Genomic DNA, 100,671 nt, shown 5'->3' with positions numbered 1-100,671 from the left:
ACGCAAGCCTCGCTCGGCGCCGCGCACCCAAGACGCCCCGCAGACGGACTCACACGGTCTCCGGATCACACGACCACCACCCCGCGCCGCGCCCCCAGCCGCGCACCGCGGACGCACAGAACACAAAGTCTTCCGGATCACGCAAGCCTCGCTCGGCGCCGCGCACCCAAGACGCCCCGCAGACGGACTCACACGGTCTCCGGATCACACGACCACCACCCCGCGCCGCGCCCCCGGCGGCGCACCGCGGACGCACGAGCACGGGGTCTTCCCGGATCACGCGACCACCGCTCCACGCCACGCCCCCAGCCGCGGACCGCGGACGCACCAGCGCAAGGTCGCCTGGAGCGCGTGGTCACCGACCCGGCGTCGCGCACGCGTCGGTGCACTGCGGACGCATGAGCACAGGGTCGTTCCGGATCATGCGACCGCCACCCCGCGCTGCGCGCCCTGCCGCGCACTGCGGACGCACCAGCGCAAGGTCGTCTGAAGTCGCGCGGTCACAGCTTGGCGGTGCGCACGCGGCGGTGCGCCGCAGGCGGGCGTGCCAAAGGTGTCCGGGTTGCGTGGCTGCCGTTGCCCCCGGGTGGGTTACGGCAGGTTGGCGACCAGGTCGGCGATGTCCCGGCGGCGGCCCGTGTAGAAGGGGATCTCCTCGCGGACGTGGCGCCGGGCGGTCGAGGCGCGCAGCTCCCGCATCAGGTCGACGATCCGGTGCAGGTCGTCCGCCTCGAACGCGAGCATCCACTCGTAGTCGCCGAGCGCGAAGCTGGCCACCGTGTTGGCGCGGACGTCGGCATAGCCGCGCGCCATCTTGCCGTGCTCGGCGAGCATGGCCCGGCGCTCCTCGTCGGGCAGGAGATACCACTCATACGACCGGACGAACGGATACACGCAGACCCACGCCCGGGCCTCCTCGTCGGCGAGGAACGCCGGGATGTGGCTCTTGTTGAACTCCGCGGGCCGGTGCAGCGCCATCTGCGACCAGACGGGCGCGAGGTGGGCGCCGAGCGCGGTGCGGCGCAGCGAGGCATACGCCTCCTGCAGCGCCTCGGCGCTCGAGGCGTGCCACCAGATCATGAGGTCGGCGTCGGCCCGCAGCCCCGCCACGTCATAGGTGCCGCGGACCACGACGTCCTTCGCGGCCAGGTCGGCGAGGAACCCGGCCGCCTCCGCGGCGACCTCGGCGCGGGCCGACGGGTCGAGCGGGGTCTTCGCCTGGAACACCGACCACATCGTGTAGCGGATCGAGTCGTTCAGCTCGCGGATGCGCGCGGCGTTGGTGGTCATGTCACTATCCTTCCAGTGCCTCGAGCAGGGCGTCGGCAGCGGTCCGCCCCGACGTGACGCAGGCCGGGATCCCGACGCCGTCATAGGCGGCGCCGGCGACCGTGAGCGGCGGATGTCCGGGTGCGGTGCTGTGGGCCGTCAGCTCCGCCCGCAGCTGCCCGACCCGGTCGCGATGATGCGGCGCATACTGCGGGAGCGCCCCTCCCCACCGGAACACCGCCGCGTCCACGGGATCGGGCAGCCGGTCGGCCCCGATCAGCCGGGCCACCTCGTCGCGGACCAGGCCGAGCAGATCGGCGTCGGTGCGCTGGAGCTGCGCCTCGTCGCCGGCCCGGCCGACGGAGGCGCGGACGATGGTGAGCCCGGACCGCCGCAGGTGCGACCACTTCTGGTCGAAGAACGTCACCGCCTTGACCGCGAACCCCTCCGTCGCCGGCACGAGCAGCCCCGACAGCTCGGGCAGCTTCGTGGCCGGCAGCGCCAGCGCGACGAGCCCGACGCTGGCATAGTCCAGCGGCACGCCGCGCAGGCCGGCGGTGGACAGCAGGCGCGCCGCGGGGGTGGCGGGCACGGCGAGGATGACGGCGTCGGCCTCCAGCGCGGACGGCGAGTGGGTCGAGCCGATGGTGAGCCGCCACCGGGAGCCGTCCCGGCGCAGGTCCCGCACGGGCAGGCCGAGCCGGACGTCGGGCAGGGTGGCGGCGACCGCGTCGACCAGCCGGCTCATGCCGCCGCGGACCGCGCTGAACACCGGCGCGCCGGGCGTGCTCCGCCGGGCGGCCAGGGCGGCCCTGACCGCCCCGGTGAGGGTGTCGGCGCGCTCCGCGGCGTCGGCCAGGGCGGGTAGCGCCATCCGCAGGGACAGGTGGTCGGCGCGGCCGGCATAGACGCCGCCGAGGAGGGGCTCGACGAACCTGTCGACGACGAGGTCGCCGCGGCGGGGGCGGACCAGGGCGCCGACGGTGACGTCCTCGCCGGGGCGCAGGAGGGGCGCGGCGGCGGGGGGCTCGGGCGGGTCGGTGTCGACGGGGATGCCCATCAGGGTGCCGGGCGGCAGGTCGTGGAGGGTGCCGCCGGCGGCGACCGCGGCCTTCGAGGTGGCGGGGTGCACGATGGCGTCGCCGAGGCCGACCTGCTCGGCCAGGCGGACGGCGGCGCTCGGGCCGCCGGCCGGGTCGCCGGACAGGAACGACTCGGCGCCGCGCTCGACCGGGCCGCCGGCCAGCTCGACGGTGCGCAGCTTGCCACCCGGCCGGTCGCTCTGGTCGATCAGGATCACGTCGAGGTGCGGGGCCCGCTCGCGCAGCCGGTGCGCCGCGGCCAGCCCGGCGATGCCGCCGCCGATCACCACGACCCGCCGCCGCGCTCCCTCGGTCACGCCCTCGCCCCCCGATCAGGTGCCGCCCCGCTCATGTCCCCGAGTCTATGGTCGGCGTATGACAGAAACGCGAGTGGCCGTCGTCACGGGTGCGGCGCAGGGCATCGGGCGGAAGACCGCTGAGCTGCTGGCCGAGGAGGGGTACCGCCTGGCGGTCATCGACACGATGGCGGCGGACCTCGACGGGCTGATGTTCGAAGGGGACGTGTCGGACGAGGCGACCGTGGGGCGGTTCGTGGCCGAGGTCGAGTCGGCGTACGGGGGCTGCGACGTCCTCGTGAACAACGCCGGCATCGCGTCGATCGCGCCGGCCGAGGACACCGACGCGGCGCAGTGGCGGCGGGTCCTGGACGTGAACCTGACCGGGCCGTTCCTGCTGTGCAAGGCGTTCGGGCGGCGGATGCTCGTGCGCGGCTCGGGGTCGATCGTCAACGTGGCCTCGGTCGCCGGGCTGATGGGTGTGGCCGACCGGGTGGCGTACAACTCGAGCAAACACGGCCTGATCGGCATGACGCGCACGCTCGCGGTGGAGTGGGGCGGGCGTGGCGTCCGGGTCAACGCCGTCTGCCCCGGCTGGGTGAAGACGGAGATGGACGACGAGTCGCAGGCGTCGGGGGCGTACGCGGACACCGACATCACCGAGCACGTGCCGATGGCGCGGTTCGCGCAGCCCGGGGACATCGCCAAGGCGGTGGCGTTCCTCGCGGACCCGGAGCGGTCCGGGTTCGTCAACGGCGCCGCGCTCTCCGTCGACGGCGGATGGGCGGCGGACGGCTCGTGGCAGTCGCTGCGACTGGACAGCCGGGGGCGGTGAGCCCTGGGACGTACACCCGAAGTGCGTCGATATGTCGTCGGGTCGGGCGATTCTGACCAGCGAGATGTCCATCTCTGGGACGAACCCCTCTGGAAGATCTCGCCGGAGGCGCGCACACTCTCTCGGATGAGCGACCTCGCGTCCTCCCGACCGTCCCCGGACGAGCCGAGCGACCGCGCGCCGGCCCCCGGCGGCGGCCACCCGCCCTGGTCCGCCGAGCCGTGGACCGCAGAGCCCTGGACCACCGACCCGTGGCAGATCGGCACCGGTCAGCTCGGATCGGGCAACGGCGGCTCGGACCCGCTCGCCGACGTCATCGCCGACCTGGCCGACCACCTGGCCGACCCCACAGACCCGGCCGACCCGGCCGTGGCCGCCGCGGCGGCGGCAGCGGCGGCCGCCGCGCGGGCCGTGCCGGTCGACGACGTGGAGCCGACCGCGAGGACGATCTCGGCGCTGCTGGCGGACACGACGACGACGCCGGCCGAGCTCGCCGACGCGGTCGCCTGGTGCTACGACGACGAGGCGCTGCCCCTGCTGCTGCCGCTGATCCACCACGCGGACGCGCGGGTGCGGCGGGCGGTCGCGCAGGCGTTGCCGAGCGTCCTGGGTGAGGCGTCGCCCGACGACACCGTGCGGGCGCTGCTCGTACTGAGCAACGACCCGGACGACGACGTGCGCGACTGGGCGTGTTTCGCGCTCGGCACCCAGCTGTCGGAGGTCGACGCCCCGGTGCTGCGCGACGCGCTGGTCGTGCGGCTCGACGACCCGCACGACGACACCAGGTGCGAGGCGCTGCTGGGCCTGGCCCGGCGCCGCGACGAGCGGATCCTGCCGGTGCTGCAGGAGCGGCTCGCCCGCGACAACGTGTTCTCGCTGGAGATCGACGCCGCCGGCGCGCTCGGGCACCCGTCGCTGCACACGCTGGTCCGCGGGCACCTGTCGGGCTGGGACGACGACGTGGTCGCACGGGTGTGCGCGGCGCTGCGGCTGACGGACCCCGACGGCGTCGGCGACGACCTGCTCGACGGGCTGGCCGAGTGGTTCGCCTCCGGCGCCCCGCACGCCAGCGACGAGGACCGCTACTGGTGGTCGGTGACGCTCCAGCTGCTGGAGCACGCCGAGTACCGGGCGCCGGAGATCGCCGAACAGGTGCACGCCCGGCTCGCCGGCGAGGCCCGCGCCACGTCGCTGATGCTCGGCTCGCGACTGGCCCAGCTCGCCGGCGACCACGGCTGGTGGCGCTGGAGCCCCACGTACTAGCCGGGGCCCCACCTACCAGCTGGATCCCGCTGTACTAGAGCGAATGCACGAGCGAGACGACCCTGGTCAGCACGTCCGGGTCGGTCTCGGGCATGACGCCGTGCCCGAGGTTGAAGATGTGTCCCGGCGCCTTGCGGCCCTCGGCGACCACCCGGCGCACCTCGGCCTCCACGACCTCCCACGGCGCGAACAGCACGCACGGGTCGAGGTTGCCCTGCAGGGCCTTGCCCGGCACCCGGCCCGCGGCCACGTCCAGCGGCGTGCGCCAGTCCACCCCGACGACGTCGGCGCCGGCCTCCGACATGGCGGGCAGGAGCTCACCGGTACCGACGCCGAAATGGATCTTCGGAATACCGGCGATCCCGTCCAGGACGCGACGGGAGTGCGGCAGGACGAAGCGCCGGTAGTCGGCCTCAGACAGCGCCCCGGCCCACGAGTCGAAGAGCTGCACCGCGTGCACGCCCGCGTCGGCCTGCACCTGGAGGAACGTGAGGGTGATGTCGGCGAGCCGCGCGCACAGGGCGTGCCAGACGTCGGGCGCCCCGTACATGAGGGCCTTCGTCTTCACGTGGTGCCGTGACGGCCCGCCCTCCACGAGGTAGCTGGCGAGCGTGAACGGCGCCCCGGCGAACCCGATCAGCGCGGTCTCGCCCAGCTCGGCGAGCAGCAGCCGGATCGACTCGGCGACGAACCCGACCGCCTGAGGGTCCAGCGCCGGCAGCGCGGAGACGTCGGCCATGGTGGCCACGGGCGAGGCGACGACGGGGCCGGTGCCGGCGACGATGTCCAGGTCGACGCCGGCGGCCTGGAGCGGCACGACGATGTCGCTGAAGAGGATCGCGGCGTCGACGTTGTGGCGGCGGACCGGCTGGAGGGTGATCTCGCAGACCAGGTCCGGGCGGCGGCACGACTCGAGCATGCCGATGCCGGCACGGACCGCACGGTACTCGGGCAGGGATCGGCCGGCCTGGCGCATGAACCAGACGGGCGGGTGCGGCACCGCCTGCCCGCGGGCGGCACGCAGCAGCAAATTGTCAGTCATAGCGAAGTCATCGTTTCACTGCGTGCACATCGGCGGCGCGGCGGCACCCCCCGAACGGGCCCGCGGCCTTACTCTTCCGGTATGGCGCCATCGACCGCGACTCCCCCAACGTTCACCCGGGCGGTGGAGGAGCTGCGCGCGTTCACGGCGCGGCCCGAGATCGAGCTCGAGGAGATGCCGGCGCCGCAGCGGCTCGCGCCGTTCGCCCACGCGATGAGCGGCACCGTGCTGCGCGACGGTGACGAGGTCGCGACCGGGCGGCTGATCCTGCTGCACGACCCGGCCGGCCACGACGCGTGGGACGGCACGATGCGGCTCGTCACCTACGTGACGGCCGAGATGGAGGCGGAGCTCGCCGCGGACCCGCTGCTGCCGCAGGTCGGCTGGAGCTGGCTGACCGACGCCCTGGAGAGCCACGGCGCGTCCTACACGGCGATCGGCGGGACGGTCACGCAGACGCTGTCCACCCGCTTCGGCGACCTCGCCGGCCCGCCGACCGCGGCCGACCTGGAGATCCGGGCGTCGTGGACGCCGACCGACGGCGACCTGCAGGCCCACGTGAGCGCCTGGTGCGCGCTGCTCGCCTCGACGGCCGGCCTGCCCCCGCCGGGCGTCACAGCACTCCGATAAAGCAACCCGCCAGGCGTCACAGCACTCCGACAAAGCAAAGGGCGGGCCCTTCGAAAAGAGCCCGCCCCCTCAGTGACTCAGATTCCGAGCAGCGTCTCGGACTCGTCGCACGGCTTGGCCATCTCGGTGAGCTTGTTCTGCAGCGTCGCCTTGTCGCCCTTGCTGGACGCGTCCAGCGCCTCGAGCAGCAGCTTCAGGCAGTTGCCGATGACGTCGCGCTGACGCTTCGCCTCGGTGCTGTCGGCCGTGACGCCGCGCAGCTCCTGCTGCGCCTTGGCGAGCTCGTCGGCCTTCGCCTTGAGGTCGCTCTTGGTCTTGTCCAGCTCACCCTGCGTCGAGGTGATGGTGTCCTGGCGCTGCGACGCGAGCTTCTCCGACTTGTCGAGCTTGCCGCTCTTGTCGAAGTACAGCCCGACGAACACGCCGGCCGCGATGACCGCGAGGGCGAGCAGGCTGGCGAGGATCGGCACCGCCACGCTCTTCTTCGGGGCCGGGCCGGGGGTCTGGTAGCCGCCCTGGGCGTACCCGGGCGGGCCGGAGACGGGGCCGTACGCGACGGGCGGGCCGGACATCGGCGGCGCCGACATCGGCGGGTTCGCCATCATCGGCGAGGTCGGCGGCGCGGAGACCGACGGCTCGAGGTTGTAGGCGGCCGGCTGCGGCTCGCCGTAGGACGGCATCTGCTGCGTGCCCTGGTCGTACGGGTTGGGCTGCGGCTGGCCGTAACCCTGGTCGTGGATCGGGGCGGGCTGCGGCGGCACCGGGGCGCCGTACGGGTTCTGCGGCGCGGCCGGCGGCGGGTAGGCCCCCTGCGGCGCGTTCGGGTCGGGGTAGGCGTAGCCCTCGTTCGGGTTCCCCTGGGGGTTGCCGGGGTATGTCATGGTCGTTCTTCCTCCTGAGAATCCTTCCGGGCAAGCGCCCCGGCCAGGGGTGTAGCGGCCGTCGCGACCGGGACGCGGCGGCGTGGTGCAGCTGTCAGCAGATGCTGATCGTTTGGCAGACCACCGAGATCGGGATGGCCAGACCGATGCCTTCGGCCTCGCGCGCCTTCAGCGTCGCGACGCCGACCACTTCCTTCTTGGCGTTGAACACGGGGCCGCCGGAGTTGCCGGGGTTGATCGCCGCGTCGAACTGCATGAGGTCCTCGCCGCTCAGGGAGCGGAACGCGCTGACGACGCCGGTGGTGACGGTGTCCTCCAGGCCGAGCGGGGCGCCGACGACGAGCACGGGCTCGCCGACCTTCGGCACCTGCGCGGCCGGGACGAGCCGGGTGAACTCCTCGTCGGTGTGCAGCACCGCCAGGTCCTTGTCGGGGTGCGCCTCGATGATCTTCGCCGGGAAGCGCTGGTTGGTCCGCTCGATGCTGACGTCGCGCTCGCCCTTCTCGTACGCCTCCTGCACGACGTGGTAGTTCGTGATGAGGTTCGTGCCGCCGCCCGAGGGAGCCTTGCCGAGCGCGAACGACGTGCCGGTCGCGTACTTGGTGGTGACGCGGAACACGCTCGGGCGGACGCTCTCGGCGACCGCGGCCGCGTCGAGGTTGCCGCCGGCCTTCGCCTCGAGCTTGTCGGCGCGGTCCTCGAGCGCCTTGAGGCGGGACTCGTCCGTGGTCTTCGCGGCGGTGGCGGCCTTCTCGGCCTTGTCCAGGCGGGACTCGAGACGAATGATGAACGCCGCCTGCACGCCGACGACCACGAGCAGGACCACGGCGATGACCAGGGCGAGGACTCCGCTGCGGCCACGGCTCGCGGCGGGCTGCTGCGGGTGTTGTACGAGGTGTGGCGGCCCACTGTTCGGCGCCGGCCCGGCGGGTGCCGAGACCGGCCAGGCGCTGGTCGGCTGGGCCGGGAAGCCACCGGTGGCCGGCCCGCCCGCGGGCGACACGCCGGCGGCCGGGAACGCCCCGGTCTGGGTCATACGTGGAGGAAGTGGACCGAGCCGCTCCGAATCTTCGCCGGATCGGTCCGTGTGCCGCGGACGATCGTACGAATCGGAGGTTCCGGAAGCCACCGGGTTGGAAGGGTCATACCCGGCCGTCATGCTTCTCGTTTCCTTCCTGTCACTTTTCCACCCGTTTGTCCCGCGACCCGGTCAATGTGCGGCCTCGCAGTCGGCCCCACCCTAAACCGCTCGCACAAGCCCCGCGACCTCCGAGGCAACCAACGGACAGAACCGGAAGTACCACTTCCGCCCGCGCTCGCGACCGTACCGGCACGGGCGGGCTTTGTCCGTCCCGAAATGACGTGTCGCGGGCCACCGGAACGGCCCGTGAACCGGCCGCCGGAACGGTCCGCGGGCGGACCGGAAACCGACGCGCCGGACCCGGCTGCATCGGCGTTCCGGTGCCGCAACGTACCGTGGTCCGGGTGACCGACGAACCCCCCGCGCGGCGTCGGGACGAGGAGCCAGACAGTCCGGACAAACCGGACGACAAGACCGAGCCCGTCCTGCTGACCGCCCCCCGAGACGGGACGCCCGAGCCGATCACCGACCGGGCCGAGCTCGCGCGTGCCGTTGAGCGGTTCGCTCAGGGCAGCGGCCCGGTGGCCGTGGACGCCGAGCGCGCCTCCGGCTACCGGTACACGCATCGGGCCTATCTCGTGCAACTGCGCCGTGCCGGTGCCGGCACCGTCCTGATCGACCCCCTGCCCTTCGGACAGCTGCCAGAGCTCGACGAGGTGATCTCGCCCACCGAGTGGATCCTGCACGCCGCCAGTCAGGATCTGCCGTGCCTGACGGAGCTCGGGCTACGCCCCACCCGGCTCTTCGACACGGAGCTCGCGGCAAGGCTGTGCGGCTTCGAACGGGTCGGCCTGGCCGCCCTGACGGAGTCGCTGCTGGGGTACACCCTGGAGAAGCACCACTCGGCGGCCGACTGGTCGACGAGGCCGCTGCCGACCTCATGGCTGACATACGCGGCGCTGGACGTCGAGCTGCTGCTGCAACTGCGCGACACGCTCGCCGAGGAGCTGCACGAGCAGGGCAAGACGGAGTGGGCGGCGCAGGAGTTCGCCGCGCTGGTCGCCTCCGCCGGCGACCCGCCGCGGGTGCGGGCCGACCCGTGGCGCCGCACATCGGGCATCCACCGGGTCCGGGGCGCCCGCGCGCTCGCCCGGGTCCGCGCGCTGTGGCACGCCCGCGACGAGATCGCCGCCCGGCGCGACGCGAGCCCCGGCCGGGTCCTCGCCGACGCGGCCATCATCGCGGCGGCCGAGGCCGACCCGAAGGACGAGCGGACGCTGCTGGCCCTGGCCGGGTTCGGCGGGCGGTCGGTGCGCCGGCTCGCGCCGACGTGGCTGGCCGCACTGTCGGACGCCCGGACGCTGACCGACCGGGAGCTGCCCACCACCCCGCCGTCCGACGGTCCCCCGCCGCCGCACCGGTGGGCCGAGCGGGACCCGGTCGCGGCGGGCCGCCTCGCGCGCTGCCGCGAGCTGGTGACCAGCCTCGCCACCGCCAACCGGGTGCCGCCGGAGAACCTGATCACCCCGGATTCGGTACGGCGGCTCGCCTGGTCCCCTCCGGAGGAGCTCACCGAGGAGGCGGTCGGCGCGGTGCTGTCCGGCTACGGCGCGCGCCCGTGGCAGGTCGCGCTGGTGACGCCCGGTCTCACCGCGGCACTGGAGGTGCCTTCCGAGTAGGACGGCGGGGTGTGGGCGGATCCACAGGCGCGGCGGACTTACTGGCGAGTAACATTGCCGGTAATTCGTCGCTAGGAGGACACCCGTGCCCCGTCCCGTCCGCGACGTCGTCTTCGTCGACGGCGTGCGCACCCCGTTCGGCAAGGCCGGTGGGATGTATGCCAACACCCGCGCCGACGACCTCGTCATCCGCTGTATCCGGGAGCTGCTGCGCCGCAACCCGCAGCTGCCGCCGGAGCGGGTCGACGAGGTCGCGATCGCGGCCACCACGCAGATCGGCGACCAGGGCCTGACCATCGGCCGCACCGCCGCCCTGCTGTCGGGTCTGCCCAAGACCGTCCCCGGCTACTCGATCGACCGCATGTGCGCCGGCGCCCTGACCGCGGTGACCACCGTCGCCGGCGGCATCGCGTTCGGCGCCTACGACGTCGCGATCGCCGGCGGCGTCGAGCACATGGGCCGTCACCCGATGGGCGAGGGCGTCGACCCCAACCCGCGCATCATCGCCGAGAAGCTCGTCGACCCCTCGGCGCTCGTCATGGGCGCCACCGCGGAGAACCTGCACGACCGGCTCCCCGGCATCACCAAGGAGCGCGCCGACAAGTTCGGCTACGCGTCGCAGGTCAAGACCGCCGCCGCCTACAAGGCCGGCAAGCTCCAGCCCGACCTGGTCAGCGTCGCCACCCGCGACCCGGAGGCCGGCTGGGGCCTGGCCACGGTCGACGAGGCGCCCCGCGACACCAGCCTCGAGAAGCTCGGCACGCTCAAGACCCCGTTCCGCCCGCACGGCAAGGTCACCGCCGGCAACGCCGCGGGCCTCAACGACGGCGCGACCGCCGCCATCATCGCGGCCGAGGACGTCGCCCGCGAGCTGGGCCTGCCGGTCGGCATGCGCCTCGTCTCCTACGGCTTCGTCGGCGTCGAGCCCGAGGTCATGGGCTTCGGCCCGGTCCCGGCGACCGAGAAGGCGCTGCGCCAGGCCGGCCTGGGCATCGACGACATCGGCCTGTTCGAGCTCAACGAGGCCTTCGCCGTGCAGGTCCTGGCGTTCCTCGACCACTTCGGCATCGCCGACGACGACCCGCGGGTCAACCCGTGGGGCGGCGCGATCGCCGTCGGGCACCCGCTGGCGTCCTCCGGCGTGCGGCTCATGACGCAGCTGTCGCGGCAGTTCGCCGAGCACCCCGAGGTCCGCTACGGCCTCACCGCCATGTGTGTCGGCATCGGCATGGGCGCGTCCGTGATCTGGGAGAACCCGAACTGGGAGGGCGGCAAGTGAGCACGACCATCAGCAACCCGAACGAGGTCGTGACCAAGGCGCTGCTGCGCTTCGTGACCCTGCCCTCGCGGGAGCGCGCCGCGCTGATCACGCTCGACAACGGCTTCGACCACACCAAGCCCAACTCGTTCGGCCCCGGCGGCCTGGCGAGCCTCGACGCGGCGATCGACGAGGCCGTGGCGGCCGCGCCGAAGTTCATCGCGGTCACCGGCAAGCCGTACATCTTCTGCGTCGGCGCCGACATCACCGCCATGCCGCTGCTCACCGAGCGCGAGCAGGCCCTGGAGCTCGGCCGCTACGGCCACAAGGTGTTCCGCAAGCTCAAGGATTCCACGGTACCGACGTTCGCCTTCATCAACGGCGCGGCGATGGGCGGCGGCCTGGAAGTGGCGCTGCACTGCCACTACCGGACGGTCTCCGCCGGCGCCGCGGCGCTCGCCCTGCCCGAGGTCGCGATCGGTCTCGTGCCCGGCTGGGGCGGCACCCAGCTGCTGCCGAACCTCATCGGCATCGCCCCGGCCGCGCAGGTCATCATCCAGAACCCGCTCACCCAGAAGACCCTCAAGCCGGCCCAGGCCCGCGAGCTCGGCATCGCCGACGAGATCTTCGAACCGGCCGACTACCTGGAGCGGTCCCTGGCCTGGGCGGAGGGTGTCGTCGACGGCACCGTCACCGTCACGCGCCCGGAGATCGACCGGGACATGTGGGACGGCGTGCTGTTCTTCGCCAAGCACCAGCTCGACGAGCGGCTGCACGGCGCCGTCAACTCCGCCAACAAGGCCCTCGAGCTGCTGGCGCTGGCTCGCAGTGCAACGTTTGAGGAGGGCACGGCGGCCGAGGACGAGGCGCTCGCCGACCTGCTCATGGGCGACCAGTCCCGGGCCAGCCTCTACGGGTTCGACCTCGTGCAGCGCCGCGCGAAGCGGCCCGCCGGCGCGCCCGACAAGGGTCTCGCCCGCGACGTCAACAAGGTCGGCATCGTCGGCGCCGGCCTGATGGCCTCGCAGCTGGCGCTGCTCTTCGTGCGCCGGCTCGAGGTCCCGGTCGTCCTCACCGACCTCGACCAGGCCCGCGTCGACAAGGGCGTCGGCTACGTGCTCGCCGAGATCGACAAGCTCGTGTCGAAGAAGCGCCTCGACCCGGGCAAGGCCGCCAAGTACCGGGGCCTCGTCAGCGGCTCGGCCGACAAGGCCGCCTTCGCCGACGCCGACCTGGTCCTCGAGGCCGTCTTCGAGGACCTCGGCGTCAAGAAGCAGGTCTGGGCCGAGGTCGAGAAGATCGTCCGCGACGACTGCGTCCTGGCGACCAACACCTCCTCGCTGTCCGTCAGCGAGCAGGCCGCCGGGCTCGCCCACCCCGAGCGGGTCGTCGGGCTGCACTTCTTCAACCCGGTCGCGATGATGCCGCTGCTGGAGATCGTCCGCGCCGACCGGACCGACGACGCGACGCTCGCCACCGCGTTCGCCGTCGGCAAGGCCTTGAAGAAGTCCTCGGTGCTCGTGGCGGACCGGCCGGCGTTCGTGGTCAACCGGCTGCTGACCCGCTTCCTGGGGGTCGTCACCGCCGCCGTCGACAACGGCACCCCGATCGAGGTGGCCGACTCCGCCCTCGACCCGCTCGGCCTGCCGATGCGGCCGATGGCGCTGCTCGGCATGGTCGGCCCGGCCGTCGCGCACCACGTGGCGGAGACGCTGCACACGGCGTTCCCGGACCGGTTCGGCGTGTCGGCCAACCTGGGCCGGGTCGTCGCGGCCGGCAAGCGCGGCTTCACCGACGCCGAGGGCAACCCCGACCCGGAGGTGCTCGCGCTGCTGGAGGTCGGCTCCTCCCCGTCGACGGCCGACGAGCTGCGCGACGAGGCGACGGCGGCCCTGGCCCGCGAGATCCGGCTGATGCTGGACGAGGGGGTCGTCGCCGACGCGCGCGACATCGACCTGTGCATGATCCTCGGCGCGGGCTGGCCGCTGCACCTCGGCGGGGTCACGCCGTACCTCGACCGCGAAGGCATCTCCGAGAAGGTGACCGGCGCCCGCTTCCTCCCGCCGGGCGTGGCCAACGCGCCGTAGGTTCACCCTATCGAGCAGATGTTTCGGTAAATATCGGATTTGGACCCCGCCGGCGCCTAGCGTTGGCGGGGTTCGCTCGCAGTCCCCCCGGCTGCACGGATCACTCGTCCCCGGGGGTGCACCATGCGCAAAATCATGTCCGTCGCCGCGCTGTTCCTGCTGACGCTGGCGTACCCGGTCGATGCGCAGGCGGCCTCGACGGCCACCGTGGTCTCCCCGAAACGCCCGCTGAACGTCCGGGCCGGCAGCGCCGTGTGGACGGCGCCGCTGCGGACCCTGCCGCACGGCAGTTCCGTCGCCATCGACTGCCAGGTCAAGGGCCAGCTCATCAACCAGGGCAGCGTCCGGGTCACGGACCTGTGGGACCGGCTCACCGACGGCTCCTACGTCTCCGACGCGTGGATCCGCCGCGGTGGCGCCATCCCCGCCTGCGGCCCGACCGCGCCCGTCGCCCCCGCCGCGGTGCCGGCCGCCGCGAACACGACCACCGGCACCGTCGCCTCCGGCTCCATCCCGCTGAAGGCCCGCACCGGCCCCGCGCACGGCGCCCCGCTCATCGCCGCCCTGGCCGACGGCACCCCGCTGACGCTCGTCTGCCAGCAGCGCGGCGAGAACATCGTGGGCACGCAGCGCGTCACCCCCATGTGGAACCGCCTGCCGGAAGGCACGTTCGTCTCCGACGCCTACGTGCGCCGCACCGCGACCCCGCCCCCGTGCACCGCGGCCAACCAGCCCGTCGCCGCCCCCGCCGCACCGGCCTTCGGCGCGTGGACCAACCCGCTGCCCGGCTTCCGGGCCCGCCCCGGCTTCCGTACCGCCAACAACCCCAGCCACATCGGCGTCGACATCATGTCCTTCACCGGTACCCCGATCCACGCCGCCTCCGCCGGCACCGTCACCGAGGTCGTCTGCAACATCGAGGCCGGCCACAGCTGCGACCAGACGGGCAGCGCCTCGGTCGGCGGCTGCGGCTGGTACGTGAAGATCCAGCACCCCGGCGGCATCGCCACCCTGTACTGCCACATGGTCCGCAAGGCCCTGGTCCAGCCCGGCGAGCAGGTCAAGGCCGGCCAGGTCATCGGCTACGTCGGCAGCTCCGGCAACTCCTCCGCCCCGCACCTGCACTTCGAGGTCCACATCAACGCCCCGCCCACCGGCCCCCAGAACGCCATCGACCCCCTCCCCTTCATGCGCACCCACGGCGCCCCCATCGGCTGACGCCGTAACTCCCCCACCGCTGGCGCGGCGGGGCCCGGCGGAGATTCTCACCTGCGGCCCCAATACGCCGCTCCACGACGCACTGCCCGCGCCGAGACGCGAGGCAGACCAAGCGGCGCCTGCGCGCCGCATCGGGTGGCCGCCCTCCGCGCCCCTCCCGTGATCCGGAAGAGTTTGTGTCGCCATAGCAGCACAAAGTCTTCCGGATCATGAGAAACCGGGTGCCGATCAGCCCGCGCGTCAGCGCGGGCAGTGCGGCGCGGAGCGGCGCATTGGGGTGCGGGTGAGAATCCCCGCCGGGCCCCGGCGCGGCAGCGGTGGGGGGAATTACAGCATCACAGTGCGCGGTGGCGGCCGGGGCGGTCGGGGCCGCGTTTGGCGGCGTACATGGCCTGGTCGGCGGTGCGGAGGACCTCGTCCGGGTCCTCGCCCGGGCCGGCGAGGTGGAGGCCGACGCTGGCGCCGATGCGGACCTCGGTGCCGACGACGTCGAAGGGTTCCGACAGTGAGGCGCGCAGTCTGGTCGCGAGGGCGGCGGCGTCGTCGGGGGTGACGACGCCGGGCAGGAGCAGGACGAACTCGTCGCCGCCGACGCGGGCCAGCACGTCCGTGGGGCGCAGGCAGAGGGAGAGGCGCCCGCCGACCTGGCGCAGGAGCTCGTCGCCGGCCTCGTGGCCGAGCTCGTCGTTGACGGGCTTGAAGCCGTCGAGGTCGACGAAGAGCACGCCGACGGGGGTGTGCTGCAGGGAGTCGGTGAGGCGCTCCTGCAGGCGGCGGCGGTTGGGCAGGCCGGTGAGCGGGTCGTGGTGGGCGTCGTGGGCGAGGCGGTCCTGCATCTCGCGGCTGTCGGTGATGTCGCGGGCGTTGATGACGACGCCGTTGAGTGCGGCGTTGTGCAGCTGGTTGGAGGCGGTGAAGTCGAACCAGCGGTGGTTGCCGTCGGCCTGGGAGACCCGGACCTGCATGCGCTCCAGGCCGCCCTTCTCGCTCAGCAGCGCGGCGAAGCGCTCCCGGACGTGCTGGCGGTCGTCTGGGTGCAGCAGATCGAAGACGGACGTGCCGACGGCGACGAAGCCGAGGATCCGTTTGCCGCTGGGGCTGGAGTAGACGACGGACCCGTCGTCGTCCAGGACGGTGACGACGTCCGGGGCGTGCTCGACGAGGGCGGCGAAGCGCTCCTCGGCGCGGCGTCGGACGAGCTGCGAGCGGTACCCGAGGACGGCGAGCCCGGCGACGCCGACGAGGAGCATGGTGAGCAGCGCCAGGTTGATGGTGAGGCTGCGGTTGCGGACCGGGCCGTCGAAGGCGGCGGTGGACTGGGTCCGCACGTACGCCCAGCCGCCGGGCAGCCCACCGTGTACGGCGGCGATCATGGACCGGCCGCCGGAGCGGTACGTGACGAACACCGACTCCTCGGAGCCGATCTTCTTGATGATCTCCGAGTCGACCATGGTGCCGACCGCCGAAGGGTCGCTGGATGCGCCGACGGTGCCGCCGGCGTCCACGACGAGCGAGAGGTGCGACGGGTCGCTGAGCTTCTCCAGGTACACCTGGAGCTGCCCCTTCAGGACCGGGATGAAGCCATAGATGAGCGCGACGGGATCGCTGCCGACGACGATGGGCACGGCGACCGCCTGGACGAGGGTGTCCTTGACCGTCATCAGGGAGGAGAAGCCGGGCCTGCCCAGCGCCAGCCCGGAGATCAGCGGCTTCCAGCCGATCGCCGCCTGGTCCGGGAACAGGTTCGCCGGCTTCGTGGCGTTGACCGGGTTGCCGGTGAGGTCGGTGAGGACGACGCCGTACGAGAAGAACGTCGACTTCTTGGCGTACTCGACGAGAGCGGCCCGGTCGCCCGTGTCACCGGGGGTCAGCGACAGGGGGTGGCTCGCGACGAAGTCGTTGAGCTCCTTCGCCGACAGGAGGAGCAGCTGCTCGACCAGGCCGCCGTTGTTGGTGGCGAGGGCGAGGGTGTCGGCGCGGTGCACGGTCTCCGCGGCCCGCAGCGCGGAGCGGTTGACCGAGATGCCGACCGCCCCGATCGCCAGCAGCAGGGCGGCGCTGATGCCCACCACCAGCCAGCTGCGCAGCCGCATCCGGGTTCCTCCGACGTTGTCTGTGGAGGTCTCATCGGCGGCGAAGAGGGCGGAACTGAGAAACTGTGCCTGCGATCACAGCGTCACTGAGGTTTGACCGGCGCCGTGCCCGTCAGCACCGGCGTGACCGCCGCCGCGGGGAGGCTGACGGTCACCTCGAGGCCGCCGCCGTCCAGGGCGACGGCGCTGACCCCTCCCCCGTGCGCCTCGCAGACCGCGCGGACGATCGACAGGCCCAGCCCCGAGCCGCGGGCACCGGTGCGCTCCCGCCCGCCGCGCCGGAAGGGCTCGAAGAGCACCGGCACGTCGGCTGGGGCGACCTCGAAGCCGGTGTTACCCACCACGAGCCAGGCGAGGGTCTCGTCCGTGCCGGTGCGGACCCAGATGCGCCCGCCGAGGTGGTTGTACCGGACGGCGTTCTCGACGAGGTTGCCGGCGAGCCGTTCGAGCAGCCCGGGGTCGCCGACGACCCGCGCCGGCGCCAGGTCGGTGGTCACGTCCAGGGTCAGCCGGGTGATCTCCTTGCCCATCGCGGACATGGCGACGGTGACGCCGGTGGCCAGGTCGGTGGGGACCTTCCGCCCGAGCCGCCGGCCGGCCTGCGCCTCGGTGCGCGCCAGCAGCAGCAGCGACTCGACGAGCGCGTTGGCCCGCATGGACGCGTCGCGCACGACGTTGGACATGCGGCGGAACTCCTCGACGTCGGCCTCCGGGTCGTCGAGGGTGACGTCGACCTCGGTCCGCATGACGGCGAGCGGGGTCCGCAGCTCGTGGGAGGCGTTGGCGACGAAGCGTTTCTGGGTGTCGAACGCCTCGCTGATCCGGTCGAGCATCGCGTCGAACGTCTTCGCCAGCTCCGACACCTCGTCGTCGGCGCCGTCGTAGTTGATCCGGGCGTCGAGGGTCTCGCCGGTGAGTCGCTGCGCGGTGGTGGTGACCTTCTGCAGGGGACGCAGCGCCCGGCCGGCGACGACGTACGCGCCGGCGACCCCGACCGCGCCGATGAGCAGCAGCGCGAGGCTGCCGCGGGTCACGAGCTCCCACTCGGCGGCGTCGGCGAGCTCCGTCTGCCACTGGCGGGCGTCGACCTCGCTGCCGTCCTGCAGGACGATCCGGGTGCCGGGCTGCAGCTCGTCGGCGGGCCGGATCGCGCCGTCGACGAGGATGTAGGCCAGCACCACGAGCACGAGCCCGGCGCCGACCAGCAGGATGCCGTTGAGCAGGGTGAGCCGCAGCCGCAGCGTCGGGCGGAAGACGGCTGCGCGGCGGGCGTCGTAGATCGTCATTCGGGTGGCCTGGTCCTGTATCCGGCGCCGACGACGGTCTCGATGATCGCGGGGTCGCCGAGCTTCTTGCGCAGGGTCATCATCGTGACCCGCACGGTCGTGGTGAACGGGTCGGCGTTGGCGTCCCACACGCGCTCGAGCAGCTCCTCGCTGGACACGACGGCGCCGCGGGCCTTCAGCAGCTCCTCCAGCAGCCCGAACTCCTTACGGGTCAGGTCGAGCGGCTGCCCGCCCCGGGTCGCGACCCGCTTGGCCTGGTCGAGCACGAGGTCGGCGATGGTCAGCACGGGCGGGGCGGCGGGGGTCGCCCGGCGGCCCAGCGCCTGGACCCGCGCCACCAGCTCGTCGAACGCGAACGGCTTCGTCAGGTAGTCGTCGGCGCCGATCTGCAGCCCTTCGACCCGGTCGGCGACGCTGCCGCTCGCGGTCAGCATCAGGACCCGGGTCAGCGCCCCGGACGCGACCAGGTCGGCGCAGATGTCGTCGCCGTGGACTCCGGGCAGGTCGCGGTCCAGCACGACCACGTCATAGCGGGTGACCATGGCCATCTCGTGGCCCTGGGTGCCGTCGTACGAGACGTCGACCGCCATGCCCTGTCGTCGCAGCCCTCGCACGATCGCGTCGGCGAGGTGCCGCTCGTCCTCGACCACCAGCACGCGCACGCCACATCACCCCCACCCGGTCGGGCCAGTGTCAGGCACCGGCTGTGAAGTCCGCGTGAGCCGCCGCGAAGCGGCTCGGGCAGCTCACCAGTAGTACAGCACCGCCGCCGGAGGCGACGGCGTCAGCCAACGTATACCGGACCGTTGGCGACCATGGCCCGCGCCGGGCACCCTGAACATGTGGAAGAGCGGCTGATCGATCTCGGCGTCGTCAACGACCAGGACGATCGGCTGGAGGCCGGGCCGCCACCGGCGGTGCCGGGCCGGCGGCAGTGGCCGTTCGTGATGGTGCTGGCGCTGCTCGCGGCGTTCACCGGCGGCTCCGGCGCGGGCTCGTCCGTGGAGGACCTCGGCGTCCTGGCCGAGCACACCATCGGGTTCGTCGCCGACCGCGGCACGCTGTACGCGCTGCGGGAGGACCCGGCCGTCACCGCGTACGACTGGGGCACGGGCGAGAAGCTCTGGAGCCGCAGGATCCTGCCGAACTCCGGCCAGGTCTACCTCGCCGCGGACCGCGCCTACATCCGCCACCGCCCGTGCACCGACGCCACCGGCTGGAGCCTGGAGCGGCTCGACCCGGCCGACGGCCGCCAGCAGTGGTTCGCGGCGGGCGCACCGGTCGCGGTACTGCGCATCGACGACCGGCCCGGGCTGCTGCTCGTCGACGAGCGCTCCGGCACGTGCCCGCCGGCGGTGCCGCAGCGCAACACCCCGCAGACGCCGGTCCACCTGGCGGCGATCGACGCGGAGACCGGGATCGTGCGGTGGCAGTTCCAGATGCCGGCCGGCGGTCGGCTGGTCTCCCCCGACGTGCCCGGCAGCAACTGGTTCGCGATCTGGTATCCGACAGGGCACACCGAGATCCGGGCCGCCGCGACCGGCGCGGTGCTCAGCGCCGCGGAGGTGCCCGAGCTCGCCGACGGCCCGCCGCAGAGCGTCCGCATCGTCGGCGACATGCTCGTCGTCGTCGCCGTCGGCCTCGACGGGGCGATGATCACCAGCTTCGGGCACACGCCGCTGGAGTTCCGGTGGCGGCTGCTCTTCCAGTCGGCGGAGCCGGTGCCGATCGCGGAGCTGGCCTACGGCCCGGTCGTCGTCGCGTGCGGCCCGATGGTGTGCGTGCCCAACTGGCGCGACATCGCCGTCATCGACCCGCGGACCGGCGTGCAGCGCTGGCGCCGGCAGATCCAGATGGATGCGGTCGGCTCCGGTGTACTGGTCGCCCGGGACCGCGAGGACTTCATGCGGATCCGCATCGTCGACTGGGAGACCGGCAACGACCGCAGCGAGCTGACCGGCTGGGGGCTGATCCCGACGGCCACGGGCGACCTCGACGACGCCGCCGGGACCGCCGCGACCGCCGGCGCCACGTGGGCCCTGGTCCAGAAGCCCGACGGCAACGGCTCACGGATCGGGCGGGTGAACCTGCGCACCGGGGAGGTCGAGATCATCGGCCAGGTGAGCCCGATCCCCTCCCGGTGCGCGCTGCGCGGCCACCGCCTGTCGTGCCTGGCCGACGGCGACAGCCTCCACCTGTGGCGGCTGTGAACCGTCCACCCGAGGCTGCGTGAACCCCGGCGCCGTGAGCCCGCAGCCGCCGGCCGTGATCGGGGTCAGTCGGCGTGCAGCACCAGCGTGGTGCCGGTCTGCCCGGCCGTCTGCAGGGCGCGCAGCCGCAGCAGCGCCGGGTGGTCCTCGAGCAGCTTCGCCGTGTTGGCGAGCGAGCGCAGCGCGGCGGCCTCGGCGCGGGCGCGTTCCAGCTCCGCACGGCCGCGCTCCTTGGCCAGGGCGGTGTCGGCGTACGCGCGGCGCAGCTCACCGGGGAGCATGACGTCCCGCACGGTCACCTCCAGCACGTCGACGCCGTAGCCGCGGGCCGCCTCCGCGAGCGCGCCGGTGAGCCGCGACGGCAGCTGCGAGCGGGCCGCGAGGAGCGCCTCCAGGTCCGCCTCGCCGGCGGCGGTGCGGAGCTCGACCTGGGTCCGCAGATACAACTCCTGCAGCGGATCCTGGGCGCTGGTGACGAACAGGGCCGGGTCGGCGACGGCGAGTCGCAGCGTGGCGGAGATCTTCACGACGAGACGGTCGGCGGTGAGCATCTCCTGCCCCGTGACGGCGACGAGCCGCGGCCGCAGGTCGACGCGCTCCAGGCGGGTGCCGCGCCACCGGTACGCGTGCCGCCCCGGCCCGAACACGCCGGCCAGACGCCCGTCGACGAACCTGACGACCCGCTCGTATTCCATGACGGTGACCTTGGCCATGACGCGACTCCAGATGGTGAGCGGCGACCGGCGGCGGGGGTCGCCGAGGGACCCGCAGGGCCGCCGGTCGCCGGTCGCCGGGCACGGTTTCGGTGGTGCTGGAGAGGATGCAAACCCCTGGGACCTGGGCCACGGCGCGGGACACCGACCGGCGATGCCGGGGCGCCGCATGGTTGCCGTGCCCTCCTTCGGTCCGAAGACTACGGCGCACCCCGGTCGCGCGCAGCCGGATAAATCGACGGCCCGCGGCCGGCCTCCGCCGGTCTACGGCAGGCGGAGCAGGACGACCTCGTCGCTTTCGGTGGCGCAGGCGACGAGGGCCGCGTCGATCTCGCACGAGACGAGGGCGCCGGGGACCGAGACCGACGGGGCCGGCGCCGGGCCGCGGTCGGACCAGGCGAGCAGCGTGTCATGGTCGGTCTGCAGGCCGATCAGGATGCGGGGGCCGGCGGCGGCGAGGAAGCGCCAGCCGGGCGGGACGGTGATGCCGGTGTCGGCGGCCATGGCCGGGGCGCCGCCGGGTGCGACGGCCGGCAGCGCCCTCGGCACGATCCACAGCAGCGCGCCGTCGGACGGGTCGACGGCCGCGGTGCGTTCGCCGCTGACGCACAGCGCCGCGTCGCACGGCAGGATCGTGAGCGGGCTGCCGATGCCGGTCGGCACCTGGGCCTTCCAGCGTTCGACGAGGCCGCGACTGTACGCCGTGATCCGGGTGCTGCCGGTCGGCACGTCGGACCGGGCGACGAGCAGCAGGTCACCGACGACGGCGACGAGGTCGTCGGCGGGTCCGGCGATGCCGTGGACCGGGGCGGTGCGCGCGCCGGTGCCGAGGTCGACGGTGCTGAGCCCGCCGGCGCCGTCCAGCAGCGCCGCCCACGTGGCGCCGGTCGCGGCGGCGTCGACGGCCACGCGGGTGCCGGGGTCGACGGCGGTGTCCCACTGCACGAGGCCCGCGGTGTCGATGAGCTGCCAGCGCAGCACTCCCGCGGTGGGCGTGTTGTCGGCGAGGGCACGGCAGCCGTCGGACCAGAGGCTGCGCATGACGACGGTGCCGGTGCCGCCGGGCGGGGTGCGCACGGGCACGCCGACGGCCCGCCACTGCTCCCGCCCGGTCGCCCGGGTCACCGCGACGGTGGTGCCGGTGACGCCGGAGCGGCACAGGTCCGGGGAGAGGACCGCCAGTTCGCCGCGGATGTCCACGTACGACAGCTGCGCCAGCCCCTCGGGGGTGTACATCCACCGCAGCGTGCCGTCGCTGGCGTCGTACGCCTCCACCGGTGTCGGGGTGCGGTCGCTGTCGAGCACGAACAGCGCCCCGCCGGCGACGTGGTAGTCGCCGTTGCGCAGCGGCTGGCGGGTCACCTCGTGCGGGCGTCCCGGCGCCGGCGCCGCGGACACCAGGGAGAGCAGCATCGCCAGGACGGCGGCCAGCCCCCAGCCGCGGGGCAGCCCGGCGGTGTCGTCGTCGACGTGGTCCCAACCGCCGTCGATGACGCCCAGATCGATGGTGACCGTGCTCACCGGCACGGCTCCATTGTGCGCCGATCATCACCGGCCCGGCAGCCGCCACACGGACAACGGTGGACCGCACCGCCACTCGGACCGGCCGCCGGACGAGGGGCGGTTCGGAGACCGCGGCGCCGGCATGGCGGTCAGTGCCGGGACGGGAGGCGCCACACGGACAGGCCGCCGACCACGACGCAGGCGAGGGCGTCGCCGTCGACGGAGCACTCCGGGTTGCCGAACCAGTTCTCGGCGCGGGCGAAGACGGTCACCACGCCGGTCTCCGGGTCGAGCTCGCCCAGCATGGCGGTGCGCATGTCCACGAGCCGCCACAGCAGCGGCCGCCGGCCGGCGGTGAGCACGTGCCAGCCGGTCAGCTGCTTGAAGACGGTGCCGGTGCGGCTGTCGACGAGCGCGACGGGCCCCGGATCCGACGGGTCGTTGCGCGAGCCGGTGATCAGGCGCCGACCGGCCATGCCGAGCACATGGGTCTGCTCGTCGAGGTGCCAGCGGTGCCGGCCGGTGGTGCTGTCGTAGGCGTCCATGCCGCCGCTGTCGCCGGCGCAGAAGAGGTCGGCCGCGCAGCGGAAGAGGCCACTGCCCTGCGCGCCGGGCCAGTGGAACAGCAGTCGGCCGGTCGGCAGCTCGTACACCTGCGAACCCGGCGAACCGTCGGGGTAGACGACGACCCGGTCGGCGGCGCGGCCCGTCTCGTCGTGCCATCCGGCGTCGAACATGGCCGAGACGCCCGACCAGGCGAGCTGATGCGTCGCGCGAATCCGGCCGGTCCGGGTGTCCCACCTGGTCAGCCGCCCGTCCCGGCTGAGCACGTCGAACCGGTCGAGCCGCGACTGGTACATGTTGGAATAGCTGACGTTCACGTCGGACCCCTGCGGGACCGTGACGGCCCAGACCTGCGCCCCGGTCCGCGCGGACAGCCCCAGGAACCGCCGCTCCGGCTGCGCGAAGGCGCGGTTGACGTCCGCTTCGGAGTCCGGCCACACGACCTCGACGCGCAGCTCGTCGGGCACGTCCTCGACGACGACCACGTCGCCGGTCGTGCCGGTGAACGTGACGTGCGAGCGCGTCCACAGCTCGTGGCCGGTGGCCGCGTCGAGCACGACGAGGGTGCTGGAGTCGCCGGCGCCGGTCCGGTCCTCGCTCATCAGCAGCACCACGTCGTCGCCCGCGGTCACCAGTTGCTGCTGCACCTCGGCCGAGCGGTGCCACAGCAGCTCGCCGTCGACGAGGTCGTGTGCCTCGATCATCGGTCCGGGGTCGGTCCCCTGGTACCGGGCGAAGAACAGCCTCCCGCCGGCGGTCTGCGCCCGGAGGACCTGCTGTTCGATCGTGTAGAGCAGGCCCGCCCCGGACCGCGGGCCGGCCGAGACGAGCAGGCCGAGGGTAACTGCGAGGACTGCGGCGACGGCGACCCACCGCCCCTGCAGCCGGCGCCGGGGCTCGGGTGGCTCCGGTGGCTGCCACGGGACGCTGAGGTCGAGCTCGATCACGGTCTCCGCCACGGCCCCCAGGGTGCCATGACCCCCCTGTCGCGTCACCCGTCAGTGGCCGGGCGGGGCGGCAGGCGCCAGACGGTCAGCTCACCCACCATGACGCACGCGAGCGTGTCGCCGTCGGCGCTGCAATCGGGTGGCCCGTACCAGTCCCCGGACCGGCCGAAGACGGTGATGCGACCGGTCGCCGGGTCGAGCTGGCCGAGCACCGCCGTGCGCTGGTCGAGCGGGCGCCACAGCAGGGGCCGCTGCGGGCTCGCACCGCGGATCAGCCGCCAGTCGGAGAGGTCCGTGACGACCTTCCCGGTCCGTGCGTCGACGACGGCCAGTGGGGGCGCATCGCCCGTCGCCTGCTCCAACACGCTGACCACGAGCCGGCTGCCCGCCCCGCCGACCACCTCCCGGTAGGGGCCGAGCCGCCATCTGGGCTCGCCGGTGGTGCTGTCGAAGGCGACGATGCCGCGGTCGTCGGTGGAGCAGAACAGGTCGGCCGCGCACGGGTACAGGCCGTCGTAGCGGGACGCGTCGGTGCGGAACAGCGCCCGCCCGTCGGCGAGGTCGAACACGATCGCGCCGCGCTCCCCGTCCGGATAGACCATGGCACGGTGCGGAAACGCGTCGGGGGCGAACTGCCAGGCGGCCCCGGTGGTGAACATGGCCGGCACGCCCGACCAGGCCAGCCGCGTGGTCGACAGCACGGCCCCGGTTCGGATGTCCCGATGCGTCACCAGCCCCGACGGGTCGAGCTGGTTGACGCCGGTGACGCGGCCGGTGGGGTACCGGCCCTCAAAGGTGTAGTCGAGCGCGGTACGGGGCGGCGCCTGATGCTCCCAGACCGTGGCCCCGGTGCGCTCGTCGAGCACGAGCACATGCCGCGGCGGCCCGTCCCAGGCGCGGTTGACGGACGGGTCGGGCTCCTCCTCCGGCGTGAAGATGACGATGCTCCGCTGTTCGACCTGCTGCTCGACGATGACGAGGTTGTCGCGGGTACCGATGAGCGAGGCGTTCTGCCGTGACCACAGCTGCCGGCCGGTGGCCGGGTCGACCACCGTCAGGGTGGTGCTGAACCCGTTGTCCGTGTCGGAGTACCGCATCAGGATCAGCGCGCTGGCGCTGACGCTCGCCGGGTGCTGCTGCGGAGTGGTCGGGAAGTCCCACAGGCGCGCCCCGTCCGAGCGGCGGCGCCCCTCGATCCGCGGGTCGGAGACCGACTGCTGGAACCGGTCGACGAACAGCATGTCGCCGAAGACGGTGACGCTGCGCACCTGGTCCCCGATCCGGTAGAGCGGGCTGAGCCGCTGGCCCGGGGCGCCCCCGGCCAGCGAGCCGAGCGCGGCGGCGAGCACCGCACAGACCGCCACCCACCGGGTCCTCAGCCGCCGCCGCGGCGCGGGAACCTCCGGCGGCTCCCACGGGCTGCTGAGGTCGAGCTCGATCACGGTCTCAGCCATGCCACTCAGAGTCCCACGCCGCCTCCCCGGTTGCGTGCCCGTGGGCTGTGCCTCCGCCCCCACCGCTGCGCGGACCACGTGACCGGCGTTCCCGTCGCCCCGCGCTTCGCGAGGTGCGGGCTCAGGTCGTACACAGGCGAAACGGCGGATCCGAAGAAGGATCCGCCGTTTCGGGTGGCGCTGGGGTCAGGTGCGGGCGCGGGCGGGGACCGCGGGCTGCTCGGCTTCGTCGAGGCGGCTGACCCACTCGGTGACCTGGCGGGACACGTCCTGCGCGGTCAGGCCCAGCTCCGAGAGGATCTCGGCGCGTGTGCCGTGCGGGTGCCAGGCCTGCGGGACGCCGAGGTCGCGCAGCGGGACCCACACGTCGGCGTCGCGCAGCGACTTGGCGATCGCGTCGCCGACGCCGCCGGTGCGGACGCCGTCCTCGATCGTGACGACCAGGCGGTGCTCGCGGGCCAGGGCGACGAGCTCGACCGGCACCGGCCGGACCCACCGCGGGTCGACGACGGTGACGCCATAGCCCTGCTCGGCGAGGCGGGCAGCCGCGTCGACCGCCAGGTGCGCGAACGCGCCGACGCTGACCAGCAGCACGTCCTTGCGCTCGTGCTCGCTGAGCACGTCGACCCCGCCGAAGCCGTCGACCCCGCCGACGCGCCGCACCGCGGGCAGGTCCGCGGGGACCGCACCGGTCGGGAAGCGCACGATCGTCGGGCCGTCCTCGATGCTGACGGCCTCGCGCAGCTCCTCGCGGACGGTCTGCGCGTCGCGGGGCGCGGCCAGCCGCAGGCCGGGGACCACGCCGAAGACCGCCATGTCCCAGATGCCGTAGTGCGACGGGCCGTCGGGGCCGGTGATGCCGGCCCGGTCGAGCACGAACGTCACGGGCAGCTTGTGCATCGCCACGTCGAGCAGCACCTGGTCGAACGCCCGGTTGAGGAACGTCGCGTAGACCGCGACCACCGGGTGCAGGCCGCCGATCGCGAGCCCGGCCGCCGACGTCGCCGCGTGCTGCTCGGCGATGCCCACGTCATACGCCCGCTCGGGGTACTTCTTCATGAGCTTCGCGATGCCGGTCGGCTCCGCCATGGCGGCGGTGATCCCGACGATGTCGGCGCGCTCGTCGGCGATCGCGACGAGCTCGTCGGCGAACACGCCGGTCCACTTCACCGCGGCCGGGGCGAGCAGCTTGCCGGTCTCGATGTCGAAGGCGCTGCCGGGGCCGTGCAGGCAGTCGGCCTCGTCCTCCTCGGCGGGCCGGTAGCCGAAGCCCTTGCGGGTCACGGCGTGCACGATCACCGGGCCGCCGAACGACTTCGCCTTGCGCAGCGCCGACTCGACCGCGACCTGGTCGTGGCCGTCCACGGGCCCGACGTACTTGATGCCGAGGTCCTCGAACATCGCCTGCGGCGCGACCGCGTCCTTGATGCCCTTCTTGACCGCGTGGAGCACCTCGTACAGCGGCGGGCCGACCAGCGGCGTCCGGCCGAGGGAGTCCTTGACCAGGTCGAGGACCTTCTCGTAGCTCGGGTTGAGCCGCAGGTTGGACAGGTGGTCGGCGAGGCCGCCGATCGTCGGGGAGTAGGAGCGCCCGTTGTCGTTGACGACGATGACGAGCGGGTTCTTCGCGCCGGCGATGTTGTTCAGCGCCTCCCAGCACATACCGCCGGTGAGCGCGCCGTCACCGACGACCGCGACGACGTGCCGCGGCTCGCCGCGCAGCGCGAACGCCTTCGCCAGGCCGTCCGCATAGGACAGCGCGGTCGAGGCGTGCGAGTTCTCGATGATGTCGTGCTCGCTCTCGGCCTGGCTCGGGTAGCCGGTGAGCCCCCCGCGCTGGCGGAGCAGGTCGAAGCCGTCCTGGCGGCCGCTCACGATCTTGTGGACGTAGGCCTGGTGGCCGGTGTCGAAGAGGATGCGGTCCTTCGGCGAGTCGAAGACCCGGTGCAGGGCGAGGGTCAGCTCCACCACACCGAGGTTGGGGCCGAGGTGGCCGCCGGTGCGGGAGACCTTGGCGACGAGGAAGTCGCGGATCTCCGCCGCGAGCACCTCGAGCTGCTCCGTCGAGAGGTCACGGAGGTCACCCGGCCTGCGGATGGAGCTCAGCAGGGTGGCGGCCTCGGTCTCTTCAGTGCTCATGGGGCTCAACTCTAACGGGGGCGCGCATCGGCGCACGTCGGCCGGACGAATCTTGACAGCTTCCACACATGCTCGTTACCTGGTCACCGGCTGTCGCACACGGCTTCAACCACTTGCCGCCGCGGCGAACCTCACGGTGTCCCTGTCCTGCACGAACAGCGTCAGGGCCGCGTCGATCGCCGCGCTGCGCTTCGTCCCGGCGACGACACCGTGCGTGAGCGATCCCACCACCCGGGTGGAGCTGTCGGTCCACTCGGCGATCGCCTGCGCGAGATAGCCGGTGTACTTCGCCTTGTCGGCGTCGAGCCGCGCCGGCACGGACCCCTTCTGCGGGTTGAACGCGTCCTGCCCGCTGACCGAGCCGCACTCGATCAGCCACTGCTCGGCGGCCCGCCGGTGCGGCGCCCCGCGCGGCAGCGTGAACGAGTCGGACAGGAAGTCGTACACCTTCTCCGAGCCGGGGCTCGCCATCACCGAGTAGCCCTGCTGGAACGCGAGGCCCTTGGTCCGCAGGTACGCGTCGGCCCAGTCGCCCATCACGTTGTAGGCGGCGGTGCCGGCGACGACCTTGTCCAGCGCCGGCTGCCAGTCCCCCGCGGCGGTCGCGACGTCGGACTGGTCGAGGACCCGCACGAACAGCGCCAGCGCCTCCTGCACCGGCGCGCTCCTCCAGTCCGTCGCGCCGTTCCAGAGTCCGGTGTACCCGTCGGCGCCAAGCTCGCCGAGCAGCACGCACTCGAGCAGGTGCTTCTGCGTCCAGGTGGGGCCGATCGACAGCGGCAGGACGCCCTTGCCCCGCAGTACGGCCGCCTGGCTCAGGAACTGCGACCAGCTGATCGGCGGCGTCAGGCCGTGCGCCTTCAGCACCGCCGGGTTGTGCCAGAGCAGGTTGGCGCGGTGGATGTTCACCGGCACCGAGTAGATCCTGCCGTCGAACGTCAGCGCCTCGACCAGCCCTTTCGGCAGTCGCTCGCGCCAGCGCTGCTGGTCGTACAGGTAGCGGACGTCCTCGAGGTAGCCGGCCGCGACGTCGTTGTCGAGCTCGAGACCGGCGTGCGCCTGGTAGGAGTCGGGCGGGTCGTCGTTCTCCAGCCGGGTCGCGAGCACGGTCCGGGCGACCGTGCCCGCCCCGCCCGCGACGGCCGCGTTGTCGAACTCGACCCCTGGGTTGACCCGGCGGAAGTCGGCGACGAGCGCCTCCAGTCCTTCCTTCTCGCCGGGCCCCGCCCACCACGAGAACACCTCGACCTTGCCCGACCCGTCGTCGCCGATCTCGTCCCCGCTGACCGCGCAGCCGGACAGCCCGAGGACGGTCAGCCCGCCGGCGACGAGCAGCGTTCTCCGGCCAAATCCCACTTTTTCAGTATCTTCGCCGTTTGCGCCGTCGTCAGCGGTTCGGCGGCATCCAGTCCTGGTCGGACCCCTGTTCCGGCTGCTGCCCCTGTACGGGCACCGGCGGCTGCTCCGGCTGCTGGCCGTTGTACTGGCCGGCGTCGGGTGCCAGGCCGATCTCGCTCGCCAGCGTCGCCGTGCTCAGCCCTTCGACCCTGGCCCGCATGTCCGCGTACGTCGCCAGCGACATCGGCGCGGTCACCACCGCACCCGCCCGGGCGATCACCTCCGACACGACGGAGGCGAGCACGACCCCGAGCACGAACTTCCCGTCGGCCCCCGTGACCCCCACCGGCTCCAGCGACAGCGCGGACGCCCCGCCGGTGCCACCCTGGACGATGATGCTGATGATGGCCCCGACGAACGCGGCGGCGGCACCGAGCGCGATCGTCGTCGCGATCCGGCTGATCGAGGCGCCGAGATCCTGGTGGAACAGCTTGAAGCAGCGGGAGATCGCCGACCCGCCCCGCTCGAACGTCACCACCGCCGGCAACAGCGTGAACACCGCGGCGAGGTAGATCGCCGGCAGGAAGCACGCGCAGAACCCGACGCAGACGATCAGCCCCGCCAGCACCTGCCACCCCAGCAGCGGAAACACCCGCCGCGCCGCGAGCAGCAGCGCCGCACCGAGCCGCGGCCGCACCCCCGCCGCGATCGCCACCGCCACATGGTTGGACGCGATCGACACGACGAACGAGACGAACACCCCGACGAACGACCCGAGCAGGATCAGCCCCAACGCCGGGAACACCTGCCCGGGATCCGGCGGGACCGGCGCCCCCGTGACCGGGTCCGTCCGGCTCAGGTCGCCCGACAGGTCCAGGCTCACCAGCGACAGCGGCACGCTGTACGCGAGCACCACCGCCAACCCGATGAGCTGCAACAACGCGAGCTTGTCCCAGCCCCGCCGCAGGATCGCCATACTGCGCCGCCACCAGCCCGCGAAGTCGGGACTGACCAGCGGATCACCCTCACCGATCACCCCCGCGACGGGCACCATCTGATAGATCGCGTACGCCTGCGACGGGTCGTACACACCCCCGTACCCCTGCGACTGGTCATACGCCCCAGCCGGGTACTGCGGCGCCCCGTACGCACCGGCCTGCCCCGGGTACCCGAACTGCCCCTGCCCCGGATAGCCGGCCTGCCCCGGGTAATACGGCTGCCCGGGATACGGCGGCTGACCCTGATAGCCGGGCTGCCCCTGATATGGCGACTGCCCTGGATGGCCGGGCTGCCCGGGATACTGCGGCTGACCCGGCTGGCCAGGCTGCCCCGGATACGGCGGCTGACCCGGGTAGCCGAGCTGCCCGGGATGCTGCGGCTGTCCCGGATGGCCGGGCTGCCCGTACGCGCCCGCCCCGTGCTCCTGCGCCGCGGGAACCGGTGGCCTGATCCGCGCACCATCTCCGGCGCCGACCTCACTGCCGTCCACCGACGCGGCGCCGTCCGAGCCGGCCTCCCCGGCAGCCGCACCCGGCACAGGAGGAGCGACACCCTCAGCCTCCGGACCGGACTCCCCCGGCAACGGAACGGTGCGCGGCTGCCCGGAATCCACCGGCGGCACCGGCTCGGACGGCTGGGCCGGTCCCGTGGACTCGTCGGGCCCAGGGGGCTGGGTCATGGTTCCTCCGTATCGCGGACTGCGCCAGGCGGCACGACACAGAAGATAGGGCCCCGCCGCACACCCCGCCGCCCCACCCAGGCCCCAATCCGACTGCCCAACCCAGCCAACCAGCCCCGGAGGACCCCACCGCCCACCCCGGCGCGAACCCACTGCGCGGTCACCGGACCAACCGGGCCGGCGACCCACCGCCAGACCAGCCGACCAACCCCGCCCGCAAACCCGCCGCCCGACCAACCCCGACCGGCACCCTGCGGCTCTACCAGCGCCACCCCGGGGGCAACACCCCGCCACCCGACCAGCCGGCCAGCGAACCCGCCGTCCAACCGACTCCGACCGGCAACCCCGAGGCCAAATCAGCCGCCCAGCCCGGGTGAAACCACCGCCCGGACGACCCCGACCGTCAAACCACCACCGACCAGCCGACCAACCCCTGCCTGCAAAACCGCAGCCCAACCAGCCACCCGCTCTGAGCGAAACCTGCCGGCCGGCGAAACCCCGACCGGCGACCCTACGCCCCGACCAGCACCAACTCCGGCAACAACCCCACCGCCCGCGCAGCCGACCAATCCTCGCCAGCCAACCGCCGCCCGGCCAACCCTGACCGGCGACCCACCGATCAACCAGCCGGCCAACCCCGCCAGCAAACCGCCGCCCAACCAGCCACCGACCCTAAGCAACACCCCACCGCCCGGCCGACCGCGACCGGCAACCCACCGATCGACCAGCCGGCCAACCCCGCCAGCAAAACCGCCGTCCGGCCAGCCACCCACCCCGAGCGACAACCGCCGCCCGGCAAACCGCGACCGGCGACTCGCTGCACGGTCAGCGGACCAATCGCGGCGGGCGAACTCGTTGGCCGGTCAGCCGACCATGCCTGAGTAGGCGATCGTCAGCGCGAAGCCGACGAGCCATAAGCCGCCGCACCACCACGACAGCTTGACCTCGGTGGTCCTGTCGTCGGTGCGCAGCGCCTTCACCGCGACGAGCGCGGCCACGACCATCACCGCCAGGCTCGCGAGCCAGACGGTCCAGGCGGCGGGGCTGCGCTCGACCTTCGGGCCGCCGGAGTCGAGGCCCAGCACCAGCCTGATCAGCGGCACGAGGAACAGCACGGTGAACGCGATCGTCACCTGTGCCACCGTCCGCCGCACCGGCCGCCACTGGTCCCGGCGCGGCCGGTCCTCGCCGCCACCGGTCCCGGCCCCCGCGGCCCCAAGCCGCGAGCCCCCGGGCGCCGCAGCACCAGACTCCGCAGCACCAGACTCCGCAGCACCAGACCCCGCAGCACCAGACCCCGCAGCACCAGACTCCGCGGCCCCGGCACCGGCCGCGTCCGACGACCCGGCCGACGGTGGAGGCTCCGACGAAGCCGCAGGGTCCGGCGAGGAGGGCTGGGACGGGCGCTGAGGGTCGGTCGGCTCGGTCATGCGGCACGCCGATTGGCGAAGCGGGGCGAGAACAGCTCCAGCAGCCGCACCGTCTCCTCGAAGGGCAGCTGGCCGGGGGCGGGGCGGCCGCCGATGGACGAATAGGTGATCCGCGAGCCGAGGACGGGCAGCATGAGCCGGGAAGCGGCGCCCTCCGGGCCCATGGCGATGGCGATCACGCCGCGGTGGTGATGGCGGAGGGTGAAGTCGGTGAGGGTGCGCAGGTCGTCGGGGCCCTGGGCCATGGTGCTGATCTTGACCAGGTCGGCGCCGGCGGCGAAGCCCTCCTCGGCGAGCTCGTCCAGGCGCGCCGCGGCGGGGGTGGCCGTGAAGTCGTGGTGCGACAGCACGACCACCGTGCCGTGGGAGCGGGCGGCGGCGACGACACCGGCGCGGATCTCGGTGGAGGCCAGCTCCACGTCGACGGCGTCGACCTCGGGCATCAGGGTCTCGTAGAGCCGCAGGCGCGAGGGCTCGTCGCCCGCCCAGTAGCCACCCTCGTCCTTCGAGCGGATCGTGGCGAGCGTCGGCACGCCGGCGAACGGCCGGACCTGGCACAGCGCGTGCTCGGGGTCGGTCGAGGCATACCAGTCCACGCGCAGCTCGGCGACGTCGACGCGCAGGTCACGGGCCTGCGCCGCGTCCCGCCCGGCGTCCTCGTCGCCGAAGCTGACCGCGACCAGCGGCACCTCTTCGGCGAGCCGCTCCCGCAGCGTTGCCATGCAGCACTCCCCCCACCGTCCGCCTCAATGCGAAGCGACAGTCCGCCTCAAGCGAAGCGACAGGGGGAGTCTACGTGCGCGGTACGACAGATCCCCGCCGGCGCAGGGTCCGCTCGTAGTCCTGGAAGCGGGCCTTCGCGATCACCGACCGGTCGGGCGCGCGCAGCACGATCCCCTCGGCCCGGCCCCGCGCACCGTCGAGCCCCACCAGCGTCGCCGGCAGCGAGGCGGTCAGCAGCTCCTGCATCTCCGCGATCCCCGGCGGCAGCGAGGAGCCGGCCCGGTGCCACAGCCGCGGCGTCAGCGCCAGTCCCGCCGCAGCGGCGAGCGAGGCCAGCCGCTCCTCGGGCACGAACGGCTGACCGCCGGCCTCCCGCCACGCGGAAACAGCGGCAGGCGTCCACGACAGCGGCGAGGACCAGTCCGGCAGGTCGACCACGTCGAAGAGCCGCCAGCCGAAGAGCGTGGAGTCGCTCGTGTACTGCTTTGCCGCCCCGCCGACCTTGCCGCCGTAGAGCTCCAGGAAGTAGACACGGATCCCGTCCCCGGCCGGCAGACCCGAGGCGACCGGCTTCAGCTGCTCCACGATGCCGAGGGCCGGGTTGCCGATGAGGTCGCCCTTCGCGTACAGGAGCTCCTCGCGCGATCCGATGAGGTACGAGCCGTCGGGCAGCAGGACGATCCGGCTGTTGGTCCCGTCGACCTTCTCCGTCGCGATGACGTCGCCGGGAAACACCGTGGCAGGGGAGGTCAGACCCCCGTTGCGGGGATCCAGGGTGTGGTACGTCGGAATCGACGGGTACTTCGTCAGCGAGTTGAGCAGCCGCAGATCGACGGCACGGACATCGAACATCGCCACATCATCGGGCAGGAAAATACGGCGCGGCACGCGATTAACCGCTGCTACGGTTCCCGGCACAAGATGTCCCGCCGTGGTGACCCGGTGCGCAGGCACCGGATACTTCGACTGTTAATCGAGAGGTCGCAGGTTCGAATCCTGCCGCCCCGGCTCTTCGGGGTGTAGCTCAGCGGACAGAGCACTTTGTGCCGGCGCCGCCTGGATCTCGGGTCACCACGACGGGACATCTCTGTCTTTTTCCGCAAAGGGACGGTGATTCCAGATGGCCAAGTTCAACTCGCAGCAGACGAAGCGGCGCCCGGACGGGGTCACGTACCAGGGAGGCCCGGGCTACTCGCGCGACCTGCGGTCGGAGCTGTTCCTGCTCGCCGTCGCCAACATGGTCGGCGAGCAGACGTTCTACGAGTCGGCCGGCGACCGCGACCAGCGCTACCGCGAGCTCGTCGGTGCCGCCGCCGTGCGCCACCCGGAGTGGACCGCCCGGTTCCTGCGCTGGCTGCGCGGCGGGGCGAACCTGCGCTCCGCGTCGCTGGTCGGCGCCGCCGAGTACGTCCGCGCCCGCCTCGACGCCGGCCTGGTCAACGGCACCGGCGAGCACCGGCAGGTCGTCGCCGACGTGCTGCAGCGCGCCGACGAGCCGGGCGAGCTCCTCGCGTACTGGGCGTCGCGCTACGGCCGGTCGGTGCCGAAGCCGGTGAAGCGTGGCGTCGCCGACGCGGCGAAGCGGCTGTACACGGAGCGCAACCTGCTCAAGTACGACACCGCCAGCCACGCGTTCCGGTTCGCCGACGTGCTCGACCTGACCCACCCGGCCCCGGCCGGACCGGCGCAGGGCGACCTGTTCACGTTCGCGCTCGACCGCCGGCACAACCGGCCCGAGCCGCGCGTGGCCGAGTCGCTCCCGATGATCGCCGCCAACGCCCGCCTGCGGGCCGACGCGGCCGGGGACCCGTCTGTGCTGCTCGACGCCGGGCGCCTGCGCGCCGCCGGCATGACCTGGGAGGACGCGCTGTCGCTGGGCGGCTCCCGGCTGCCGAAGAACCGCCTGTGGGAAGCCCTCATCCCGTCGATGGGGTACATGGCCCTGCTCCGGAACCTGCGGAACTTCGACCAGGTCGGGGTGTCGGACGCGGTCGCGGGGCAGGTCGCGGCGAAGCTGGCGGATCCGGGCGAGGTGGCGCGGTCGCGGCAGCTGCCGATGCGGTTCCTGTCGGCGTACCGGGCGGCGCCGTCGCTGCGGTGGGCGTGGGCGCTGGAGCGGGCGCTGAACCAGAGCCTGGCGAGCATCCCGTTCCTGGCCGGTGACACGCTGATCCTGATCGACACGTCGGGGTCGATGCACTCGGTGTTCTCCAAGGACGGCACGCTCATGCGGTGGGACGCGGCGGTGATCTTCGGGTTGGCGCTGGCGCTGCGGTGCGAGCGGGCGAAGGTCGTGTCGTTCTCGACCCGGACCACGGTGTTCCCGGTCGAGCCGGGCGAGTCGCTGCTGCGCGGCATCGACCGGTTCAAGGCGAAGGGGCACTTCCACAACGGCGGTACCAACACCGCCTCGGCGGTGCGGGAGCACTACCGCAAGCAGGACCGGGTGGTGATCCTGACCGACGAGCAGGCGTCGTTCGACGGTGACGTGTCGACGTCACTGCCGGCGGGCACGCCGCTGTTCACCTGGAACCTCGCCGGGTACCGCATGGGCCACACCCCGCAGGAGCGCAACCGCTGGACGTTCGGCGGCCTCACCGACGCGGCCTTCGGCATGATCCCGCTGCTGGAGGCCGGCGAGCGCGGAACATGGCCGTTCTGAACAACGACTAGGTCCGGGTGAAGAGCCCGATCGTCTCGAAGTGCTGGGTCATCGGGAAGCTGTCGAAGGCGCGGATCTCCGGCAGCTGATACCCGAGGCCCAGCAGCAGACCGGCATCGCGGGCGAACGCGGCCGGGTCGCACGCGACATAGGCGATGGCGCGCGGTGACCTGGCCGCGACGGCCGTGACCACCTCGCGGCCCGCGCCCGCCCGGGGCGGGTCCAGCACGACCAGGTCGACGCTGCGCCAGCGCGGGTTGCCGATCGCCGCCGCCACGTCGTCGTTGACGAACCGGACGTTGGCCATCGAGCGCAGCGCCTTGCGGCCCGCGGCGACGGCCCGCCGGTCGCCCTCGACGACGGTGACCGGGCCGCAGTGCGGTGCGAGGGTGGCGGCGAAGAGGCCGACCCCGCCGTACAGGTCCCAGGCCCGCTCCCCCTCCGCCGGCCGCAGCATCTCCAGCACGGCGCCGGTGAAGGCGGCGACGGCGTGCGGGTGCACCTGCCAGAAGCCGCCGGCGTCGACGCTCCAGTCGTGCCCGGCGGCGACCTCGCGGACGCGGACGGGCGGGCCGGTGAGCGCGCCGCTGCGCCCGGCCCGGGTCAGCACCGCGGTCTCGCCGCCGGACGCGGCGACGGCCTCGACGGTCGAGCCGGGAGGCCAGCGGCGGGTGGTGACGGGCAGCGCCTGGATCGCCGGGTGCGCGATCCGGCAGCGGTCGACGGGGATGACCTCGCTCGAGCGGTGCCGGTGGAACCCGGCCCGCCCCTCGTCGTCGACGGCGTACTGGACCCGGGTGCGCCAGCCGAGCGCGCCACCGGGGAGGGCCTCCACCGGTACCGACGCGGAAACACCGGCGAGTCGCGCCAGCTGCTCACCGAGGACCTGGGACTTCAGGCGGCGCTGCGCGGCGGGGTCGGCGTGCTGCCAGTCGCAGCCGCCGCAGGCCCCGGGCCCGGAGAACGGGCACGGCGGGATGACGCGGTCCGGCGACGGCAGCAGGATCTCGACCGCGTCGGCGCGCAGGAAGCCCTTGCGTTCGTCGGTGATCCGCGCGAGGACCCGCTCCCCCGGCAGCGCGTGCCGGACGAAGATCACCCGGCCGTCGTGCCTGGCCACGCAGTGCCCGCCGTGGGCGACCGGACCGACCTCGAGCTCCAGCAGGGTCATTCGGCGGGTGTTTCCTGTGTACGGCGTGGGCCTCGCTGCGGTCCGCGCGTGAACGCGGCGTCGAGCTTGGCGATGTCGACGTCGTCGATGGAGCTCAGCTGCCAGGGCACGCTGGTCACCATGACGCCGGGCTCGAAGAGCAGGCGCCCCTTCAGCCGCAGCGCGCTCTGGTTGTGCAGCAGGTGCTCCCACCAGCGCCCGACCACGTACTCGGGGATGAAGACGGTGACCACGTCGCGGGGCGAGTCGCGCCGCTTCGACCGCACGAAGTCCAGGATGGGGCGGGTGATCTCGCGGTACGGGCTGTCGACGACCGTCAGTGGCGCCGGGATGCCGCGGCGCTCCCACTCGGCCTGCAGCGCCCGGGTGTCGTGGTCGTCGACGTTGACGGTCAGCGCGGTGAGCGAGTCGGGCCGGGTGGCCTGCGCGTAGGCGACGGCCCGCAGCGTCGGGCGGTGCACCTTGCTGACGAGGACGACCGCGTGGTTGCGCGACGGCAGGACGGGCCGGTCCTCCGACGGGGTCAGCTCGCGGGCGACCGTGTCGTAGTGCTTCTTGATGCCGACCATCAGGAAGTAGATGACGATCATCGCGATGATGGCGATGTACGCGCCGAGCAGGAACTTCGTGATGAGCACGACGACGAGCACGGCGCCGGTCATGCTCAGGCCGATCATGTTGATCGTCCGGGACCGGATCATGCGGGACCTGGTGCTCTTGTCGCGGACGGTGCGCAGCAGCCGGTTCCAGTGCCGGATCATGCCGGCCTGCGACAGCGTGAACGACACGAACACGCCCACGATGTACAGCTGGATCAGCCGCGTGACCTCGCCCTGGAACCCGATGATGAGCACCATCGCGGCGAGCGCCAGCAGGATGATGCCGTTGGAGAAGGCGAGCCGGTCGCCGCGGGTGTGCAGCTGGCGCGGCAGGTAGCGGTCCTGGGCGAGGATCGAGCCGAGCACGGGGAAGCCGTTGAAGGCGGTGTTGGCGGCGAGGAACAGGATCAGCGCGGTGATGACGGCGACGACGTACAGCATGATCGAGCCGGACCCGAAGACCGTCTCGCCGAGCTGGGTGGTGACCGTCTTCTGCACGTAGTCGTGCGGGCCGCCGATGATCTGCCGGGCGGGATCCTCCACGAACTGCAGGCCGGTCTTGCGGGCCAGCAGGATGATGCCGAGCAGCATCGTGATCGAGATGCTGCCGAGCAGCAGCAGCGTGGTCGCCGCATTCTTGCTCTTCGGCTCCTTGAACGCGGGCACGCCGTTGGAGATCGCCTCGACACCGGTGAGTGCGGCACAGCCGGACGAGAAGGTCCGCAGCAGCAGGAACGCCATCGCCCACTGGTTGAGGTGCACCTGCTCGGCCGCGATCTCCAGCCCGGCGCTCGGCGCCCGCAGGTCGTCGCCCAGGACGAAGATCTTGAAGAAGCCGGTGAGGATCATGCCGATCATCACGATCATGAACCCGTAGGTCGGGATCGCGAACGCGCTGCCCGACTCGCGGATGCCGCGCAGGTTGAGCGCGGTCAGCAGGGCGATCGCGATGATCGCGATGGCGACCTTGTGGGTGGCGACCCACGGCACCACCGACCCGAGGTTCGCCACGCCGGACGCGGTCGACACGGCGACGGTCAGCACGTAGTCGACGAGCAGCGCGCTGGCGACCGCGACGCCGAACCGCGGGCCGAGGTTGACCGACGCCACCTCGTAGTCGCCACCACCGGACGGGTACGCGTGCACGTTCTGCCGGTAGCTCGCCACGACCGTGAGCATCACCACAGCGACGGCCAGGCCGATCCACGGCGACGCCAGCAGCGAGGTCGCACCCGCGATCGACAGCGTCAGCAGGATCTCGTCCGGCGCGTACGCGACCGACGACAGCGCGTCGGAGGCGAAGACCGGGAGGGCGATGCGCTTGGGCAGCAGCGTGTGTTTCAGCCGGTCCGAGCGGAACGGTCGGCCCAGGAGCAGCCGCTTCATCAGGGAGGTGGGACTGGCCACGACCGCTAAGCGTACGGGTCGCGCGCCTGCCGGATACACCGGTCCGACCCGCGCATGGCATCCTCAACACGAGAGCCGCACACATCGGAGGCGTTACGTGCACGTGGTGATCATGGGGTGCGGACGCGTGGGCTCGACCCTCGCGATCAGCCTCGAGCAGCGCGGCCACTCGGTCGCGGTGATCGACTCCGACGCCGACGCCTTCCGGCGCCTGGGCGGGGACTTCACCGGCGCGACCGTCACCGGCGTCGGCTTCGACCGCGACGTGCTGCTGTCCGCGGGCATCGAGCGCGCCGACGCCTTCGCCGCCGTCTCCTCCGGCGACAACTCCAACATCATCTCCGCCCGGGTCGCCCGCGAGACCTTCGGCGTCGAGCGGGTCGTCGCCCGCATCTACGACCCGAAGCGCGCCGAGGTGTACGAGCGGCTCGGCATCCCGACCGTCGCCACCGTCCGGTGGACGGCGGACCGCATGCTGCGCCACCTGGTCCCCGAGGGCAACGTCGAGATCTGGCGCGACCCGACCAGCACGGTCTCCATCATGGAGATCCCGATGCACCCCGACTGGATCGGCCACTCGGTCGGCGACCTGGAGGCCCGCAGCGGCACCCGGCTCGCGTACCTGATGCGCTTCGGCCTCGCCATGCTCCCGACCTCGTCGACCGTGATCCAGGACGGCGACCTCGCCTTCATGCTCGTGACCGACGAGATGACCGCGTCCGTGACGAAGGTCACCGGCTCCGCACCCGAAGGGGGACACTGAATCATGCGGATCGCCATCGCCGGTGCCGGCAACGTCGGCCGCTCCATCGCCACCGAGCTGGTCGACAACGGCCACCAGGTCATGCTCATCGAGCGGGTGCCGCGCATGGTCCGCCCCGAGCGGGTCCCCGCCGCCGAGTGGATCCTCGCCGACGCGTGCGAGCTGTCCTCGCTGCAGGAAGCCGACCTCTCCTCCTGCGACGTGGTCGTCGCCGCCACCGGCGACGACAAGGTCAACCTGGTCGTCTCGCTGCTGGCCAAGACCGAGTTCGCGGTGCCGCGGGTGGTCGCCCGCATCAACCGCGCCGAGAACGAGTGGCTCTTCAACGAGCAGTGGGGCGTCGACGTCTCCGTCAGCAAGCCCCGCCTCATGGCCGCCCTCGTCGAGGAGGCCGTCTCCGTCGGCGACCTGGTCAGGCTGATGACCTTCCGCCAGTCCGAGGCCAACCTGGTGGAGATCACGCTGCCGGAGACCGCGCCGTACGTCGGCCACCCGGTCCGCGAGGTGCCGCTGCCGCACGACTCCGCGCTGGTCGCCATCCTGCGCGGCAAGCGCGTCCTCGTCCCGACCCCAGACGACCCGCTGGAGGCCGGCGACGAGCTGGTGTTCGTCGTCACGTCGGAGATGGAGGACGCGGTCCGCGCCGTCATCCTCGGCGCCGACTCGGTCGAGAACACCCGCAAGAAGCGCGGCCCCCAGTTCTTCTGACCCGTTCCCCACTGCGCTTTTCTCATGATCCGGAAGACTTTGTGCTGCTATAACGACACAAACTCTTCCGGATCACGGAAAACGCGAAACTCCCACAGCGACAGCCCCGCGAACGCTTCAGTGTCCGGGCGCGCCGCCACGCCGGCCCAGCTGCCGGTCGGCTTTCCACGTGATCCGGAAGAGTTGTTGTTGCTGTGGCGACAAGAAAGTCTTCGGGAGCGCAGGAGGGCGGGGTGGGTTGTCGCGGCCGCAGGTCGCGGCGGGGCAACTACACGCGGAGGTGCAGGGAGGGCCCCCAGGGCCCGACCGGTGTCTGACGGGAGCAACGGCCGTTCCCACGACGGGCCGGAGCCATGCACTGCTTGAAAGTCTTTGACCGCCGGCGCTGTCAGTCGGCGGGGCGGACCTCCGGGCGGACGGGCTCGGGCTCGGAGGCGCGGATGATGCGGCGGGCCTGCCAGACGGTCAGGGCGGCCAGCAGGGCGTACGGCGGCCAGCCGAGCGCCAGGCGGGCGACGCCGAGCAGGTCCGCGTCGCCGGCGCGCCAGAGCTGGATCTGCACGCCGAGCTTCGCCAGGTAGACGACGGCCCAGAGGACGGTGAGCCAGGCGAAGGCGCGGCGCAGGCGGGGGTTCTCACGCCAGCGGTTGCCGCCCTTGTCGAGCATGACGGACCAGAGCCAGCCGACCAGCGGGCGGCGGAAGGCGACGGAGGCCAGCATGCCGACCGCGTACGCGGCGGTGAAGGCCATGCCCGGCAGGTAGATGTCCTTGGCGTCGCCGCTCTTCCAGGCCAGGTACGCGCCGATCGCGATGCCGACGACGCCGTTGACCGCGTGGCGGACCGACTCGCGGCGGCTGAGCCGGTAGACGGCCATGGACAGGGCAGCGGCGACCGCGACGATCAGGGAGGTCCGCAGCGACCACCAGCCGAAGTGGTCGCCCAGGAAATTGACCACGATGAAGAGCGTGATCGGGATGCTCGACTCGATGAGGCCACGCACGCCGCCCAGCTGCTCGGACATCTGCACCGAGAACGGGGGCAGCGGGGCTTCCTCGTCGGGGTCGGTCTCCGCGGTCTTACCTGGTTGCATCCGGCCTCATCTGGGTGTGTCGAGCTCGTAATACGGGTTGTAGAGCACCTTACGGCCGTCGCGGACCGCGATGCGCCCCTTCGCCGTGATCGCTCGACCCGGCTCGATGCCCGCGATGTGCCGGCGGCCCAGGAAGACCAGGGTCACCAGGTCGCTGCCGTCGAACAGCTCCGCCTCGAGGGTGGGCAGGTTGGTGCGCGGGGTGTAGACCACCGTGCGCAACCGGCCCTTCAGGCTCACGACCTGACCGCGGACGCAGGCGAGCGCGGGCATGCTGCCGCACTGCTTGGCGTCGCGTTGCAGCTCTTCGGCGTCGAGCTCCGCCTCGCTGGCGGTGAGGCGGCGGAAGAACCTCCGCAGCCCGCGCGCCTGCTCGACGGACGGATCGACGACTTTCTCACTGTCCGTGGTCATGACGTCGGTGCCACCCTCCTCGGCCAGACATGACACCCACTACGACGGTACAGCTCACGGGTGTTATTTGCGCCGGGGCCTCGGTGACGGTTTTCTGCGCTCCGCCCCGTTGGCCTCATCGGCACCGTTGGCCGCGTCGGTGAGCGAGACCTCGGCCGGGCCGTCGTTGGCGGTCGCCTCGGCGACCTCCTTCGGCAGGTGCAGCGGGAGCGGCTCGCGGACCGGCATGGCCTCGTGGCCCCGGTCGACCACCAGGTTGCGCAGGCATGCCAGCAGCGGCGGCGCGACGGTCGGGTCGACGGCGGCGGGGCCCTGGAAGACCGCACGGACCAGCCAGCGAGGGCCGTCGATGCCAACGAACCGGATGTCCGTCAGGCCGTCGGGAGTGCGGACGCGGGCGCGCAGCTCGATGCCCCACTCGCCGTCGGCTTCCTCGGCCGCGACGCCGTCGGTGAACAGCTGCTTGCGGATCTCGCCGCGGACCTCGTCCCAGATGCCCTCGCTGCGCGGCGCGGCGAAGACCCCGAGCTGCAGCGCGCTGTCGTTGTTGACGAGCACGATCTGCTGGATCTTGCCCTCGTTGTCCGCCTGTACGCGGACCTCCACGTCGTCGACCGCGGGCACCTTGAGCGCACCCAGGTCGAGCTGCGGGATGCCGGCGGGCGCCTCGGTGACGTCGTACGGGCCTTCGGGCCGGTCGGCCTTGGACGCGACGGGCTCCTCGGGGTCGTCGTCGACCAGGCCCAGCTCCTCCTCGAGCCTGCGGGCACCGCCCGCGCGGGTGTCGTCCTTCGCGTGCCGCCCGCTCCCGCTCTTGCGCGAGAAGATCACTGCTCTGCCTCCAGTTCAGCATGACCACCGGTTGATCCGTGACCGCCGGCTCCGCGCACAGTATCGGGAAGATGGTCGACGCCGTGGAAGTGTGCCCGCTCCACGCGCTGGACCACAAGCTGGGCAATCCGGTCACCCCGGCTGATTTTGGCCGTGATCACCCGATCGTGATTGACCAGGTTCACCAGGATCTCCCCGCGGTACCCCGCGTCGATGGTGCCCGGCGCGTTGAGCACCGTCACACCGAGCCGGTGCGCGAGACCCGACCTCGGGTGGACGAGCCCGACGTAGCCGTCGGGCAGTGCGATGGCGATCCCGGTGGGGACCAGCGCCCGCTCCCCCGGTGCGAGGTCGAGGTCAACGGCCGCGACCAGGTCGGCGCCGGCGTCACCGGGGTGCGCGTACGCCGGCAGCGGCAGCTCGGGGTCGAGCCGCCGGACGTGAACCTCCACCGTCATGCCTCCATCCTGCCGGGTGCCCCCGGGCTCCGGACACGTACCCTCGCACACGTGACTTCGTACCGTGAGCGTCTCACCGTCGCGTGGTGGCTCTGGCTGCCCGCGGTGGCGGTCGCAGCGCTCCTCGCGGCCGAGGTCAAGCTCGGCGCGCCCGGCCTGGCGACCTGGGTCCCGTACCTGGTGCTGCTGCCGCTGGCCACCGTGGGGCTGTGGTGGCTGGGCCGCATCCGTGTCGAGGTGTCCAACGGCGAGCTGCGGGTCGACGACGCGCACATCCCGCTGCGATACGTCGGTGAGGTGACGGCGCTGTCGGCCGCGGACAAGCGCGACCTGCTGGGGCCCTACGCGGACCCGGAGGCGTTCGTGATCCAGCGGCCGTGGATCGCCGGGGCGGTCCGCATCGACGTGGCGGACGACGCCGATCCCACGCCGTACTGGCTGATCAGCACCCGCCACCCGGAGAGGCTCGCGGCGGCGCTCAGCCCTCGATGACCTTCCGGCCCGGCTGGAGGTCCTTCTTGATGTCGGCGCCGAGGGACAGGGTCGCGCGGCGGTTGAGGAACCCGCCGACGGCGGCGCCGGTCAGGAACGGCCCCAGGGTGCTCAGGTTCCGCCCGAAGCGCTTGAGCAGCCGGTCACGCAGCTCCTTGCGCAGCGCGGTGCCCATGGCGGCCGCGACGCTGCCGCCGACCCGCAGCGGGTTGACGCCGCGGCGCTCCGCCCAGGCCTGGACCAGCACCACGGCGCGCTCGGCGCCGGTGCCCTCCACCGGGCGGCCGTAGACGGCGTGCAGCTCGCCGATCAGCTTCATCTCCACGGCGACCACCGCGACCGTCTCCGCGGCCAGCAGGACCGGCGCGGACAGCAGGCTGGGCGTCACGGCCCACTCGACGGCGGCCACGCCGCCGCCCGCGGCGCCGATGCCGGCGGTGACCCGGGACGCGTTACGGATGAGCCGCTCGGCGAGCGCGTCGCCGGTCAGCCCGCCGTGGTGCGCGACCAGGGTGTCCAGGTCGCGCACGGGAATGTGCGGTGCGACCCTCGTCACGCTGTCCGTGATCCAGGCGATCGCCTTCTTCGGCCGGAACAGGTCCGTGACGCCCCGCTCGCGGATCTCGAGGCGCACCAGCCGGCCGAGCAGGCGCCGGCGCTCCTTCTGCTCGACGCCCTCGTCGGTCAGGGCCGTCACGGCGGCTGACAGCTCGGCCTCGTCTGCCGCCTCGCCCTGGGCGCCCTCCACGGGCTGGTTCTCGGCGAGCTCGTCGGGCTGGGCCATCGTCTACCTCCGCAGGTGTGAAACGGTGCCGCCTACGACTCAAGCACGCCTTCGCCAGATCCGCGTGATCAACTTGCGGTCAGGCGCACTCCCGGCAGATCAGCTCTCCGTTGCGCTCGGCGGCGAGCTGGCTGCGGTGGTGCACCAGGAAGCAGCGCGAGCAGCGGAACTCGTCGGCCTGCATCGGCAGGACCTTGACCGTCATGTCCTCGTCGGCGAGGTCGGCGCCGGGAAGCTCGAACGTCTCCCCCAGGTCGGTCTCGTCGACGTCGACGATCGCCGACTGCGCATCGGTCCGGCGGGACTTCAGCTCTTCGAGGCTGTCCTCCCCCAGGTCGACCTCGTCGCGACGCGGCGCGTCGTAGTCGGTGGCCATCGGTGTTCACACTCCCAATTCATTCGCCCGTAGGTGTCGCGCCCGGTGTAACGTCCAACGGGCGGCGTACCTTACCGCCCTCGTGCGTTTGTTGTACGCCCACTCGCGGAAACTTGTTCCCAATGTGACCCATGCGACACAACGTCGTCCCGACAAAGTTGTCCGCCGGGCTCGGCGGATGCGACCTTACCTCCACCTGACGGTTTCCGTGGGGAGTCATCCCGCAACGGCGAGTAGGAACTTTGCGGTATGCCGGGTGGGGACTTCAACATGGATCTCCGACAGGCGCTAACCTTCCCGGCAGCCAGAGCGTCTATCTGGTGACGGAGTCGCTCTGGGGCGGGGAGATAACACGGCCATGAGTTTCGCGCGGGTAAGGGCACTGGCCCTGGTTGGGCTGCTCGTGGTCACCGCGGCGGTGTTCGTGACGATCGCGTTGATCAAGGACCGCCAGACCGGTCCGGTTTCGGCCAACGAATGCGCGCAGGACGCGGTGATGGTCAACAACAGGTTGCCCGAGGAGAAGCAGGTCAACCTCAACGTCTTCAACGCCACCGCGAAGCCCGGCCTGGCCGGCGAGATCACCAATGACTTCGCCAGCCGCGGGTTCAAGGCAACGGTGCAGAACGGGGCACCCAACCCGGCGGTGAAGAAGCCCGAGACGAAGGTCGCGGTCCTCCGCTTCGGCCCGAAGGCCGTCGGCGCCGCGTGGCTCGTCCGGGCGTATTTCCTCGACAAGTCCGAGGACGAGTTCGACAAGAACCGGCAGGACGACAAGGTCGACGTGATCCTGGGCGCGAAGTTCCAGCAGCTGCCGACGGTGACCGAGGTCAAGCAGTCGATCGGCGCGCTGGGCAACCCCGAGCTGCCCGAGGGCACCTGCGCCGAGGCCTAAGGGCCCTTGTCCGCGTCCAGCTCCACCAGGCGGTCGTGAAGGGCCTTGTGCAGCGCCGGCGGGGCGGCCACCACCATGTCCGGGCCGGGCGCGACACCCGCAAGGCCCGTCACGAGCAGACCCGCCTCCGCGGCGACCAGGCCGCCCGCGGCGTGGTCCCAGGCGTTGAGGCCCTTCTCGTAGTACGCGTCGAGGCTGCCCTCCGCGGCCAGGCACAGGTCGATCGCGGCGGCCCCGAGGCGACGCACGTCGCGGATGTCGCCGATCAGACCGGCGAGCACGGCCGCCTGGTGGAGGCGGCGGTCGGCGGCGTACCCGAAGCCGGTGCCGACGAGCGCCTGACGAAGGTCGGTCTGCCGGGAGCCGGACAGCCGCCGGCCGTCGGCGTGGGCGCCGCCGCCGAGCACCGCGGTCCACTCGCGACCGGTCGCGGCGTTGATGACCACCCCCGCCACCACGACGCCGTCGACCTCCGCGGCGAGCGAGACGGCGTACTGCGGCAGGTCGTAGAGGTAGTTCACGGTGCCGTCGATCGGGTCGAGGATCCAGCGCACCGCGCTCGCCTGCTGGGAGTCCCCGTACTCCTCGCCCAGCACGGCGTCGCCCGGCCGAGCCTGCCGGATGGCCTCCCGGACCTGCCGCTCGACCGCCTGGTCGGCGGCCGTGACCACGTCGGTGAGCGTGGACTTGGTCGCCACGGGGTCCACGCCGGCGGCCCGCATGGCCCGGGCGAGGGCCGCAGCCTCCCTGGCGATCGGCACCGCGAGGGCCAGCAGTTCGTGTCCGCGATCCATACGACCCATCCTGTCAGGGCCCCGATCCGCCCATCCGTTCGGTCACAACGTGGCGTCTAGGCCCGCTAGGCGGGATGTTGGGGCGAGAGAGCGTTACAATTCACGCGCTGCCCGCTGTCGCTCGTGAATCCGCCCCGGACGCACGGCACACGGGCGCCACCAAAAGCACCCAGGCCCACTCAGCACGGCCGCGCCGTGCGCGAACTCGGCCGCACCGGCCGTCGCTCGCTCATCGCACCGGAAGGTCGTTCGTGACAGCAGCTCACCAGCCCAGCGTCGACGTACGCTCGCTCGCCGACTCGCTGATCGCGCGTGCGGCCGCCAATGGCGGCCACCTCACGTCGGCGGAGGTCGCGCAGGCGGTCGACACCGCAGATGTGACCCCCGCACACGCCAAGAAGCTGCTCAGGAGTCTCGCCGAGGCCGGAGTCACCGTCGTCGTCGACGACTCCGCCAACGGGCGGCGCCGGGTCGCGGCGGCACGCTCCGCGACCCCTGCATCCAAGGCGGCCACCGCCAAGGCCGCACCCGCGCGCAAGGCGCCGGTCGCCAAGCCGCTGACAGCCGTCGAGTCCACACCGGATTCGGGGGTGGAGAGGGCGCCCGTGAAGAAGGCACCGACACCAGCAGCTCCCGCCAAGAAGGCCGCCCCGGTCGCGGCAGCGACCGCTCCGGCGAAGGCCGCGCCGGCCAAGAAGGCGGCGCCGGCGAAGAAGGCCGCCGGACCCGTCAAGAAGGCCGCCCCCGGCGAGGCCGACCCGGCCGCCCCGAAGGGCGCCGCCGGCGAGGAGCCGGAGCTCGAGGAGATCGACGACGCCGAGCTCGCGGCGGAGATCGAGGACGTGGTCGCCGAGGAGCCGGTCGAGGTCGTGAAGGCCGTCGAGGCCGACGCCGAGGCCACCGCGACCGACGACGACTTCGCGTGGGACGACGAGGAGTCCGAGGCGCTCAAGCAGGCCCGCCGCGACGCGGAGCTGACGGCGTCCGCCGACTCGGTCCGGGCCTACCTGAAGCAGATCGGCAAGGTCCCCCTGCTGAACGCCGAGCAGGAGGTCGAGCTGGCCAAGCGGATCGAGGCCGGCCTCTACGCGGCCGAGCGGCTGCGGGCCGCCGAGGACGCGGGCGAGCCGATGGTCATGCCGGCCAGCCGCGACTTCATGTGGATCTCCCGCGACGGCGAGCGCGCCAAGAACCACCTGCTCGAGGCCAACCTGCGTCTGGTCGTCTCGCTCGCGAAGCGGTACACGGGCCGCGGCATGGCGTTCCTGGACCTCATCCAGGAGGGCAACCTCGGCCTCATCCGCGCCGTCGAGAAGTTCGACTACACCAAGGGCTACAAGTTCTCCACGTACGCCACCTGGTGGATCCGCCAGGCCATCACCCGCGCCATGGCCGACCAGGCCCGCACCATCCGCATCCCGGTGCACATGGTCGAAGTGATCAACAAGCTCGGCCGCATCCAGCGCGAGCTGCTCCAGGACCTGGGCCGCGAGCCCACCCCGGAGGAGCTGGCCAAGGAGATGGACATCACGCCGGAGAAGGTGCTGGAGATCCAGCAGTACGCGCGTGAGCCCATCTCCCTCGACCAGACCATCGGCGACGAGGGCGACAGCCAGCTCGGCGACTTCATCGAGGACTCCGAGGCGGTCGTCGCGGTCGACGCGGTGTCCTTCTCGCTCCTGCAGGACCAGCTCCAGCAGGTGCTGCAGACCCTCTCGGAGCGGGAGGCGGGCGTGGTGCGGCTGCGGTTCGGCCTCACCGACGGCCAGCCGCGGACCCTCGACGAGATCGGCCAGGTCTACGGCGTGACGCGCGAGCGCATCCGCCAGATCGAGTCGAAGACCATGTCGAAGCTGCGGCACCCGTCCCGTTCGCAGGTCCTGCGCGACTACCTCGACTGATCCTCGCATTCCGCTGTGCGCGAACCCGGGCTGTCCCTTTTGGGGCAGCCCGGGTGTGTTTCCGGTCACCGAGGGCATGAGGGAGGGGCGCCGCCGCCTCAACCCACTTGTGATCGCCGCCGTGGCGCGATAGGAAGCACGTAGCGGGTGTTGCAGTTCCGGCTCCCGCGGGCACGACAGAAATGTGACATCGGTCCCGCACGCGAGGTGGGAACGATGTCGGGCAACACGGTGTTGAACCATCTGTGAACGACGCAAGGAAGCGTTCGTCGGTGACGATCAGAGGAGGAAGGCGATGACCCCGACCCTCACGCCGCCGCCGGAGACGGCAGCGCCCCCAGCCGCCGAGGAACGGTGCGACCGCTGCAGCGCGGCAGGCAAACTACGAGTTCGGCTCGCCGAAGGCGGCGACCTGATCTTCTGTGGACATCACGCAAACAAGTACGCCGACCAACTGGTCAAGATCGCAGTGGAGGTGGCCGTCGCCCCGGACTTCTCGTGGCGCGGCACCGAGATCACGGCCAGCTGACCAATACCACGCACGTAGGGCGTCCCGGGCATCCCGGGCGCCCTACGGCCATCTCCAGGCCCGACCCGGTCCCCCGCGACACCCGCGCGCACTAGCACCACGCGCTCCTTCCGGTGACGCACTCTATGACCGGCAACCGCGCCCCTTCGGGTATCCTCGCGCGCTCTCACCAGCAGCAGCGGCCCTCTTCCCGACGACCACGCACCTCTCACCAGTCGCGGCGTTCTTCTGACGGCCGCGCACGCTCTCCCCGGTCGCGGCGTCCCCTGCCTGGCCCGGGCCAGCCGTTTCTTCTGACGGCCGCGCGCTCTCTCGCCGGCGGCAGGCTCCTTCCCGGCGGCCGTGCTCTTGCGCTGGGCCACCCTCTCACCGATGGGCCGCACTGAAGCCCGCTTCCCGGCCCACGCTCACCACCCCTTGATCGACGACCAGTTCGACCACCCGGGAACAGGAAGATCGGCCCGCCAGCTGTCCTCCTTCGATCACCAACCCCCAACAACCGTCACCGCCGCACTCACCGCCACAGACCACCCGCGCCACCACTCACTCGCGCGACCCAGCGGCGGATTCGCCCCAAACGCGACCAATCGCACCACCACCCAGCAAGCACCACCACTGCACCCGCCGCCACCATGATCCAAGGACCGCCGCGGCCACCCGCACGACCAGCCCCGTCCTTCGATCACCACCAGCAGCGCCGACAACCGGACCACGCCGCTGCTCACTCCCCAGCGCGCGACACCAGCGGCGGCATCGCCCCAAACGCGACCGATCGCACCACCACCTGGACCGGACGGCACAAGAACCACCACAACGTCGGCCGCCACCATGATCCAAGGATCGCCGTGGCCACCCCGACGACCAGACCCGTCCTTCGATCACCACCAGCAGCGCCGACAACTAACACCGCTACACGAGCCGACATCCGGAGGACCAACCCGCACCGCCGCCCGCTTCCCCACCGCGCATTCTCACCGGCGATCATCGCCTCAAACGCGACCAATCACATCTTCATCCGGGCCGAGCGCCACAAGAACCACCCCGCACCCGGCGCCACCTTGATCCAAGGACCGCCGCGGCCACCCGCACGACCAGCCCCGTCCTTCGATCACCACCAGCAGCGCCGACAACCGGACCACGCCGCCACCCACTCCCCCAGCGCGCGACCCCAGCGGCGATATCGCCCCAAACGCGACCAATCGCACCACCACGACGGCAAGAACCACCACGGCACCCGTCGCCGCCATGATCGAAGGACCGCCGTGGTCGCCCGGACGACCAGACCCATCCTTCGATCACCACCGGCAACGGCGACGACCCGACCGCGCCGCTGCTCGCTTCACCAACGCGCATTCTCACCGGCGGGCGAGGGCTCAAACGCGACCGATCGCATCCTCACCCCGGGCCGAGCGGCACAGAGCGCGGGTGCTGCCTTGATCGAGTAGCGGATCCGGTCGCCATCACGGCCGGATCCGCTACTCGATCAACGGCGGGCTGCGGTCACATGGTCTGGATGGTGGCGATCCGCTCCTCGAGCTGCTCGATCGTCGCCTGGGCGCTCGGGGGGCCGCCGCAGAGGCGGCGGAGCTCGGCGTGGATCTTGCCATGGGGCAGGTTGGTGCGGTGGTGGTGGGCGGCGACCAGGGTGTTCAGCTGGCGGCGCAGGACGATGCGGCGCTCGCCGGCGGTTTTCGGGGGTTCGGGAGCCATGGTGGCGGCGGCGGCCGGGGCCCGGCGCTTCTCGGCCGCGAGCTGCTCGGCCTGGCGCTTGTTGAGCAGCGTGGACACCTGGTCGGCGGTGAGCAGACCGGGCAGCCCCAGGTACTCCTCCTCCTCGGCGGAACCGCTCTGCGCCGGCACACCGAAGGCGGTCCCGTCGAAGATGACCTGGTCGAGCTCGGCCGTCGCGGAGAGGGCCTCGAAGCTCTTCAGCAGGTCGTCGCCGACCTTCTCCTCCCGCTGGGCGCGCTCCAGCAGGTCGTCCTCGAAGCCTTCCTTCGTCTTCGGGGCGCCGAGGACGTGGTTGCGCTGCGCCTCCATCTCGGAGGCGAGCCCCAGCAGGTGCGGCACGCTCGGCACGAAGACGGTCGCGGTCTCGTTGGTGCCGCGGGCGCGCACGAAGCGGCCGATCGCCTGGGCGAAGAAGAGCGGGGTGGAGGCGCTGGTGGCGTACACGCCGACGGCCAGGCGCGGGATGTCGACGCCTTCGGAGACCATCCGGACGGCGACCATCCAGCGCTCCTGCGACGCGGCGAACGAGGCGATGCGGCCGGAGGAGCCCTGGTCGTCGGAGAGGACCACGACCGCCTTCTCGCCGGTGATCTCGCCGAGGACCCTCGCGTAGGCGCGGGCGGCGGTCTGGTCGCTGGCGATGACGAGGCCGCCCGCGTCGGGCATGCCGCCGCCGCGCAGCACCTGCAGGCGGGCGTCGGCGGCGCGCAGGACCTGCGACATCCAGTCGCCGGTCGGGTCGAGGGCGGTGCGCCACGCCTGGGCGATGAGGTCCTGGGTCATCGGCTCGCCGAGGCGGGCGGCCAGCTCGTCGCCGGCGGAGGTGCGCCAGCGCGTCTCACCCGAGTAGGCGAGGAAGATGACGGGCCGCACGACGCCGTCGGCGAGGGCCTCCGCGTAGCCGTAGGTGGTGTCGGAGCGGGAGCGGGCGATGCCGTCGTTGCCCCGCTCGTACTGCACGAACGGGATCGGGTTCTCGTCGGACCGGAACGGGGTGCCGGTCAGCATCAGCCGCCGCACGGCGGGCTCGAACGCGGCCTTGACGCCGTCGCCCCACGACTTCGAGTCGCCGGCGTGGTGGATCTCGTCCAGGACGACAAGGGTTCTTCTCGTGATCGTTCGCCGCTTGTGTACCTCCGGAGCGATGCCGACCTGCGCGTAGGTGACGACCGTGCCGTGGAAGTCGGAGGACGTGTGCACGTCGGCATTGCGGAAGCCCGGGTCGAGGTCGATCCCGACGCGGGCGGCCGCCTCCGCCCACTGCTTCTTCAGGTGCTCGGTCGGCGTGACGACCGTGACGTTGTCGATGGTGCCGTCGGCGAACAGCTCCAGGGCGATCCGCAGGGCGAACGTCGTCTTGCCGGCGCCGGGCGTGGCGACGGCGAGGAAGTCCTCGCGCTTGCCGCGCAGGTACTCCATCAATGCCTTGCGCTGCCACACCCGGAGCGTCTGTCCTGCCTGCACCACCGGACGCGGCGGCATGCGGCACCCCCTCGAGGACCATGAACCCACACGGAAACGCCTCCGGGTCTGGTGGACCGCGAAGGCGTTGCTCAGCCTAGCGGGCGCGGACGGGCCAGGTGCCGATCCGCGCCGAACGTCACTGTGAGAGGAGGACGACCGTCAGGACGGGTCGTCGTTCTGCACGACGTTTTCGTAGATGTCCTTGCAGACCGGACAAACCGGGAACCGGCTCGGGTCGCGCGACGGGACCCACAGCTTGCCGCACAGCGCCCGCACCGGCGTGCCCTCGATCATGGCCTGCATGATCTTGTCCTTGGGCGCGTAGTGCGAGAACTTCTCGTGGTCGCCGGCGTCGTAGCGATAGTCGGTCTGCTCCTCGACGCGCTCGTCCGTGAGCGTCGAGCCGCCACCGCCTGGAGTCTCGGGAGTCGTTGTCACGGTCCCAGTCTGCCAGGCCGACGGCCACGATGCCGCACGGCGAGCGGGGTTATCGTTGCGTGGTGATCAACCATGCCATCCGTTACGGTGCCGAGGTCGCGGCGGCCAGGGAGGCCGGCTCGCCGGTCGTCGCGCTGGAAAGCACCATCATCTCGCACGGGCTGCCCCGGCCGTCGAACCTGACCGTCGCGAGGGACATCGAGGCGACCGTGCGGGCCGCGGGCGCCGTCCCCGCGACGATCGGCATGCTCGGCGGCGAGATCGTGGTCGGCCTGTCCGACGAGGAGATCGTGCACCTGGCCGGCAGCGACGACGTCGTGAAGCTCTCCGTGCGCGACCTGGCCCCCGCCGCGGCGGGACGGGCCGACGGCGCGACGACGGTGGCGGCGACCTCGGCGATCGCGGTCGCGGCCGGCATCGCGGTCTTCGCCACGGGCGGGCTCGGCGGGGTGCACCGCGGCGCGGGCACGACGTTCGACGAGTCGGCCGACCTGACGGCGCTGTCCCGGCTGCCGATCACCGTGGTCTGCGCCGGGGTGAAGTCGATCCTGGACGTCGGCGCCACGTTGGAGCGGCTGGAGACGCTGGGCGTGAGCGTCGTGGGGTACGGGACCCGCCGCTTCCCCGGCTTCTACCTCACCGACGGCGGGTTCGATCTGGACTGGTCCGTCGACGACCCGGCCGGAGCGGCGGCCATCGTGCGGGCGGCCCGGGCTCAGGCGGTACACCAGGGGGCGACGATCATCGCCAACCCGCTGCCGGCCGACGAGCAGCTCGACCCCGACCTGCACGACCGCGTCCTCGCCGAGGGCCTCGCCGGCCTGGAGCGCGACCACGTGACGGGCAAGGACGTCACCCCCCACCTGCTGTCGCACTTCCACGCCGCCACCGAGGGCCGCTCGCTGGACGTGAACGTGAGGATCATCCTGCGCAACGCCGACCTGGCGGCCCGCATCGCCGCGGCGCTGTGACGGTCGTCGTCGTCGGTGACGTGGTCACCGACATCGTCACGGTCCACGAGGGGCCCCTCGCCATCGGCTCCGACACGCTCGCCTCGGTCGCGATCCGGGGCGGCGGGTCCGCGGCCAACACGGCCGCCTGGCTCGGCTCCGTCGGGCACCCGGTGGTGTTCGCGGGGGTCGCCGGCGACGACGAGCCCGGCTCCGCGCGCCTGGCCGAGCTGGTCGCGGCGGGCGTCACGACCACCGTCCGCCGCGTGCCGGAGGTCGCGACCGGGACGGTGGTGGTGCTCGCCTCCGACGCGGAGCGGACGATGTTCACCGACCGGGGCGCCAACCAGCTCCTGTCCCCCGCCGACGTCGACCGCGCCCTCGATCTGGCGCTCGCCGCGACACCCGGCGCCAGGCACCTGCACCTGTCCGCGTATGTCCTGTTCGACCCCGACTGCGCGCCCGCCGGCCGTCACGCGCTGGTCGAGGCGCGCCGCCGCGGCCTCACGACCAGCCTCGACGCCGCGTCGGCCGCGCCGCTGCAGCGCCTCGGGTCGTCGTTCTGGGCGTCGGTACCGGATGTCGACCTGCTCTTCGCCAACCTGGACGAGGCGCAGGTCCTCGCCGGAAACGGCACCGCGGCCTCGCTGGCGACGGCGCTGCTGGACCGGGCCGGCGCCGTGGTGGTGAAGTCGGGGGCGGCCGGGGCGACCTGGGCCGGACCTTCCGCCGCACCCGTCCATGTACCGGCGGCGCCGGTCGCGCGGGTGATCGACCCGACCGGCGCCGGCGACGCGTTCGCCGCGGGGTTTCTGGCGGCGTGGCTCACCGGCGCGTCGCCCGCGGACGCGCTGGCCGGCGGCGCCCGGCTCGGCGCCCTGGCGGTCTCCAAGGTCGGCGGCCGCCCGTAGCTCCGCACCCTGGCGGTGTCCAAGGTCGGCAGCCGCCCGTAGCTCCGCGCCCTGGCGGTGTCCAAGGTCGGCGGCCGGCCGTAGTGCCGCGCCCGGCCCCTGGCCGCCCAGGGGCCGTCGGCTCAGCCGTCGATGACCTTGGGCTCCTTGGGCTCCGCGTGCTCGCGGTCGCTGAGCGCGTGGGCCGGATCGGGGTGCGACTGCTGCGGCTGCCGCCGGGACTGCAGTTTGTTGCGGAGCAGGTGCTCGGGCCGCGGCCCCCGGTCGTTGGCGAGCAGCACCGCCGCCCACGGCAGGACCAGCGCCCCGGCCACCAGCAGGCTCAGCCACAGCCACAGCAGCGGCACCTTCGCCGTGACCAGCACCGCCGCGACGATCACGCAGAGGCCGCGCAGCAGCATCATCGCCACATACCGCCGCTCGCGGGATCGAAGCTCCTGCTCAGGCGAACGCTCGGCGGTGGTGATCAGCTGCGGTTTCTGCCTGCGTCCCATCATCACCACCGAGTCTGCCACGTTTCGCGGATCAGGTGTCGGACGGCTTCACCGGCGCCGCATGCGCGCCGCCGCTGGGGTCGGTCGGCCGGTTGACGCTGCCGGTCGCGAGCAGGTCGCGGATCTCGGTCAGCAGCCGGATGTCTTCGGCGGGCGCGGCCGGCTCGGGCTCGATGCCCCGCTTGCGCCGCTCGGCCAGCTTGTTCATCGGCAGCACCACGAGGAAGTAGACGGTCGCCGCGGTCAGCAGGAACGCGATCACCGAGTTCAGGAACGACGGCCACGCCAGGAACTGCGACCCGATCTTCAGCCCCTGGTTCTTGTCGTCGACCCCGATGCCGCCGGTCAGCTTGATCAGCGGTTGCAGGAAGCCGTCCGTGAAGGCTTTGACCACGTCGTTGAACGCGGCCCCGATGACGACGGCGACGGCAAGCTCGATGACATTGCCGCGCGAGATAAAGTCCTTGAAACCCTTCAGCACGTTAGGCACATTACGACCCCGGCCGCCCCGACGCACCCGGTGCTTTCGCCGCCGCCTTCATCAGTTTCTTGAACTCCCTGACCTTTCCGAGGGAGTCGCCGTCGACGATGTCGGCGACGGAGCGGTGCGAGCCGACCTCGCCGTATCCGCCGGCCGCCTCACGCCAGCCGTCGGGCTGGACGTCGTACTGCTTGCCGAGCAGCGCCACGAAGATCTGCGCCTTCTGCTTGCCGAAGCCCGGCAGCGCCTGCACCCGCCGCAGCAGCTCGCCCCCGGAGCCGACACCGGTCCACATCGCGGCGGTGTCCCCGTCGTACCGGTCCACGAGCACCCGGCACACCTCCTGCACCCGGGCCGCCATCGCCTTCGGAAACCGGTGCAGCGCCGGCGGCGTCGCGAAGATCTCCACCAGCGCGTCGGGCTCGAACTCCGCCAGCTCCTGCGCCGTCGGCTCATGCCCCAACCGCTGCGAAAGCACCCACGGCGACGAGAACGCCTTTTCCAGCGGAATCTGCTGATCCAGCGTCATCCCGACCAACAACGCCAGCGGGTCCCGGTCGAGCAGCGCATTCGCCTCAGCGGGAATCGGCAACGAGAACGGCATGCGTACATCTTGCCTTGCCAGCCCGTCTCAGAACGGTGGCAGCTCCGGGTTGTACGAGTCTTTGTCCTGCACCCAGGTATTGGCCCGCTTCTCCACGGGCCACCGCGCGTCGATGACGCCGCAGCATGAGATGTGACCGGCGTCACATTGGCGTCGTGTCGGATCGTGGGGCGGTCGTTCGAGAGACGGGTGACAGGCCACCACGAAGGAAGGACCCCCGCCATGACCACTACCACCGTCCCGGACCACATCCGCGCCAACCGGGTCACCCGGTCGCTGCTCGGTTACGGCGTGCTCGCCGGGCCGTTCTACGTCGGCGTCAGCCTCGCGCAGGCGCTGACCCGCGACGGGTTCGACCTGACCCGGCACGCCTGGAGCCTGCTGTCCAACGGCGATCTCGGCTGGATCCAGATCACCAACTTCGTCCTGACCGGCCTGATGGTGATCGCGGCCGCCGTCGGGCTGCACCGTGCGCTGCCGGGAAGCCCGTGGGCGGCGCGGCTCGTGGCGGTCTACGGGGCGAGCCTCGTAGCGGCCGGCGCATTGCGGGCCGACCCGGCGATGGGCTTCCCCGCCGGTACACCTGAAGGACCGGGCACGGTGAGCTGGCACGGCATCGGGCACCTCGCCGCGGGCGGCATCGGCTTCCTCTGCGTGATCGTGGCGTGCTTCGTCGTCGCCCGCCACTTCGGCCGCGAGGGCGGCAAGGGCTGGGCCGTGTACAGCCGGGTCTCGGGCGTGCTGTTCCTCGCCGGTTTCGCCGGCATCGCCTCCGGCAACAACGCGCCGGCCCTGACCCTGGGCTTCGTCGCGGCCGTGATCGTCATCTGGACCTGGCTCGCGGCCGTCTCCGTCAAGCTGTACCGGGCCCTCCCCGGATGCTGAAGGGCCGAGCAGGGAGCAGAGAGCAGGGCGTCACCGACGACGCCCTGCTCGACGGCAACCGATCGGAGTTGACCGCGGAAACGCTGGATGTCTAAAGCGAGTGGCCATGTGGCCATACATATGGGGAGCGCTATAGTGTTGACTATGGCGAAGACGACGGTCAGCGTGTCGACCGAGGCGAGGGACGTGTTCGCGGCCGTCGCCGCGAGTCGCAACACGACGATGTTCGCCCTGCTCGAGGAGACCGCGCGAAGGCTGGAGCGGGAAGAGGCGATGCGCCAGGCCACGCTCGACTACGAGCGGCTGGAGAAGGAGGACCCGGCCGGCTTCGCCGAGTATCTCGCCGAGGGTCGTCTGTGGGACCTGACCTCGGGCGACGGCCTCGGCGACGCGCGGGCCGAGTTCCCGGAGCTCAACCCGTGATCCGTCGGGGCGACGTGCTCATCGCCGACCTCAGTCCCGTCATCGGCCATGAGCAGGGCGGGCGCCGGCCGGTGCTGGTGCTGTCCCCGGCGGGCTATCACGCGTGGCCCATCGAGATGGCGGTCGTCGCGCCGATCACCTCGCGCGACCGGCGGCTTCGGCACCACATCCCCCTCGGGCGCGAGGCCGGCCTGCACACCGAGCCGAGTTTCGTCATGCCGGAGTACGTTCGCGCGATCTCGCGACAACGCCTCACCGGTCGCGCGCTCGGTGCGGCGCGGCCGGCAACCCTCGACGAGGTCGAGCGCTGGGTCTCGCAGTTCACGTCGGAGCCTCCGTTCTGACCGCCGGTCCCGAGCGCTTCGGTGCTCGTCCTGTGAGCGCGGCCACCGGGCGGTTGTAGCGTTCCGGACAAGGGCAGGGGTGTCCCGGCGCCGGGACAGGGTCGCTACCTCGGGAAACGCTGATGAGCGGGGGGCCGCCGGGGTTGATCGGGCGCCATAGCCTGGTGCGATGTTCGAGCGCAGGGTGGTCGCGGCGTGGGCCGTGTTCGGGGGGATCGCGGCGGTGTCGGCCGCGCTGGTGTGGCGGCGGCCTGATGCGCAGCGCCTGTCGGACCTGCACATCTACTACGGGGCGGCGAAGTTCGACGGGCCGCTCTACGACTACGTGGCCGAGAACGGGGGGCCGTTCACGTACCCGCCGTTCGCGATGGTGCTCTTCCGGCCGCTGAGCATGCTGCCCGAGGCGACCCTCGGCGTGCTGTGGCTGGCGATGACCTGCGCGGCCGTGATCGCCATCGCCCGCACGGTGACCAGATCCAGCACCGCGACAGGCGCCGCAGCCCGCACCGCAGCCCGCACCGCGACCGGCGCCGCGCCCGGCACCGCAGCCCGCACCGCGACCGGCGGCGCGGCCGCGACAGGCACCGCGGCGCAGAGCGGCGGAGGCGTGGGGAGCCGGTTCTTCACGCGGGGGCTGATGGCGGCGGGGGTGGCCACGGCGTTGCTGGTGTCGGCGCCGGTGCAGAGCAACCTGCGGTTCGGGCAGGTGAGCATCTTCATCGTGCTGCTGGCGCTGGTCGATGCGGGGCAGGTGGTGCCGGCGCGGTTCCGGGGGATTCTGGTCGGGGTGGCGGCGGCGATCAAGCTCACGCCGCTGCTGTTCGTCGTGTACTTCCTGGCGGCGCGGCGGTACAGGGACGCGGCGCGGGCGGGGGTGGCGTTCGTGGCGTGCGCGGGGGTCGCGGCGGTGCTCATGCCGGGGGCCAGCGTGCGGTACTGGGGCGGCACCATCTTCCAGACATCGCGCATCGGCGACCTCGCCTCGCTGGGCAACCAGTCGGTGCACGGGATGCTGCTGCGGATCGGGCTGTCCCCCGCGACGCTGCCGGTCGTGTGGGCGGTGCTGATCGCGGCGATCTGCGGGGCCGCGCTGCTGCGGGCCAGGGCGCTGCACCTGCACGGTGAGCCGGTGCGGGCGGCGGTCCTGGTGGGCTGCGCGACCGTGGCCGCGTCGCCGGTGTCGTGGACGCACCACCAGGTGTGGACGGTGCTCGCGGCGATGCTGCTGGTCGCGGCCGAGGGGGCGTGGCGGCGGGTGGCCGGGGTCGTGCTGCTGGTCGTGATGACGCTGTCGCTGGGGGTCGTGCTGCGCGGTGTGGCGCTGTACCCGGGCTGGCAGTTCCTGCTGGAGAACGCCCGCTCGCTCGGGCTGGCCGCCGTCTGTGTCGCGGGGGTCGGGGGCGCCGCGCTGCGGCTCGACCGGCGCGCGCGGCTCCGCACGACGAGGCGGATCGCGGTCGCGGCCGTGGCGGGGCTCGCGGCGCTCGCGCTCACGCCGCTGCCGGCCGGCGCCGACCCGACGTTCAAGGCTTACGAAGCGGACGACCTCACCAACCCGCGCTACTTCTACTTCACCGGCGCGCCGGCCGCGGGTGAGCCGATCGCGTACATGATCCGGCGGGAGAAGACGAAGGTCCGGGTCAACGGCGTGGTCGGGGCCGAGGTGGCGGGGCTGCGGTACACCTCGGCGCCGGGCGGGGCGGCCCGCAGCATCCCGCTGCTGGAGGCGGACGCGGGGGTGCGCACGTTCTCGTTCCGCAGCGCGAACCTGAGCCACGGCCGCCTCGACGTGCTGGACGCCAGCGGGGAGGTCGCGGCCAGCTTCACGAACCTGGCGTGAACCGCTCGGCCTCCAGCACCGACTTGAGGCGGCTCAGAATCCGCGACCAGGCGTCGTCGCGCTCCGGGTCGGGCTCGCGGTCGAGGTCGTCGCAGGTGAGCGAGACCCGGCAGAGACCCGGCTCGGCGGCGGTGATCTCCCACGTCAGCCAGCAGTGCACCTCCTGTTCCGCGCCGATGCCGGTGTACAGGTTGTGCACCAGCAGCCGCCCCTCCTCGACGTGCACGATGTGCCCGTGCAGCACGTCGGGGACGGGGCCGGCCGCGGCCCGGTAGACGATGGGCGCGCCCGGGACGAACTGCGAGTCGACCGCGAGGCCCAGGTAGAAGCGCCGGGTGAAGGCGGGCTCGGTGATCGCCCGCCAGACGCGGGCCGGGTCGGCGGCGATGTACAGGCTGCAGGTCGAAGTCCTCATACCCGTATCGTGCCGGGGTGACTTGGGAGGCGCTTGCGCCCGACTTGGCCCCGCCGCCCGTACAGTGGCCGCGACGACGAACCGAGCGCCGACGGCCCGCCAGTAAAGGCGGCCCGCCAGTACAAGAGCAGCTCGCCGGTACAGTGGCCGCGACGACGAACCGAGGAGCCTTGCGTGGAAGACCTGATCGCCGAGCTCGAGGCGCAGGAGGAGCGGCTGCGGTTCACGCGGTTCGACAACGACGACGCCTGGACGCTGGGGTCGCTGCTGGTGCGGCTGGGCAAGGAGCGCGGGCTGCCGATCACGATCGACATCCGCCGGCACGGTCACCAGCTGTTCCACGCGGCGCTGCCCGGCACGGCACCCGACAACGACCGCTGGATCGAGCGCAAGATCAGGGTCGTGGAGCGGCTGAACGCGTCCTCGTATCTGGTGGGGCGGCGGATGGCCGCGCAGGGCAAGGCGATGGACGCGGCGTACGGCGTCGACCCGGCCGACTACGCCACGCACGGCGGCGCGTTCCCGATCCGGGTCGTGGACGTCGGCGTCGTCGGGGTCGTGACCGTGTCGGGACTGCCGCAGGCCGAGGACCACGCGCTCGTCGTCGAGGCAGTAGGGATGTTCCTCGATAGATAGAGGGTTGTCTCAGCGCGCGGGCGGGCCGAGGATTCCGCGTGTGATGAAGCGACTTCTCGTGTGCGTCGCCGCCACCGCGGCCCTCGCACTGACCGGCTGCTCCGACGACGCGCCGACGAACAACGGCGCGGTCGCGGCACCCAGCGTGCAAGAGTCCCTGACGCCGCAGACCGGCCCGGCGCCCACCAAGCCCGGCGCGAGCCCGCAGGCGGGATGCCCGGTCGACGCGGCGACGCTGGAGAAGGCGTTCGTGGCGAACCTCGACGTCTCCAACGCGGTCGACATCGGCAAGGGGCTGACCGACATCAGCTGCGCCGACGACTGGGCGACGGCGGTGACCCAGCCCGAGGCGATGGACAAGGCGACGGTCCTGTTCCAGTACGACACCGGGAAGAAGCAGTGGCTGGCGATCGCCGGCGGCACCGACGGCGCCTGCCGGTCGCACGTGCCGGCCGCGGTGGTCAAGAAGCTGAAGAACTGCGTCAGCTGACGCCGGAGTTCGTGCGGGGGGCTAACGAAAAGTCCGGCTTTATGGTCACATAGGTCATGGAGCGTGAAGCACTGCTCCGGCTCCTCGACGAGGTGCCGGGGGAAGCGTTCGTGGCCTGCAAGGACGCGATCCGGGCCGGCGCGGACTACGTCGTGTGGGACGACACCGTGCCGGCCGATCAGCTCGCCCGCAGCTACTCGCGGCGGGCCCAGCACATGGCGAAGATCGGCACCCCGATGCTCGGCGGCGACGACGCGATCGCCCGGCTGCAGATCGCCGGCGGCCGGCCGCTGCGCATCGGCGAGGCGAAGGTCGAGGACCCGCCGACGCACTTCCAGCTCTTCCTCACCGCCGACGCCACGCGCGTCGTGGCCTGTTTAGGAATCGACCAACGTTGACGTAGCAGGATGTCAGGGTGGACGCACTGCTCGACGCCGACGGTCTCGCCCGGCTCCGTGAGGCGCTGACCTCCGCCCGGTACACCTCCCAGGGCATCAGGGACCTGCTGGGTGAGCCCGCGACGGCCGCCCTCGCCCGCAACGACTTCCGCGCCGCGCTCAAGCGCACCGAGGAGCAGCCCGGCCGGCTCGCCACCCTCGTGCGGCTCTTCGTGTGCGGCCAGACCCTGCCCTTGTCCGCCGTCGCCGAGGCGCTCGATCCCCTGCCGCTCGAGGCCGCGCTGCCGCTCCTGGAAGCGGATGGGGATGGCGTACGGGCAGCGGTGGAGCTGGAGCCGTACGGCGACTGGTGGGTCGTGGCCGACCTGTCCGCCGGGATGCGACCCGGGCGGCCGCTGCCCGGCGACCACGTGCTCGGCATCGGCGGCGCCTCCACCACGCTCGCCGCCGCCGCCCTGCGCGACCCGGTGGCCACGGCGCTCGACCTGGGCACCGGCTGCGGGGTCCAGGCGCTGCACCTGTCGACGCACGCGGCGAAGGTCACCGCGACCGACCTGCTCCCCCGCGCGCTGCGCTTCGCCGCGACGACCGCCGCCCTCAACGGCCTGGACTGGGAGCTGCTGCACGGGGACATGACCGCACCGGTCGCCGGGCGCCGCTTCGACCTGGTCGTGAGCAACCCGCCGTTCGTCGCCGGACCGGGGACGACCGACCACACGTACCGTGACTCCGGCCGCCCCGGGGACGCGGTCTGCGCCGAGCTCGTCGCCGCCGCCCCGGGCCTGCTCACCGACGGCGGTCACATGCAGTTCCTGGCCAACTGGCTGCACGTCAGCGGCGAGCCGTGGGAGGACCGGGTCGCCGACTGGCTCGCCGGCACCGGCCTCGACGCGTGGGTGATCCAGCGGGAGGTGTCCGACCCGGTCGCGTACGTCAACCTGTGGCTCTCCGACGCCTCCGTCGACCCCGCGCAGCAGCCGGCCATCGCGGCGGCCTGGCTCGACTGGTTCGACGCGCGGAAGGTCGACGCGGTCGGGTTCGGCCTCATCACGCTGCGCGCCGGCGGCCACGACGACCCGACGGTGCGGATCGAGGACCTGCGGCAGACCGTCGACGGGCCGCTCGGGCCGCTGATCGGCGACTGGTTCGCCCGCCAGGACTTCCTGCGGTCGGGTGACCTGCTGGGCACGCGGTTCGCCGCGGCGCCGGGCCTCACGCTGCGCCAGGAGGCCACCCAGGGGCCCGACGGATGGGAGGTCGGCCGCCAGGTCCTCGCGCTGCCCGACGGGCTGCGGTGGCGGGAGGAGGTCGACCCGGTGGCCCTCACCCTCGTCGGCGCCTGCGACGGCTCCGTGACGTTGGGCGACCAGGTCGACGTGTTGGCGGCCGCGCACGATGTACCGCCGGACGTCCTCGCCGACGTGGCGGTCCCCCTGGTCGCCCACCTCGTGGAGCGCGGCATCCTGCTGCCCGCCTCGTGAGGGCGCTCGTCCAGACGGTGAGCCGCGCGTCGGTCACCGTCGCCGGTTCCGTCGTCGGCGCCATCGACGATGGCCTGCTCGTGCTGGTCGGCGTCACGCACACCGACGACTTGACGACGGCTGCGACCCTGGCCCGGAAGGTGCACGAGCTGCGCATCCTTCCCGAGGAGAAGTCCGCCGCCGACCTGGGCGCGCCGCTGCTGGTCGTCTCGCAGTTCACGCTGTACGGCGACGCGCGCAAGGGCCGCCGCCCCACCTGGATCGCCGCCGCCCGCCCGGAGGCGGCGGAGCCGCTCATCGAGGCGTTCTGCCAGCACCTGCGAGACCGGGGCGCAGTGGTGGAAACCGGGCGCTTCCGGACCCACATGCTGGTCGAGAGCGTGAACGTCGGACCCCACACGGTGATGCTCGAAATCTAGGACTCACGGATTCGTGCCACGGCTCGGCCGCCTCACCGCCACTTCACGCCCGCTGGGCGAAGCTTCTCCCGTAGGAATGATCGCGCCACTTGCACACGGGAGGCGAGCGAAGTGGCCCAGCCGCTGAGTGACACCACGGAGTTCAACGCAGTCGACGTCGAGACCGACGAGCAGCACGAGCCCCAGATCGACAACACGGGCGTCTCAGCGGACCTCGTTCGCGCATACCTCAACACCATCGGACGGACCAAGCTGCTCACCGCCGAGCAGGAGGTCGACCTCTCCAAGCGGATCGAGGCCGGGCTCTACGCGGAGGAGAAGCTCAGCGCGGGCGACGTCCACCCCGCCTGGATGAACACCTACGAGGTCGTCGTCCGCGAGGGCCGCGCCGCCAAGGCTCACCTGCTCGAGGCCAACCTGCGCCTGGTGGTCAGCATCGCCAAGCGGTACACCGGCCGCGGCATGGCGTTCCTGGACCTCATCCAGGAGGGCAACCTCGGCCTCATCCGCGCCGCGGAGAAGTTCGACTACACCAAGGGCTACAAGTTCTCCACGTACGCCACCTGGTGGATCCGGCAGGCCATCACCCGCGCCATGGCCGACCAGGCCCGCACCATCCGCATCCCGGTGCACATGGTCGAGCAGGTCAACCGCATGGTCCGGGTCCGCCGCGACCTCTCCGCCACCCTCGGCCGCGAGCCGGTCGTCGCCGAGATCGCCGCCGCCCTGGGCATCGAGGAGTACCAGGTCATCGAGCTGATCTCGTACGACCGCGAGCCGGTCAGCCTCGACCAGGCCGTCGGCGAGGACGGCGAGAGCGCCCTCGGCGACTTCGTCGCCCGCATCGACCCGCGCGAGGAGCCCGGCGACAGCGTCTCCCAGGGCATGCTCAAGTCCGAGGTCGAGATCGTCCTCTCCACCCTCTCCCAGCGCGAGCAGGCCGTGATCAGGCTCCGCTTCGGCCTCGACGACGGCCGCCAGCGCACCCTCGACGAGGTCGGCCGCGAGTTCGGCCTGTCCCGCGAGCGCATCCGCCAGATCGAGAAGGTCACCCTCCTGAAGCTCCGCCACCCGTCCCGCGCCAAGCGCCTCGAGGCCTACGCCAGCTAGACGAGGCCGCACCGACCCGACCCGCCTTGATCGACAGGAATCTGTGGCTGCGGCGACAGCCAGACGTCCCTGTCGATCAAGGCGTTGTCGTTCTGCGGATCACGACAGCAACGCGACGACATGCGGCCGGACGACCGCCCCGACACCAGGCGCCCAGATCGATCTTCACGGTGATCGAAGGACGGATCCGGCCGCCCGTACGACCAGAACCGTCCTTGGATCACAGCGGTGGCGGCGGCGAACACCGCGCCGCTGGACGCGGCGGCGCGCTGCGGTCGTCCCGCTCAGGCGCCCCGGCCACCACACCCCGCACGGCTCGCCCACACGACGGATGATCGAAGGACGGCTCCGGCTGCCCGCGCGACCAGAACCGTCCTTGGATCACGGGACCAGGGCACCCCACTGCTGGACGCAGGCCGGGGCCGGCCACCGGATGCGGCGCAGCCGCTGGCCCTGCCTCGCGTCTCGGCGCGGGCAGTGCGCCGCAGCGCGGCGCATTGGGGTGCGGGTGAGAATCCCCGCCGGGACCCGCCGCGACAGCGGTGGGGCGGAAGCACAGCGCGTCAGTACAGGCGGCGGGGGCCGCTGTCGGGGCGGGGCAACGGGGACGTGAACGTGGCGGTCGCGTGCAGGACCGCCAGGCCTTCGGGGCGGGCCAGGATCGGGTTCAGGGACAGCGACGACACGGTGGGCTGGTCGTCGGCCAGGCGGCCGATGCGCAGGAGCAGGTCGGCGAGGGCGTCCAGGTCGACCGGTGCGGAGCCGCGGTACCCGGTCAGCAGCGGCGCGGCGCGCGGGGCCCGGACGAGGGCGGCCGCGTCGCGGTCGGTGAGCGGGGCGGGGCGCCACGCGCGGTCGCCGAGCAGGTCCGCGGCCTCGCCGCCGAGGCCGAAGCCGACGACCGGGCCGAAGGCGGGGTCGTCCACGACCTCGACGACACACGCGACGCCGGGGGCGACCATCGGCTGGACGAGCACCTCCACGCCGATGCCGAAGAGGCGTTCGAGCTCCTGGTATGCCTCGGTGACCAGGTCGGGCGACGTGAGGTTGAGCCGGACCGCGCCGAGGTCGATGCGGTGCCGCCACGGCTTCGTCGCGACCTTCAGGGCGACGGGCAGGCCCAGCGACCCGGCGACCGCCGGGACCGACTCGCCGGAAGCGCGCAAGGACGGGACGACCGGGATGCCGTACGCCGCGAGCAGCTCGTCCACAGAGGACGACACGGGTGCGGGCGGGAACGACGGCACGGTGCCGACGGGTTCGCGGCGCCAGGCGGCGTAGCGGGCGACGCGGCCCAGCGCACGCACCGCCTCCTCGACCGCCGGATACGTCGGCAGCGCCAACGGGTCGCCGGAGCGGTAGGCGGGCGCTACGGCGAAGGACGGGTCGGCGGGCAGGACGACCGCGAGGGGACGGCCGGGCTCCAGCGCGCGCAGCAGCTCCGCGACGCCGAGCTCGCCCGGGAGGGCCAGGGCAGGCGCGTAGGCGGCGATGACCGCGTCGGCCGAGTCGTCGGCGAGCGCTTCCCGCACGGCCTGGACGAAGTCCGCGTCGCCGACGGTAGGGCCGAGGTCGCGGACGGAGGCGACCCGCAGCCCGGCCGCCGGCGCCTTCGCGACGGTCAGCACGCCCAGGGCGGCGGCGTTGGTGACGACGGCGACGCGGTCGCCGGTCGGCAGGGGCTGGCCGGCGATGAGCAGGCCGACGTCGAAGAGCTCGGCGACCGTGTCGACGCGGATCACGCCGGAGCTCGCGAAGAGGGCGGCGACCCCGCGGGCGTCGGGGCCGGTGGCGACGGCGTCGAGGGCGGGCGGCCGCACGGGGCTCGCGACGGCGGCGACCGGTTTGCGCCGGGCCAGCTCGCGGGCGATGCGGGCGAACTTGCGCGGGTTGCCGAACGTCTCCAGGTAGAGCAGCACCGCATCGGTCTGGGGGTCTTCGCGCCAGTACTGGAGGGCGTCGTTGCCGGACACGTCGGCGCGGTTGCCGGCGGACACGAAGGTCGACAGGCCGAGCCCGCGGCGGTCGGCCTCGGCGAGCAGCGCGGTGCCGAGCGCGGCGGACTGGCTGAAGAAGCCGACCCGGCCGCGGCGCGGCAGGAGCGGCGCGAGGGTCGCGTTGAGCTGGACACCCGGGTCGGTGTTGGCGATGCCGAGGCAGTTGGGGCCGACGAGGCGCATGCCGCGGCCGCGGACGGCGCGCAGCAGGGCGGCCTGCGCCTCGGCACCGGCGGGGCCGGCCTCGGCGAACCCGGCGGACACGACGACGAGCCCGTGCACCCCGGCCGCGGCGCAGTCGGCGACGACGGAGGGCACCGCTTCCGCCGGTACCGACACCACCGCCAGATCCACGGGCTCCGGATGGCCGGCGAGGACGGGCACCGCCGGCAGGTCGCCGACGGTGGGCGCCGACGGGTGTACGGGGACGATCGGGCCGGCGAACCCGGCTGCCTTGAGGTGGGCGAGGATGGCGGCGCCGATGCCGGTGCCGTCGGCGCGGGCACCGTAGACGGCGACGCCCCGCGGGTTGAGCAGCCGGCCGATCGAGCGGGTCTCGGCGCGCTGCTCGCGGGCCCACTGCACGCGCATCGAGTCGGGGGTCGCCGCGATCGGGAACCACAGGTGCACGACGCCGTCGGAGAACTCGCGCTCGATGGAGAAGCCGGCGGCCATGAACACGCGCAGCATCGCCTGGTTGACCGGCAGGACGTCGGCCTCGAACTCGGTGATGCCCTCCTGCGACGCGGCGGCGACGAGGTGCTCGATGAGGACCGAGCCGATGCCGCGGCCCTGGTGCGCGTCCTCGACGACGAACGCGACCTCCGCCTGGTGCGAGCCGGCGCCGAGCCGCTCGTAGCGGCCGACGGCGATGAGCTCGCCGCCGTGCTCGATGACGAACGCCTCCCGGTCGTGGTGGTCGACGTTGACGAACCGGTCGAGGTCCCGCTGCGGGATCCGCGGGTACGCGGAGAAGTACCGCAGATACCTGGTCCGCTCCGAGAACCGCGAGTGCAGCGCGACGATCCGGTCGGCGTCGTCGGGGCGGATCGGTCGCAAGTGGACGGTCGTGCCGTCCGACAGCAGGACGTCCGCGGCCCGCTCCGGTGATTCGGTCACGCCTTCATGTTCGCACTGCCGGGTTTAGTACGGTGTCCGGATGATGCTCACCCCGGCCGACGTGCAAGCCGTCCGGTTCACGAAGGCGGCGTTCGGCAAGCGCGGCTATGACGAGGACGAGGTCGACGCGTTCCTGGACGTCGTCGCGCAGGCGCTGACCGCGCTGCAGGACGAGCTGTCCACGCTGCGGGGCACGCCCTCGCCGGAGACCTCGTTCGGCACGTCGACGGCGGCCGAGTCGGCGATGCTGGCCGAGCTCGACCGGATCAAGCAGCGCCTGACCAGGCTCGAGGCCGTCGTGCAGCATTAGCTCGACCTTGTGCCGTTTGCCGCCGGTGTACGGCGTGAGCCACGGCCGTCGGCGTCGGCTTGACCGTGACGGTCCGGCGTACAGCGGCGGCCTGACCGTGACGGTCCTGCTGTTCGGCGTCAGTCGCGCGGGTCGTGTGGGTCGAGGCCGAAGAACGGGAACGCCGCCGCCCGGGTCGCCATGATCGCCCGGTCCACGGCGTCTGGAGTCTGGCCCGGCACCCACGGCGTCCACTCCCCCGACCCTCCGTCGGTCATCGACGTCGGCACGGGGTTGTTGGAGCGCTTGCTCGCGGCGAGCGCCTGCCACGACGCCGGGATCGGCGTCAGCGGGTCGATGGCCTCGCCGGTGACGACCGCGAGCAGGTGCGTCCAGGCCCGCGGGACGCACTCGACGAGCGCGTACCCGCCGCCGCCGCTGGCGACCCACTTGCCGCCGGCCACCTCGGTGGCGAGGTCGCGCAGCGCGAGGTACGCGGCCCGCTGCCCGTCCACCGTCAGCCACAGGTTGGCCAGGGGGTCGTGCCGGTACGTGTCGGCGCCGCACTGCGTGAACAGCAGCTGCGGCCGGAACGCGCGCAGCACCCCGGGCACGACGGCGTGGAACGCGCGCAGCCAGGCGGCGTCGTCGGTGCCGGGCGGCAGCGCGACGTTGACCGCGGAGCCCTCCGCGCCCGGCCCGCCGGTCTCGTCGGGGTAGCCGGTCCCCGGGAAGAGCGTCCGCGGCGACTCGTGGAGGCTGACGGTCAGGACCCGCGGGTCGTCGTAGAAGATCTCCTGGACCCCGTCGCCGTGATGTACGTCGATGTCGACGTACGCGACCCGCTCGGCCCCGAGCTCCAGCACGCGCGCGATCGCGACCGCGGGGTCGTTGTAGACGCAGAAGCCGGCCGCGCGGGCGGGCATCGCGTGGTGCAGCCCGCCGGCGATGCTGACGGCCCGGTCCGCCTCGCCGAGCCAGACCGCCTCCGCCGCGGCGCGGGTGGCGCCCGCGATGAGTGCGCTGGCGTCGTGCATGCCGGGGAACGTCGGGTTGTCCGACGTGCCGAGCCCCATGATGCTCAGCCGCCGGCCGGTCGACGCGGCGCGGACCACGGCGATGTAGTCCGGGTCGTGGACGGTGCCGAGCACGTCGTCGCTCGCCGGCTCCGGCACCCGCAGCGTGACCCCTTCCCGGTCGAGGATGCCCAGCTCACGGGCGAGCGCCATGGTCAGCTCGACCCGCACCGGATCGAGGGGGTGCTCGCCCATGTCGTACCGCAGCAGCGCGTCGTCCCACATGACCAGTGTGTTCACGTGACCGGCCCCTCCGTTCCACTGTGCGCGGGTACCCTGCGCGCGCCGGTAGGATTGCGTGAAGCGGTGACCCCCGCTTCCCACACCAGCTCGGCGACGACGGCACCGTCCAAGATCGCCTGGTTGGCTGTCACGTTCCAATCTTGACGTACGCGACGAGTACCATCGCGTACCGGGAGGGCAAGGCAGTGAACGACCTGGTCGATACCACCGAGATGTACTTGAAGACGATCCTGGAGCTCGAGGAGGAGGGCGTCGTCCCCAAGCGCGCCCGCATCGCCGAGCGACTCCACCAGAGCGGACCCACCGTCAGCCAGACCGTCGCCCGCATGGAGCGTGACGGCCTGCTGATCGTCGAGGGTGACCGCCACCTCGCGCTGACCGACGAGGGCCGCGTGCACGCGGTGGCCGTCATGCGCAAGCACCGCCTCGCCGAGCTGCTGCTGGTCAACGTGATCGGCCTACCCTACGAGGAGGCCCACGAAGAGGCGTGCCGCTGGGAGCACGTCATGAGCGACGCCGTCGAGCAGCGGGTGTATGAGCTGCTGGGTCGCCCGACCCGCTCGCCGTACGGCAACCCGATCCCGGGACTGGAGAGCCTCGAGGGCAGCGCCACGCCCCACGACCTGTCCGACCCCGAGCGCAACCTCGCCTTCCCGGGCCTCGCCGGGGCGGTCGTGGTGAGCCGCATCTGCGAGAGCGTCCAGACCGACGCCGACGTCCTGCGCCAGCTCCACACCGCCGGCATCGACCCCGGCGCCACGGTCACCGTGGCCCAGGAGCGCGACGGCGTCAGCATCGACCGGGCCGGCGAGCGCATCCGGCTGCCCCGGGAGGTCGCGTCGCGGGTGTTCGTCGCGGCCCACTGATGCATCCCGGGTGCACGGTCCAGGAGCTGGTCGACCGCGTCGCCGGCAAGTGGAGCGTGTGCATCATGGTGGCCGCCGCCGACGGCCCGATCCGGTTCACCGAGCTGGAGCGGGCCATCACCGGCATCAGCCGCCGCATGCTGACCCTCACGCTGCGCAACCTGGAGCGTGACGGGATGCTCGTGCGGACCGTCTACCCGACGGTCCCGCCACGGGTCGAGTACTCCCTCACCCCCATGGCCGCCGAACTCCACGCCGCCCTCCTCGCCATCACCACCTGGGCAGAACGCCACCGCGCCGACGTCGCCCAGGCCCGCGAACACTACGACGCCCGCACCGCCACTTGAACTTGCATGGGCATGTGCTCATATGTAGGCTTCTCGCATGTGGGGTGCCCTAGACTGGGCTGGATGAGTGAGGAGCACGGCATGAACGCCGCCCCGAATCTGCCGCTCGGGCCGCTCACGTTGAAGGACGTGACAGCGCTCGCCGCGGCTGACGATCAGCACCGGTTCGAGCTGGCCGAGGGGAATCTCATCGTCATGCCGCCGGCGACCTGGAGACACCAAGAGATCAGCCTGCTCATGGGCGCGTGGCTGCTCGCCCGTGGCTTCCGCGGACGGGTGAGCGTCGCACCCGGCGTCAAGACCGCCGACGACAACCGTAATGGGCGCATCCCTGACCTCGCTGTGACCAAGGCTGCCGCCCCGCCGGACGAGATCTGGCTGGAGGCAGCGTCGGTGCTGCTCGCCGTGGAGATCGTGTCACCCGGGGCGGAGCGCACCGACCGGTGGTTCAAGCCCATCGAGTATGCCGAGGCTGGGATCGAGCACTTCTGGCGGGTCGAGCCCGACGACACGGTGCTGCGGTTCCAGCTCGTCGACGGGGCGTACAAGGAGATCGGCCGCGAGCCGCTCGATACGCTGCTCGACGGTGAGGTGCCGGACCTGGACTGAGACGGTGGCCACACCGTGTCACGTTCTCGGAGCTGGGGCGTCAAGTAGGCCATGAAGCGAACAGTGCTTGTCACCGGGGCGACCGGGACGCTCGGGCGGGACGTGGTTGCCGTCCTGCGGGAACGTGGACATGACGTGCGGGGGCTCAGCCGGTCGAAGCCGGGCTACGCCCATGGCGACCTGCTCACCGGGGCGGGGCTCGCCGAGGCCCTCGACGGGGTCGACGTGGTCGTGCACGCGGCCACCGACGGGCGGAGGGACGTCGCCGCCGCCGGGAAGCTGATCGAGGCGATGGAGCGGGCGCCGCAGCGGCCGCAGCTGGTGTTCGTGTCGATCGTCGGGGTCGACCGGATCCCGTTCGGCTACTACAACGACAAGGTGACCATCGAGAAGATGGTGGCCGGGTACGGCGGGACGAGCTTCCGGGCGAGCCAGTTCCACGACCTGGTGCTGACGATCGCGAAAGGTATGACGAAGCTGCCGCTCGTCGGGTTCTATCCGGCGTTCGACCTGCGGCCGGTCGAGGTGCACGACGTGGCGGTGCGGCTCGTGGAGATCGTCGAGGGCGAGCTGCCGGCGACGCCCGCCGACCTGTCCGGGCCGCAGCGACGCAGCGCCCGTGACCTGTGGCGGACGTACCTCGAGCGGGCCGGGAAGCGGCGGCTGCTGATCCCGGTCAGGCTGCCGGGCAAGGCGTTCCGGGCGCTGCGCGGCGGGGCGGGGACCGGCCCCGGCGGCGGCACCGGCACGTGGGAGGAGTACCTGGCCCGGACGCTGTGACCGCGGGCCCAGCCCCACGACCAGCCGGGGAGGCGGCTCAGGACTGCGACGGCGACTGCGACGGCGACTGCGAGGACGACGGCGACGACGCCGGCGCGGGTGCCGTCGCGTGGCGGATGCGGCGCAGGCCCACGGCGCCCGCGACGCCGGCGGCGGCCACGTCGGCGACGGTGAAGAGCAGGCGCGAGACGAGCGTCAGGGCCCACGCCGTCGCCCACGGCACGCCCAGGCCGGCCAGGGCGATCGCCATCAGGAACTCGCGGGCGCCCAGGCCCGAGGGGGCCACGATGACGAACGTGCTGATGCTCATCGCGAGGGCCATCGCGAAGACGCTGCCGGCGAGGCCGGACAGGCCCGGCAGGTGCGCGCGGACCAGCAGCCAGACGTGCAGGCCGGCGGTGACGTAGCCGGCCACGCACCACGCGACGCTGGAGAGGATCGGGCGCCAGGTGATCGGCCGGTCCAGCGGCGGGCGGCGCAGCACCCGCATGGCCCGGCCGACGATCCAGGTCAGCAGCGGCGGGTAGCAGCAGGCGACCGCGAACGGCAGCAGGATCACCGACGCCCAGACGGCGATGGAGCCGAAGACCTCGTGCCCCGAGGCCTTGATGCCGTCGAGGGCGGTGCCGAAGCCGGGGGTGGTCAGGATCAGCCCGGACGTGACGCCGAGGCCGCTGACCAGCACCGAGCCGATGAACACCTTCGAGCGGGAGACGCCGGCGCGGCGGCCGAGCTCCATCTGCACGACGTATGCCCACACCGAGCCGGGCAGGTACTTGCCGAGGGAGCCGACGAGCATGATGGGGGCGGCGTCGCGGACCCGCAGCGGGTGGTCGATGCTGCCGACCATCGCCCGCCACGCCATCATCGTCGTCCACAGGGAGGCGACGGCCGCGAGGAGCGACGCGATCAGCGACGGCCACGACAGCGCGCGGAACGTCGCCGCCACCGCGGACCACTGCTGGACCGTGGTGGCGACGATGAAGTAGACGATGCCGGCGGCGGCGAGGATGCGCACGGCGGTGATCAGTCGGGCCCGCCACGGCTTGGCTGGTGCCACTTCGACGACAGGCTGACCCACGGTCGGGAACGCTAGCACGGCTAGGATGCGAGGTACCCAGCGCCAATCAGGGGCTTGAGGAGGCAGCGTGCGGTTCGTGGTCATCGGTGGCGGGATCGTCGGCCTGGCCACGGCGCACCGGATCACCCTGGAGCACCCGGACGCCGAGGTCACGGTCGTGGAGAAGGAGCAGCGCTGGGGCGCGCACCAGACCGGGCACAACTCCGGCGTCATCCACGCGGGCGTCTACTACAAGCCCGGCAGCCTCAAGGCCACGCTGTGCAAGGCGGGCAGCGCGTCGATGGTGGACTTCTGCCGGGAGCACGGCATCCCGCACAAGGTGACCGGCAAGCTGATCGTGGCGACGGAGGAGTCCGAGCTGCCGCGGCTGCGCAGCCTGTACGAGCGGGCCGTCGCCAACGGGCTGCCGGCGCGGCTGGTCGACGCCGCCGAGGCGCGGGAGCTCGAGCCCGAGGTCGCCTGCGTGCAGGGCATCCACGTCGCCTCGACGGGCATCGCCGACTTCGGCGCCGTGTGCGAGACCCTCGCGACCCTGCTGGAGAAGGCCGGCGCGACGCTGCGCCTCGGCGCGCGGGTGAGAGGCATCTCCACCCTGCACGGCGAGACGGTCGTGCACACGGAGGTCGGCGACATCTTCGCCGACGTGCTCGTCAACTGCGCCGGCCTGCACGCCGACCGGGTCGCGAAGATGGCCGGCATCACCCCGCCCGCCCGGATCATCCCGTTCCGCGGCGAGTACTTCGAGCTGCGACCCGAGCGCCGCCACCTGGTGAACGGCCTGATCTACCCGGTGCCGGACCCGCAGTTCCCGTTCCTCGGGGTGCACCTGACGAAGATGGTCGACGGCAGCGTCCACGCCGGCCCCAACGCGGTCCTCGCCACCGCCCGCGAGGGCTACTCGTGGTCCCGCGTCCGCCCCGGCGACGTCGCCGACACGATCGCCTACCCCGGCATGTGGCAGCTCGCCCGCAAGCACCTGCGGTACGGGCTCACCGAGGTCCGCCGCTCCCTGTCGAAGAAGCGGTTCGCCGAGAGCCTGGCCCGGCTGGTGCCCGCGGTGACGGCCGCCGATCTCGTTCCGGCGTCGGCAGGTGTACGGGCACAGGCCATCACCCGGGAAGGCGCCCTCGTCGACGACTTCCTCATCGTCGCCGAGGGCCGGCAGGTGCACGTCCTCAACGCCCCGTCCCCGGCCGCGACCAGTTCTCTGGAGATCGCGAAGTACATCGTCGACCGCCTGCCGAAGTAGGCGGTAGGGTGCGCGTCGTGCGAAGGGTTGTCGCGGCGCTCACGGCGCTGCTCGTGCTCACCGGCTGCGACGACGCCGGCGCGAGCCCGGCCGCCGCGACCCCGTCCACCGCCCCGGCGGCGGCCTCCGGCGGCGCCTGCCAGCTGCTCGACTTCCCGGTCGTCAACGCGAAGCTCGGCCTGCAGTACGGCGTGGCCGCCGCGGCGACGCTGGAGAACACGTTCACCTGCGTCCTCCAGCCGCAGAAGGCCCCGCTCCCCGACCTGATCCTGTCGGTCAGCGCCACCACCATCGGCCCCGACATCTACGCCACCGCCGTCCAGCCGAAGGGCGCCGCCCCGGTCCAGGGCCTCGGCGCCGCCGCGTACCAGCGGCAGTCCCCCGCCGCGGAGGGCACCGGCCCGGCCGTCGAGGTCGGCTGGCTGGCCGGCAACAAGCGGATCATCCAGCTGACGGTCCACCTCCCCGCCGGTACCGGCGACGACAAGGCGACGGAGCTCCTGCCGAAGCTCGTGGACCTCGCCAAGCTGATCGACCTCAGCAGCCTCTGACCGGTCCGGCACGTGCGATGACCGGCGGGCTCAGCGGTCGGCGGTGACCACGTCGCGGGTGACCGGGCGGGTCGGCGGGGCGTCCACCGGCCGCCGGGGGCGCGGCGGGGTCCAGTGCTTGAGGCGCAGGGCCGGGCGCTCGACGAGGTGCCAGGAGGCGGCCGCGAGCAGGGCCGTGGCCAGGGCCGACGCCGTGACGTACGCGGGCAGGCCCCACTGGTGGACGCCGAGGGCGGCGAGGGTCTGCTGGGTCGGGAAGGCGTAGATGTAGATGCCGTACGAGTAGTCGTGGGTCCGGCCGATCCGGTGGGTCCACGACGGCAGGGAGCAGGCGGCCCACAGCAGCAGGTAGGCGAGCGCCGGGTAGCCGAGCACGGGGAAGGCGCCGAGCCGGAGCGTGGCCAGCAGCAGCGCCGCCGCGGCCGCCGCCAGCGCCGGGTGCGCCGGGATGCGGTCCTGGTACAGCTGCGCCGACGCACCCAGGAGAAACAGGAAGCCCAGGTAGATGAGCATCTGGGTGTCGAGCGACCCGAAGAAGGGGATCGGCCCGAACGACCCGCGGGGGTGCGGGACGGTGTGCGTCTCGGGCAGCTGGTGGAGGAGGTCGCTGAGCAGGACCGAGTAGGCGCCGGCGGTGAGCAGCAGCACGAGTCGCGGGGAGCGGCGGACCACGCCGCAGGCGGTGAGGGCGGTGAGCACGCCGTACCAGAACAGCTCGAACGACAGGCTCCACAGCGACCCGTTCACGACGGAGACGCCGCCGGTGAGCCGGCCGTAGGGCGTGTCGGTGAACAGCGTGCCGATGCCCCACTGGTGCGGCTGCCCGAGGGCGTTGTGCCGGGCGAACGCCAGCGCCGCGGGAAACGTCGCGAAGCAGCCGGCGCAGGCGGCGGTGACCAGCAGGCACGCCCACAGGCCGGGGAAGATCCGCAGGCACCGGTGCCAGGCGAACCGGACGGCGCCCAGGCGGCCGGCGCTCGCCGTGACGAGGAAGCCCGACAGGACGAAGAACCCGTCCACGGCCAGCGCGCCGAGGTCCGCCTGACCGCCGGTGAACCCCAGCCCCGGTGTCGCCCGCCCCAGCCCGAGCGGCCACGAGTGTCCTACCAGGACCGCGAGGGCCAGGCACAGCCGCAGGAAGCCGAGCGCATTCGAGCGGGGTGAGTACCGGTCAGCCAACACATCCTGACAAACGACCAGATGCCCGACTTCGTCGTTAAGTGAGTTGTGTCAGTATCCTCACCCCCGAAGACGGACACCCTCCTCCCCCACACCACGCCGAAGCCGGACGCCACACCCAAGCAACTGGTCACCGCCGCGCTGGTCGCGGCCGCCTGGCTGGTCATCGCCCTGCTGTACCTCGCCGGAGTCGCGTACGTCGTCCCGCCGCTGCTCCTCGTCGCCACCGCGGCGCTCCTGCGCGGCGGCCGGACCGTCCTCGACCGGATCATGCTCGCCACGGGCCTGCTGCTCGGCCTCACCTGCCTCGGCGCGCTCGTCTTCGCCGTCTGGCCGTGGGGCCTGCACCCGGTGACCGCCGGCGGCACCGCCGCCACCGCCCTGATCCTCGCCGCCGCGAAGACCGGCCGCCGCCCGCGGCTGCCGCGCCTCGGACCCACCGACGCGGTCGCCGCGCTCGCCGTCGCCGCGGTCGGCGCGATCGTCGCCTGGCCGCTGCTGCGCGACGGCCGGACGGGCCGCCTCGCGCAGGTCATGGAGGGTGAGGACCTCGCCCGGCACGCGGCGCTCTTCGACGCGATCCGCCACGCCGGCGGGTACCTCTTCCAACACCCCGGCCAGGGCAGGACGCTCGTCTACGAGGGAATGGTGTCCTACCCGCAGGGCTCGCACCTGACCGCCGCCCTGCTCGACGGGTTCGCCAGGTCGTCCGCCGTCGACATGGGCACCGGCACCGGCATGTTCGACCACTACCTGGCCTTCGTCACCGGCGGCTACCTGCTGCTCGTCGCGACCCTCGTCTGGGCCGCGCAGTGGATCGGCGCCGGCGGCCTGACCCCGGCGCGCACCGCCGTGCTCGCGGCCGGGATCGCCGGGCTGTGCGCGTTCGGCGAGCTGCTGGACCTCGTCCGGTTCGGCTACCCGAGCCAGGTCCTCGGCCTGGTGGAGGCGCTCATGCTCCTCGCCGTCCTGGTCCGGCCCGTGCCCCGCCCGCGGCAGCAGCTGCTGCTCGTCGCGGCGCTGCTGGCGGCGGTCGGGTTCACGTACTACCTGTACCTGCCCCCGATCGGCCTGGCCGCGATCCTGTGGCTCATGCGGGAGCGCCGCAACCACCGGATGCGCCGCATCCCCGCCGTCGCGCTCGCGATCGCCGTCACCAGCGCCGTGCCCCTCGCCATCGGCGTCCTCGTCGCCGGCCAGACGGGTGCGCTGCTCAGCGTCGGCTCCCTCCGGGTCGGCCGCGAGGGGCTCGCCGTCCTGCTGTGCGTCGTCGCGTCGAGCATGCTGACCGGGCGTGGGCGCAGGAGCCGGATCTGGCGCTCGTACGCCCTGACGTTCGTCCCCGTGGCCGGCTTCGCCGTCGGGATGCTGGCGGTGCAGCGCGTCTTCGGCTCGGGCAGCGGCTACTACGCCAACAAGGCGCTGTTCCTGGTCCTGGTGCTGCTGATCGCCGGCGTCGGCGCCCTGGCGCTGCACCTCCCCCGGCGGCCGCTGGGCTCACCGCATCTGCGGGCCGCGTCGGTGCTGATGGCGATCGTCGCCCTCATCGGCGGCGAACGGGCCGGCGACCAGCGCGACCACCTCGACACCCAGCGGACCTGGCTCGCCGGCGCGGCCGCCGACCAGGTCGCCTACGCCAGGGCCGCCCTGGCCCTCGCCCCCGGCGCCCCGGCCGTCGTCATCGGCGACGACCCCGGCTACGACTCCTACCGCCTGACCCTCTTCATCTCCACCCTGCACCGCACCTCCGGCGAGATGGCGGGCGCCACCTACCACATCGGCCCGATCAACTCCCCGGACCGCCTCGACGCCGTCGTGGTGCGGATGCCGGGCCCCATGCGCCTGCTCGCCCTCACGGACGACGCGTACACCCGCGCCGAGGCCCTCCGCGACCGCCACCCGGCCGTCGCGATCGACGTCGTCCGCCCCTGAACCCCGTCCCGCGGCATGACCGCCGCGGAACGGGGGTGCGGCCCTACTTCGCGGGCTTGCGCAGCGCCTTCAGGGACGCGTGGGCGGACTTGGCCGCGGCGCGGATCGGCTGGACCTGGGAGCGCAGGGCGTCGCCGTCGGAGCCCGGCTTCAGCGCCAGGAGGGCGTCGACCTTGCCCTTCAGGGTGGCCTCGACCGCGTCCAGCTTCGCGGTGTCGGCGCCGGGGCGCGAGCGCAGCGCGGCGATGACGGCGAGCTCGGTGTCGATGGCGGCGGTGAGGCGCACCTTCGGGCCGGTGAGGACGAAGACGCGGTAGTCGAAGACCATCGACTGGGCGTCGGCCTTGACGGCGGCGGCGGTCGTCTCGCCCTGGACCTTCGTGCGCAGGGCGGTCAGGCCGGTGCGCTGGTCGGCGATGAGCTTGGTGAGGGTGTCGCGGTGGCCGGACTGGACCTGCTTCGCGCCGGCGAGGTTGGTCTCGAACTTCTTCAGCGCGTCGAGCCGCTTGTCGATGCGGCCGACGACGGCGGTCTTGGCCCCTTCCAGGGTCACGGCACGCGCGGACGGCTCGGCCCAGGCGGCGCCCGGGACGAAGACGGCGGCGAGCACAAGGGTCAGGGCGATCAGGGTGCGCTTCATCAAGGTCCCTCTCAGTCTTCGTCGTCGGCGGGCTGGGCGTCGCCGGACAGCTGCTGCTCCACCTGGTCGAGCAGCTGGTCGACATCCCCGGCGGTGCCGGCGGTACCGGCAGTGCCGGCGGTGCCGGTCGAGGTGGCGGCGGCCGGCGCGGCCGGCGTCTGGGTCGAGACCGCGGCTGGCTGGTGGCCGCGCCGCTGCTGGCGCCCGCACCCGCCGGCGAACAGCAGCACGACCGCGAGCGCGACGGCGATGGTTCGTCTCATGGGGGACATGGTGCGTCCCGCGGGTAAGCGCACCCCGCGGGACAACGTAAGGATCAGGTCAGAGCGCCGCGACCACCTCGACCTCCAGCAGCGCCCCGTCGCGGAAGAGCCGGGACACCTCGACCGTGGTGCTGGTCGGCGGCGGACCGGTGAAGACGGCCCGGCGGACCTGGCCGTACAGGGGCAGCAGCGCCATGTCGGTCAGGTACGTCCGGATGTTGACGACGTCCGCGAAGGTGGCGCCGTGCGCGGACAGCAGCGCGCCGATCAGCTCGAACACGCGCGTGGCCTGGGCGACCATGTCACCGGGGCCGACCAGCGCGCCGTCGTCGTCGAGGGCGATCTGACCGGACAGGAACAGCAGCGCACCGGTGCCGGCGTCGATGCGGGCGACGTGCGAATACGCACCGACGGGTGCCGCCACGCCGGACGGGTTGTCAAGGACGAGCATCAGGTTTCCTTTCGGGATCGGATCGCGATCGTGGACAGGTCCGCCGACGGGTCGGCGGCCGCGAGGTGCCGGCCGGCGGCGAGCGCGACCGGCAGGTCCCGGCCCGCGACGCTCAGGGCGAGGTCCTTGGCCGCCAGCCGGACCGGGAAGCGGGCCTTGCCGGACAGGCGCTGGACGGCGTTGCCCAGCGGGCCGGACGCCAGCGCCTCCAGGGCGTCGGCGCGGGGCACCCCCAGGTCGTCGGCGACCTGCAGCGCCTCGGCCAGCGCGGCCAGCGCGGTCACGAGCGCGGTGTTGAGCACCACCTTCATCGCCGCACCGCGGCCCGACGGGCCACACCGGCGGACGTCGCCGAGCGTGGCGAGCACCGGTGCGACCCGGTCGACGGCGGTGGTCGTACCGCCGGCGAAAATCCTCAACGTCCCGCCCTCGGCGGCGCCGGTGCTTCCGGCCACGGGGGCGTCGACCAGGTCCACGCCGGCGGGCAGTGCGGCGGCGAGCTCGCGGACGGCGTCCGGGCCGATCGTGGACATCTCGACGAGCGTCGCCGTCGGCGGCAGCCCGGCCGCGGCGACGACCGACATGACGACGGGGCCGTCGGTGAGCATCGTGATGACGACGTCGGCGTCCCGGACGGCCTCCCGCGCTGACGCGGCGACGGCGACGCCTTCGACGGGGCGCGGCGTGCGGCTCCACCCCGTGACGGGGAACCCGTGCGCGGCCAGCCGGCGGGCGATCGGCGCCCCCATGCTGCCGAGCCCGAGCACAGCGATCTTCTGCATGCGTCCGACCGTATGGGCGCACGAGCGATGCGACCAACGAATGTCTGGCATCGCCGCCATGTGGTATGGGAATGTCTGGAGCGTGCAGACGGAGATGCTGGAGGTGTTCCGGGAGGTCGCCCGGCAGCGCTCGATCACCGCGGCCGCGACGACGCTGCGCTACACGCAGTCGGCGGTGTCCCGGCAGGTCGCGGCGCTGGAGCTGGAGGTCGGGGCGCGCCTGTTCGACCGGCTGCCGCGCGGGGTCGCGCTCACCGAGGAGGGCCGCTGCCTGCTGGAGCACGCGACCGCCGTCCTCGACCGGCTCACCCTGGCCCGGCGCGAGGTCACCGCCGTGCACGCGGGCACCGCCGGCCGCCTGCGGGTGGGCGCGTTCGCGACCGCCGACGCCGCGCTGGTCCCGCGCGCCCTGGCCCGCTTCCGCGCCGGCCACCCCGACGTCCGCCTGTCGCTCATCGAGGGCGTCACCGGCCGTCTCCTGGCCGCGCTCCTCGCCGGCGACGCCGACGTGGCCCTGGTGACGACGAGCGCCGACCGCCCGTTCGACGACCCGCGCTTCACCACCCACCACATCCTGGACGAACCCGTCCTCCTCGCGGTCCCCCAGCACCACGAGCTGGCGTCAGCGGCGTCGGTACCGCCCGCGGCGCCGGTTTCGCTGGCCGCGCTGGCGGACGAGGCGTGGATCGCGGGCTCGGCCGCCCCGGAGGAGACCCTGCTCGGCCCGAGCGTGCGGCTCGGCTTCCGCCCCAGGATCGACTTCGTCGCCGCCGAGTGGACCGCCAAGCTCGGCTTCGTCGCCGCCGGCCTCGGCGTGACCCTCGTGCCCGCCCTGGCCGCCCGCGCCGCCCCCGCCGACGTCCGCCTGCTCCCCCTCGACCCGGCCGAGGTCCCACCCCGCACCGTCCTGGCCGCCACCCTCGCCGGCCGCACCACGCCCGCGACGGTCACCGGCTTCCTGACCGTCCTGCGGGACCTCGCCGCCACCTGAGCGCACGGAAAGGGGGAGCCGGGCACCCGGCTCCCCCCTGTTTGTTGCGGAAGGTCAGCTGCAGCCGCTGGTGGAGCCGCAGCCCTCGCACACGTAGCAGCTACCGGCGGGGCGCATCTTCGTGCCGCAGGTGAAGCACAGCGGCGCGTCGGCGGCCTTGCCCTGGACCAGTTCGAGCAGTTCGGTCGACGAGCCCACCTTGCGCGGCGCCGGCGCCTCGACCTCGACCGGCTTCGCCACCGGCTTCGTGGCGGCCGTGACCGGGGCGGAGTTGCGCATCTCGGTCAGGTCGACGTCCGGCTCGCCCGCCTCGGCGCGCAGCTGGGCGGCGCGCTCCGCGGAGGTCAGGATGCCCAGCTCCGAGCGGGTGTCGAAGTCCAGGAAGTCCAGCGCCAGCCGCCGGAAGATGTAGTCCATCACCGACGAGGCCAGGCGGATGTCCGGGTCGTCGGTCATGCCCGCCGGCTCGAACCGCATGTTGACGAACTTGCTGACGTAGGTCTCCAGCGGGACGCCGTACTGCAGGCCGATGGAGATCGCCACGGAGAAGGCGTCCATGACGCCGGCCAGGGTCGAGCCCTGCTTCGACATCTTCAGGAAGACCTCGCCGAGGCCGTCGTCCGGGTACGACGACGCGGTCAGGTACCCCTCGGCGCCGGCGACGGAGAACGACACGGTCGAGCTGGGGCGCTTCTTCGGCAGCCGCTTGCGGACCGGGCGGTACTCGATGACCTTCTCGGTCTTGACGACCTCCTGCACGACGGGCGCTTCCGCGACCGGCTCTTCCTTCTTCGACTTGCTGACGGCCGACAGGGGCTGGCCGACCTTGCAGTTGTCGCGGTAGATCGCGAGGGCCTTGATGCCGAGCTTCCAGCCCTGGAAGTAGATCTCCTCGACGTCCTCGACGGTGGCCGCCTCCGGCATGTTGACCGTCTTGGAGATGGCGCCGGAGATGAACGGCTGGATCGCCGACATCATCCGTACGTGACCCATGGGGGCGATGGTCCGCTCGCCCATGGCGCAGTCGAAGACGCTGTAGTGCTCGGCCCGGAGGCCGGGGGCGTCGACGACGTGGCCGTGCTCGGAGATGTGCTCGACGATCGCCTCGACCTGCTCCTCCTGGTAGCCCAGGTTGCGCAGGGCGCGCGGGACGGTCTGGTTGACGATCTGCATCGAACCGCCGCCGACGAGCTTCTTGAACTTGACCAGCGCCAGGTCCGGCTCGACGCCCGTGGTGTCGCAGTCCATCATCAGGCCGATGGTGCCGGTCGGGGCGAGGACGCTGGCCTGCGAGTTGCGCCAGCCGCTCCGCGCGCCGATCTCGTTGCCCCGGGCCCACTCCGCCGTCGCGGCGGCCTTGATGGCGACGTCGACCCCGCCGACGGTGGTGATGGCGTCGTTGGCCGTGGCGTGCTGCCGCATGACCCGCTGGTGCGGCAGGGCGTTGCGGGCGTACCCGTCGTAGGCGCCGACGATCCCGGCCAGCTCGGCCGAGCGCCGGTACGCGGTGCCCGTCATGAGGCTGCTGATCGTCGCGGCGACCGCGCGGCCACCGTCGGAGTCGTACGCGAGGCCGCTGGCCATGAGCAGCGCGCCGAGGTTGGCGTAGCCGATGCCGAGCTGCCGGTACGCGCGGGTGGTCGCGCCGATCTTGTCGGTCGGGAAGTCGGCGAAGCAGATCGAGATGTCCATCGCGGTGATGACGAACTCGACCGACTTGACGAACTTCTCCACCGCGAACGAGCCGTCGGCGTTGAGGTACTTCATCAGGTTGAGCGAGGCGAGGTTGCAGCTGGAGTTGTCCAGGTGCATGTACTCGCTGCACGGGTTGGACGCGGTGATCCGCCCGGTCTCCGGGCAGGTGTGCCACTCGTTGATCGTGTCGTCGTACTGGATGCCGGGGTCGGCGCACTCCCACGCGGCCAGGGCGAGCTTGCGGAACAGCTCACGGCCCTTGACCGTCGACACGACGCTGCCGTCGAGCCGGGAGCGCAGCGCGAACTCCGCGTCGTCCTCGATCGACTGCATGAACTCCGCGGAGACCCGGATGGAGTTGTTGGCGTTCTGGTACTGGACGCTGACGATGTCCTTGCCGCCGAGGTCCATGTCGAAGCCGGCGTCGCGCAGGGCGCGGATCTTGTCCTCTTCGCGCGCCTTGGTCTCGATGAACTCCTCGACGTCCGGGTGGTCGACGTCCAGGATGACCATCTTCGCGGCGCGGCGGGTCGCGCCGCCGCTCTTGATCGTCCCGGCGGACGCGTCGGCGCCGCGCATGAAGCTGACCGGGCCGCTGGCGGTGCCGCCGCTGCTGAGCAGCTCCTTCGAGGAGCGGATCCGGGACAGGTTGACGCCCGAGCCCGACCCGCCCTTGAAGATCAGCCCCTCTTCCTTGTACCAGTCGAGGATGCTGTCCATCGAGTCGTCGACGGCGAGGATGAAGCAGGCGCTCACCTGCTGCGGCGACTGGGTGCCGACGTTGAACCACACCGGCGAGTTGAAGCTGAACACCTGGTGCAGCAGCATCCAGGTCAGCTCGTGGGCGAACACCTCGGCGTCGGCGGACGTCGCGAAGTACCCGTGGTCCTCGCCGGCCTTGCGGTACACCGTCACGACGCGGTCGATCAGCTCCTTCAGCGACCGCTCGCGGGCGTCGGTGCCGACGGCGCCGCGGAAGTACTTGGTGGTGACGATGTTCGCCGCGTTCACGGACCAGAAGTCGGGGAACTCGACGCCGCGCTGCTCGAAGTTGATCGAGCCGTCGCGCCAGTTGGTCATGACGATGTCGCGACGCTCCCACGTCACCTCGTCGTAAGGGTGGACCCCCTCGGTCGTCCACACCCGCTCGACGCGCAGGCCCTGTGCCTCTTTGCGCGACGCTGCCTTGGTCTTCGTCTCCCCCGCCATCCGCGGCCCCCTCATTGTCTTCGATGGTGTTCTGGTTCGTGTCTCGTCGCTCGTACTGGCGCCGCTCAGCCGACCGGTTCGGCGGCGCGCTCCCCCTGTGGCGGCGCCGCCTGGTGCTGCGGCGCGCCCTGTGCGGTGCTCTGGTGCTGTGTCGCGCTGGCCGGGCGGTTCGAGGCCGCGCGCAGCGACGCGATCTCGCGCTCGAAGTCCTGCAGCGAGTCGAACGATCGGTAGACGCTCGCGAAGCGGAGATACGCCACCTCGTCGAGCTCCCGCAGCGGCGCCAGGATGGCGAGGCCGACCTCGTGGCTCGGCAGCTCGGCGGCACCCCTGGCGCGCACGGTCTCCTCGACCTTCTGCGCGAGGACGGCGATCGCGTCCTCGTCGACCGGCCGGCCCTGGCAGGCCTTCCGGACCCCGGCAACGATCTTGCTTCGGCTGAACGGCTCGGTCACCCCGCTGCGCTTGACGACCGCGAGGACCGCCTCCTCGACGGTGGTGAACCGCCGACTGCACTCGGGACAGGACCTCCGACGGCGGATGATCTGGCCGTCCTCGGCCTCCCGGGAGTCGACCACCCGGGAGTCGGCGTGGCGGCAGTACGGGCAGCGCATGCGATGGCCTTCCAGTCTACGTCGGATATGTCCTGACAAAACGCACGCGAATGCCCAACGGTCGGCCTTGGACGCTGGCCTCCGCTGGTTCTTCACCGTAAGTAAGGGTGATTGCCGAATCCACAACCTGTGGACGGCTTACAGCCCTGTAACTACTACATCTAGGGGTAGACGCTATGCCTGACCCCTACGCAGACGCAAGTTGAACGGCGATTTACGCCCCCTGCGTGTCGCGGCTCTCAGCGGCCGCCACACATTTGTCCTGATCAGCGCTGCCGAGGCAGGGTAAGCCGCTGTCCGGCGTCGACACTGTAGCCGTCCAAGTTGTTGAGACGGCGGATCTCCTCCATGGTCGCGTCGCGCCCACGGCCCCCCGAATGCCGGGTCGCGATGTCCCACAGCGTGTCGCCCGGCTGCACGATCACCACGGGCGCCGGCCCCGGCTGGTCGGCCGCCTGCCCGGGCACCGCGACGAGCGTGAACAGCCCACCGGCGACCATCAGCAGCAGACAGAAGAGCACGACACGGCCGCGCCGAGTGAGCCGGATGGGTGGGTTTCGCGGGTGCTGTCGCATCTCAGCCCTCGATTCCGTACAGCCGTTCGATCGAACGGACGTACGATGGTCTACCAGAGCGGGAAGACCCGAGTCCAGCAACACGCCGAAAAATCGGCGCGCCACGTAGTACAGATGTTTGAAACTGTCACACCTCGGCGATACGGTGATCCACACACGATCGAGACGATTGATCGGGATACCCGAAATTTGCGACAGCCGGCGCCGTCACACCCGGTGGCGGTCAGGTGGCGGGCCCCTCAAGGCCCGTCCGCACCCGCGGCCTTCCCACCGCGGGTGCCAACAAGAGGGAGGACGACGTGTCAGCCGACGACCGCACCGACGAATCCGCCGAATCCGCCGAGGTCACCGCGATCGGCAGCGGCAGCAGCCGCCGGGCCGGCACCCGCCGCCGCGGAGGCGAGCCGGAGATGCGCGCGGTCACCGCGGTGGTCAGCGCCTTCCCCGACCTGTTCGCCGCCGACCTGACCGTCCGCCAGCGGCGCATTCTGGAGTTCATCCGCAGCGCCGTCGACCGCAACGGCTATCCCCCGAGCGTCCGCGAGATCGGCGAGGCCGTCGGCCTGGTGTCCCCCTCCAGCGTCGCCTACCAGCTGAAGGAGCTGGAGCGGAAGGGCTACCTGCGCCGCGACCCCAACCGTCCCCGCGCCGTCGACGTCCGCCCCCCGAGCGAGCTCGTCGCCGTCGACGAGGAGGCCGAGCGCGCCGCCCGCCCCGCCCCCGCCTACGTGCCGGTCCTGGGCCGCATCGCCGCCGGTGGCCCCATCCTGGCCGAGCAGGCCGTCGAGGACGTCTTCCCCCTCCCCCGCGAGCTCGTCGGCGAGGGCACCCTCTTCATGCTCCAGGTCAAGGGCTCCTCAATGATCGAGGCCGCCATCTGCGACGGCGACTGGGTCGTCGTCCGCCAGCAACCCACGGCCAACAACGGCGACATCGTCGCCGCCATGATCGACGGCGAAGCCACCGTGAAGACCTACCGCAACCGCGACGGCCACGTCTGGCTCATGCCACAGAACCCCGCCTTCGACCCGATCGAGGGCGACCACGCCACCATCCTCGGCCGCGTCGTCACCGTCGTCCGCCGCATCTGACCTCCCTCCTTTCCCTCCGCACCACCCGCCTCAGGGCCCGCCCAGCCACCCGGCCGAGCGGGCCTCTCCGCGTCCCCACCCCACGACCGCTGAGCGCCACCACGCCCCAGACGACAACCCCGGAGACACAGGTCACCCGACCTCATCGCCGACGGTTATCGCAACGGCACAACCGCGCCCAAGTCTTGCCCCGACCGCCGAACCCCGCCCTCAACCCGATCCTCAGCAACCAAGCCACCATCCCCGACCGCGTCGCCACCGCCGCCCGCCGCACCTGACGATGACCACGGAGGCGCAGAACCTCCCGACTCTCACCAGCACCGGTCAACCGCAACGGCATCACGGTGCCCAGACCGGGACCCAGGCAGCCGAACCCCCTTCAACCCTTCCCGGCCGCGACCACACCTCCGTCCTCGATCGCGCCATCACCGCCCGCCGCATCTGACCTCCCCGCACCACCCACCTCAGGACCCGCCTGACCGAGCGGGCCTTCCGTATCTCCCCGACCCGCGATCCCGAAGCACAGCCACGCCCCCAGGCGACAACCACGGAGACACAGACCACCCAACCCTCGTCCACAACGGCACAACCCCGCCCAGACCATGGCCCACGCCGCAGAGCTCCACCTTCAACCCGATCGCCGGCAATCACGCCACCATCCCCGACCGAGCCTCCACCGCCGCCCGCCGCACCTGACGACGCCGGAGACACAGACCGCGCCGCCCTCGCCCGCAACGGCCAACCGCAACGGCATCACAGTGCCCAGACCGGAGCCCCGCCGCCGAACCCCACCCTCAACATCTCCGGCGACCACTCCACCACCGCCCGCCGCACCTGACCTCCACCACACCACCCACCTCAGGACCCGCCCAACCACCCGGCCGAGCATGCCTTCCACACCGCCCCGGGCCGCGACCCCGAAGTACAGCCACGCCCCGGACGGCGACCATGGAGACACACGCCGCCAACCCTCGTCCGCAACGGCACAACCCCGCCCAGACCAGGGCCCAGACCGCCGAACCCCCTTCAACCCTCTCGTCGGCGACACACCTCCGTGCCCGGCCGGGTCATCGCCGTCCGCCGTATCTGGCCTCCCCGCACCACCCGCCTCAGGGCTCGCTCAGCCACCGGGCCGCAGAAGAACAGCCACGATCCAGGCGACAACCGCGGAAACACAGGCCGTCGGCAACGGTCACCGCAACGGCGCAATCGCGCTCACACCGGGGCTGTGCCGCCGAACCCACCTTCGACTCGGTCGCCGGCAAGCAAGCCACCATCCTCGACCGCGGCGACATCGCCGTCCGCAGTATCTGCCAGGCGGGGCCGCCGATCACCCACGCGCGTCGATCGGCACAGGGGAAGTTTCATCCCGCGACCGTGGCTGAGGCTTGTAGGCGCGCTCCGGTCGATCTGGGGCAGCAAGGCTCACTGACCACGCCATCATCCCGGCCGCATTCCCCCTGTTCGCGCATCGCCACTGGTGCGGCAACGGCAATTCCGACCGGGAGGCGGATCGGCTGGCCCACAGCACGACCTATGCCCTTAACCCGTCGCCTCGGCGTCCGCTTCGACCGCCGCTTCGACCGCGACTTCTGCCGCGTTTAAAAGACGTTGGTCAATGTCTGGGTTTGTGGCCTTTGCGCCATCGAGGTTGTGCGATCCACCTGCAAAATGATCTCTGATTGGTGGGTGGGTCGCGCAGCGTCTATCTGCGGGGCGAAACGGGGCGTAAACGACGTTGACCACTACACGCCGCGGCGTGTAGTGGTCAACTTTCTATGTCGGACGGGCTCGGGGGCCCGTCACTGGAGAAGTCTCGAGGGTCAGCCGGTGTGCTCGGCCATCGCCAGGAACTTGCGCTTGCTCTCCAGGGCCTTCTCGGCTTCCTTGATGCGGCGCTGGTCGCCGGCGGCCTGGGCCGAGGCCAGCTGCTGCTCGGCGCGGGCCACCTGCTCCCGCATCTGGGCGAGCAGGGGGCTCGCCTCCGGCGGGGTCCGGCGCCAGGCGGCGTCCATCGCGGTCTTCACCTTGTCCTCCACGACCCGGAGGCGCCGGTCCAGACCGGTCTGCGCCTCGCGGGGCACGCGGCCGACCTCGTGCCAGGCCGCCTGGATGTCGCGGAGCTTCGCCTGGGCGCCCTTCGGGTCGGCGTCGACGTCGAGCGCCTCCGCCTGGACCAGGAGGGCCTGCTTGGCGTCCAGGTTGCCCTTGAACTCGGCGTCGCGGGCGCTGAAGACCTCGCTGCGGCGCTTGAAGAACGAGTCCTGGGCGGCGCGGAACCGCTCCCAGAGCTTCTGCTCGGTCTCCTTCGCGGCGCGGGGCGCGGCCTTCCACTCGGTCATGAGCTCCTTGAGGCGGGCAGCCGTCGCGTTCCACTCGGTGGACTCGGCGATCTGCTCGGCCTCGACGACGAGCTCCTCCTTGCGACCCTGGGCCTGCTTGCGGCTGGCGTCGAGGGTCGCGAAGTGGGCGCCGCGGCGGCGGGTGAAGGCGTCGCGGGCTGCCGCGTACCGCTTCCACAGCTCGCTCTCGGCCTTCTTCTCAACGCCGTGGATGGACTTCCACTCGTCGAGGATCTCCTTGAGGCGGTCGCCCGCGGTCTTCCAGCCGGTCGCCTCGGCCGCGATCTGCTCGGCCTCCTCGACCAGGGTGGTCTTTCGGGTGAGCGCCTCGGCGCGGGCGGCGTCGCGGGCCGCGCGGGCGGCGCCGGCCTTCTCCTCGGCGATCGAGGTCAGCTTGTCGAGGCGGGCGGCGAGCCCGTCGATGTCGCCGACCACGTGGGCCTCGTCGAGGCCGCTGCGCAGCCGCTTGATGGTGGACAGCGACTGGCCGGCGTCGGCGGCGCCGCTGCCGAGGCGGGCCTCGATCAGGTCGACCTCGGTCATCAGGTCGGCGAACCGGCGGGCGAAGTGGGCAAGGCCCTCCTCCGGTGTGCCGGCCTGCCACGATCCGATGGCCCGCTCTCCGGCTGCCGTCTTCACGAAGACGTTGCCGTCAGCGTCGATCCGTCCAAACGTCGTAGGCTCGCTCATCTGCCATCCTCGCTCCCGGCGTCCGTGGGATCGGGTATCCCACTGTCACGCCGCCATCGCACAGCAAAGTTCCCCAGGGCATTCTCACAGGTGCGCCCCGGGGGCGGTCGAGGGCCTGCGGCCGAACCGTGACCATTCCGGTGCCGAACGGGCCGCAGGATGCCACAAAGACCGTCCCCGATAACGTTAAGACCGTGCCACTCGTCGCCGCCGCCGTCTGCCCACATCCGCCGATGCTCGTGCCGGAGGTGGCCGCGGGGGCCGCCGGGGAGCTCGACGAGCTGCGGGCCGCCTGCCGCGTGGCGGTGGCGCACCTGTCCGGCGCCGAGTCCCTGGTCGTGGTCGGTGCCGACACGTCGACGGTACGCCGTGAGCCACCGTTCGGGGGGACCCTGGCCCCGTGGGGCATCGACAAACGGGTCGGCGAGGAGACCGGCAACCCGCTGCCGCTCAGCCTGCTCATCGGCGCCTGGCTGCTCCAAGACGTACATTTCGCAAATGTCCAGTTCTACAGCGTCGCCGTCGACGCGACCCCCGGCGAGTGCGCAGCACTGGGGCAGCAGCTGACCAGTACCGACGCCGCGCTCTTGATCCTCGGAGACGGATCCGCGTGCCACGGCGAGAAGTCGCCTGGCTACGACGACCCCAGGGCCGAGGGCTTCGACGCGGCCGTCGCCGACGCCCTCGCCAAGGGTGACACCGCGGCCCTGCTCGACCTGGACCCGGCCCTCGCCACCGAGCTGCTCGCGGTCGGCCGGGCGCCGTGGCAGGTCCTCGCGGGCGCGGCGGGCAGGCCGGCGACGACCGAGCTGCTGCACCGCTCCGCCCCGTACGGCGTCGGCTACCTCGTCGCGAGCTGGCGGTGACCCGGGTCGTCGCGGTCGTCGGCCCGACCGCCGCCGGCAAGTCGGCGCTCAGCCTCCGGCTCGCCCACGAGCTCGGCGGCGAGGTGGTCAACGCGGACTCGATGCAGCTGTACCGCGGCATGGACATCGGCACCGCGAAACTTTCCGTCACCGAGCGTGACGGGGTGCCGCACCACGTGCTGGACATCTGGGACGTGACGGAGCCGGCGAGCGTCGCGGTATACCAGCGGCTCGCCCGCGCCGCGATCGACGACATCGCCGCCCGCGGACGGGTTCCGCTGCTGGTCGGCGGCTCGGGCCTCTACGTGCGGGCCGTCCTGGAGGACTTCGACTTCCCCGGCACGGACGCGGCGCTGCGGGCGGCGCTCGAGCAGGAGCTCGCCGAGGTGGGCCCGGAGGCGCTGCACGCCCGGCTCAGGAGCACCGACCCGGAGGCCGCGGAGCGCATCCTGCCCGGTAACGGCCGCCGGATCGTCCGCGCGCTGGAGGTCAACGCGCTGACCGGCACCACGTTCATCGCCCGCCTGCCGTCACAACCGCGTCCCGTGTACGAGTCGCTGCAGCTCGGCGTGGACGTCGACACGGCGGTGCTCGACGAGCGCATCGAGGCGCGGGTGGACACGATGTGGGCGGCGGGACTGGTCGACGAGGTGCGCGCCCTGGAGAAGGTCGGCCTGCGCGACGGCCGGACCGCCGGCGCCGCGCTGGGCTACAAACAGATATTGGACTATTTTTCCGGTTTGTCGGATGAGCCGGAGGCGCGGGCCGAGACGGTCCGGGCCACCAGGCGGTTCGTGCGGCGGCAGCGGTCATGGTTCCGCCGGGATGACCGGATCGTGTGGCTCGATGGTGGTGCTGGTGACATCACTGCAACGGCGCTGGAGGTCGTGCGGCAAGATTGACGCCATGCGCTTCGCCAAGGGACATGGAACGGGCAACGACTTCGTCATCCTGCCCGACCCCGACGGCGTGCTGCCGTTGACGCCCACGTTCGTCGCCGCGCTCTGCGACCGCCGGCGGGGCATCGGCGCCGACGGCGTCCTGCGCGTGGTCCGCAGCGCCGCCCACCCCGACGCCGAGGCGTCCGCGGGGACGGCCGAGTGGTTCATGGACTACTGGAACGCGGACGGCTCCCAGTCCGAGATGTGCGGCAACGGTGTGCGCGTCTACGCCCGCTACCTCGCCGAGGCCGGCCTGGTCGCGCCGGAGGGGTCGTTCAACCTGGTCACCCGCGCGGGGGTGGTGCCGGTCACCATCGGTGAGGAGATCGCCGCCGGGATGCCGATGCCGCGGGTGTACGTGCAGAGCGAGGCCACCAGCGAGGGACGCGTCTTCGAGGGCACGGCGGTGGACGTCGGCAACCCGCACCTGGTCTGCCCGGTCGACGAGCCGACCCTGGAGCGGCTCGACCTGAGCCATGCCCCCGGGATCGATCCGCTGATCTTCCCCGCCGGCGTCAACGTCGAGTTCGCCGCGGCCGGGTCGCCTCCGGCCGGCGCCGACCTGTACCGGCGGATGCGCGTCTACGAGCGCGGCTCCGGCGAGACCCAGTCGTGCGGCTCCGGCGCGTGCGCGGTGGCGGCGGTCGCCCTCGAGCACGCCGGACTGGAGACCGGCGTGGTCGTCGTGGACGTGGCGGGCGGCCGACTGACGATCACGCAGACCGGCTCGGAGTTCCTGCTCGCCGGGCCGGCCGTGATCGTCGCGCACGGTGACGTCGACGCCCAGGCGATCCGGCAGCTGGCCCCGACCTTCTGACCCCGCTCCGCCGGCTCCGCGGCCGTTGAGCCGGCCCAGGGGGTGGTTCGCCCCGGGCCGGCCCCGGTGGCCTTACGGCTGCTCGACGGGCGCCGGCTCCGCCGCCGCCGCGCCGTCGACGGTGCTGTCCAGGTGGACGCCCTTGGCGGCGGCCCTGACGGCGGCGGCGACGGCCGGGGCGACCCTCGCGTCGAAGACGCTGGGCACGATGACGCTCGGGTTGAGCTTGTCCTCGCCGACGGTGTCCGCGATCGCCCGCGCCGCCGCGATCGCCATCGCCTCGGTGAACTCGCGCGCCTGCGCGTCGAGCATCCCGCGGAAGACGCCCGGGAAGGCGAGCACGTTGTTGATCTGGTTCGGCTGGTCGGAGCGGCCGGTCGCGACGATCGCCGCGTGCTCGCGGGCCTCCCGCGGGTCGACCTCCGGGTCGGGGTTGGCCAGGGCGAACACGATCGAGCCGGGCGCCATGGTCGCGATGTCGTCGCCGGTGAGCAGATTCGGGGCGCTGACCCCGATGAACACGTCCGCGCCCCGGACCGCGCCCTTGAGGTCGCCCGAGTAGCCGGACTTGTTGGTGTTGTCGACGAGCCACTGCCACGCGCCGGACAGGCCGGACATGCCGCGGTGCAGGGCGCCCGGCCGGTCGGTGGCGATCACGTCGCCGACGCCCTGGTGCAGGAGCAGCTTGATGATGGCCGTGCCGGCCGCGCCGGCACCGCTCACGACGACCCTGATGTCACCCATGGACTTGCCGACCACCCGCAGCGCGTTGGTGAGCGCGGCGAGGACGCAGATCGCGGTGCCGTGCTGGTCGTCGTGGAACACGGGGATGTCCAGCATCGCCCGCAGCCGCTCCTCGATCTCGAAGCAGCGGGGCGCGGCGATGTCCTCGAGGTTGATACCGCCGTACGCGGGGGCGATCGCCCGCACGATCGCGATGATCTCCTCGGTGTCCTGGGTGTCGAGGGCGACCGGCCACGCGTCGACGCCGCCGAACCGCTTGAACAGCGCCGCCTTGCCCTCCATGACGGGCATGGCGGCGGCCGGGCCGATGTTGCCGAGGCCGAGCACGGCGGAGCCGTCGGTGACGACCGCCACCGTGTTGCGCTTGATGGTGAGGCGGCGGGCGTCGTCCGGGTTCTCCGCGATCGCGAGGCAGACCCTGGCCACCCCGGGCGTGTACGCCCGCGACAGCTCGTCGCGGTTGCGCAGGGCGACCTTCGGGGTGACCTCGATCTTACCGCCGAGGTGCAGCAGGAACGTGCGGTCGGACACCTTCCGCACGTCGACGCCGTCGAGCTTCTCGAGGCAGGAGACGACCTGCTCGGCGTGCGCGGAGTCGGCGGTGTCACAGGTCAGGTCGACCACGACGGCGGTGCTGTCGGAGTCGACCACGTCGACCGCGGTGACGACACCCCCCGCCTCGCCGACGGCGGTGGTGAGGCGCCCGATCGCCGAGGCGTCGGCACGGACGGAGACACGGATGGTGATTGAGAACCCGGCGCTGGGCAATCGGTGCGTGGCAGTCGTCACGTACCCCATTCTCACTCGCACGTTCACCCGGCGGCACGGGGGGACATATCAAGTGCCGTATGGCCGATGAAGTGTCACGATTGGAGGGTTGTACTGATCGACTTTAGGAGAACATGTTGCGAGTGACTGCCGCAGAATCCTGGGATCTCGCCGAGGACGGCGACGGCCTGGAGCTCGAGGAGCGGCATGCGCTTCGCCGTGTCGCAGGTCTGTCGACCGAGCTCGCCGACGTCACCGAGGTCGAATACCGCCAGCTGCGCCTCGAGCGGGTCGTGCTCGTCGGGGTGTGGACCGAAGGCACCGCCACCGACGCGGAGAACTCCCTCGCGGAGCTCGCCGCGCTCGCCGAGACCGCCGGGTCGCAGGTCCTCGACGGGCTGATCCAGCGCCGCAGCCGGCCCGACTCCAGCACCTACATCGGCTCCGGCAAGGTCGACGAGCTGCGGGCCGTGGTGCAGAGCAGCGGCGCCGACACCGTCATCTGCGACGGGGAGCTGTCCCCCTCGCAGCTGCGGACCCTGGAGGCCAAGGTCAACGTCAAGGTCATCGACCGGACCGCGCTGATCCTGGACATCTTCGCCCAGCACGCGAAGAGCAAGGAGGGCAAGGCCCAGGTCGAGCTCGCGCAGCTGCAGTACTTCCTGCCGCGGCTGCGAGGCTGGGGTGAGGCGCTGAGCCGGCAGGCCGGTGGCTCCGCCAGCGGCAACGGCGGCGTGGGCCTCCGCGGCCCCGGTGAGACCAAGATCGAGACCGACCGGCGCCGGATCCGCACGAAGATCAGCCGGCTCAAGCGCGAGATCGCCGCGATGGCGACGATCCGCGACACCAAGCGCGCCACCCGGCGCCGCAACCGGGTGCCGAGCGTCGCGATCGCCGGGTACACCAACGCCGGCAAGTCGAGCCTGCTCAACCGGCTCACCGGCGCCGGCGTACTGGTGGAGGACGCGCTGTTCGCCACCCTGGACACGACGACCAGGCGGTCCCGCACCGACGACGGCAGGCTCTACACCCTGTCGGACACGGTCGGGTTCGTCCGGCACCTGCCGCACCAGCTGATCGAGGCGTTCCGCTCCACGCTCGAGGAGGTCGCCGAGGCCGACCTGGTCCTGCACGTCGTGGACGGCTCGCACGCCGACCCCGAGGAGCAGGTCCGCGCGGTCCGCGAGGTGCTCGCCGAGGTGGGCGCCGACGCCGTGCCGGAGCTGCTCGTCATCAACAAGATCGACGCCGCCGACGAGGAGACCCAGCTGCGGCTGAAGTCGCTCTGGCCGGACGCCGTGTTCGCCTCCGCGCGCACCGGCTCGGGCATCGACGCGGTCAAGGCCGCGCTGGAGCAGCGGCTGCCGTGGCCGGCGATCGAGCTGACGGCCGTCGTGCCGTACGAGCGGGGCGACCTGGTCGCCAGGGTCCACACGATCGGTGAGGTGCTGGAGACCGCCCACCTGGCGGAGGGCACGCGGATCCGGGCGCGGATCAATGACGCCCTTGCAGCGGAGTTGGCCCCATTTGCCGTGAAGTCGTAGGTTTATCCGATCACTGCGAGTGAGAGCCGGACCGGGCGCACCCACATCTGGTCCGGCTCTGCCAAACTTGTGCGATGCGACAGCGGGTGGGCCTGGCTTTGAGTGCGGCTTGTGGCGTGGTGACGAGTCAGCTCCTGGGGCTCGGGGCCCCCGCCGCGGCCGCTCCGAGCCCATCCGCCACCACCGGGCAGTCCCCGGCCGCGGGCGCGGGCCAGACCATCTGCACCCCCGAATCCTCGAAGATCAATGAGATCTCCGGCCTCGTCGCGACCGCCACCGGCTACTACGCGATCAACGACAGCGCCCCCGCCGGCGGCAAGGCCAGGATCTTCACCCTCGACGCGGCCTGCAAGGTCGTCGGCACCCCGGTCAACTACGACCCGGTCGCCCGCGACCCCGAGGACCTCGCGATCGACAAGAACGAGACGCTGTGGATCGCCGACATCGGTGACAACACGGAGGCGTCCGGCGGCAGCGCCGCGCCGCGCCCCACGGTCGCGGTCTGGACCCTGGCGAAGGGCGCGAAGGCCCCGGTCATCAACCGTCTCGCATACCCCGACGGCAAGAAGCGCGACGCCGAGGCCCTGCTGCTCAACGGCGACGGCACGCCGATCATCATCACCAAGGACCCGGTCGGCGAGGTCTGGGTGCCCGAGGGCCCGCTGCAGCCCAACACGACCAAGGGCGTCAAGCTCAAGCAGGTGGGCACGTTCGCGCCCCAGGAGACGAAGACGCCCAACCCGCTCTCCTTCCTCGGCTATAAGGCGATCACCGGCGCCGCCTCCTCCCCCGACGGCACCCGCGTCGTCATCCGCACCTACTCCGACGCCTACGAGTTCGACGTCAAGGACGGCGACGTCGTCAAGGCGATCACCAGCGGCAAGCCCCGCATCACCCCGCTGCCCAACGAGGCCCGCGGTGAGGCGATCACCTACTCGACCGACGGCAAGCAGTACATCACCGCCTCCGACGTCCCCGCCGACGTCAAGGCGCCGATACTCAGGTACACCCCGCAGAACGTCACGCCCGGCAAGGGCGGCGGCGCGGTCCTGCCGACCCCGAAGCCCGACGACCGGTCGTTCCTGGAAGACCTGACGCTGCAGGACATCACGTACATGGTGGCCGCGGTCGGCATCCTCGGCCTGATCCTCGTGGTCGCCGGCATCATCGGCATCCGCCGCTCCCGCGCCGCCCGCCGCCTCGCGGCCGCGACGTCCGGCCCGATCCGCGGCTCCGCCCCCCGCCCCACCGACGACGACGGCCCGCCGTCCGACGACAACACCACCGGCACCGTCTACGGCGCCCGCCCCGCCGCCTCAGCCGCCCGCGGCGCCGCCGCCGGCGGCACGGTCTACGGCGCGTCCGGCCCCGCCGGCGGCTTCTCCAACGACCCCGGCCCCTTCGGCGGCAACGACGGCGGCTTCTCCGGCGGCGGCAACGCGGGCAACGGCGGCTTCGGCGGCGGCCCGCACCCGTCCGACCCGCGAGACTTCAACCACCAGCCCGGCTACGCCCCGCCGTCCTACGACCAGCCCCGCGGCTTCCCACCCCCGGCCCCGCAGGGCGGCGGCATGTACGGCGCCCCCCAGCCCGGCTACGACCAGCGCGGCACCTACGGCTCCGGCCACCCAGGCGACCACGACGGCTACGAACGCGGCTACGCCCCCCACCGCTGACCACCCCCGCCCCTGCGCGCTCGTGACCCGGTGTGGTTCCGGTAGCTCTGACTACCAGAACCGCACGAGATCATGAGATCGACGTCCGCCCACCTGCGCTCCGGCGGACACCTCCGTGGTTACCGGTCGCGGCTCCGCCCTCACACGATCCAACACGGTCGCGGGTGCCTTTCGGTGCTCCAACCCCGCCACTGACCAAAGCCACGACCATCACCCGCCAGACCGAGCCACACGAGATTGACGGCCGGTCGACCCGGGCGCCTGCGCTCCGGCGGGCACTTCCGTGGTTACCAGTCGCGGGTCCGCCCTCACACGATCGAGCACCGTCGCGGGCACCCTTCCGGTGCTCTCCCCCAAGCCGCAACCCGTCGACCGCTCAACCGGCTGACACCAGGCCGTCTCCCATGATCCCGAATGATTCCGGTAGCCCTGGCCACCAGAACCGCACGGGATCATGAGATTGGCGGACTGTCGACCGGGAGGCCTGAGCTCCGGCGGGCCGCGGCTCCGACCTCACACGATCAAGCACCGCCGATAGCGCCCATCGGGGCTCCCACGCCGCCAAACTGGCCCACGCCACAACCCCGTCGATTGCTCGACCGGGCGGCACCAGGCCTGTCGTGGGTTGTTGGTTGCGGGGGTGGGCGATTTCTCGTGATCCGGAAGAGTTGTTGTGGTTATGGCGACAAGAAGTCTTCCGGATCATGGGCGAGCGGTGGGGCAGAGGTCAGCAGGAGCGGGCGTCGGAAGGGGGCGGGGGTGGGGTGCCGATGGTGGGCATGCCGAGGGAGACGCCGGGGGTGCGGGTGACGCGGCCGGCCTCCCAGGCGTCGCCGGCGCGGGTGCGGCGGTGGGACAGCAGGGGGCCGTCGGCGTTGAGGTGGTGCGGGGCGGCGTACGTGACGGTGGTGTGCACGATGTCGCCGGGGCGCAGCGTCACCGACGGGTCGGTGGCGAAGTGCACGAGGCGCCCGTCGCGCGCGCGGCCCGACATGCGGCCGGTGGCGCCGTCCTTGCGGCCCTCGCCGACGGCGACCAGGACCTCGACCGGGGTCCCGACGAGCTTCTTGTTCTCGTCCCAGCTGATCTCCTCCAGGGTGGCGATCAGCCGGTCGTACCGCTCCTGCACGACCGCCTTCGGGATCTGCTCGTCCATGGTGGCGGCGGGGGTGCCGGGGCGCTTGGAGTACTGGAAGGTGAAGGCGCTGGAGTAGCGGGCGGCGCGGACCACGTCGAGGGTGCGCTCGAAGTCGGCATCCGTCTCGCCGGGGAAGCCGACGATGATGTCGGTGGTGATGGCGGCGTCGGGCATGGCGTCGCGCACCTTGGAGATGATGCCCAGGTAGCGGTCCGCGCGGTATGAGCGGCGCATCGAGCGAAGGACAGCGTCGGAGCCGGACTGCAGGGGCATGTGCAGCGAGTGGCAGACGTTGGGCGTCTCGGCCATCGCGGCGATGACGTCGTCGGTGAAGTCCTTCGGGTGCGGGCTGGTGAAGCGGACCCGCTCCAGGCCCTCGACGTCGCCGCAGGCCCGCAGCAGCTTGCCGAAGGCGAGCCGGTCGCCGAACTCGACGCCGTAGGAGTTCACGTTCTGCCCGAGGAGGGTGACCTCCAGGACGCCTTCGGCGGCGAGGGCGCGGACCTCGGCGAGGATGTCGCCGGGGCGGCGGTCCTTCTCCTTGCCGCGCAGGGCCGGGACGATGCAGAAGGTGCAGGTGTTGTTGCAGCCGACGGAGATGGAGACCCAGCCGGCATAGGTGGACTCCCGCCGGGTCGGCAGGGTGGAGGGGAAGACCTCCAGCGACTCGAGGATCTCCACCTCGGCGGCGGCGTTGTGGCGGGCGCGCTCCAGCAGCACCGGCAGCGAGCCGATGTTGTGGGTGCCGAAGACGACGTCGACCCAGGGGGCCTTCTTGACGATGTCGCCGCGGTCCTTCTGCGCCAGGCAGCCGCCGACGGCGATCTGCATGCCGGGCTGGGCGAGCTTCGTCGGGCGCAGGTGGCCGAGGTTGCCGTAGAGGCGGTTGTCGGCGTTCTCGCGCACGGCGCACGTGTTGAACACGACGACGTCAGGCTCGGCGTCGGCGGGCACGGGGACGTAGCCGGCGTCCTCGAGCAGGCCGGAGATGCGCTCGGAGTCGTGCGCGTTCATCTGGCAGCCGTAGGTGATGACCTTGAAGCTGCGAGGGGTCTCAGTCATAGCAGCGAGAAGTCTAGCCGCCGACGTGCTCTCCGGCGGTATCCACCAGCCCCGGCAGGAGCACGTCGCGGGCCTCGTGCGGCGGGCGGATCGGCGTGACCGCGACATAGCCGTCCAGCAGCCACGCGTCGTCGCTGCCGGGCTCCGCGCCGTGGTCGCTCTGTTCGAGGGACATCCGCACGTACCCGTGGCCCTGCTCCATCAGGACCATCTGCACCGTGCCGAACTGGGCCAGGGTCGCCCGGCGGATGCCGCGCAGGTCGCCGGCGTCCAGGTTGGGCACGTTGACGTTGAGCACGAACCCCGGCACCAGCAGCGGCAGAAGGTCGCCGGCGACCTCGGCGGCGGTGTCCCAGCGTTCCTCGGGCTCGCCCGAGGTGGCGCGGAACGCCACGTCCAGGGAGACCGCCATGGCGCGGCAGCCGTTCGCGACGGCGGTGAACGCGGCGCCGACCGTGCCGGAGTGCAGGACCGCGGCCCCGGTGTTGGGGCCGCGGTTGATCCCGGAGAGCACGACGTCCGGCTCCGGCCCGTACGCGCCGCGCGTCGCCATCAGCGCGATGAACGCGGGCGACGCGGAGACGGCGTACGTCGGTACATCGGCGAACAACGCGGCACGTGTCTCGGTGGCGATCCGGCCGTCGGCCTCCACGCCGGTGAGCGAGCTGCCCGCGCCGCTGGCCTCCCGAGCCGGCGCCGCGATCACCACGTCATGGCCTTGGCGGACCGCCATCGCGGCGAGCGCGTGCAGGCCGGGGCTGTCGATGCCGTCGTCGTTGGTCACCAGGATGCGCATGGTCATCATTGTGACAACCACCGGCCGTTATCCGTCCGTGACCGCTATGCGGCTGTTCGTGGGTATGAGCGCCGCTAACGTCGAGCGCACCGACGGAGCCAAGCACTGCGATGGGGCGGATGATGACGAACGAGCCTTTGATCGTGCTCAGCGGCGTCAACAAATGGTTCGGCGAGCTGCACGTCCTCAAGGACGTCAACCTGTCGATCGCCCGGGGCGAGGTCGTGGTCGTGATCGGCCCGTCCGGCTCCGGCAAGTCGACGCTGTGCCGGGCGATCAACCGCCTGGAGCCGATCAACAACGGCGACATCGTCTTCGACGGCACCCGCCTGCCGCAGGAGGGCCGGCCGCTGGCGCGGCTGCGCAGCGAGGTCGGCATGGTGTTCCAGTCGTTCAACCTGTTCGCGCACAAGACCATCCTCGAGAACGTGATGCTCGGCCCGGTGAAGGTCCGCAAGGAGAAGCCGGCGGTCGTGCGGGAGCGCGCGCTCGGCCTGCTCGACCGGGTGGGGATCGCCGCGCAGGCGGAGAAGTACCCGGCGCAGCTGTCCGGCGGTCAGCAGCAGCGCGCCGCGATCGCCCGGGCCCTCGCCATGCAGCCCAAGGCGATGCTCTTCGACGAGCCGACGAGCGCCCTCGACCCGGAGATGGTCGGCGAGGTGCTCGAGGTCATGACGGGCCTCGCGAGCGAGGGCATGACGATGGTCGTCGTCACGCACGAGATGGGCTTCGCGCGGCACGCCGCCAACCGGGTCGTGTTCATGGCCGACGGCCAGCTGGTCGAGGAGGCGGACCCGAAGACCTTCTTCGCCAACCCGCGCACCGACCGCGCCAAAGACTTCCTGTCAAAGATCCTGACGCACTAGAAACCCACGAAAGGGGATAGCGACCATCATGCGCATCACGCGGATCGCAGCGGCAGCCGCCGCCGTCACGCTCGCGCTCGGCCTGGCCGCCTGCGGCAAGGACGGCACGCCCACGCCGTCGGCCGAGGGCGGTAGCTCCGGCGCGGCGGCACCGGCCAGCGACACCTGCACCTCGTCCGGCACCACGTTCACGCCGGCCACCGGCGTGAACATCACGGGCAGCCCGACGTTCGACCGCATCAAGGCGGCCGGCAAGGTCGTCATCGGTGTCAAGTTCGACCAGCCCAACCTGGGCTACAAGGACGCCGCCGGCAAGCGCTGCGGCTTCGACATCGAGATCGCCCAGCTGATCGCGTCGAAGCTCGGCATCGACCCGGCGAAGATCGAGTACAAGGAGATCGCCTCCGCCAACCGCGAGACGGCGATCAAGGGTGGCGAGGTCGACTACTACGTCGGCACCTACTCGATCACCGACAAGCGCAAGGCGGACGTGTCGTTCGCCGGCCCGTACTTCGTCGCCGCGCAGGACCTGCTGGTCCGCAAGGACGACTCGTCGATCACGGGCTCCGACAGCATCAAGGGCAAGACGGTCTGCTCGGCGACCGGCTCCACGCCGATCCAGCGGGTCCGCGACCAGAAGCTGACCGACAAGATCGTGGAGTTCAAGACCTACTCCGAGTGCGTGTCGCAGCTGCTGGACAA

At 72.2% G+C, this 100,671-nt stretch carries 91 protein-coding genes, 1 tRNA gene and 1 pseudogene (1 of these 93 cut by a window edge); 45 read left to right on the top strand and 48 right to left on the bottom strand.

Translation table 11 applies throughout. The annotated features are described in order from the left end of the window. Positions 1-591: 591 nt before the first annotated feature. Complete coding sequence (hemQ, locus tag AB0J72_RS24820) at positions 592-1,290, bottom strand: hydrogen peroxide-dependent heme synthase (RefSeq protein ID WP_363402450.1); 699 nt, start codon at positions 1,288-1,290, stop codon at positions 592-594. Between the two features lie 4 nt (positions 1,291-1,294). Further along, positions 1,295-2,668 (bottom strand): protoporphyrinogen oxidase, encoded by a 1,374-nt coding sequence (hemG, locus tag AB0J72_RS24815; protein WP_363402448.1) that lies wholly within the window; start codon positions 2,666-2,668, stop codon positions 1,295-1,297. Positions 2,669-2,726: 58 nt separating this feature from the next. On the opposite strand from hemG, the gene AB0J72_RS24810 reads away from it, so the two are divergent. Together AB0J72_RS24810 and AB0J72_RS24805 are read left to right on the top strand one after the other, a co-directional pair. Then, positions 2,727-3,482, top strand: coding sequence for an SDR family oxidoreductase (locus AB0J72_RS24810; RefSeq protein ID WP_363402446.1), 756 nt, complete (start codon positions 2,727-2,729; stop codon positions 3,480-3,482). 126 nt (positions 3,483-3,608) lie between these two features. Beyond that, a complete protein-coding gene (locus tag AB0J72_RS24805) occupies positions 3,609-4,745 on the top strand; it encodes a HEAT repeat domain-containing protein (protein WP_363402444.1) in 1,137 nt (378 codons plus the stop codon). 34 nt (positions 4,746-4,779) lie between these two features. Here AB0J72_RS24805 and hemE read toward each other — a convergent pair whose 3' ends face one another. Further along, a complete protein-coding gene (gene hemE / locus AB0J72_RS24800) occupies positions 4,780-5,787 on the bottom strand; it encodes a uroporphyrinogen decarboxylase (RefSeq protein WP_363402442.1) in 1,008 nt (335 codons plus the stop codon). Between the two features lie 81 nt (positions 5,788-5,868). Between hemE and AB0J72_RS24795 the strand changes: the two genes are divergently transcribed. Beyond that, positions 5,869-6,417, top strand: a complete 549-nt coding sequence (locus tag AB0J72_RS24795) for a DUF3000 domain-containing protein (protein ID WP_360558329.1) — start codon at positions 5,869-5,871, stop codon at positions 6,415-6,417. A 77-nt stretch (positions 6,418-6,494) separates the two neighbouring features. Here AB0J72_RS24795 and AB0J72_RS24790 read toward each other — a convergent pair whose 3' ends face one another. Together AB0J72_RS24790 and AB0J72_RS24785 are read right to left on the bottom strand one after the other, a co-directional pair. After that, complete coding sequence (locus tag AB0J72_RS24790) at positions 6,495-7,298, bottom strand: hypothetical protein (protein ID WP_363402439.1); 804 nt, start codon at positions 7,296-7,298, stop codon at positions 6,495-6,497. 94 nt (positions 7,299-7,392) lie between these two features. Next, positions 7,393-8,334, bottom strand: coding sequence for a trypsin-like peptidase domain-containing protein (locus AB0J72_RS24785; RefSeq protein ID WP_363402437.1), 942 nt, complete (start codon positions 8,332-8,334; stop codon positions 7,393-7,395). Positions 8,335-8,783: 449 nt separating this feature from the next. On the opposite strand from AB0J72_RS24785, the gene AB0J72_RS24780 reads away from it, so the two are divergent. From AB0J72_RS24780 to AB0J72_RS24765, 4 genes are all read left to right on the top strand, one after another. Next, positions 8,784-10,058, top strand: coding sequence for an HRDC domain-containing protein (locus AB0J72_RS24780; protein WP_344503159.1), 1,275 nt, complete (start codon positions 8,784-8,786; stop codon positions 10,056-10,058). Between the two features lie 85 nt (positions 10,059-10,143). After that, positions 10,144-11,337, top strand: a complete 1,194-nt coding sequence (locus AB0J72_RS24775; RefSeq protein ID WP_344503160.1) for an acetyl-CoA C-acyltransferase — start codon at positions 10,144-10,146, stop codon at positions 11,335-11,337. Next, positions 11,334-13,403, top strand: a complete 2,070-nt coding sequence (locus AB0J72_RS24770; RefSeq protein ID WP_363402434.1) for a 3-hydroxyacyl-CoA dehydrogenase NAD-binding domain-containing protein — start codon at positions 11,334-11,336, stop codon at positions 13,401-13,403. Before AB0J72_RS24775 ends, AB0J72_RS24770 begins: the two co-directional genes overlap by 4 nt. A gap of 123 nt (positions 13,404-13,526) precedes the next feature. After that, entirely contained in the window at positions 13,527-14,621 is a 1,095-nt protein-coding gene (locus AB0J72_RS24765; RefSeq protein ID WP_363402432.1) for a peptidoglycan DD-metalloendopeptidase family protein, read from the top strand. A 335-nt stretch (positions 14,622-14,956) separates the two neighbouring features. Here AB0J72_RS24765 and AB0J72_RS24760 read toward each other — a convergent pair whose 3' ends face one another. The 3 genes from AB0J72_RS24760 to AB0J72_RS24750 form a co-directional block, all read right to left on the bottom strand. Beyond that, positions 14,957-16,714, bottom strand: coding sequence for a diguanylate cyclase (locus tag AB0J72_RS24760; protein WP_363402430.1), 1,758 nt, complete (start codon positions 16,712-16,714; stop codon positions 14,957-14,959). An 83-nt stretch (positions 16,715-16,797) separates the two neighbouring features. Then, positions 16,798-18,000, bottom strand: coding sequence for a HAMP domain-containing sensor histidine kinase (locus AB0J72_RS24755; RefSeq protein WP_363402428.1), 1,203 nt, complete (start codon positions 17,998-18,000; stop codon positions 16,798-16,800). Continuing rightward, on the bottom strand, positions 17,997-18,662 hold the full coding sequence (locus AB0J72_RS24750) for a response regulator transcription factor (protein ID WP_363402426.1): 666 nt from the start codon (positions 18,660-18,662) through the stop codon (positions 17,997-17,999). Before AB0J72_RS24750 ends, AB0J72_RS24755 begins: the two co-directional genes overlap by 4 nt. A gap of 180 nt (positions 18,663-18,842) precedes the next feature. On the opposite strand from AB0J72_RS24750, the gene AB0J72_RS24745 reads away from it, so the two are divergent. Continuing rightward, positions 18,843-20,210 (top strand): PQQ-binding-like beta-propeller repeat protein, encoded by a 1,368-nt coding sequence (locus AB0J72_RS24745; protein WP_363402424.1) that lies wholly within the window; start codon positions 18,843-18,845, stop codon positions 20,208-20,210. A gap of 65 nt (positions 20,211-20,275) precedes the next feature. Here the strand turns inward: AB0J72_RS24745 and AB0J72_RS24740 are convergent, their stop codons facing one another. From AB0J72_RS24740 to AB0J72_RS24695, 10 genes are all read right to left on the bottom strand, one after another. Beyond that, positions 20,276-20,923, bottom strand: coding sequence for a slipin family protein (locus tag AB0J72_RS24740; RefSeq protein WP_363402422.1), 648 nt, complete (start codon positions 20,921-20,923; stop codon positions 20,276-20,278). A 264-nt stretch (positions 20,924-21,187) separates the two neighbouring features. Continuing rightward, a complete protein-coding gene (locus tag AB0J72_RS24735) occupies positions 21,188-22,444 on the bottom strand; it encodes a PQQ-binding-like beta-propeller repeat protein (protein ID WP_363402420.1) in 1,257 nt (418 codons plus the stop codon). A gap of 131 nt (positions 22,445-22,575) precedes the next feature. Then, positions 22,576-23,949: a PQQ-binding-like beta-propeller repeat protein gene (locus AB0J72_RS24730; RefSeq protein WP_363402418.1), complete on the bottom strand. Its 1,374-nt coding sequence runs from the start codon at positions 23,947-23,949 to the stop codon at positions 22,576-22,578. Between the two features lie 32 nt (positions 23,950-23,981). Then, positions 23,982-25,391, bottom strand: coding sequence for a PQQ-binding-like beta-propeller repeat protein (locus tag AB0J72_RS24725; protein ID WP_363402416.1), 1,410 nt, complete (start codon positions 25,389-25,391; stop codon positions 23,982-23,984). A 186-nt stretch (positions 25,392-25,577) separates the two neighbouring features. After that, positions 25,578-27,530 carry a 1-deoxy-D-xylulose-5-phosphate synthase gene (gene dxs / locus AB0J72_RS24720; protein WP_363402414.1) on the bottom strand — a complete coding sequence of 651 codons (1,953 nt, stop codon included), beginning with the start codon at positions 27,528-27,530 and terminating at the stop codon, positions 25,578-25,580. A 105-nt stretch (positions 27,531-27,635) separates the two neighbouring features. After that, on the bottom strand, positions 27,636-28,886 hold the full coding sequence (locus AB0J72_RS24715) for an ABC transporter substrate-binding protein (protein ID WP_363402412.1): 1,251 nt from the start codon (positions 28,884-28,886) through the stop codon (positions 27,636-27,638). Positions 28,887-28,917: 31 nt separating this feature from the next. Beyond that, positions 28,918-30,546, bottom strand: coding sequence for a hypothetical protein (locus AB0J72_RS24710; RefSeq protein WP_363402410.1), 1,629 nt, complete (start codon positions 30,544-30,546; stop codon positions 28,918-28,920). Between the two features lie 863 nt (positions 30,547-31,409). Beyond that, the gene (locus tag AB0J72_RS24705) at positions 31,410-31,679 is read right to left on the bottom strand and encodes a hypothetical protein (protein WP_363402408.1); all 270 of its coding nucleotides are present in this window, start codon (positions 31,677-31,679) and stop codon (positions 31,410-31,412) included. Positions 31,680-31,972: 293 nt separating this feature from the next. Next, a complete protein-coding gene (aroD, locus tag AB0J72_RS24700; protein WP_363402406.1) occupies positions 31,973-32,698 on the bottom strand; it encodes a type I 3-dehydroquinate dehydratase in 726 nt (241 codons plus the stop codon). Between the two features lie 70 nt (positions 32,699-32,768). Then, on the bottom strand, positions 32,769-33,551 hold the full coding sequence (locus tag AB0J72_RS24695) for an RNA ligase family protein (protein WP_363402404.1): 783 nt from the start codon (positions 33,549-33,551) through the stop codon (positions 32,769-32,771). Between the two features lie 88 nt (positions 33,552-33,639). Between AB0J72_RS24695 and AB0J72_RS24690 the strand changes: the two genes are divergently transcribed. Continuing rightward, positions 33,640-33,707 (top strand) — tRNA-Ser (locus AB0J72_RS24690). Between the two features lie 112 nt (positions 33,708-33,819). Continuing rightward, the gene (locus tag AB0J72_RS24685) at positions 33,820-35,361 is read left to right on the top strand and encodes a TROVE domain-containing protein (protein ID WP_363402402.1); all 1,542 of its coding nucleotides are present in this window, start codon (positions 33,820-33,822) and stop codon (positions 35,359-35,361) included. Between the two features lie 7 nt (positions 35,362-35,368). Here the strand turns inward: AB0J72_RS24685 and AB0J72_RS24680 are convergent, their stop codons facing one another. Together AB0J72_RS24680 and AB0J72_RS24675 are read right to left on the bottom strand one after the other, a co-directional pair. After that, positions 35,369-36,532 (bottom strand): TRAM domain-containing protein, encoded by a 1,164-nt coding sequence (locus AB0J72_RS24680; RefSeq protein ID WP_363402400.1) that lies wholly within the window; start codon positions 36,530-36,532, stop codon positions 35,369-35,371. Next, a complete protein-coding gene (locus tag AB0J72_RS24675) occupies positions 36,529-38,538 on the bottom strand; it encodes an APC family permease (protein WP_363402398.1) in 2,010 nt (669 codons plus the stop codon). Before AB0J72_RS24675 ends, AB0J72_RS24680 begins: the two co-directional genes overlap by 4 nt. Positions 38,539-38,635: 97 nt before the next feature. Here AB0J72_RS24675 and AB0J72_RS24670 point away from each other — a divergent pair, with 97 nt between their 5' ends. Together AB0J72_RS24670 and AB0J72_RS24665 are read left to right on the top strand one after the other, a co-directional pair. Then, positions 38,636-39,301 (top strand): TrkA family potassium uptake protein, encoded by a 666-nt coding sequence (locus AB0J72_RS24670; protein ID WP_363402396.1) that lies wholly within the window; start codon positions 38,636-38,638, stop codon positions 39,299-39,301. 3 nt (positions 39,302-39,304) lie between these two features. Then, positions 39,305-40,009: a TrkA family potassium uptake protein gene (locus AB0J72_RS24665; protein WP_363402395.1), complete on the top strand. Its 705-nt coding sequence runs from the start codon at positions 39,305-39,307 to the stop codon at positions 40,007-40,009. Positions 40,010-40,397: 388 nt separating this feature from the next. Here the strand turns inward: AB0J72_RS24665 and AB0J72_RS24660 are convergent, their stop codons facing one another. The 4 genes from AB0J72_RS24660 to dut all read right to left on the bottom strand — a co-directional run bounded on the left by AB0J72_RS24660 (position 40,398) and on the right by dut (position 42,805). Further along, complete coding sequence (locus tag AB0J72_RS24660; RefSeq protein WP_363402393.1) at positions 40,398-41,102, bottom strand: DUF3159 domain-containing protein; 705 nt, start codon at positions 41,100-41,102, stop codon at positions 40,398-40,400. Between the two features lie 6 nt (positions 41,103-41,108). Next, positions 41,109-41,516, bottom strand: a complete 408-nt coding sequence (locus tag AB0J72_RS24655) for an OB-fold nucleic acid binding domain-containing protein (RefSeq protein ID WP_363402391.1) — start codon at positions 41,514-41,516, stop codon at positions 41,109-41,111. 63 nt (positions 41,517-41,579) lie between these two features. Further along, positions 41,580-42,347 carry a DUF3710 domain-containing protein gene (locus tag AB0J72_RS24650; protein WP_363402389.1) on the bottom strand — a complete coding sequence of 256 codons (768 nt, stop codon included), beginning with the start codon at positions 42,345-42,347 and terminating at the stop codon, positions 41,580-41,582. Further along, the gene (gene dut / locus AB0J72_RS24645; protein WP_363402387.1) at positions 42,344-42,805 is read right to left on the bottom strand and encodes a dUTP diphosphatase; all 462 of its coding nucleotides are present in this window, start codon (positions 42,803-42,805) and stop codon (positions 42,344-42,346) included. The genes AB0J72_RS24650 and dut overlap by 4 nt, the downstream gene beginning before the upstream one ends. A gap of 51 nt (positions 42,806-42,856) precedes the next feature. Here dut and AB0J72_RS24640 point away from each other — a divergent pair, with 51 nt between their 5' ends. Continuing rightward, complete coding sequence (locus tag AB0J72_RS24640; RefSeq protein ID WP_363402385.1) at positions 42,857-43,297, top strand: DUF3093 domain-containing protein; 441 nt, start codon at positions 42,857-42,859, stop codon at positions 43,295-43,297. Here AB0J72_RS24640 and AB0J72_RS24635 read toward each other — a convergent pair. Together AB0J72_RS24635 and AB0J72_RS24630 are read right to left on the bottom strand one after the other, a co-directional pair. Further along, positions 43,284-44,081 (bottom strand): hypothetical protein, encoded by a 798-nt coding sequence (locus tag AB0J72_RS24635; RefSeq protein ID WP_363402383.1) that lies wholly within the window; start codon positions 44,079-44,081, stop codon positions 43,284-43,286. The two genes, AB0J72_RS24640 and AB0J72_RS24635, sit on opposite strands and share 14 nt — an antisense overlap. Before the next feature lie 79 nt (positions 44,082-44,160). After that, positions 44,161-44,457, bottom strand: a complete 297-nt coding sequence (locus AB0J72_RS24630; RefSeq protein ID WP_344503188.1) for a DUF4193 domain-containing protein — start codon at positions 44,455-44,457, stop codon at positions 44,161-44,163. A 358-nt stretch (positions 44,458-44,815) separates the two neighbouring features. Between AB0J72_RS24630 and AB0J72_RS24625 the strand changes: the two genes are divergently transcribed. Next, positions 44,816-45,352, top strand: coding sequence for a LytR C-terminal domain-containing protein (locus AB0J72_RS24625; protein ID WP_363402381.1), 537 nt, complete (start codon positions 44,816-44,818; stop codon positions 45,350-45,352). Here the strand turns inward: AB0J72_RS24625 and AB0J72_RS24620 are convergent. Beyond that, positions 45,349-46,146, bottom strand: coding sequence for an inositol monophosphatase family protein (locus tag AB0J72_RS24620; protein WP_363402379.1), 798 nt, complete (start codon positions 46,144-46,146; stop codon positions 45,349-45,351). The genes AB0J72_RS24625 and AB0J72_RS24620 overlap by 4 nt on opposite strands. Before the next feature lie 251 nt (positions 46,147-46,397). Here AB0J72_RS24620 and AB0J72_RS24615 point away from each other — a divergent pair, with 251 nt between their 5' ends. Continuing rightward, the gene (locus AB0J72_RS24615; protein ID WP_363402378.1) at positions 46,398-48,047 is read left to right on the top strand and encodes an RNA polymerase sigma factor; all 1,650 of its coding nucleotides are present in this window, start codon (positions 46,398-46,400) and stop codon (positions 48,045-48,047) included. A gap of 295 nt (positions 48,048-48,342) precedes the next feature. Beyond that, positions 48,343-48,576, top strand: a complete 234-nt coding sequence (locus tag AB0J72_RS24610; RefSeq protein WP_363402376.1) for a hypothetical protein — start codon at positions 48,343-48,345, stop codon at positions 48,574-48,576. A 1,500-nt stretch (positions 48,577-50,076) separates the two neighbouring features. Here AB0J72_RS24610 and AB0J72_RS24605 read toward each other — a convergent pair. Together AB0J72_RS24605 and AB0J72_RS24600 are read right to left on the bottom strand one after the other, a co-directional pair. Next, positions 50,077-51,789: a DEAD/DEAH box helicase gene (locus AB0J72_RS24605; RefSeq protein WP_363402374.1), complete on the bottom strand. Its 1,713-nt coding sequence runs from the start codon at positions 51,787-51,789 to the stop codon at positions 50,077-50,079. A 141-nt stretch (positions 51,790-51,930) separates the two neighbouring features. Further along, entirely contained in the window at positions 51,931-52,209 is a 279-nt protein-coding gene (locus tag AB0J72_RS24600; protein WP_360558369.1) for a DUF3039 domain-containing protein, read from the bottom strand. A gap of 29 nt (positions 52,210-52,238) precedes the next feature. Between AB0J72_RS24600 and AB0J72_RS24595 the strand changes: the two genes are divergently transcribed. After that, positions 52,239-53,180 (top strand): pseudouridine-5'-phosphate glycosidase, encoded by a 942-nt coding sequence (locus AB0J72_RS24595; protein ID WP_363402372.1) that lies wholly within the window; start codon positions 52,239-52,241, stop codon positions 53,178-53,180. After that, positions 53,177-54,070 (top strand): PfkB family carbohydrate kinase, encoded by an 894-nt coding sequence (locus tag AB0J72_RS24590; RefSeq protein WP_363402370.1) that lies wholly within the window; start codon positions 53,177-53,179, stop codon positions 54,068-54,070. Before AB0J72_RS24595 ends, AB0J72_RS24590 begins: the two co-directional genes overlap by 4 nt. 122 nt (positions 54,071-54,192) lie before the next feature. Here the strand turns inward: AB0J72_RS24590 and AB0J72_RS24585 are convergent, their stop codons facing one another. Genes AB0J72_RS24585 through AB0J72_RS24575 form a run of 3 tightly spaced genes read right to left on the bottom strand, consistent with a single transcriptional unit; the run spans position 54,193 to position 55,649 of the window. Further along, positions 54,193-54,567 carry a DUF3099 domain-containing protein gene (locus AB0J72_RS24585; protein WP_363402368.1) on the bottom strand — a complete coding sequence of 125 codons (375 nt, stop codon included), beginning with the start codon at positions 54,565-54,567 and terminating at the stop codon, positions 54,193-54,195. Positions 54,568-54,595: 28 nt separating this feature from the next. After that, positions 54,596-55,081, bottom strand: coding sequence for a large conductance mechanosensitive channel protein MscL (gene mscL / locus AB0J72_RS24580; protein WP_363402366.1), 486 nt, complete (start codon positions 55,079-55,081; stop codon positions 54,596-54,598). Then, positions 55,056-55,649 (bottom strand): HhH-GPD-type base excision DNA repair protein, encoded by a 594-nt coding sequence (locus AB0J72_RS24575; RefSeq protein WP_363402364.1) that lies wholly within the window; start codon positions 55,647-55,649, stop codon positions 55,056-55,058. The genes mscL and AB0J72_RS24575 overlap by 26 nt, the downstream gene beginning before the upstream one ends. 222 nt (positions 55,650-55,871) lie before the next feature. On the opposite strand from AB0J72_RS24575, the gene AB0J72_RS24570 reads away from it, so the two are divergent. The 4 genes from AB0J72_RS24570 to AB0J72_RS24555 all read left to right on the top strand — a co-directional run bounded on the left by AB0J72_RS24570 (position 55,872) and on the right by AB0J72_RS24555 (position 59,141). After that, entirely contained in the window at positions 55,872-56,534 is a 663-nt protein-coding gene (locus AB0J72_RS24570) for a DUF998 domain-containing protein (RefSeq protein WP_363402363.1), read from the top strand. Between the two features lie 144 nt (positions 56,535-56,678). Continuing rightward, positions 56,679-56,957, top strand: a complete 279-nt coding sequence (locus AB0J72_RS24565; RefSeq protein ID WP_363402361.1) for a hypothetical protein — start codon at positions 56,679-56,681, stop codon at positions 56,955-56,957. 14 nt (positions 56,958-56,971) lie between these two features. Next, entirely contained in the window at positions 56,972-57,301 is a 330-nt protein-coding gene (locus AB0J72_RS24560; protein WP_363402359.1) for a type II toxin-antitoxin system PemK/MazF family toxin, read from the top strand. Between the two features lie 169 nt (positions 57,302-57,470). Then, positions 57,471-59,141: a glycosyltransferase 87 family protein gene (locus tag AB0J72_RS24555; RefSeq protein WP_363402357.1), complete on the top strand. Its 1,671-nt coding sequence runs from the start codon at positions 57,471-57,473 to the stop codon at positions 59,139-59,141. Here AB0J72_RS24555 and AB0J72_RS24550 read toward each other — a convergent pair. After that, complete coding sequence (locus tag AB0J72_RS24550) at positions 59,125-59,556, bottom strand: SRPBCC domain-containing protein (protein ID WP_363402355.1); 432 nt, start codon at positions 59,554-59,556, stop codon at positions 59,125-59,127. The two genes, AB0J72_RS24555 and AB0J72_RS24550, sit on opposite strands and share 17 nt — an antisense overlap. A 174-nt stretch (positions 59,557-59,730) precedes the next feature. Between AB0J72_RS24550 and AB0J72_RS24545 the strand changes: the two genes are divergently transcribed. The 6 genes from AB0J72_RS24545 (at position 59,731) to sigB (ending at position 64,090) form a co-directional block, all read left to right on the top strand. After that, on the top strand, positions 59,731-60,192 hold the full coding sequence (locus AB0J72_RS24545; RefSeq protein ID WP_363402353.1) for a heme-degrading domain-containing protein: 462 nt from the start codon (positions 59,731-59,733) through the stop codon (positions 60,190-60,192). A 43-nt stretch (positions 60,193-60,235) separates the two neighbouring features. After that, the gene (locus AB0J72_RS24540) at positions 60,236-60,682 is read left to right on the top strand and encodes a hypothetical protein (protein ID WP_344503207.1); all 447 of its coding nucleotides are present in this window, start codon (positions 60,236-60,238) and stop codon (positions 60,680-60,682) included. A gap of 56 nt (positions 60,683-60,738) precedes the next feature. Continuing rightward, positions 60,739-61,080, top strand: coding sequence for a hypothetical protein (locus tag AB0J72_RS24535; protein ID WP_363402351.1), 342 nt, complete (start codon positions 60,739-60,741; stop codon positions 61,078-61,080). Positions 61,081-61,097: 17 nt separating this feature from the next. Continuing rightward, positions 61,098-62,561, top strand: coding sequence for a methyltransferase (locus tag AB0J72_RS24530; protein ID WP_363402350.1), 1,464 nt, complete (start codon positions 61,098-61,100; stop codon positions 62,559-62,561). After that, a complete protein-coding gene (gene dtd / locus AB0J72_RS24525) occupies positions 62,558-62,980 on the top strand; it encodes a D-aminoacyl-tRNA deacylase (protein ID WP_360558392.1) in 423 nt (140 codons plus the stop codon). The genes AB0J72_RS24530 and dtd overlap by 4 nt, the downstream gene beginning before the upstream one ends. A gap of 111 nt (positions 62,981-63,091) precedes the next feature. Then, complete coding sequence (sigB, locus tag AB0J72_RS24520) at positions 63,092-64,090, top strand: RNA polymerase sigma factor SigB (RefSeq protein WP_344503211.1); 999 nt, start codon at positions 63,092-63,094, stop codon at positions 64,088-64,090. Between the two features lie 563 nt (positions 64,091-64,653). Here sigB and AB0J72_RS24515 read toward each other — a convergent pair. Next, complete coding sequence (locus AB0J72_RS24515) at positions 64,654-67,206, bottom strand: GNAT family N-acetyltransferase (protein WP_363402347.1); 2,553 nt, start codon at positions 67,204-67,206, stop codon at positions 64,654-64,656. 40 nt (positions 67,207-67,246) lie between these two features. Here AB0J72_RS24515 and AB0J72_RS24510 point away from each other — a divergent pair, with 40 nt between their 5' ends. Continuing rightward, entirely contained in the window at positions 67,247-67,516 is a 270-nt protein-coding gene (locus AB0J72_RS24510) for a DivIVA domain-containing protein (RefSeq protein ID WP_363402346.1), read from the top strand. Positions 67,517-67,635: 119 nt separating this feature from the next. On the opposite strand, the gene AB0J72_RS24505 is transcribed toward AB0J72_RS24510, so the two are convergent. Beyond that, a complete protein-coding gene (locus AB0J72_RS24505) occupies positions 67,636-68,796 on the bottom strand; it encodes an acetoin utilization protein AcuC (protein ID WP_363402500.1) in 1,161 nt (386 codons plus the stop codon). A 203-nt stretch (positions 68,797-68,999) separates the two neighbouring features. Between AB0J72_RS24505 and AB0J72_RS24500 the strand changes: the two genes are divergently transcribed. The 4 genes from AB0J72_RS24500 (at position 69,000) to AB0J72_RS24485 (ending at position 71,416) form a co-directional block, all read left to right on the top strand. Continuing rightward, a complete protein-coding gene (locus tag AB0J72_RS24500; protein WP_344503254.1) occupies positions 69,000-69,680 on the top strand; it encodes a metal-dependent transcriptional regulator in 681 nt (226 codons plus the stop codon). Beyond that, a complete protein-coding gene (locus tag AB0J72_RS24495; RefSeq protein ID WP_363402344.1) occupies positions 69,680-70,027 on the top strand; it encodes a helix-turn-helix domain-containing protein in 348 nt (115 codons plus the stop codon). Before AB0J72_RS24500 ends, AB0J72_RS24495 begins: the two co-directional genes overlap by 1 nt. A gap of 63 nt (positions 70,028-70,090) precedes the next feature. Then, positions 70,091-70,636, top strand: coding sequence for a Uma2 family endonuclease (locus AB0J72_RS24490; protein ID WP_363402342.1), 546 nt, complete (start codon positions 70,091-70,093; stop codon positions 70,634-70,636). Between the two features lie 51 nt (positions 70,637-70,687). Then, positions 70,688-71,416, top strand: a complete 729-nt coding sequence (locus AB0J72_RS24485) for an NAD(P)H-binding protein (protein ID WP_363402340.1) — start codon at positions 70,688-70,690, stop codon at positions 71,414-71,416. A gap of 37 nt (positions 71,417-71,453) precedes the next feature. Here the strand turns inward: AB0J72_RS24485 and AB0J72_RS24480 are convergent, their stop codons facing one another. Further along, the gene (locus tag AB0J72_RS24480; protein WP_363402338.1) at positions 71,454-72,497 is read right to left on the bottom strand and encodes a lysylphosphatidylglycerol synthase transmembrane domain-containing protein; all 1,044 of its coding nucleotides are present in this window, start codon (positions 72,495-72,497) and stop codon (positions 71,454-71,456) included. Between the two features lie 67 nt (positions 72,498-72,564). Between AB0J72_RS24480 and lhgO the strand changes: the two genes are divergently transcribed. Together lhgO and AB0J72_RS24470 are read left to right on the top strand one after the other, a co-directional pair. Next, positions 72,565-73,746 (top strand): L-2-hydroxyglutarate oxidase, encoded by a 1,182-nt coding sequence (gene lhgO / locus AB0J72_RS24475; RefSeq protein WP_363402336.1) that lies wholly within the window; start codon positions 72,565-72,567, stop codon positions 73,744-73,746. A gap of 17 nt (positions 73,747-73,763) precedes the next feature. Further along, the gene (locus tag AB0J72_RS24470) at positions 73,764-74,297 is read left to right on the top strand and encodes a hypothetical protein (protein ID WP_363402334.1); all 534 of its coding nucleotides are present in this window, start codon (positions 73,764-73,766) and stop codon (positions 74,295-74,297) included. A 30-nt stretch (positions 74,298-74,327) separates the two neighbouring features. On the opposite strand, the gene AB0J72_RS24465 is transcribed toward AB0J72_RS24470, so the two are convergent. Further along, a complete protein-coding gene (locus AB0J72_RS24465; protein WP_363402332.1) occupies positions 74,328-75,476 on the bottom strand; it encodes an acyltransferase in 1,149 nt (382 codons plus the stop codon). Positions 75,477-75,524: 48 nt separating this feature from the next. Between AB0J72_RS24465 and AB0J72_RS24460 the strand changes: the two genes are divergently transcribed. Beyond that, the gene (locus AB0J72_RS24460; protein ID WP_363402330.1) at positions 75,525-77,408 is read left to right on the top strand and encodes a hypothetical protein; all 1,884 of its coding nucleotides are present in this window, start codon (positions 75,525-75,527) and stop codon (positions 77,406-77,408) included. Between the two features lie 43 nt (positions 77,409-77,451). Here the strand turns inward: AB0J72_RS24460 and AB0J72_RS24455 are convergent, their stop codons facing one another. The 4 genes from AB0J72_RS24455 to AB0J72_RS24440 are packed head-to-tail and all read right to left on the bottom strand — an operon-like array spanning position 77,452 to position 79,595. After that, a complete protein-coding gene (locus AB0J72_RS24455; protein ID WP_363402328.1) occupies positions 77,452-78,048 on the bottom strand; it encodes a hypothetical protein in 597 nt (198 codons plus the stop codon). A gap of 11 nt (positions 78,049-78,059) precedes the next feature. Further along, the gene (locus tag AB0J72_RS24450; protein ID WP_363402326.1) at positions 78,060-78,311 is read right to left on the bottom strand and encodes a hypothetical protein; all 252 of its coding nucleotides are present in this window, start codon (positions 78,309-78,311) and stop codon (positions 78,060-78,062) included. Between the two features lie 58 nt (positions 78,312-78,369). Then, a complete protein-coding gene (locus AB0J72_RS24445; protein ID WP_363402324.1) occupies positions 78,370-78,762 on the bottom strand; it encodes a RidA family protein in 393 nt (130 codons plus the stop codon). Beyond that, positions 78,762-79,595, bottom strand: a complete 834-nt coding sequence (locus AB0J72_RS24440; protein ID WP_363402322.1) for an NAD(P)-dependent oxidoreductase — start codon at positions 79,593-79,595, stop codon at positions 78,762-78,764. Before AB0J72_RS24440 ends, AB0J72_RS24445 begins: the two co-directional genes overlap by 1 nt. A gap of 7 nt (positions 79,596-79,602) precedes the next feature. On the opposite strand from AB0J72_RS24440, the gene AB0J72_RS24435 reads away from it, so the two are divergent. Continuing rightward, complete coding sequence (locus AB0J72_RS24435) at positions 79,603-80,535, top strand: LysR substrate-binding domain-containing protein (protein ID WP_363402320.1); 933 nt, start codon at positions 79,603-79,605, stop codon at positions 80,533-80,535. Positions 80,536-80,589: 54 nt separating this feature from the next. Here AB0J72_RS24435 and AB0J72_RS24430 read toward each other — a convergent pair whose 3' ends face one another. The 3 genes from AB0J72_RS24430 to AB0J72_RS24420 form a co-directional block, all read right to left on the bottom strand. After that, on the bottom strand, positions 80,590-83,439 hold the full coding sequence (locus AB0J72_RS24430) for a vitamin B12-dependent ribonucleotide reductase (protein ID WP_363402318.1): 2,850 nt from the start codon (positions 83,437-83,439) through the stop codon (positions 80,590-80,592). A gap of 65 nt (positions 83,440-83,504) precedes the next feature. Beyond that, a complete protein-coding gene (nrdR, locus tag AB0J72_RS24425; RefSeq protein WP_344503234.1) occupies positions 83,505-84,053 on the bottom strand; it encodes a transcriptional regulator NrdR in 549 nt (182 codons plus the stop codon). A 266-nt stretch (positions 84,054-84,319) separates the two neighbouring features. After that, positions 84,320-84,574, bottom strand: coding sequence for a LysM peptidoglycan-binding domain-containing protein (locus AB0J72_RS24420; RefSeq protein WP_363402316.1), 255 nt, complete (start codon positions 84,572-84,574; stop codon positions 84,320-84,322). A gap of 464 nt (positions 84,575-85,038) precedes the next feature. Here AB0J72_RS24420 and lexA point away from each other — a divergent pair, with 464 nt between their 5' ends. Beyond that, on the top strand, positions 85,039-85,719 hold the full coding sequence (lexA, locus tag AB0J72_RS24415; protein WP_344503255.1) for a transcriptional repressor LexA: 681 nt from the start codon (positions 85,039-85,041) through the stop codon (positions 85,717-85,719). 1,823 nt (positions 85,720-87,542) lie between these two features. On the opposite strand, the gene AB0J72_RS24410 is transcribed toward lexA, so the two are convergent. Then, on the bottom strand, positions 87,543-88,751 hold the full coding sequence (locus AB0J72_RS24410) for a DUF349 domain-containing protein (RefSeq protein ID WP_363402314.1): 1,209 nt from the start codon (positions 88,749-88,751) through the stop codon (positions 87,543-87,545). Positions 88,752-88,984: 233 nt separating this feature from the next. Here AB0J72_RS24410 and AB0J72_RS24405 point away from each other — a divergent pair, with 233 nt between their 5' ends. Genes AB0J72_RS24405 through dapF form a run of 3 tightly spaced genes read left to right on the top strand, consistent with a single transcriptional unit; the run spans position 88,985 to position 91,375 of the window. Then, entirely contained in the window at positions 88,985-89,617 is a 633-nt protein-coding gene (locus tag AB0J72_RS24405; protein ID WP_363402497.1) for a class III extradiol dioxygenase subunit B-like domain-containing protein, read from the top strand. Then, positions 89,608-90,519, top strand: coding sequence for a tRNA (adenosine(37)-N6)-dimethylallyltransferase MiaA (gene miaA / locus AB0J72_RS24400; protein WP_363402495.1), 912 nt, complete (start codon positions 89,608-89,610; stop codon positions 90,517-90,519). The genes AB0J72_RS24405 and miaA overlap by 10 nt, the downstream gene beginning before the upstream one ends. A gap of 4 nt (positions 90,520-90,523) precedes the next feature. Next, a complete protein-coding gene (gene dapF, locus AB0J72_RS24395) occupies positions 90,524-91,375 on the top strand; it encodes a diaminopimelate epimerase (RefSeq protein ID WP_354888565.1) in 852 nt (283 codons plus the stop codon). A 141-nt stretch (positions 91,376-91,516) separates the two neighbouring features. Here dapF and AB0J72_RS24390 read toward each other — a convergent pair. Next, positions 91,517-92,917, bottom strand: a pseudogene (locus AB0J72_RS24390) (NAD-dependent malic enzyme); the annotation flags it as partial. A 113-nt stretch (positions 92,918-93,030) separates the two neighbouring features. On the opposite strand from AB0J72_RS24390, the gene hflX reads away from it, so the two are divergent. Both hflX and AB0J72_RS24380 read left to right on the top strand, forming a co-directional pair. Continuing rightward, positions 93,031-94,431, top strand: coding sequence for a GTPase HflX (gene hflX / locus AB0J72_RS24385; RefSeq protein ID WP_363402312.1), 1,401 nt, complete (start codon positions 93,031-93,033; stop codon positions 94,429-94,431). A gap of 119 nt (positions 94,432-94,550) precedes the next feature. Next, entirely contained in the window at positions 94,551-96,107 is a 1,557-nt protein-coding gene (locus AB0J72_RS24380) for a hypothetical protein (RefSeq protein ID WP_363402310.1), read from the top strand. Between the two features lie 727 nt (positions 96,108-96,834). On the opposite strand, the gene miaB is transcribed toward AB0J72_RS24380, so the two are convergent. Both miaB and AB0J72_RS24370 read right to left on the bottom strand, forming a co-directional pair. Further along, positions 96,835-98,307: a tRNA (N6-isopentenyl adenosine(37)-C2)-methylthiotransferase MiaB gene (miaB, locus tag AB0J72_RS24375; RefSeq protein ID WP_363402308.1), complete on the bottom strand. Its 1,473-nt coding sequence runs from the start codon at positions 98,305-98,307 to the stop codon at positions 96,835-96,837. Between the two features lie 13 nt (positions 98,308-98,320). Further along, the gene (locus AB0J72_RS24370; RefSeq protein WP_363402306.1) at positions 98,321-99,103 is read right to left on the bottom strand and encodes a 5'/3'-nucleotidase SurE; all 783 of its coding nucleotides are present in this window, start codon (positions 99,101-99,103) and stop codon (positions 98,321-98,323) included. Positions 99,104-99,213: 110 nt separating this feature from the next. On the opposite strand from AB0J72_RS24370, the gene AB0J72_RS24365 reads away from it, so the two are divergent. Further along, complete coding sequence (locus AB0J72_RS24365) at positions 99,214-99,969, top strand: amino acid ABC transporter ATP-binding protein (RefSeq protein ID WP_360558438.1); 756 nt, start codon at positions 99,214-99,216, stop codon at positions 99,967-99,969. Between the two features lie 28 nt (positions 99,970-99,997). Continuing rightward, positions 99,998-100,671: the 5' portion of a glutamate ABC transporter substrate-binding protein gene (locus tag AB0J72_RS24360; protein WP_363402303.1), read on the top strand. Its footprint extends 286 nt past the window's final position; only the first 674 of its 960 coding nucleotides appear in the window; the start codon lies at positions 99,998-100,000; the stop codon falls past the right edge of the window.

The sequence above is a fragment of the Dactylosporangium sp. NPDC049742 genome (assembly GCF_040674675.1).
In the GTDB taxonomy this organism is placed as follows: domain Bacteria; phylum Actinomycetota; class Actinomycetes; order Mycobacteriales; family Micromonosporaceae; genus Dactylosporangium; species Dactylosporangium maewongense.
Note: the sequence above shows the minus strand (reverse complement) of the source record. Positions and strands in the feature narration are given on the sequence as shown.

What these genes read in the sequence shown, in the direction of transcription:
- lexA (WP_344503255.1), top strand. Translation starts at nt 85,039, where the DNA reads ATGCGCGCGGTCACCGCGGTGGTCAGCGCCTTCCCCGACCTGTTCGCC.
- hemE (WP_363402442.1), bottom strand. Translation starts at nt 5,787, where the DNA reads ATGACTGACAATTTGCTGCTGCGTGCCGCCCGCGGGCAGGCGGTGCCG.
- AB0J72_RS24685 (WP_363402402.1), top strand. Translation starts at nt 33,820, where the DNA reads ATGGCCAAGTTCAACTCGCAGCAGACGAAGCGGCGCCCGGACGGGGTC.
- AB0J72_RS24410 (WP_363402314.1), bottom strand. Translation starts at nt 88,751, where the DNA reads ATGAGCGAGCCTACGACGTTTGGACGGATCGACGCTGACGGCAACGTC.
- AB0J72_RS24485 (WP_363402340.1), top strand. Translation starts at nt 70,688, where the DNA reads ATGAAGCGAACAGTGCTTGTCACCGGGGCGACCGGGACGCTCGGGCGG.
- dxs (WP_363402414.1), bottom strand. Translation starts at nt 27,530, where the DNA reads ATGAGCACTGAAGAGACCGAGGCCGCCACCCTGCTGAGCTCCATCCGC.
- AB0J72_RS24370 (WP_363402306.1), bottom strand. Translation starts at nt 99,103, where the DNA reads ATGCGCATCCTGGTGACCAACGACGACGGCATCGACAGCCCCGGCCTG.
- AB0J72_RS24795 (WP_360558329.1), top strand. Translation starts at nt 5,869, where the DNA reads ATGGCGCCATCGACCGCGACTCCCCCAACGTTCACCCGGGCGGTGGAG.
- aroD (WP_363402406.1), bottom strand. Translation starts at nt 32,698, where the DNA reads ATGGCAACGCTGCGGGAGCGGCTCGCCGAAGAGGTGCCGCTGGTCGCG.
- AB0J72_RS24450 (WP_363402326.1), bottom strand. Translation starts at nt 78,311, where the DNA reads ATGAGACGAACCATCGCCGTCGCGCTCGCGGTCGTGCTGCTGTTCGCC.
- AB0J72_RS24585 (WP_363402368.1), bottom strand. Translation starts at nt 54,567, where the DNA reads ATGATGGGACGCAGGCAGAAACCGCAGCTGATCACCACCGCCGAGCGT.
- AB0J72_RS24605 (WP_363402374.1), bottom strand. Translation starts at nt 51,789, where the DNA reads ATGCCGCCGCGTCCGGTGGTGCAGGCAGGACAGACGCTCCGGGTGTGG.
- AB0J72_RS24570 (WP_363402363.1), top strand. Translation starts at nt 55,872, where the DNA reads ATGACCACTACCACCGTCCCGGACCACATCCGCGCCAACCGGGTCACC.
- AB0J72_RS24695 (WP_363402404.1), bottom strand. Translation starts at nt 33,551, where the DNA reads ATGTTCGATGTCCGTGCCGTCGATCTGCGGCTGCTCAACTCGCTGACG.
- AB0J72_RS24510 (WP_363402346.1), top strand. Translation starts at nt 67,247, where the DNA reads ATGATGCTCACCCCGGCCGACGTGCAAGCCGTCCGGTTCACGAAGGCG.
- nrdR (WP_344503234.1), bottom strand. Translation starts at nt 84,053, where the DNA reads ATGCGCTGCCCGTACTGCCGCCACGCCGACTCCCGGGTGGTCGACTCC.
- AB0J72_RS24555 (WP_363402357.1), top strand. Translation starts at nt 57,471, where the DNA reads ATGTTCGAGCGCAGGGTGGTCGCGGCGTGGGCCGTGTTCGGGGGGATC.
- AB0J72_RS24710 (WP_363402410.1), bottom strand. Translation starts at nt 30,546, where the DNA reads ATGACCCAGCCCCCTGGGCCCGACGAGTCCACGGGACCGGCCCAGCCG.
- AB0J72_RS24365 (WP_360558438.1), top strand. Translation starts at nt 99,214, where the DNA reads ATGGGGCGGATGATGACGAACGAGCCTTTGATCGTGCTCAGCGGCGTC.
- AB0J72_RS24655 (WP_363402391.1), bottom strand. Translation starts at nt 41,516, where the DNA reads ATGACCACGGACAGTGAGAAAGTCGTCGATCCGTCCGTCGAGCAGGCG.
- AB0J72_RS24455 (WP_363402328.1), bottom strand. Translation starts at nt 78,048, where the DNA reads ATGAAGCGCACCCTGATCGCCCTGACCCTTGTGCTCGCCGCCGTCTTC.
- AB0J72_RS24430 (WP_363402318.1), bottom strand. Translation starts at nt 83,439, where the DNA reads ATGGCGGGGGAGACGAAGACCAAGGCAGCGTCGCGCAAAGAGGCACAG.
- AB0J72_RS24495 (WP_363402344.1), top strand. Translation starts at nt 69,680, where the DNA reads ATGCATCCCGGGTGCACGGTCCAGGAGCTGGTCGACCGCGTCGCCGGC.
- AB0J72_RS24680 (WP_363402400.1), bottom strand. Translation starts at nt 36,532, where the DNA reads ATGACCCTGCTGGAGCTCGAGGTCGGTCCGGTCGCCCACGGCGGGCAC.
- AB0J72_RS24805 (WP_363402444.1), top strand. Translation starts at nt 3,609, where the DNA reads ATGAGCGACCTCGCGTCCTCCCGACCGTCCCCGGACGAGCCGAGCGAC.
- AB0J72_RS24665 (WP_363402395.1), top strand. Translation starts at nt 39,305, where the DNA reads ATGCGGATCGCCATCGCCGGTGCCGGCAACGTCGGCCGCTCCATCGCC.
- AB0J72_RS24435 (WP_363402320.1), top strand. Translation starts at nt 79,603, where the DNA reads ATGTGGTATGGGAATGTCTGGAGCGTGCAGACGGAGATGCTGGAGGTG.
- AB0J72_RS24610 (WP_363402376.1), top strand. Translation starts at nt 48,343, where the DNA reads ATGACCCCGACCCTCACGCCGCCGCCGGAGACGGCAGCGCCCCCAGCC.
- AB0J72_RS24505 (WP_363402500.1), bottom strand. Translation starts at nt 68,796, where the DNA reads ATGTGGGACGACGCGCTGCTGCGGTACGACATGGGCGAGCACCCCCTC.
- hemQ (WP_363402450.1), bottom strand. Translation starts at nt 1,290, where the DNA reads ATGACCACCAACGCCGCGCGCATCCGCGAGCTGAACGACTCGATCCGC.
- AB0J72_RS24490 (WP_363402342.1), top strand. Translation starts at nt 70,091, where the DNA reads ATGAGTGAGGAGCACGGCATGAACGCCGCCCCGAATCTGCCGCTCGGG.
- dut (WP_363402387.1), bottom strand. Translation starts at nt 42,805, where the DNA reads ATGACGGTGGAGGTTCACGTCCGGCGGCTCGACCCCGAGCTGCCGCTG.
- AB0J72_RS24765 (WP_363402432.1), top strand. Translation starts at nt 13,527, where the DNA reads ATGCGCAAAATCATGTCCGTCGCCGCGCTGTTCCTGCTGACGCTGGCG.
- AB0J72_RS24540 (WP_344503207.1), top strand. Translation starts at nt 60,236, where the DNA reads ATGAAGCGACTTCTCGTGTGCGTCGCCGCCACCGCGGCCCTCGCACTG.
- dapF (WP_354888565.1), top strand. Translation starts at nt 90,524, where the DNA reads ATGCGCTTCGCCAAGGGACATGGAACGGGCAACGACTTCGTCATCCTG.
- AB0J72_RS24565 (WP_363402361.1), top strand. Translation starts at nt 56,679, where the DNA reads ATGGCGAAGACGACGGTCAGCGTGTCGACCGAGGCGAGGGACGTGTTC.
- AB0J72_RS24440 (WP_363402322.1), bottom strand. Translation starts at nt 79,595, where the DNA reads ATGCCAGACATTCGTTGGTCGCATCGCTCGTGCGCCCATACGGTCGGA.
- AB0J72_RS24785 (WP_363402437.1), bottom strand. Translation starts at nt 8,334, where the DNA reads ATGACCCAGACCGGGGCGTTCCCGGCCGCCGGCGTGTCGCCCGCGGGC.
- AB0J72_RS24625 (WP_363402381.1), top strand. Translation starts at nt 44,816, where the DNA reads ATGAGTTTCGCGCGGGTAAGGGCACTGGCCCTGGTTGGGCTGCTCGTG.
- AB0J72_RS24760 (WP_363402430.1), bottom strand. Translation starts at nt 16,714, where the DNA reads ATGCGGCTGCGCAGCTGGCTGGTGGTGGGCATCAGCGCCGCCCTGCTG.
- AB0J72_RS24755 (WP_363402428.1), bottom strand. Translation starts at nt 18,000, where the DNA reads ATGACGATCTACGACGCCCGCCGCGCAGCCGTCTTCCGCCCGACGCTG.
- AB0J72_RS24810 (WP_363402446.1), top strand. Translation starts at nt 2,727, where the DNA reads ATGACAGAAACGCGAGTGGCCGTCGTCACGGGTGCGGCGCAGGGCATC.
- AB0J72_RS24660 (WP_363402393.1), bottom strand. Translation starts at nt 41,102, where the DNA reads ATGCAACCAGGTAAGACCGCGGAGACCGACCCCGACGAGGAAGCCCCG.
- AB0J72_RS24550 (WP_363402355.1), bottom strand. Translation starts at nt 59,556, where the DNA reads ATGAGGACTTCGACCTGCAGCCTGTACATCGCCGCCGACCCGGCCCGC.
- AB0J72_RS24740 (WP_363402422.1), bottom strand. Translation starts at nt 20,923, where the DNA reads ATGGCCAAGGTCACCGTCATGGAATACGAGCGGGTCGTCAGGTTCGTC.
- AB0J72_RS24630 (WP_344503188.1), bottom strand. Translation starts at nt 44,457, where the DNA reads ATGGCCACCGACTACGACGCGCCGCGTCGCGACGAGGTCGACCTGGGG.
- AB0J72_RS24405 (WP_363402497.1), top strand. Translation starts at nt 88,985, where the DNA reads ATGCTCGTGCCGGAGGTGGCCGCGGGGGCCGCCGGGGAGCTCGACGAG.
- miaB (WP_363402308.1), bottom strand. Translation starts at nt 98,307, where the DNA reads ATGACTGAGACCCCTCGCAGCTTCAAGGTCATCACCTACGGCTGCCAG.
- AB0J72_RS24790 (WP_363402439.1), bottom strand. Translation starts at nt 7,298, where the DNA reads ATGACATACCCCGGCAACCCCCAGGGGAACCCGAACGAGGGCTACGCC.
- AB0J72_RS24575 (WP_363402364.1), bottom strand. Translation starts at nt 55,649, where the DNA reads ATGCCGTTCTCGTTGCCGATTCCCGCTGAGGCGAATGCGCTGCTCGAC.
- AB0J72_RS24620 (WP_363402379.1), bottom strand. Translation starts at nt 46,146, where the DNA reads ATGGATCGCGGACACGAACTGCTGGCCCTCGCGGTGCCGATCGCCAGG.
- AB0J72_RS24445 (WP_363402324.1), bottom strand. Translation starts at nt 78,762, where the DNA reads ATGCTCGTCCTTGACAACCCGTCCGGCGTGGCGGCACCCGTCGGTGCG.
- AB0J72_RS24595 (WP_363402372.1), top strand. Translation starts at nt 52,239, where the DNA reads ATGCCGCACGGCGAGCGGGGTTATCGTTGCGTGGTGATCAACCATGCC.
- AB0J72_RS24535 (WP_363402351.1), top strand. Translation starts at nt 60,739, where the DNA reads ATGGAGCGTGAAGCACTGCTCCGGCTCCTCGACGAGGTGCCGGGGGAA.
- AB0J72_RS24725 (WP_363402416.1), bottom strand. Translation starts at nt 25,391, where the DNA reads ATGGCTGAGACCGTGATCGAGCTCGACCTCAGCAGCCCGTGGGAGCCG.
- AB0J72_RS24635 (WP_363402383.1), bottom strand. Translation starts at nt 44,081, where the DNA reads ATGGCCCAGCCCGACGAGCTCGCCGAGAACCAGCCCGTGGAGGGCGCC.